Source organism: Pedobacter sp. (assembly GCF_965227205.1).
Taxonomy (GTDB): domain Bacteria; phylum Bacteroidota; class Bacteroidia; order Sphingobacteriales; family Sphingobacteriaceae; genus Pedobacter.
The window spans coordinates 4210024-4325366 of sequence record NZ_OZ245727.1 but is presented as its reverse complement, the minus strand read 5'-3'; the positions used below and the strand labels follow the sequence as shown (position 1 = coordinate 4325366).

General features: G+C 34.5%; 100 protein-coding genes, 1 tRNA gene and 1 pseudogene (2 of these 102 only partly in view). 24 read left to right on the top strand and 78 right to left on the bottom strand.

What is annotated here, in order from left to right; translation table 11 throughout:
• The 19 genes from ACO05K_RS18745 to ACO05K_RS18655 form a co-directional block, all read right to left on the bottom strand.
• On the bottom strand, window positions 1–1196 hold the start of the coding sequence (locus ACO05K_RS18745; protein WP_421945936.1) for an outer membrane beta-barrel protein. It extends 1624 nt beyond the left edge of the window; the window shows 1196 of its 2820 coding nt (coding positions 1–1196); the start codon lies at window positions 1194–1196; its stop codon lies beyond the left edge, outside the window.
• 246 nt (window positions 1197–1442) lie between these two features.
• Window positions 1443–1841, bottom strand: coding sequence for a VanZ family protein (locus ACO05K_RS18740; RefSeq protein ID WP_421945935.1), 399 nt, complete (start codon window positions 1839–1841; stop codon window positions 1443–1445).
• Between the two features lie 10 nt (window positions 1842–1851).
• Entirely contained in the window at window positions 1852–2232 is a 381-nt protein-coding gene (gcvH, locus tag ACO05K_RS18735; protein ID WP_421945934.1) for a glycine cleavage system protein GcvH, read from the bottom strand.
• 174 nt (window positions 2233–2406) lie between these two features.
• Window positions 2407–3033, bottom strand: coding sequence for a hypothetical protein (locus ACO05K_RS18730; protein ID WP_421945933.1), 627 nt, complete (start codon window positions 3031–3033; stop codon window positions 2407–2409).
• A 61-nt stretch (window positions 3034–3094) separates the two neighbouring features.
• Window positions 3095–10297, bottom strand: coding sequence for a cell surface protein SprA (sprA, locus tag ACO05K_RS18725; protein ID WP_421945932.1), 7203 nt, complete (start codon window positions 10295–10297; stop codon window positions 3095–3097).
• An 11-nt stretch (window positions 10298–10308) separates the two neighbouring features.
• Window positions 10309–10893 carry a Holliday junction branch migration protein RuvA gene (ruvA, locus tag ACO05K_RS18720; RefSeq protein WP_421945931.1) on the bottom strand — a complete coding sequence of 195 codons (585 nt, stop codon included), beginning with the start codon at window positions 10891–10893 and terminating at the stop codon, window positions 10309–10311.
• A gap of 62 nt (window positions 10894–10955) precedes the next feature.
• Entirely contained in the window at window positions 10956–13289 is a 2334-nt protein-coding gene (locus tag ACO05K_RS18715; protein WP_421945930.1) for an NADP-dependent malic enzyme, read from the bottom strand.
• Between the two features lie 275 nt (window positions 13290–13564).
• Window positions 13565–14968: a transglycosylase SLT domain-containing protein gene (locus ACO05K_RS18710; protein WP_421945929.1), complete on the bottom strand. Its 1404-nt coding sequence runs from the start codon at window positions 14966–14968 to the stop codon at window positions 13565–13567.
• 110 nt (window positions 14969–15078) lie between these two features.
• Complete coding sequence (gene gatA / locus ACO05K_RS18705) at window positions 15079–16497, bottom strand: Asp-tRNA(Asn)/Glu-tRNA(Gln) amidotransferase subunit GatA (RefSeq protein ID WP_421945928.1); 1419 nt, start codon at window positions 16495–16497, stop codon at window positions 15079–15081.
• A 15-nt stretch (window positions 16498–16512) separates the two neighbouring features.
• A complete protein-coding gene (locus ACO05K_RS18700; RefSeq protein ID WP_029287719.1) occupies window positions 16513–16713 on the bottom strand; it encodes a Sec-independent protein translocase subunit TatA/TatB in 201 nt (66 codons plus the stop codon).
• An 11-nt stretch (window positions 16714–16724) separates the two neighbouring features.
• Entirely contained in the window at window positions 16725–17093 is a 369-nt protein-coding gene (locus tag ACO05K_RS18695) for a Sec-independent protein translocase subunit TatA/TatB (RefSeq protein ID WP_421945927.1), read from the bottom strand.
• Between the two features lie 43 nt (window positions 17094–17136).
• A complete protein-coding gene (locus ACO05K_RS18690; RefSeq protein ID WP_421945926.1) occupies window positions 17137–18432 on the bottom strand; it encodes a murein hydrolase activator EnvC family protein in 1296 nt (431 codons plus the stop codon).
• Between the two features lie 174 nt (window positions 18433–18606).
• Complete coding sequence (locus ACO05K_RS18685) at window positions 18607–19398, bottom strand: DUF4292 domain-containing protein (RefSeq protein ID WP_421945925.1); 792 nt, start codon at window positions 19396–19398, stop codon at window positions 18607–18609.
• On the bottom strand, window positions 19376–21061 hold the full coding sequence (locus ACO05K_RS18680) for a tetratricopeptide repeat protein (protein ID WP_421945924.1): 1686 nt from the start codon (window positions 21059–21061) through the stop codon (window positions 19376–19378). The genes ACO05K_RS18685 and ACO05K_RS18680 overlap by 23 nt, the downstream gene beginning before the upstream one ends.
• 93 nt (window positions 21062–21154) lie before the next feature.
• Window positions 21155–22636 (bottom strand): lipopolysaccharide biosynthesis protein, encoded by a 1482-nt coding sequence (locus tag ACO05K_RS18675; protein WP_421945923.1) that lies wholly within the window; start codon window positions 22634–22636, stop codon window positions 21155–21157.
• Between the two features lie 50 nt (window positions 22637–22686).
• Window positions 22687–22962, bottom strand: a complete 276-nt coding sequence (locus tag ACO05K_RS18670; protein ID WP_421945922.1) for an acylphosphatase — start codon at window positions 22960–22962, stop codon at window positions 22687–22689.
• A 62-nt stretch (window positions 22963–23024) separates the two neighbouring features.
• On the bottom strand, window positions 23025–23981 hold the full coding sequence (locus tag ACO05K_RS18665) for an NAD(P)H-dependent flavin oxidoreductase (protein WP_421945921.1): 957 nt from the start codon (window positions 23979–23981) through the stop codon (window positions 23025–23027).
• A 6-nt stretch (window positions 23982–23987) separates the two neighbouring features.
• Window positions 23988–25145: an amidohydrolase family protein gene (locus ACO05K_RS18660; RefSeq protein ID WP_421945920.1), complete on the bottom strand. Its 1158-nt coding sequence runs from the start codon at window positions 25143–25145 to the stop codon at window positions 23988–23990.
• Between the two features lie 106 nt (window positions 25146–25251).
• A tRNA-Thr gene (locus ACO05K_RS18655) sits at window positions 25252–25324 on the bottom strand.
• 694 nt (window positions 25325–26018) lie between these two features.
• Here ACO05K_RS18655 and ACO05K_RS18650 point away from each other — a divergent pair.
• The 3 genes from ACO05K_RS18650 (at window position 26019) to ACO05K_RS18640 (ending at window position 28137) form a co-directional block, all read left to right on the top strand.
• A complete protein-coding gene (locus ACO05K_RS18650) occupies window positions 26019–26330 on the top strand; it encodes a hypothetical protein (protein ID WP_421945919.1) in 312 nt (103 codons plus the stop codon).
• A 95-nt stretch (window positions 26331–26425) separates the two neighbouring features.
• Window positions 26426–26737, top strand: a complete 312-nt coding sequence (locus tag ACO05K_RS18645) for a hypothetical protein (RefSeq protein ID WP_421945918.1) — start codon at window positions 26426–26428, stop codon at window positions 26735–26737.
• 68 nt (window positions 26738–26805) lie between these two features.
• On the top strand, window positions 26806–28137 hold the full coding sequence (locus ACO05K_RS18640) for a sigma-54-dependent transcriptional regulator (RefSeq protein WP_421945917.1): 1332 nt from the start codon (window positions 26806–26808) through the stop codon (window positions 28135–28137).
• A 9-nt stretch (window positions 28138–28146) separates the two neighbouring features.
• Here ACO05K_RS18640 and ACO05K_RS18635 read toward each other — a convergent pair whose 3' ends face one another.
• Window positions 28147–30621, bottom strand: a complete 2475-nt coding sequence (locus ACO05K_RS18635) for a hybrid sensor histidine kinase/response regulator (protein WP_421945916.1) — start codon at window positions 30619–30621, stop codon at window positions 28147–28149.
• A 126-nt stretch (window positions 30622–30747) separates the two neighbouring features.
• Between ACO05K_RS18635 and ACO05K_RS18630 the strand changes: the two genes are divergently transcribed.
• The 9 genes from ACO05K_RS18630 (at window position 30748) to ACO05K_RS18590 (ending at window position 37443) form a co-directional block, all read left to right on the top strand.
• The gene (locus ACO05K_RS18630) at window positions 30748–31437 is read left to right on the top strand and encodes a helix-turn-helix transcriptional regulator (protein WP_421945915.1); all 690 of its coding nucleotides are present in this window, start codon (window positions 30748–30750) and stop codon (window positions 31435–31437) included.
• Between the two features lie 343 nt (window positions 31438–31780).
• Window positions 31781–32344, top strand: coding sequence for a DinB family protein (locus ACO05K_RS18625; protein WP_421945914.1), 564 nt, complete (start codon window positions 31781–31783; stop codon window positions 32342–32344).
• Window positions 32345–32416: 72 nt separating this feature from the next.
• On the top strand, window positions 32417–33391 hold the full coding sequence (rluF, locus tag ACO05K_RS18620; RefSeq protein ID WP_421945913.1) for a 23S rRNA pseudouridine(2604) synthase RluF: 975 nt from the start codon (window positions 32417–32419) through the stop codon (window positions 33389–33391).
• Window positions 33392–33507: 116 nt separating this feature from the next.
• The gene (locus ACO05K_RS18615; RefSeq protein WP_421945912.1) at window positions 33508–33750 is read left to right on the top strand and encodes a DUF2683 family protein; all 243 of its coding nucleotides are present in this window, start codon (window positions 33508–33510) and stop codon (window positions 33748–33750) included.
• Window positions 33732–34013: a Txe/YoeB family addiction module toxin gene (locus tag ACO05K_RS18610; protein WP_421945911.1), complete on the top strand. Its 282-nt coding sequence runs from the start codon at window positions 33732–33734 to the stop codon at window positions 34011–34013. The genes ACO05K_RS18615 and ACO05K_RS18610 overlap by 19 nt, the downstream gene beginning before the upstream one ends.
• Before the next feature lies 1 nt (window position 34014).
• Entirely contained in the window at window positions 34015–35076 is a 1062-nt protein-coding gene (gene rlmN, locus ACO05K_RS18605; RefSeq protein WP_421945910.1) for a 23S rRNA (adenine(2503)-C(2))-methyltransferase RlmN, read from the top strand.
• Between the two features lie 257 nt (window positions 35077–35333).
• Window positions 35334–35636: a hypothetical protein gene (locus ACO05K_RS18600; RefSeq protein WP_421945909.1), complete on the top strand. Its 303-nt coding sequence runs from the start codon at window positions 35334–35336 to the stop codon at window positions 35634–35636.
• A 21-nt stretch (window positions 35637–35657) separates the two neighbouring features.
• The gene (locus ACO05K_RS18595) at window positions 35658–36053 is read left to right on the top strand and encodes a ComF family protein (protein ID WP_421945908.1); all 396 of its coding nucleotides are present in this window, start codon (window positions 35658–35660) and stop codon (window positions 36051–36053) included.
• A gap of 13 nt (window positions 36054–36066) precedes the next feature.
• Complete coding sequence (locus ACO05K_RS18590; RefSeq protein ID WP_421945907.1) at window positions 36067–37443, top strand: hypothetical protein; 1377 nt, start codon at window positions 36067–36069, stop codon at window positions 37441–37443.
• Between the two features lie 236 nt (window positions 37444–37679).
• Here the strand turns inward: ACO05K_RS18590 and glyA are convergent, their stop codons facing one another.
• Both glyA and ACO05K_RS18580 read right to left on the bottom strand, forming a co-directional pair.
• Window positions 37680–38951 carry a serine hydroxymethyltransferase gene (gene glyA / locus ACO05K_RS18585; protein WP_421945906.1) on the bottom strand — a complete coding sequence of 424 codons (1272 nt, stop codon included), beginning with the start codon at window positions 38949–38951 and terminating at the stop codon, window positions 37680–37682.
• Window positions 38952–39014: 63 nt separating this feature from the next.
• Window positions 39015–39758, bottom strand: a complete 744-nt coding sequence (locus ACO05K_RS18580) for a segregation and condensation protein A (protein WP_421946310.1) — start codon at window positions 39756–39758, stop codon at window positions 39015–39017.
• A 193-nt stretch (window positions 39759–39951) separates the two neighbouring features.
• On the opposite strand from ACO05K_RS18580, the gene dxs reads away from it, so the two are divergent.
• Window positions 39952–41880 (top strand): 1-deoxy-D-xylulose-5-phosphate synthase, encoded by a 1929-nt coding sequence (dxs, locus tag ACO05K_RS18575; RefSeq protein ID WP_421945905.1) that lies wholly within the window; start codon window positions 39952–39954, stop codon window positions 41878–41880.
• Window positions 41881–41963: 83 nt separating this feature from the next.
• On the opposite strand, the gene ACO05K_RS18570 is transcribed toward dxs, so the two are convergent.
• Window positions 41964–42188, bottom strand: coding sequence for a helix-turn-helix domain-containing protein (locus ACO05K_RS18570; protein WP_421945904.1), 225 nt, complete (start codon window positions 42186–42188; stop codon window positions 41964–41966).
• 324 nt (window positions 42189–42512) lie between these two features.
• On the opposite strand from ACO05K_RS18570, the gene ACO05K_RS18565 reads away from it, so the two are divergent.
• Entirely contained in the window at window positions 42513–43331 is an 819-nt protein-coding gene (locus ACO05K_RS18565; protein ID WP_421945903.1) for a hypothetical protein, read from the top strand.
• A gap of 1 nt (window position 43332) precedes the next feature.
• On the top strand, window positions 43333–44430 hold the full coding sequence (locus ACO05K_RS18560; protein WP_421945902.1) for a hypothetical protein: 1098 nt from the start codon (window positions 43333–43335) through the stop codon (window positions 44428–44430).
• A 362-nt stretch (window positions 44431–44792) separates the two neighbouring features.
• On the opposite strand, the gene ACO05K_RS18555 is transcribed toward ACO05K_RS18560, so the two are convergent.
• The 3 genes from ACO05K_RS18555 to ACO05K_RS18545 all read right to left on the bottom strand — a co-directional run bounded on the left by ACO05K_RS18555 (window position 44793) and on the right by ACO05K_RS18545 (window position 49017).
• Window positions 44793–46400, bottom strand: a complete 1608-nt coding sequence (locus ACO05K_RS18555; protein ID WP_421945901.1) for a gliding motility protein RemB — start codon at window positions 46398–46400, stop codon at window positions 44793–44795.
• A gap of 89 nt (window positions 46401–46489) precedes the next feature.
• Window positions 46490–47881, bottom strand: a complete 1392-nt coding sequence (locus ACO05K_RS18550) for an undecaprenyl-phosphate glucose phosphotransferase (protein ID WP_421945900.1) — start codon at window positions 47879–47881, stop codon at window positions 46490–46492.
• 188 nt (window positions 47882–48069) lie between these two features.
• Complete coding sequence (locus tag ACO05K_RS18545; protein ID WP_421945899.1) at window positions 48070–49017, bottom strand: class I SAM-dependent methyltransferase; 948 nt, start codon at window positions 49015–49017, stop codon at window positions 48070–48072.
• A 185-nt stretch (window positions 49018–49202) separates the two neighbouring features.
• Between ACO05K_RS18545 and ACO05K_RS18540 the strand changes: the two genes are divergently transcribed.
• The 9 genes from ACO05K_RS18540 (at window position 49203) to ACO05K_RS18500 (ending at window position 60876) form a co-directional block, all read left to right on the top strand.
• Window positions 49203–50471 (top strand): oligosaccharide flippase family protein, encoded by a 1269-nt coding sequence (locus ACO05K_RS18540; protein ID WP_421945898.1) that lies wholly within the window; start codon window positions 49203–49205, stop codon window positions 50469–50471.
• Entirely contained in the window at window positions 50456–51373 is a 918-nt protein-coding gene (locus ACO05K_RS18535; protein ID WP_421945897.1) for a glycosyltransferase family 2 protein, read from the top strand. The genes ACO05K_RS18540 and ACO05K_RS18535 overlap by 16 nt, the downstream gene beginning before the upstream one ends.
• A gap of 44 nt (window positions 51374–51417) precedes the next feature.
• Complete coding sequence (locus ACO05K_RS18530) at window positions 51418–52758, top strand: O-antigen ligase family protein (RefSeq protein WP_421945896.1); 1341 nt, start codon at window positions 51418–51420, stop codon at window positions 52756–52758.
• A 251-nt stretch (window positions 52759–53009) separates the two neighbouring features.
• Window positions 53010–54116, top strand: coding sequence for a DUF1972 domain-containing protein (locus ACO05K_RS18525; RefSeq protein WP_421945895.1), 1107 nt, complete (start codon window positions 53010–53012; stop codon window positions 54114–54116).
• The gene (locus ACO05K_RS18520; RefSeq protein WP_421945894.1) at window positions 54116–55246 is read left to right on the top strand and encodes a glycosyltransferase family 4 protein; all 1131 of its coding nucleotides are present in this window, start codon (window positions 54116–54118) and stop codon (window positions 55244–55246) included. The genes ACO05K_RS18525 and ACO05K_RS18520 overlap by 1 nt, the downstream gene beginning before the upstream one ends.
• A 4-nt stretch (window positions 55247–55250) precedes the next feature.
• Window positions 55251–56399 carry a glycosyltransferase family 4 protein gene (locus ACO05K_RS18515; protein WP_421945893.1) on the top strand — a complete coding sequence of 383 codons (1149 nt, stop codon included), beginning with the start codon at window positions 55251–55253 and terminating at the stop codon, window positions 56397–56399.
• Between the two features lie 229 nt (window positions 56400–56628).
• Window positions 56629–57309, top strand: coding sequence for a methyltransferase domain-containing protein (locus ACO05K_RS18510; RefSeq protein WP_421945892.1), 681 nt, complete (start codon window positions 56629–56631; stop codon window positions 57307–57309).
• A gap of 166 nt (window positions 57310–57475) precedes the next feature.
• Window positions 57476–59791, top strand: coding sequence for an SLBB domain-containing protein (locus ACO05K_RS18505; RefSeq protein WP_421945891.1), 2316 nt, complete (start codon window positions 57476–57478; stop codon window positions 59789–59791).
• Between the two features lie 2 nt (window positions 59792–59793).
• Entirely contained in the window at window positions 59794–60876 is a 1083-nt protein-coding gene (locus ACO05K_RS18500) for a hypothetical protein (RefSeq protein ID WP_421945890.1), read from the top strand.
• Between the two features lie 113 nt (window positions 60877–60989).
• On the opposite strand, the gene ACO05K_RS18495 is transcribed toward ACO05K_RS18500, so the two are convergent.
• From ACO05K_RS18495 to ACO05K_RS18240, 52 genes and pseudogenes are all read right to left on the bottom strand, one after another.
• A complete protein-coding gene (locus tag ACO05K_RS18495; protein WP_421945889.1) occupies window positions 60990–62693 on the bottom strand; it encodes a capsule assembly Wzi family protein in 1704 nt (567 codons plus the stop codon).
• Between the two features lie 11 nt (window positions 62694–62704).
• Window positions 62705–64393: a capsule assembly Wzi family protein gene (locus ACO05K_RS18490; protein ID WP_421945888.1), complete on the bottom strand. Its 1689-nt coding sequence runs from the start codon at window positions 64391–64393 to the stop codon at window positions 62705–62707.
• Entirely contained in the window at window positions 64390–65037 is a 648-nt protein-coding gene (locus ACO05K_RS18485; RefSeq protein ID WP_421945887.1) for a hypothetical protein, read from the bottom strand. The genes ACO05K_RS18490 and ACO05K_RS18485 overlap by 4 nt, the downstream gene beginning before the upstream one ends.
• Before the next feature lie 9 nt (window positions 65038–65046).
• Window positions 65047–66981: a polysaccharide biosynthesis protein gene (locus ACO05K_RS18480; protein WP_421945886.1), complete on the bottom strand. Its 1935-nt coding sequence runs from the start codon at window positions 66979–66981 to the stop codon at window positions 65047–65049.
• A gap of 648 nt (window positions 66982–67629) precedes the next feature.
• Window positions 67630–68592, bottom strand: a complete 963-nt coding sequence (locus ACO05K_RS18475) for an MraY family glycosyltransferase (protein ID WP_421945885.1) — start codon at window positions 68590–68592, stop codon at window positions 67630–67632.
• Between the two features lie 68 nt (window positions 68593–68660).
• Complete coding sequence (locus ACO05K_RS18470) at window positions 68661–69560, bottom strand: NAD-dependent epimerase/dehydratase family protein (RefSeq protein WP_421945884.1); 900 nt, start codon at window positions 69558–69560, stop codon at window positions 68661–68663.
• Complete coding sequence (locus ACO05K_RS18465) at window positions 69557–70810, bottom strand: glycosyltransferase family 4 protein (RefSeq protein ID WP_421945883.1); 1254 nt, start codon at window positions 70808–70810, stop codon at window positions 69557–69559. Before ACO05K_RS18465 ends, ACO05K_RS18470 begins: the two co-directional genes overlap by 4 nt.
• A 5-nt stretch (window positions 70811–70815) precedes the next feature.
• Window positions 70816–71958: a non-hydrolyzing UDP-N-acetylglucosamine 2-epimerase gene (gene wecB / locus ACO05K_RS18460; protein ID WP_421945882.1), complete on the bottom strand. Its 1143-nt coding sequence runs from the start codon at window positions 71956–71958 to the stop codon at window positions 70816–70818.
• Window positions 71959–71978: 20 nt separating this feature from the next.
• The gene (locus tag ACO05K_RS18455) at window positions 71979–73100 is read right to left on the bottom strand and encodes an NAD-dependent epimerase/dehydratase family protein (protein WP_421945881.1); all 1122 of its coding nucleotides are present in this window, start codon (window positions 73098–73100) and stop codon (window positions 71979–71981) included.
• Between the two features lie 11 nt (window positions 73101–73111).
• The gene (locus tag ACO05K_RS18450) at window positions 73112–73534 is read right to left on the bottom strand and encodes a WxcM-like domain-containing protein (RefSeq protein WP_421945880.1); all 423 of its coding nucleotides are present in this window, start codon (window positions 73532–73534) and stop codon (window positions 73112–73114) included.
• Window positions 73534–74571: a polysaccharide biosynthesis protein gene (locus ACO05K_RS18445; protein ID WP_421945879.1), complete on the bottom strand. Its 1038-nt coding sequence runs from the start codon at window positions 74569–74571 to the stop codon at window positions 73534–73536. Before ACO05K_RS18445 ends, ACO05K_RS18450 begins: the two co-directional genes overlap by 1 nt.
• 11 nt (window positions 74572–74582) lie before the next feature.
• A complete protein-coding gene (locus tag ACO05K_RS18440) occupies window positions 74583–75359 on the bottom strand; it encodes an AglZ/HisF2 family acetamidino modification protein (protein WP_421945878.1) in 777 nt (258 codons plus the stop codon).
• A gap of 3 nt (window positions 75360–75362) precedes the next feature.
• Complete coding sequence (gene hisH, locus ACO05K_RS18435; protein ID WP_421945877.1) at window positions 75363–75977, bottom strand: imidazole glycerol phosphate synthase subunit HisH; 615 nt, start codon at window positions 75975–75977, stop codon at window positions 75363–75365.
• Window positions 75974–77116: an N-acetyl sugar amidotransferase gene (locus ACO05K_RS18430; protein ID WP_421945876.1), complete on the bottom strand. Its 1143-nt coding sequence runs from the start codon at window positions 77114–77116 to the stop codon at window positions 75974–75976. Before ACO05K_RS18430 ends, hisH begins: the two co-directional genes overlap by 4 nt.
• 47 nt (window positions 77117–77163) lie before the next feature.
• Window positions 77164–77895 (bottom strand): glycosyltransferase, encoded by a 732-nt coding sequence (locus ACO05K_RS18425; protein WP_421945875.1) that lies wholly within the window; start codon window positions 77893–77895, stop codon window positions 77164–77166.
• A gap of 4 nt (window positions 77896–77899) precedes the next feature.
• Window positions 77900–78778, bottom strand: coding sequence for a rhamnosyltransferase (locus tag ACO05K_RS18420; protein WP_421945874.1), 879 nt, complete (start codon window positions 78776–78778; stop codon window positions 77900–77902).
• A gap of 3 nt (window positions 78779–78781) precedes the next feature.
• On the bottom strand, window positions 78782–79945 hold the full coding sequence (locus ACO05K_RS18415; RefSeq protein ID WP_421945873.1) for an O-antigen polymerase: 1164 nt from the start codon (window positions 79943–79945) through the stop codon (window positions 78782–78784).
• A 62-nt stretch (window positions 79946–80007) separates the two neighbouring features.
• The gene (locus ACO05K_RS18410) at window positions 80008–80988 is read right to left on the bottom strand and encodes a hypothetical protein (protein WP_421945872.1); all 981 of its coding nucleotides are present in this window, start codon (window positions 80986–80988) and stop codon (window positions 80008–80010) included.
• Window positions 80988–82127 (bottom strand): NAD-dependent epimerase/dehydratase family protein, encoded by a 1140-nt coding sequence (locus tag ACO05K_RS18405; protein WP_421945871.1) that lies wholly within the window; start codon window positions 82125–82127, stop codon window positions 80988–80990. Before ACO05K_RS18405 ends, ACO05K_RS18410 begins: the two co-directional genes overlap by 1 nt.
• A 6-nt stretch (window positions 82128–82133) precedes the next feature.
• Window positions 82134–82709, bottom strand: a complete 576-nt coding sequence (locus tag ACO05K_RS18400) for an acyltransferase (RefSeq protein WP_421945870.1) — start codon at window positions 82707–82709, stop codon at window positions 82134–82136.
• A gap of 25 nt (window positions 82710–82734) precedes the next feature.
• On the bottom strand, window positions 82735–84108 hold the full coding sequence (locus ACO05K_RS18395; RefSeq protein ID WP_421945869.1) for a hypothetical protein: 1374 nt from the start codon (window positions 84106–84108) through the stop codon (window positions 82735–82737).
• Between the two features lie 31 nt (window positions 84109–84139).
• Window positions 84140–85573 (bottom strand): lipopolysaccharide biosynthesis protein, encoded by a 1434-nt coding sequence (locus tag ACO05K_RS18390; RefSeq protein WP_421945868.1) that lies wholly within the window; start codon window positions 85571–85573, stop codon window positions 84140–84142.
• Window positions 85574–85594: 21 nt separating this feature from the next.
• On the bottom strand, window positions 85595–86551 hold the full coding sequence (locus ACO05K_RS18385; protein ID WP_421945867.1) for a TIGR00180 family glycosyltransferase: 957 nt from the start codon (window positions 86549–86551) through the stop codon (window positions 85595–85597).
• Between the two features lie 114 nt (window positions 86552–86665).
• Window positions 86666–87724 carry an acyltransferase family protein gene (locus ACO05K_RS18380; RefSeq protein ID WP_421945866.1) on the bottom strand — a complete coding sequence of 353 codons (1059 nt, stop codon included), beginning with the start codon at window positions 87722–87724 and terminating at the stop codon, window positions 86666–86668.
• A 16-nt stretch (window positions 87725–87740) separates the two neighbouring features.
• Entirely contained in the window at window positions 87741–89042 is a 1302-nt protein-coding gene (locus ACO05K_RS18375; RefSeq protein WP_421945865.1) for a protoporphyrinogen/coproporphyrinogen oxidase, read from the bottom strand.
• Window positions 89039–89566: a dTDP-4-dehydrorhamnose 3,5-epimerase family protein gene (locus ACO05K_RS18370; RefSeq protein ID WP_421945864.1), complete on the bottom strand. Its 528-nt coding sequence runs from the start codon at window positions 89564–89566 to the stop codon at window positions 89039–89041. The genes ACO05K_RS18375 and ACO05K_RS18370 overlap by 4 nt, the downstream gene beginning before the upstream one ends.
• Before the next feature lie 18 nt (window positions 89567–89584).
• Window positions 89585–90469: an NAD-dependent epimerase/dehydratase family protein gene (locus tag ACO05K_RS18365; protein ID WP_421945863.1), complete on the bottom strand. Its 885-nt coding sequence runs from the start codon at window positions 90467–90469 to the stop codon at window positions 89585–89587.
• A gap of 11 nt (window positions 90470–90480) precedes the next feature.
• Window positions 90481–91569 carry a CDP-glucose 4,6-dehydratase gene (rfbG, locus tag ACO05K_RS18360; RefSeq protein WP_421945862.1) on the bottom strand — a complete coding sequence of 363 codons (1089 nt, stop codon included), beginning with the start codon at window positions 91567–91569 and terminating at the stop codon, window positions 90481–90483.
• A complete protein-coding gene (gene rfbF / locus ACO05K_RS18355; RefSeq protein WP_421945861.1) occupies window positions 91563–92339 on the bottom strand; it encodes a glucose-1-phosphate cytidylyltransferase in 777 nt (258 codons plus the stop codon). The genes rfbG and rfbF overlap by 7 nt, the downstream gene beginning before the upstream one ends.
• 49 nt (window positions 92340–92388) lie before the next feature.
• Window positions 92389–93339, bottom strand: a complete 951-nt coding sequence (locus tag ACO05K_RS18350; RefSeq protein ID WP_421945860.1) for a Gfo/Idh/MocA family protein — start codon at window positions 93337–93339, stop codon at window positions 92389–92391.
• A 1-nt stretch (window position 93340) separates the two neighbouring features.
• Window positions 93341–94315 (bottom strand): Gfo/Idh/MocA family oxidoreductase, encoded by a 975-nt coding sequence (locus ACO05K_RS18345; protein WP_421945859.1) that lies wholly within the window; start codon window positions 94313–94315, stop codon window positions 93341–93343.
• A gap of 2 nt (window positions 94316–94317) precedes the next feature.
• Window positions 94318–95001: a cytidylyltransferase domain-containing protein gene (locus ACO05K_RS18340; RefSeq protein WP_421945858.1), complete on the bottom strand. Its 684-nt coding sequence runs from the start codon at window positions 94999–95001 to the stop codon at window positions 94318–94320.
• A gap of 1 nt (window position 95002) precedes the next feature.
• A complete protein-coding gene (locus ACO05K_RS18335) occupies window positions 95003–96049 on the bottom strand; it encodes a nucleotidyltransferase family protein (protein WP_421945857.1) in 1047 nt (348 codons plus the stop codon).
• Between the two features lie 9 nt (window positions 96050–96058).
• Window positions 96059–97186, bottom strand: coding sequence for a UDP-N-acetylglucosamine 2-epimerase (gene neuC, locus ACO05K_RS18330; protein WP_421945856.1), 1128 nt, complete (start codon window positions 97184–97186; stop codon window positions 96059–96061).
• Window positions 97187–97194: 8 nt separating this feature from the next.
• A complete protein-coding gene (gene neuB / locus ACO05K_RS18325) occupies window positions 97195–98214 on the bottom strand; it encodes an N-acetylneuraminate synthase (protein WP_421945855.1) in 1020 nt (339 codons plus the stop codon).
• Entirely contained in the window at window positions 98211–98531 is a 321-nt protein-coding gene (locus tag ACO05K_RS18320) for a hypothetical protein (RefSeq protein WP_421945854.1), read from the bottom strand. Before ACO05K_RS18320 ends, neuB begins: the two co-directional genes overlap by 4 nt.
• A complete protein-coding gene (locus tag ACO05K_RS18315) occupies window positions 98522–99466 on the bottom strand; it encodes an ATP-grasp domain-containing protein (RefSeq protein WP_421945853.1) in 945 nt (314 codons plus the stop codon). Before ACO05K_RS18315 ends, ACO05K_RS18320 begins: the two co-directional genes overlap by 10 nt.
• 73 nt (window positions 99467–99539) lie before the next feature.
• Window positions 99540–100685, bottom strand: coding sequence for a LegC family aminotransferase (locus ACO05K_RS18310; RefSeq protein ID WP_421945852.1), 1146 nt, complete (start codon window positions 100683–100685; stop codon window positions 99540–99542).
• Window positions 100686–100687: 2 nt separating this feature from the next.
• The gene (locus tag ACO05K_RS18305) at window positions 100688–101875 is read right to left on the bottom strand and encodes a UDP-N-acetylglucosamine 4,6-dehydratase (RefSeq protein ID WP_421945851.1); all 1188 of its coding nucleotides are present in this window, start codon (window positions 101873–101875) and stop codon (window positions 100688–100690) included.
• Between the two features lie 2 nt (window positions 101876–101877).
• On the bottom strand, window positions 101878–102987 hold the full coding sequence (locus ACO05K_RS18300; protein WP_421945850.1) for a lipopolysaccharide biosynthesis protein: 1110 nt from the start codon (window positions 102985–102987) through the stop codon (window positions 101878–101880).
• A 67-nt stretch (window positions 102988–103054) separates the two neighbouring features.
• Window positions 103055–105634: an SLBB domain-containing protein gene (locus ACO05K_RS18295; RefSeq protein ID WP_421945849.1), complete on the bottom strand. Its 2580-nt coding sequence runs from the start codon at window positions 105632–105634 to the stop codon at window positions 103055–103057.
• A gap of 35 nt (window positions 105635–105669) precedes the next feature.
• Window positions 105670–106806, bottom strand: a complete 1137-nt coding sequence (gmd, locus tag ACO05K_RS18290; protein WP_421945848.1) for a GDP-mannose 4,6-dehydratase — start codon at window positions 106804–106806, stop codon at window positions 105670–105672.
• A gap of 98 nt (window positions 106807–106904) precedes the next feature.
• Complete coding sequence (locus ACO05K_RS18285) at window positions 106905–108176, bottom strand: nucleotide sugar dehydrogenase (protein WP_421945847.1); 1272 nt, start codon at window positions 108174–108176, stop codon at window positions 106905–106907.
• An 87-nt stretch (window positions 108177–108263) separates the two neighbouring features.
• A pseudogene (locus ACO05K_RS18280) lies at window positions 108264–108902 on the bottom strand (DUF6266 family protein).
• A 228-nt stretch (window positions 108903–109130) separates the two neighbouring features.
• Window positions 109131–109991: a glucose-1-phosphate thymidylyltransferase RfbA gene (gene rfbA / locus ACO05K_RS18275; protein WP_421945846.1), complete on the bottom strand. Its 861-nt coding sequence runs from the start codon at window positions 109989–109991 to the stop codon at window positions 109131–109133.
• 114 nt (window positions 109992–110105) lie between these two features.
• Window positions 110106–110963, bottom strand: a complete 858-nt coding sequence (gene rfbD, locus ACO05K_RS18270; RefSeq protein ID WP_421945845.1) for a dTDP-4-dehydrorhamnose reductase — start codon at window positions 110961–110963, stop codon at window positions 110106–110108.
• A 1-nt stretch (window position 110964) separates the two neighbouring features.
• Window positions 110965–111507, bottom strand: coding sequence for a dTDP-4-dehydrorhamnose 3,5-epimerase (gene rfbC / locus ACO05K_RS18265; RefSeq protein WP_421945844.1), 543 nt, complete (start codon window positions 111505–111507; stop codon window positions 110965–110967).
• Entirely contained in the window at window positions 111507–112559 is a 1053-nt protein-coding gene (gene rfbB / locus ACO05K_RS18260; RefSeq protein ID WP_421945843.1) for a dTDP-glucose 4,6-dehydratase, read from the bottom strand. Before rfbB ends, rfbC begins: the two co-directional genes overlap by 1 nt.
• 278 nt (window positions 112560–112837) lie before the next feature.
• A complete protein-coding gene (locus ACO05K_RS18255; protein WP_421945842.1) occupies window positions 112838–113401 on the bottom strand; it encodes a DUF3109 family protein in 564 nt (187 codons plus the stop codon).
• Between the two features lie 2 nt (window positions 113402–113403).
• Complete coding sequence (locus ACO05K_RS18250) at window positions 113404–114174, bottom strand: DUF3108 domain-containing protein (protein WP_421945841.1); 771 nt, start codon at window positions 114172–114174, stop codon at window positions 113404–113406.
• A 147-nt stretch (window positions 114175–114321) separates the two neighbouring features.
• Window positions 114322–114837 carry a DUF2480 family protein gene (locus tag ACO05K_RS18245; RefSeq protein ID WP_421945840.1) on the bottom strand — a complete coding sequence of 172 codons (516 nt, stop codon included), beginning with the start codon at window positions 114835–114837 and terminating at the stop codon, window positions 114322–114324.
• Between the two features lie 65 nt (window positions 114838–114902).
• A protein-coding gene (locus ACO05K_RS18240; protein WP_421945839.1) for a SurA N-terminal domain-containing protein crosses the window boundary here: on the bottom strand, window positions 114903–115343 show its 3' end. Its footprint extends 1644 nt past the window's final position; only the last 441 of its 2085 coding nucleotides appear in the window; its start codon lies beyond the right edge, outside the window; the stop codon is at window positions 114903–114905.

Sequence of the window (115343 nt, the reverse complement as noted above, 5' to 3'; positions counted from 1 at the left end):
TGAATTTTGATACTTGTTGTAGAATCTAATTTTGTATCAATCATAAAATTAAATCTATGATTCGTTCTATCGCTGTTACTGTTTAAATAATTGTTTACGTTCTGCGAAGAATTACCCAATAAAGTCTGTGTATTACTTGTTTGCTCATTAAATACAGAAGATTTGTTGAAGAAATAACTACCCTGAATCTGAGTACCGTCTTTATAGGTATCGCCGAAGTTTAAACCAGCAGCATTTGTAGTAGTAATACCGCCACCACCTGACGAATTACCACCTCCGCCAAAATTAAAACCACGGCCACCACCGCCGCCGCCACCGAAACCATTTCCCTGACCGCCGCCGCCACCAAAGTTTTGTTTATTTACGTTGTTAAACTGCCCGATGAAACTGAACTGTTGGTCGTTATCGAATTTATTTACGTTTAAACTTGCATCATAACGGTCGTTAGTTCCATAACCCAAAGTGCTATTTCCAAAGTAACCTTTTTTCATTCCACTTTTGGTCGTAATGTTTAAGATTTTGCTTCTCGAACCATCATCAACACCTGTAAATTGTGCCTGCTCAGATAATTCGTCAATTACCTGGATTTTATCAACCATATCTGCCGGAAGATTTTTAGTAGCCAATAATGGGTCGCTACCGAAAAACTCTTTTCCATCTACCTTAACTCTAGTTACAGTTTCACCACCAGCTTTAATGCTACCGTCTTTTGCAACCTCAACACCCGGAAGTTTTTTCAAAACATCTTCTACCACAGCGTTTTCACGCACTTTGATAGATTTTGCATCGTATTCTAAAGTATCTTTCTTTACAACTACAGTTGGAACCTGAGCCGTAACGTTTACATCGTTAAGATTTAAACCATCATCATCCATTGCAATATCGCCAACATTTACTGCTGCTTTTGCTACAGTAATATTTTTATTAGTGGTTTTTAAACCTAAAAATGCGGCTATAACTCTATAATTACCTGCAGGTATGTTTTTAAAAGAGAAAGTACCATCAGGATTTGATTGACCAGAAGCTACTATAGACGAGTCTTTTAAACTTTTAACTGCAATAGTTGCATAGTCTACAGGTTTTTTATCTTTAGCATTGATAACCCTACCGTTAATCGCTCCGCCATTTTGCGCCTGAGCATAGTATCCACAAAAAACAAGAACAAGAAATATTGCTCTTCGAACGTAAATTTTCATCAAAATTTGAATATAATTAATACAAAACTATGCTATCAGACTAAGGGATTGCTGAAAGGTTTGTTAAGGTGTGTTAAAAACATGGTAACATTTTAAATACAGCAAAAAAAGCACATGCTAAATCGCGGTGTTAAATGTTATTTGTTTTGGGATGGATATGACTTGTAATACACTTTAGGGCAATTACAGTTCTTTTTAAAAATGCTGCAACCACTTAATGTAATTACTATAAATAAGCAGATTAAACTAATTGGTTTTTTCATTAAAATTTAATTTATGCAATAAAACATAACTAAACACAGCCATAAAACAGCCTAACATATCGCTTGTAAAATCCCACCATTCGGCAGAGCGATAAGTAAAAACTTTCCATTGCAATAACTCAATTCCGCCACCAATTATTGCATTAATCAGTATTATTTTAAAAATTGTTAAGGTTCTGAAACCAAAACTGTGTTGATAATTGATTTTTCCGTAAAACAACAGAACAGATAAAATGTAAAAGAAACCCAAGTGAGCCATTTTATCAAATCCTGTAAAGAAAAAACCAGCTCCTTCTTTCTCCGGAAGGTGGATATTACAAAGCACTAAAGTCACAACTGTCCATAAAATGGCCCATTTTTGTGTTTTTAGTGCTTTGAACAATGTTGTCGAATTAGGCGCCAACTAATGCTTGATAAGCTTCTGCTGTAAGTAAAGCGTCTACATCTGCAGCATTTGATAACGAAACTTTCACCATCCAGCCTTTACCGTATGGGTCAGAATTTACCAATTCAGGATTATCGTTTAATTCAGCGTTAACTTCTAAAACTGTACCTGCAATTGGCATAAATAAATCAGAAACGGTTTTAACAGCCTCAACAGTACCAAAAACTTCTTCAGCAGCTACTTCAGTACCAACACTATTGATATCAACATAAACGATATCACCTAGTTCACGCTGTGCAAAATCAGTAATACCGATATATGCTTCGTTTCCTTCTACTTTAACCCATTCGTGGTCTTTAGTATATTTTAATTCTGATGGAAAATTCATTTGTATAATTATTTGTTTATCAATAAGTTTTGTTAGTTACAGTAACAATCAAATCGATTTACTGGTATTTTATCACCCGCAGCGATTTGTTAGGCTCAAAAATACATATTAGTTTGATGAAAGCAATATTAGGAGGTAACATTAAAATGATATTGCCAATCTATTTGAGCAAGTTTATTCCTTAAATACATTATAAAACATACTTGTTAATTTAATTGCCGCTTGTCTTCCTTTCCTACCAGGACAGAACTTCTCGTAATCATGAAGCGCATAGAAGTTTAAGGGCTTAATCGAGGTTTTGGTTACTAACAAGATATAAATTCCACCTGCATCGTCAATTGTCATTACTCCTTTGCCCTTGACTAGTGGGCATCCCTCTCCGTCAATAGCATCATCATTGATTTTCCAAGGCCTAAGTTTTATGACTTGTTTCCATATTAGTCTAAGGGAATCTGGAGATTTATCAACAACTCTGAAAAATCTATTGATTGATACTGATTCCCTCCAAAATTCATTATAATGATTACCATAAATTGCCCTCGCCATTGCTTTAGGTAGAGTGCTATTTATTTTGAGAGTGTATTTTGGCTGCTTATAATCGTATATATTTATTGTATCGCCCTTCTTACTTAAGAACTGTATTTTTGGATCTCTAGACCAAACGCTGGGATACTGTAATATAATCGTAGTATCTGCTAACCTTTGCATTGTTTTTACAATCCCGCTATCTTCATTTTGAATTTGAGAGAATGCAGATGAGCTTAAACATGCAATTAAAATTATAAGTGGAAATTGTTTCATGCAATCAGGATGACGAAAGTATATTTATTCCACAATCAGTTCTCTACCTTTCAACAATAATTTAATTCAAAGTAAACCTCAAGCTAAAACCAAAATTACTAAACGATGTATTAAACGTTTGTGATGTGTAAGGTTTGGTGATGTTTGAATCGTAAAATAACCTGATGTTAAACTTTTGGTTTAACACATAATCAACACTTGGTCTTAACGTAATATTCTTTGCTCCTGAAGAAACTTCGGTTTGCGCTACTTCCTGGTTATTTCCATCAGCAACTGTTCTGTAAATAACTGTTTTATTATCTCTAATGGCAACATCAAGTTTGAAATCCATGTTGTTATCCATCTTCAAGCTTTTAAACCATCCAAAAGGAAAACGGAATTTATTGGTACGATAACCAAAGCCTACAACAACATTATTTTCTGAAAGTTGCGCCAACTGACTGTTAGATAAACTTAAACCCAATAAGCGAGAACGGTTTAATTCGATGTTGGCGGTTATGTTATTTTTTAAACGGGTATCAATTCCTATTAATGGCGAAAAGTATTCTGAAACCGTAACCTGGGCAAACTGAAATTGTGGCAAAAAGTTATTGTTTGCATCTCTGGTGCTAACAAAACCATTATTTTCTTGATAGCGAAGTAATGAATTGTAACCATTAATATTGTACGCAGAACGATAGCCATGTTTTAAATCAACAGATGAAAATCTATCTGCAATAAAAGGAATTTTTGTAAGTCCGTTGTAGGTTAAACTCCAGTTTGGAAGCGGAATTTTAGGGAAAGAACTCAATTTTGAATTACTTGCATCTTTACCAGAATAAGCGGCTAAGAATGCGGCAATAACAACATCCTGACTTTCCTTACCATAACCATCAGCATAACCATTTGTGCTGCCAACTGAGTTTGGATTTTGACCACCTAAACGTCTTGACATTACAATACGGTTTGAAATAAACCTGTTATATAATGTAGAAATTGTGCTAGCGTTATTCTCTTTGAAAGCTGTTCCTATCGCGATATAAGAAATGCTGTAGTCTCCAGTTGTAATTGCGCTTAAATTTTCGAATGAAGCTACACTTGCAACATACCTGAAATTAGTAGAAAAGTTTCTGGTTTGCGCCCGGTTCGCCCTCAACGTGATTCTTAAATCTTTAATTGGTTCAATTTGACTCGTTAACTGAAAATCTTCACGAAGTGTGTTTATATACTGCTGCGTTTGGAGCGTATCTGTTGTTAACCAACCGTTGTTCAGTGCCATATCTCTAATGTCTCGCTGACTTCCAAATACAAAACCTAAACCTGGTGCTCCGGTAACATTATCAATTCCCAAATATCTGGTTCTTGGTAAATAACCCGGTAAAAATGTACCTTTTGTTTGTACATAGTTTAGGTTAACATTTTTTATACTGGTTAAAAGGTTGATAAAAAATTTCTTTGCACCTGCGCCTTCTTCGCTATTATTCGCATTGCGGATAAAACCAAATTTACTGTAAAGGCCATTCAAATTAAATGTTGGATTGACCTGAATGTTTCTGCTATTTTGAACGGTATTTCCCAAATTAATATTCGGATCGTTCAAGGTTGCCAAAGGTTCGGTTTGCCAGTTAAAGTTTGTACCATATTTTGTTAATAAAGTTACCCAGTTTAAGCCAGGAATTTTGTTAATCGGCACAGCATAAGTTACATTTAGGTTGTGGTTATAATCTGTAGTTCTGCCCAAACGTTTTAAATTCTGCCAAACAGTATCACGCTTTAAACCTTCAATTCTGCCGTCAGGTTCATCAATTATCGAATAATTTGTTGCGTTAAAATCGAGTTGTAATGAACGGGTTAAATTCCAGGCAATTCCGTACAAACGGCTCATTCTAAAATTTTTATTGAAAGTTGTACCATATCCATTCTGTAGTAATGGAATGGTATTATTCGGGTCGTTATTTCTCAGTGTATTTTCTGAATATAACCTATCAACGTCTACACGGAAATTTATAGCACTTGGTAAAATACTAAAATTGAAATCTTTCAATATTGAAAGCATATTGGACTTTATAATTTTTTCGAAAGGCGCATAACTTTTAGATTCCTTTGAATAACTATACTGTAACGAACCTCTATAATTATTCTGAATACTGCTCTGATTTATAAAATCGCGATGATCATATTGTGTGTAGGCATAACTCGCAGAGAAATTTTCAATATCCCAAAGGCGAACTGGTTTTGTATTATTGGTTCGTTCTTTTCTAACATTTGTAAAATTTATACCTCGCCTAACGGTATAATCTTGAGAGAAATTTAATATCGAATCTTTTTGTTCTTTAGTGGCCTGATCTAATGCATTTTTCAGTTCAATATCTGGTGTTTTTGGATTAAACTGAGGCGTTGCAACCTGCTTAGAATAACTTACAAACATTGGTATTTTTACACCCGATTTTTGAGGTAAAAACTTGCCCAGTTCTACAGCAGAAGAAACATCAAGCAAAACATTATCTGCTCTGTTTCTTTCACTTACGCGAGAATCAATAGATCCAAAGCCAATTGTAGATTTACTTCCGGAAATATTTACATCTGCAAAATCAGCTAGTTTTAAGTTCAATCTGGCAGTTGCCGCCCAACCTCCACGCTCATCAAATTCGGTTAAGCGCAACTCATTAAACCAAACCAAAACACTTTTATCCAAACCATCATCACTTTCCGGATTGGCTAAATTTCTCAGTGGATTTTTAACGCCCAACATGTAAATTCTAACCTTACTCATATCCGGTTGTCCTTTTACAATAATTGTTCTCACACCATCAGAATAAGTGAAAGGTGTATTTATTGGCCAAGGCTGTCCGTTGGGTTGTTTTGCAACATTACGGGCAAGTTTAGCATTTTGGAACAAGGTTAAATCAATATCCATTCGGTTTGCTTCAGGCCAGATTGCATCCGGATCAGAAGTTCCAGGCATTGTAATTTTTAGCGGAATATTATATTCGTAGTAGTTATCCTGATTATCTGTTCCAATTCTTAAGAAAGCCGAAACATCACCATCGTTTAAAATCTGATTGTTTATCGCCTCTGCGTGAACAAACATTTCCAAACGTTTATACGAACGGAAATCGCTGTAAGCAGTTTTAAATGCAGCACGTCCATAACCATCTCTTAATGTTTTTACGGTAACCGCTAATGATTGCTCATTTAAACGTGTATCTCCACGGTAATTGCTATAATCTCTTTCGCGGATAATTCCTGGTGGAGTAACGTAAGGAATTGGTGTGCGTCTTCCGTTTTCTTCAATATTCACTGTAGCAACTTCTACGGTCGAGTTATCCGGAGTCAACAATGGTAAACTCGGATCAACAATTACTTGATCAGCACCATTCTTGGTATTAAACTCACGCCATTCCCCACGGATTAACTGCAATTTTGCAAAACGCATAATTGTAGTATCGGCGAAATTGGTCATAAACATTCTGAAGAAACGAATCGATTTAAAATCCTGAATGTTACCAACTTTTTGCTGATAATCTCCAATTGGAACACGAAACTGATACCAGGTTACTGACTGAGTATTTCCATTTGCCAATCTTACGGATGAGGTAACTTTATCAGTAATATAATTCTGACCAACAACTAAATCTGCCGGACGCATAGAAACTTTGTATTGAAAATACTCATCGCTCTGCGTCATATTATTATCGCGATTAATATCTTCACCATCTGGTAACGAAGTTGAAGCAGAATTTTCTAAGCCAAGCTCTGCTTGCGATTGTTGTGAGGTTTTAGAGTTTCCTTCTGGTCCGTTGTATTTTTCGTAGCGTTTTAAAATACCGGCATTAATTTGATCTAAAGCCGGGCCACGGAAGTATGCATAATCATCTGATGATGGATCGGCATCCATAATAGCCGCAGCAGCCGGACTTAATTGTGCTTTAATTGCTGCAAGGGCATTTGCAAACTGTGTTCTTTCATTCTGGTTCGATAATCCATCCAAACCCACATCTTGTGCCCTACGTGCATCGGGATCGTTATCAAAAGCTTGTATTACGGGTTGCAATCTTGGAACTCGACCCCAATTGGTTACATCATATTTTGTAGGATCATCATTTGCAGGCAAACCATTTTCTAATGATTTTCGCCCATCTTTCAATATATCTTCAGAAATATTACCAAGGTTGAAATAGACATCTCCGCCTGCTGTATTGCTCTTATTATAGATGAAAGGGTCTAATACCCAAAATTCAATAAAACCTACGTTTAGTGCTTCAAAATCGTTGGTTTCTATTCTACGTTGGAAACCGCCCCAATTATTTCGTGGATTTAATAATGCTCCATCTCTGTTAAATCCCGTAGTTCGGAAATTGTAAGGACCACGAACCGTTGGGTAGTAAGCAACATCTAAAGTGGTAATATTTAAAGCCTGTCCGGTTGCTGTTTGTTTAAAAGGAAAAACTTCTTGCTCTATAACTTCACGCACATAATGATTGGAAAGCTCATTTCGGTTATTACGAATATTAGCAGGCGTTGTAGATGCCGCAGCATTGTAAAAAGTTGGGTCGATGTTGTAAAATGCAACTCTTGCCCTGTTGTAACCATATTCTAGGTTATCAATTAATTGAGATTCAGGAAAAAGTTGCGGCGTACCAGAAAGCTGCCAGGAAATTGCACCTTTTAAATCAATGATAGATCTCGATGCTTCAAAATCATCAAGATAACTTACTCCATTTCTACTTCCGGCAAAGTTTAAAGCCCTCGGATGGCCAGGAATTAATTGAGCATACTCACCATAAAAAGTAACACTCGATGGCGCTTTGGTAGAAATTAATGGAATCTTATCTACAAGCTTGGTTAAAAATCTCGAAGGTGAACTATAATTAATATCTGCGCCCCAAATGGTATTTGAAATTGGTTCTTCGCCCAGATTAACCTTTTGTGTTAAAGGTTTTTCGGTAAGATTCATTATCGTACCGCCTAAATTCAGCTTGTTATTAACCTTATAATCTAACCTTGTACCAAATAAAGAACGTTGTTGTAAACCGAAAAGCTCATTGTTTTCTGTTGTAATTCTTATCGGCTGACCAGAAATTAAAAGTGCCTGATTGATAATACTTACCCGACCACCCTGATAATCGACTGTAAAATCAACACCTTCTACCAATGGCATTGTTCCGGCAAAAACCTTAACCGAACCTTCGGGAACATTTATCGCATTTAAACTAAATTCTGATGAAACATCAGATTGATAATGACCTTTTAGAACGTAACGATTTTTATCCTGAAATAACTGCTTAGCAATGATTTGCGTTGAATCATACAAAGCGGTGTAAGTATATTTATCAATTAGGGCTTGCTCTCCTGGTGCAAACTTAGCCGCTAAATCTTTTCCAAATGGCTCAATAACCGGAAAAATAATTCGCCCATTAGCAGGATCTATTGTGATGTAACCTGTATTGGTATTATTAAGCAAAGCTGATAATCCGGTTCCTGTTAAATTAGAACCAAAGGTTGAGCTATTATTTGCAGTGTAGGCATTTGTTGCCGAACCGAAAGCATTATTTGCAGGCACAAAATCGAAGACACCATCCGATTTTCGTTCATTCTGAGGATTTAACCTATCAAACTCTGTTAAATTGATCCATTGTTTATTAGCCGTATTTTGTCCTTCGGTCATTACCGGACTTTCAACACCACTCTGGTTATCAATCCTAAAAATATCTAACCTAAAATTCTGACTACTAATTTGATAACCACCAATAGAATAGATGTTTTTCATCATCAAATCCCAGGTTGGTAAGTTGATTTTAGTTGTTTCGTTCTTTAACAATTTGGCGTATAAAACCTTTGGATTTGTTCCATCAAAAGTAACATCGGTAGAAAATTCTCCCACCTGATATTCCACACCGTTATACGTATAGCGATAAGCAACTGCTAAAACTTCATCGCCATTTAAACCATTATTTAAGGAGATATAGCCAAGCTGAGGTTGAAAGGTAAACTCTCTGTCTGTTAGTTTCCTGGCGTAGATTAATTTTGCAAAGTTATCTGTACCTCCGTTAGCCTGAAAATAAGAAATTACGTCGTTTGAGTTTGTAAATCTAGCTCCAGCCGGAAGGTTTTGCAGCAAAGTATTTGATTGTTGTGTAAATCCGGTAGCTGTTGTTCCGGCAGGAAGTGCAGAACCTCCTCCAGTAATTTGTGCGGTGTTAAACGGAGCACTTTCCCCTAAGTCAATCAAACCCAAAACATCTCGCGAATCTGTTGTATTTCCGGCTTTATTGGTTATCCAAACCTCGATTTTTGTAATTTGTATTGGTGAGGTGATGATTGGAGCATTTGCTAAATTTTTATTGTAGGTATTTCTGAAATATTGAGAAAGGAAAAAGTGACGGTTGGCCTCATAATTATCTGCACCTACTCTAAAATCATTTGATTGCGCACCATTTGTAATTTTAATTTCTCTCGATTGAGATTTTTGCTGCGTGTAAACACTGGTAACATTTAATTTCCCAAACTGCAATTGCGTTTTTAAACCAAATAAAGCCTGTGTGCCAGAAATTAAACTGGTATTTAAAGGCAAGCTTACATTACCTGCTTCAATTTTTTTAATGATATCGTCTGGTCCGCCGGTGTAATCCAGTTTAATCTGATTTTCAAAATCAAACTGCGCCTCGGTGTTGTAATTACTCTTAATTTTTAATTTTGTTCCAATATTTCCAATCAGATCCATTTGAATTCTTTGATTGAAATCGAAATTGGTTTGAACCCTTTGTCGCTCATTAAACAAAGGATTTTCATTCCGATTTGTTCGTCCAAGAAAGGTAAGTTCTGCTTCGCCTCGGGGTTGAATATCGATAGTTGTACCACCAAATAATTTCTCGAATGCCTTGCTATTTACCTGTATTTGAGGAATAACGCCTGTATTTCTAAAATCACTCACCTCAGCATTAGAAATGCTTCTCCAGTTCCCTCGTTTAATTTCGCTATTTATCAATCGCTGATATTCATCGAGTGTTAAATATTGAGTGCTGGTTACGTATTTATCGCCAACTAAATCCTTTACAATGTACCGCTTGTTTTTAGCGTCAAACTCAACAACTCTTTTTAATCCATTTGGAAGTGGATAAAAAGGATTTGTACTAGGACTTAAGCCCAGTAATTGCTTTTCGCGAAGACTGAAATTATTTTTTAACAAGGCGGTATCCGCTTTGCCAGTAACAACTTGAGAAAAGCTGTTATTTACGGCAAATAGAAGTGGGATGAGAATTAATAGGGTAAATATTCTCTTCAAAGGCGGTTAGTCTATAAGTTCTTCAAGGCTTGTTTAATTAGCTGCTCTACCGAAAGCGTTCCTTCTGTTACTTTTAAAATCTGATCGATAGTTTTTTCGGCTGTTTGTTTGGCGAAACCGAGCATCACTAATGCTGATAACGCTTCATCTTTAACGGTATTGTGTTGAGGCATAGAAATTAATGAATCTACACCTTCCTTTTTTAATTTATCCTGCAACTCCAGAACAAGGCGTTGTGCAGTTTTGGCACCCAAACCTTTAATACGTTGAATTAAAGGGTAATCTGCATTAACAATTGCAGCCTGAATTTCTGTAGGCGTAATCGATGAAAGAATCATTCTCCCGGTATTCGGGCCAATGCCCGAAACAGAAATTAAATGCAAAAATAAACGGCGTTCGCCCTCATCAGCGAAGCCGTATAATGTGTGTCCATCTTCCTTAACATGCAGCCAGGTGTAAAGCTTACACCTTTCTGTAGCAGGAAGATTGCTGTATGTATTTAATGAGATATTAATATGAAAACCTATTCCTCCTGCTTCTATTACAACATAGGCAGGGTTTTTAAAGGTAAGTTTACCATCAATGTAGGCGTACATATTTGAGATTCCGGATTACAATTTTAGATTATTAATTTAAGCTTAATTACTGTTAAAAGCAATTAAGAAATTACTTTTTTTACTGCTGTTTTTGTAAAAAGACCTTTTCGCTTACCTATTCCCGCAGCTTCTTCTTTAGCTTGAGCATCAGCCACTGCAATGGTTACCATATTCACAATTTCTCGTACCGAACTACCAAGTTGTACAATATGAACAGGTTTGTTTAGGCCTAGTAAAATCGGACCAACGGCTTCTGCTCCACCAAGTTCTTGTAAGAGCTTATACGCAATATTACCTGCCTCAAGGTTAGGGAAAATTAGTGTATTTGCAGGTGCATCAGCCAATGTACTGAAAGGGAAATTATCCTTTAAAAGTTCGTTATTTATGGCAAAGTTTCCTTGCATTTCTCCATCAACAACTATTTCAGGATGGTCTTTATGCAATATGTTAACTGCTTTTCTTACTTTCTCTGGCGTTACACCATCGTTAGAACCAAAATTTGAGTAAGATAATAAGGCAACACGAGGTTTAATGTTAAACTGCTTAACAGATTTCTCTACAAGCAAAGTGATAGCAACAAGTTCCTCAGCTGTTGGGTCTACGTTTACAGTGGTATCTCCAAAAAACACAGGACCTTTTTTCGTCATCATCATGTACATACCTGCAACACGTTTTACAGATGGATCTACACCGATTACGTGAAGCGCAGGCTTAATCGTATCACCATAATTTTTGGTTAAACCAGAAATCATAGCATCGGCCTCACCAAACTCAACCATCGATGCACCGTAATAATTTCTATCTCTCAATAGTTTTGTAGCATCGCTTGCAGAAATCCCTTTACGTTGACGCTTTTTGTACAACGCATCAGCATATTGCTTGGTTTTAGCTGGGTTTTGCATCTGATCGATAATCTCAACACCATCTAATTCTAAGGCATGAGCATCTATAATACCTTGTATTTTTTCCCTGTTTCCTAATAAAATCGGAATTGCAATACCCTCATCTTTAACAATTTGAGCAGCCTTTAAAACTTTATAATTATCGGCCTCGGCAAAAACAACTCGTTTAGGATCTGATTTAGCTTTATTGGTGATGGCACGCATGATAACATCGTCCAAGCCTAAACGTTTTCTTAATTCTTCATGGTAAGCATCCCAATCGGTGATGTTTTTACGGGCTACGCCACTTTCTATTGCTGCTTTTGCTACAGCGATTGAAACTTCGGTAATTAACCTAAAATCTACTGGTTTTGGAATGATGTAATCTCTACCAAATTTAAGGTTACGAGCATTATATGCTAAATTAACCGCTTCTGGTACAGATTTTTTTGCAAGCTCAGCAATTGCCTTAACCGCAGCAATTTTCATTGCCTCGTTTATAGTTGTTGCACGAACATCTAAAGCGCCTCTAAAAATATAAGGGAAACCCAATACGTTATTAACCTGGTTAGGATAATCAGAACGACCAGTTGCCATAATGATATCTTTACGGGTTTTTACCGCAAGTTCATAGGCAATTTCGGGGTTTGGATTAGCCATTGCAAAAACAATCGGGTTTTTTGCCATACCAACCAACATTTCCGGTTGGATAACATTGCCTGCAGATAAACCGATGAAAACATCAGCACCTTTCATGGCATCGCCGATATTTTTAATGTCTTTGCGGGTAGTTGCGAAGCTCATTCGCATATCATCTAAATCGGTACGCTCGGTAGTAATTAAACCATTAATATCGAACATAACCAGATTTTCTGCTTTTACACCTAAAGACAGATACATTTTAGAGCATGAAACAGCTGCTGCACCAGCGCCGCTTACCACAACTTTAATTTTATCTATCTTTTTTTTCTGAATTTCAATTGCATTTAGCAATGCTGCACCAGAAATAATTGCTGTTCCGTGTTGGTCGTCATGCATTACAGGAATATTCATTTCCTCTTTTAAACGACGCTCAATTTCAAAACACTCAGGTGCTTTAATATCTTCGAGGTTTACACCTCCAAATGTTGGCTCTAAAGCTTTAACGATTTTTACAAAATCATCTACATTTTTGGTATCCAACTCTAAATCGAATACATCTATATCTGCAAAGATTTTAAATAACAAACCTTTACCTTCCATAACAGGTTTTCCTGCTTCCGGACCAATATCGCCCAAACCTAAAACGGCTGTACCATTACTAATTACAGCAACAAGATTTCCTTTTGCAGTATATTTATATACATCATCCGTGTTAGCGGCTATTTTTAAACAAGGCTCTGCAACACCTGGCGAATAAGCCAAAGTTAAATCGCGTTGCGAAGTTGTTGGTTTTGTAGGTACTACTTGTATTTTTCCTGGCCGCCCTTGCGAGTGGTAATCGAGCGCATCTTGCTTTCTATTGATATTACTCATTAAGTAACTTATTAGTGACGGCACAAAGGTACAATTCTTTTTATGAGGCTTAAAATAAAAAGGCTATTGAATAAAAAGAATGAGACTGTTGAATAGGTTAAAATCTACAGTTTAATTAAAGTATGTTGCAAAATTGCTGCTTCGGTCTTTCTTCGAGACTTGTTCGAAGCTTGTTCGAGAAAAGTACCATTTTCTCAAAGAAAGACCGAAGAAGGTTCGAACAAAAGCCTTGGAAAGTTATTTTTTCTTAAAAGCAAAAGAGATAAAATCCACTACTATCCTTTACTGATTTTCAGAACCATACCTGGTTGCAAACCTGCTTTGGCAAGCTGATTATCCTTGCGGATGCTTTGAACCGTAGCACCATTAAATTTTTCAGCAATCTCAGAAAGTGTATCTCCACGTTTAACAATATAAGTTAAGTAAGATGCCGGCGCTTTTAAGGCAACGGTTTTTTTAGCATAGATTTTAAGCTTTTGTCCAGGAACAATTGTTTTACTTTTTAAACCATTCCAAACCTTTAAATCCTGAACTTCTATACCATATTTATTGGCTACAGCAGTTAAATTCTGACCAGATATAACTTTATGATAAACAATAGCAGTTGATGTTGGAACAGTAACTTTCTTTTTTCGGAGTTCACGAACATCATCAGTACTTGCCTCAATAATTCGCATACTACCATCCGATTCATCATTATTAAGTACATCATAAAGGCCTGCCAAATCAGCACTCTTTAACTTTGGAAGAATTACACGTTTTGGTAAATCGGCTGTGCCGTTAACTATTTTTTTCTTGTACCAAGGATTTAGGGCAAATAATGCACTTTCATCCATATCTAAAACCTTTGCGATTGATTGTAAAGAAACAAAATGATTCACCTGCATCGTATCGGTTTTCAAAATCATATTGCTTGCCAACTCCGTAATTTGATGTTTACCAGAATAATTCATTACATAAACCGCAGCAATAAATGCCGGAACATAATTTCTCGTCTCCTTTGGTAAAAACTGACGTATCTCCCAAAAATCACGAGAACCTGCTTTGTCGATTGCCCGGTTAACATTCCCTTTTCCACAATTGTAAGCGGCAATAGCCAAAAGCCAATCGCCTAATTCTTCAAAGGCATCTCTAAAATAAGCTGCTGCTGCATAACTGGCTTGAATCGGATCTTTACGTTCATCAACATAATTATCCATTTTTAAACCATAAGCTTTACCAGTACCAAACATAAACTGCCAGATTCCGGTTGCACCAACTCTGGAAATGGCATGCGGATTCATTTGCGATTCAACAATTGTTAGGTATTTTACCTCCTGCGGGATATTATAATCTTTTAATGCCTTCTCAAAAATCGGGAAATAATAATCAGACAGTCCATGCATTTTGCCAAACATATCTTTACGTTTAACATAAATATCAATGTACTGCTGTACGTATTCGTTATGCGGAAGTGGAACTGTACGGGTTACAGAATCTAAACGAAGTTTATAAATATAATTCTGATTTAAAAGCAAAGGATTTTCTATCGCCAGCGGAACTGAAACCGTATCAGTATTGACGAAAACATTATTTTGCTTTTTATAAAGGCTGTCGGCTTTTAAAATTTGCTGTGCCGATGAAGTGGTAACAAATCCAATGAGAGCATAAATACAAGTAAAAAGTAATTTTTTAATCATGCGTTCTGGTTCAATATAAAACTAAATTGTTGCGCAATTAAGTGTGCTCAAAAACCATTAATAAAAAGATGCTGAACTGAATTCAGCATGACGATACGGAAAAATAATATCTATTTTAAAAATGCCTGAGAAAAAGCTAGTAAAGCTTCTTCTTCGAAATTCCTGGCTATAAACTGAATACTTAACGGTAAACCCTCATTATTATTGCCCAACGGCAAAGCGATAGCCGGATTACCACTCAACGAAGGTAAAACGGTAAAAATATCTGCCATATACATCACCAATGGATCTTGTAAATTATCGCCAATTTTAAATGGTGGCGTAGGTGCTACAGGAGATAAAATTAAATCATACTGTTGAAATAAATCATCAAGTTTTTCTCTGATTAATCTTCTTACCTGTTGTGCTTTCTGGTAATATGCATCGTAATAACCGGCACTTAAAACAAACGTTCCAAGTAAAATACGACGCTTAACTTCCTCACCAAATCCTTCAGAACGAGAAAACTTATATAAGTCAGTTAGTGATTTAGCTTCCTCATTGCGGTAGCCGTAATGTACGCCATCGTAACGCGAAAGATTGGAAGAAGCCTCTGCAGTTGTTAATATGTAATACGCCGGGACAAGATAATCAAGCAGATCAAAAGATACATATTCTACCTTATGCCCTTTTTGTTTTAAGTCTTCAATAGATTTTAATATTGAAGCCTTAATTTCAGGATCTAAAGCATCACTTTCTATCGTTTCTTTTAAAACGGCAATTTTTTGTTTTTTCTCGTTGATTAAAAGGCTTGAATAATCAGGAACTTCTAATGGAGAAACTGTGGAATCACTTTCATCAGCGCCTGCTAAAACCTGTAAAAGGATTGCGGCATCTTCTACTGATGAAGTTATTGGCCCAACCTGATCAAATGATGAAGCATAAGCGATTACACCATACCTTGAAATTCTGCCATAAGTTGGCTTTAAACCAATTTGTCCGCAAAAAGCGGCTGGTTGACGAACAGAACCACCTGTATCTGTCCCAAGTGCAGATAAACACATATCTGCCTGAACAGCTACTGCAGAACCGCCAGAAGAACCTCCAGGTACAAGTTCAGGATTTGCAGCATTTTTTACGGCTCCAAAATAGGAAGTTTCATTTGAACCGCCCATTGCAAATTCATCACAGTTTAAGCGACCAATAATTATCGCATCTTCTTGTAATAAACGTTGTACAACTGTAGAAGAATATGGAGAAACAAAGCCATCAAGCATTTTAGACGATGCCGTAACAACATGATCTTTATAGCAAATATTATCTTTTATACCGATAACCATGCCCGCAAGCTTACCTTGCGTACCTTCATCAATCTTTTGCTGTACTGCTTTCGCTTGTGCCTCTGCCGAATAAAAAAACACCTCATTAAATGCATTGAGGTGTTCGTTTGCTTTAATTTGCTTAAAATAATAAGCCAATAAATCGGGTAAAGTTAATTGCTTTTGCGAAATGAGCGTTTGTATCTCTTTAAGAGAGCTGTATTTCTTCAAAACTTAAAATTTGTGTTAAACGGTTTTGTCGCGGTTCGATGGATCAACTTGTTCTCCATCAACACCATCTTTACCATCTTTAAATTCTTTAACGCCTTTACCTAAGCCACGCATAAGTTCAGGAATTTTTTTACCACCAAATAATAAAAGTACCACTACCGCAATAATGATAATTTCTGGTGTGCCAAGCATTGCTGCTATTGTTGTATTTAACATAACTTTTTAGTTTAAACTTTTTGACTGTCTGTTACAATTTTTTCATCAATGGGAGTACTGCTAACAGAGGAATGATTGCTATCTGCACTTGCTTCAACTTTTTCATCAACAGAAGAATCATCAGTTGGGTGATGACGATGGCTGTGTGTATTTGTAGCATTTTGTTCTTCTTCTTTATCTAAATCCATTGCATTAATATTTCTATGGATTTCACGCTTTACGCCATCAGATGCATCTTTAAACTCTCTAATTCCTTTCCCTAAGCCTCTTGCTAATTCGGGTAATTTTTTACCTCCAAATAACAAAAGAACCACTACTAAAATGAGTACGATCTCAGATCCACCCATATTTAAAAACTCTAATAACGTGCCTTGATACATCACTAATCTATTTTATACAAATATAAACATTAATTGCCTATTGTTATTTACTAATCCAAGCTTCTGGATTTAAGTTGGTTTGCCCACGCATAATCTCAAAATGCAATTCTGCAACATCACCACTGTTTGCCAAAGTTCCGATTGCATCTCTGGTATCAACCTTATCGCCTTTTTTTACGCTTACTGTACGTAAGTTCTGATAAATAGTAAAGTAGTTACCATGTTTTATTACAACAACGTATTTACCATAAATTAAACTCACCAAAAATACTTCGCCATCAAATACAGCTCTTACAGCCGCACCCTCAGCTCCTGTTATGTTAACACCCTTATTATCCATACTAGCCTGGTCTACTTTATGTACTCCAAATCTTTCAGTAATGGTTCCTGAAACAGGATAAGGTAATCTTCCTCGGTTATTTTCAAAGCCTGCAGCCAATTTAGCAGAGCTTGCATCGTTTGTAAGTAATTCGTTGGTCGTTTTTTCTTTAACCGGAGCTACAGCAGCAGGAATTGGTTTGTTTTCAGCCTTTGCCTTCGCAATTGCTGCTGCTCTTGCAGCCGCTTCTTTTGCCGCAGCAACTCTTGCAGCTTCTGCTTCTTCACGCCTTCTTCGCTCAATCTCACGCTGAATAGCAGCGCTAATTGCTCGTTCTATCTGTGCTTGTTGTTTCTTACGAGTAACAATATCTTGCTTAAATTGGCGCTCTTGCTTGCTCAGTTGATTTAAAGCTGCCGATTGCTGGTTTTTATCTTTCCCTAAACGCTCACGCTCTCTTTCTTGCTCTTTTAAAAGCTCACTTTTTTCTCTTAAAGTCTTATCCAAAACCTTAATTTTTCCGTTTAATTCGGTTTGCGTATTTTCTATATAACCAGCTTGTTTTTTACGGTATTGACTAAATTGTTGCAAGTATTTAATTCGTTTGTAGGCCTGATTAAAATCTCTTGCAGCAAAAACGAACATCATTTTCTCGTAAGCATTTCTATTTCGTTGCGCAAAGCGAATCATCCCTGCATACTCTTTTTTTAGATCGCCAAGCTGACCTTGTAACGTATGTACGGTATTTGTATTCTGAGAGATTTGGTTATCGAGGTTTTTTATTTCCGAGTTGATGGTACCAATTTTATCCTGACGAAGCCTAATTTGAGCATTAATCGCATTGATTTGTTGCAACGTTAGTTTCTTGCCACTTGCAGCCTTATTTAGATTTTTTTGTAGCTGCTCAATTTCTCGCTGTATAGCTTCTTTTTTTCTCCTTAACTGGCTTTCAGTTTGTGCTGTAGCAGAAAGGGCAATAGTGCTTAAAAACAGGATGATTAGGAGTTTGTGTAGCTTCATTAAGCCAAAAGTATAAAAATTTTACAGTATAAAGTATTAAAATTAAGTTACAAAAGGGCATTATAGATTTCTTCTTCACAAAATCTTCATGCCCATAACGACATTACCAAACTGTAAAATTTTCAGAAGAAATTCAATCAATGGAAAAGATTTTCTCCTTTTAAACTAAAGAAATTATTTTACAATTGTATATCGCTTTGGTACTGTAAACGGAAAATCTACCGGAACATTGCCATCAATTTTTACATATTGTAAATCAATATTGATTTTCTTAGTTGCTGATAAGGTGTTGATTTTTAAACTACCAGGAAAAAGAGATTCATTAAACTTTTGATAATCAGAATAATTCACTTTAAGTGCTTGTCCGTTTTTAGAATCGTTAAGGTTAGTTTCTGCAACTTTAAAAAGTGTATTGAACAACAAACGATAATCTAAACTCTCTTTACTTCCAGATACAATCCAAGCATCACCTTCTTGCTTTAAAACAGATTTATCAGTAAGAAATTCGCCCATTGCATTCCCTGTTAATATGGCTTGCAACGTATTGAAATTAACTTGCTTATTGGTAAAGTTGTAAATGTAACTGAAAGGTTTTTTTAAATATTCGCTTTTAAATTTATTCTGAATTTTAATACTATCTGGTGTGATTAAAGCCCTTGCAACTTCTGCCATGCCGCCTAAAGCCGTAATACTCACCCAAATTACTTCTTTATCTTTCATCCTGAAATTCATAGTTACATCGTTAGCATCGCCTGCAATATCAAGCGAAGCTTTTGCCCTTAATGAAAGTGTATTAAACTTAAGCTGTTTGCTATTAAGCAAGGTTAAAGTCTCGGCTTTAGAATTATCAGTTTTAGGTGCTGTAGTAGTTGGCGGGGCAACAACAATTTCTTTTTTTGGTTTACACGCAGCAAAAATTGATAATGTTGAGAGGATTAGCAGACTATTTAAAATATTTCTTTTCATTGATTTTTTTTGTTAAAACTTCTGAGCCATTTCCAGCTTCTTTTGCCTTTTGCCATTGATTAACCGCAGCATCCTTTTCACCTTTCATAAAAAGAATATCTCCATAGCGCTCCAAGTAAACACCGTTTTTGTTAGTATTGTTTTGTAAAGCCTTTTCAATCCAGGTTTTGGCTAAATCGTACTTTTGTTGTTTAAACAAAATGTAAGCGTAAGTATCTGCTACCGATGGGGAATTGGGCATCGCATTAGCCGCAGTTTCGGCATATTTAGCAGCCTTTGCCAAATCATCATTTCTAAGTGCAAGATAATAGGCATAATTATTCATAATCAGATAATTATCCGGCTCAGTTGAAATCGCTTTCTCGAACGCAATTTTGGCTTGCGAAAAGTTATTCTGATTGATAAAAATATCGCCTTGTAGTGCATAAACCTGTGCTTGCAAACTCTTGTTATCTACATCGAGTTGAAGTGCATTTTTCAGGTTGCTTTGAGCAACATCGTATTTTCCGGTTTTATACAAAGCATAAGCCATGTAATAGTATAGGCTTGCCTGATTTGGATAAATGGTTAAGGCCTCATCGCCAAGTTTAACAGCATCCGAATAATGACCAAGCAAAGTTTGAATGTTAATTACCTGCTCCCAAACTGCGTAAACTTGCTCGTTTAGTTTTAATGCAGATTGATATTGAACCAATGCCTCTTTTAATTTGTTCTGCTGATACAGCACATCGCCATAAAACGCAAGTGATTTCGCATCGTTAGGATTCGCTTCTGCTAAGCTTTTACTTAATGCAGTAATGTTCTTTGCAACTACAGATTCTTCAATTTTTGGGAAAAGCGCAGCTAAAATTTTAACTTTTTCGTCAATTGGCATTTCTTCACTTTCAAAAGCCAGTTTTAACGAGGCAAAAGCCGCATCATCATTTTTTTGCTTGCGATAAATATCAGCCAAGCCAAGATTAACTTCAAAGTTTTTTGGTTCAAGTTGCTGTGCTTTTAGTAAAACTTTTAATGCTTCAGCATCATTATTTTTTTGAAGTAATAAACCTGCAGCGTATAAGTAATTTTTTACATCGGCCTGGTTGCCTTCTAATAATTTTATGATATCGCTTTCAGTTGCATTACCTCCATCAATCCTTCTTCTTGCATTTGTTAAATCTCTCGAAGCCCCGAATTTTGCCTCAATTTCATCGTAAGTTTTTTTGGCGGCACTGGCCTGATTTGATATTAATTGGGCATTCGCTTTATCAAAATAGTAAATATCGTTATCGGGTTCAAGCGTAATTAACTGGTTAAACACCGAAATGAGTTCGGCCATATTATTGGTTCTTTTATAAACCTCAGTTAATAATCGCAAATACCATTTATTCCCTGCATTTAACTCGATTGCTTTCTTAATATTTAATTCAGCTTCTGGTAATTTATTCTGGCGTAGGTTTAAACTTGCCAGCTCATAATAAGCCGCATGGTTCTTTGCATCAATTGCAACAACCTTATTAAATGTTGTTGATGCAACACTGAAATTTTCAGACATTTTTTCGCGTAGGCCAGCAAAGAAAAGCTGCTTTACCATATTGCTATCCTGATTTGTATTTACAGGAGGCATCTGGCTATAAGCTTTCAGACTAAATCCAATTAAAGCGAGAAAAATGTATTTTTTCATAATTTAATAGGCAAGTAGTAAAATTAATAAATTATTGCCATTGCACAATATTGAATGAATGGGTGATTGAATTAGTGATTTAATGATTAAGAACTATCGTTTTAAAAGCTTCATTAATTCATTTTTCTCAAAATAAGCTATGCCTGCAACAAAGGCAATTAACATCGCATTACCGATATAAATATTTCTGTTGAATACAAAAAACGAGGTAAAAACTATAATAGTTGAAATCACCAAGTAGATTAATATTTTCTTAAGGTTGTATGGAATAGGGTAATATTTCTGTCCGAGAATGTATGAAATGATAGTCATGGTTGCATAAGCTGCCATCGAAACCCACGCAGAACCCATGTAGCCAAATTTTGGAATCAAAATTATATTTAATACAATGGTAATTATTGCACCAACAACTGAAATGTATAATCCGAATCGGGTTTGATCTGAAAGACGATACCAAATAGACAAGTTCATGTATATCCCTAAAAAAACATAGCCTAAAAGCAAATAGGGTACAGCGGGTAATCCTACCCAGTACTCTTCCTTTCTAATAAAAAACTTAAGAAGTTCTATATTGGCAACTAAGGCTACAAACAATATTGCCAATGCAATAACAAAATATTGAAGAATTACGGAGTAGGTTTGTTTTGCGTTTTCATTTTTAGCATGACTGAAAAAAAATGGTTCTGCCCCTAAACGAAATGCAGTAATAAAAATACTTAAGAAAATTGCGATTTTGCAAACGGCTCCATAAATACCAACTTGGGCATTTGCAATGTCTGCAGGCAATAATTCTTTCAGTACAATTTTATCAAGATTCTCATTAACGATGAAAGACAAATTTGCGATGAGAATGGGCCAGCTATATGAAAACATATTCGAGAATAAAGCTTTATCAAATCTCAATTGCAATTTTAAAAATTCGGGTATTAAAGCAATAAACGTTACCAAACTTGCGATAAGATTAGCCACAAATACATAACCAATCCATTGATGGCGATACCACGAATCAAGCCATGAAGCTCCAATCCAATTGTTTTTTATAATAGCTGGTAAAACAAAAATGAAGATCAGATTAAATCCTACAAAACAGCCAATATTTAGGAATTTAACAGCACTATATTTCATTGGTCTACCATCAGCACGAAGTTTGGCAAACGGAATTACGCAAATCGCATCTATATACAAAATCCATAAAAACAGATTTACGTATTGTTTGTAATCAGGTATTTCAGAAACTTTAGTAGCAAGATAAGCGGCGATTGAGTTGGAAAAAACTAATCCTGTTACGAGAAAAAGGGTAGAAACAAAGGCAATACATAAAAATGAATTATTGTAAACCTGTTGTTTTTTATCTTCGAATTTATTCAAATACCTGAAATAAGTACTTTCCATACCGAAAGCCAAAACCGCATTTATTAGCGAGGCATTGGCGTACATATTAGTAAAAATACCATATACACCTGCGGGATAAACTCCTGTGTAAATCGGTGTTAGAATGAAATTGAACAATCTTGAGAATACAGTACTAATACCATAAACCATTGTTTGCCCAACAAATTTTTTATATACAGACAATTTGATTTCAGATTTTGGATTTACGATTTTAGATTACAATACAATGAAATCTATTTACTTCTTAAAACTTCAAAATTACGATAATCCTTCACTTCGCCTTCGCTTACAGAAACATTTTCAACTCTCGAACGATCGGGTCCTTCATGGCACCAGTTTACAAATTCTTCAAGAAAAATATCATTGGCTTCAGCTTCAATATAAACAGAGCCATCTTTTTCGTTTCTAACAAAACCATTAACCGACATTTGATTGGCAATAATTTTTGTTGTTTCACGAAAACCTACACCTTGAACTTTCCCGGTAATAATGATATTGAAATGCTTCATTGATATTTAATGTTGAATTTTTTAATGTTGCAAAGTTAACATTCCAAATGCTTATCAGATGCTTAGTGCTGCAATTCATCATGTAAATCCTTAATTCTCTCTAATCCTGAAAGGTATTCCGTCCAAATTTCTTTAAGAATCTGTTTTGCAGGTTTAATTTTATTCAGCATAGCTGATACTTGACCGATTTCGAGTTCACCATTTTCCATATCGCCTTCAAACATGCCGAGTTTGGCTCTTGCCCTGCCTAATAATTCCATTAATTCAGTTCTACCGGCACCTTCTGCTTCAGCCTGAGCAACAGCATCGGCAAATTCATTTTTTAACAACCTAACGGGAACTAATTTTTTCATTGCCAGTTTTGTATCGCCTTCTGCAGATGAAATAATCCTATCTTTAAATGACTGATGTGCCGATGATTCCGCAGCAACGGCAAAGGCAGAACCAATTTGAACAGCATCAGCACCGAGTGAGATTGCAGCCAACATAGATTTTCCACTTGCAATACCTCCCGCAGCAATTACCGGAATGTTTACAGCATCTTTAATCATAGGTATTAAACACATTGTTGTAGTTTCCTCCCGACCATTATGTCCACCCGCTTCAAAACCTTCTGCAACAATTGCATCAACTCCGGATTCCTGAGCTTTTAAAGCGAATTTAGTATTGGCAATTACATGCACAACTATAATACCATGCTGCTTTAAAATACTTGTCCACGTAGCGGGATTACCCGCTGAAGTAAAAACGATTTGTACTTGTTCTTCAATTACAACATCGATAATTTCCTGAATATTCGGGTACAGTAAAGGAATGTTAACACCGAAAGGTTTATCCGTTGCGATTTTACATTTCTGAATGTGTGCTCTTAATACCTCAGGATACATCGAACCTGCTCCAATAATTCCTAAACCACCAGCATTAGACACAGCAGAAGCTAATTTCCAGCCACTACACCAAACCATTCCGGCTTGTATTATTGGATATTTTATATTAAAAAGCTTGCAGATTAGATTCATAAATTCTTAAACAAGTTTAGTTACCTTATCACTTTCAATTTCGAAATTATTGGATAGTTGAATTAAATTCAAACCAGGTTTTTTACCAATTTCAATAGTTCCCAAATCTTTTTCTATGCCTAAAAAATCGGCACCGTTTATCGTCGCCCAACTTAAAAGTTTCTCGAAATTAATATTTTTTGCAGCTTGTAAGGTTTTCATCTCCGCTAAAATATTTAACTGATGATTACTTGCCAAACTATCTGTTCCGAATGTGATTTTCACCTTTTCGTTAACGAGTAAATCTACATCAGGTAATTTATCTTCTATATATAAGTTAGCATTCGGACAAAGACACCAATACAAATCTGGATTTGTCTTTTTTGCAAAATCAATATCTTCCTTATTTGAAACCGTATTATGAACAAGCAAAGTCTTTAGACTGTTAAGGTATGGCAAAAAGCTTTGTAAAGATGATTTCGCAGTTGGTTTAAAAAATTCGATATCCAATCCTAAAAAATCATATAAATCTAAAAAGCCGCCTTGTTTATTTTCAAAGAAAGCATTTTCATCATTAGTTTCCTGGTTATGGATACTGATAAAGCTATTCTCTTCTACCGCAGCATTTATTAATTTAAAAAGTCCTGTAGAAACAGAATATGGTGCATGCGGCACAATAGAAGCAGATAACGGCGAAAAACCATCCTTAATTTCTTTAGAATAATGCATAATTGCTTCTGCCCTGTCGGGATTAAAACCCATAGCTTCTACAAATGTATGGTAGTAAATCTCGCTCTTAAGCTTAATTTCTTTTGAGATAGTTTGATTGGAGATATCACCAACAGCAACAATACCATTATCGAACATTTGCTTATCGGAAATTTCCATAGCCGATTTAATTTGCTGTTCGTTGCTTTGCCTGCTTTTTATAACCTGTTTCACAAATTCGACTAAACCTGTTTTTTCTGGGATTTGCCCAAGCATGTGCGACAATTCCAAATGGCAATGTGTATTTATAAAGCCAGGAACGATTGCTCCTTTATATTTTTGAACGTTTAAGTCTTTCGATTCATTCTCTGTAAGAAGATTAACTACTTCACCATTTTCTTTGGTAACAACCACACCATTTTTTATCGGCGGAGCATTTACAGGAAATATCCAATCGGCAGAAAAATATTGTAACATAAAGCGAACTTACGATTTGTAATGTTGCAAAGAAGTAAAATGCTTTGTAAAACTTAGATTTTGATAAAAATCTGAAAATTGTTGGATGAACAATTGAGAAGAAAAGAGCCTCCTATCGGAATCGAACCAATGACCTACTGATTACAAGTCAGTTGCTCTACCAGCTGAGCTAAGGAGGCTTTTAATCGGGCTGCAAGTATAGAAAAAAATATTCTTTTGATAAAAAAATTTTGAAAATTTTATTTATACGGCTTTAACTATCCTTTAACAGTCATATATCAAAGAGGGATGAAAATGAAAAACTTGTCATCCTGAGCCTGTCGAAGGACAATTGTTCAATTTATCAATTCAAATAAGGTCTTCGACAGGCTCAGACTGACAACCGTTCTAATTTAGTAATGACAACGACGATCCTTTAATTAAAGATGAAGGGAAGCTGCTTTCTATTTCTTACACAAACAGAAGTTATCTAAACCCGATAGTAGTGGAAATACTTTTTGTTGCTGCAACTCTGAATAATCTGTCATGCTGAGGCACGAAGCATCTACAGCCGATGAAACAGATGCTTCGTGCCTCAGCATGACAGTGCCTGATAAAAAGATTGGAAAGAATAGCGGGCTGAAACCTAAATAGAACTACAGTTTTTGCTTTACAAAAACCCGGATTACACAGTTAAATATTTCAAATCGAAGTAAGCAGCCTCTAAAACTGCTGTTATTACCCCCAATGTGTGGAGAAACTCTACACATTCAAAAGTGACATTAAATTTTAAATCATTGAAAATCAACAGAATAATTAAGCGTACCAGCTTTGGCACCATTATGAAACATTAGCAAGTATTGTTACAAATATTAAATTTTAAAAAATCATACTATGAAAAAGTTCATTTTATCAGCAGCATTAGCTGTAGCAGGATTTACAGCAGTACAAGCAAGCGAAGTTAAAGATTTTACACCAACTGCAATTGTTGCAGCTCAAGATAGCACTACAAAAACTCCGGTTAAATTAGAAGAATTGCCAGAGCCAGTAACAACAGCATTAAAATCTGACGCTTACAAAGGCTGGACAGCTACTGAAGCTTGGGCAGTTAAAGAAGGTGCAAAAGAGTATTACCTAATCAATGTTAAAAAAGAAGCAGAAACTGGTTCGGTAAAAATTGATAAAGACGGTAAACCAGTACAATAGTCGAATCACACCCCAAATATAACACGCCTTTTTAGGCATAATTAACCATTAGTGTAGCCTTTTATTAGGCTACACAAAAATTAAAACATAATACCATGAAAAAGTTCATTTTATCAGCAGCATTAGCTGTAGCAGGATTTACAGCAGTACAAGCAAGTGAAGTTAAAGATTTCAAATCAACTGCAATTGTTGCAGTTCAAGATAGTACCACAAAAACTCCGGTTAAATTAGAAGAATTGCCAGAGCCAGTAACAACAGCATTAAAATCTGATGCGTACAAAGGTTGGACAGCTACTGAAGCTTGGTCTGTTAAAGAAGGTACAAAAGAATATTACCTAATCAATGTTAAAAAAGAAGCAGAAACTGGTTCGGTTAAAATTGATAAAGACGGTAAACCGGTTCAATAACCCCAAATATTACATCTATCTAGTACAAGAAAGGCCAGTTTTTAACTGGCTTTTCTTATTTTTGTTGTATGGCGAGAATTCTGATTTTAGAAGACGATACAACATTTGCTCAATTACTTGAAGGTTTTTTATCTAAAAACAAACATGAGGTAACACTCGTAACCCATGTAAAACAGTCTTTTAAACTTCTCGAAAATCAGGAATTCGATTTACTTCTTGTAGATTATCGCCTACCGGATGGAGTGGGCTTAGAGGTTTTAACTCATGCCCGTGGCCTAGGTCTTTTTACGCCGGTAATTATAATGACAAGTTTTAATGATGTTCGAACAGCTGTAAAATCTATGCAGATGGGTGCCTTCGATTACATTACAAAACCTGTTAATCCTGATGAGCTTTTAATGGTGATTAAAAATTCCCTCACTAAAAAAGACGAAAAAAGTACCAATCAAACCGTTACTGAAACAGATTTTATTAAAGGCAAGAGTGCAATTGCCGATAAATTATATGAGCACATCGCTTTGGTTGCCCCGACAGATATGTCGGTAATTATACAGGGTGAAAGTGGTACAGGAAAGGAATTTGCAGCCAGAACTTTACATCAGCAAAGTAAAAGGGCTGATAAACCTTTTGTTGCAATTGATTGTGGTGCATTATCAAAAGATTTGGCTGCAAGCGAATTATTCGGACACATAAAGGGTGCTTTTACAGGTGCTTTAAATGATAAAAAAGGTCAGTTTGAGGCCGCCGATAGTGGAACTTTATTTTTAGATGAAGTTGGCAATTTAAGTTACGAAGTTCAGATTAAACTGTTGCGGGCTTTACAAGAGAGGATTATTCAGCCATTGGGCAGTACAAAACAAATTCAGGTTGATGTGCGAATTATTACCGCAACAAATGATGATTTGGCAAGCAGTATGCAACAAGGCGAATTTAGGGAAGATTTGTATCACCGTTTAAACGAATTTAAAATTCAATTACCTCCGCTACGCGATAGAGGAAGCGATTTAGAGTTGTTTATAAATCATTTTATTCAGCTTTCAAACCGTGATTTAGACCGAAATGTGAAAGCCGTATCTGCTGATGCAAAAGCACTACTTTTAAACTACGATTGGCCAGGAAATTTACGTGAACTAAGTAATGTAATTAAAAGAATGGTTTTGTTAACGCAAGGCGATGTTGCCAAAATTGAAGCTTTACCAGATGAAATGATGATTTCTGTAAATCAACAAACAGCCGTTGGAAATTCATCAGATTTAAAGGCGGTGAATGAGCAAAACGAAAAAGCTTTGATTACTGAAACATTGATAAGAGTTAGGCACAACAAATCTAAAGCGGCAAAAATTTTAAATATTGATAGAAAAACGCTTTATGCCAAAATGGAGCGTTATGGCATTGAATAACATAAAACGTTAAACAGAAGCAGAATCCATTTCTTCGATAACGGCAATTAAGCCTTCTAACTTTTTCAGTTGGAGGTTAATTTCTTTTTTTCTTTTGTCATTTAAGCCATACTCAGCAATATCAATTTCTAATTCCCGAAAAGCTTCTGCTAAGGTTTTGGCACCCATTTGTGCGGTTCGCCCGGCGAGTCGGTGAACAATTAACCTACTTTTATCCTGATTATTCTCTTCCAGATATTTCAACAATTCTGCCGAATCATTAACGCAATCTAGCTTAAAGCGATTTAATATTTTTTCGAGCATTTGCTGATCGCCAAAAGTCATTTTTTCAATAGAAGAAAAATCAAATTCGGTTACTTCTCCTACTATTTCTGTTTTATCAAAAATGGATAATAAATCTACTGCCTGGAATGGTTTCATAATTAAACCATCAAAACCATCACTTAAAACCATTTCGCGTTCTTCGGGTAAAACTTGTGCTGTTATGGCATAAAACCGAACGTTTGCTGGTAATTTTTTCTTTAATAAATGACACAACTCAATACCAGTCATTTCCGGCATCCGCATATCTATTAAAACGTATTTTAAATCTGGTGCAACATCTTCTTTTAAAATATCCGTTACCTGGTTAAAGCTTTTGTGCGGGATATTATTTTTTCCGAAGATAAACCCACACAAATCAAGAATAAGCTTATCATCATCAATTATCCAAACCGTACCCGGATTTACAATTGCGTAATGCTCCAAATCCAACGCATCATTTACATGCTCCTCTGTATATTGATAAGTAAGGTAAATATTAAAGGTTGTACCTACAGATGGTTTGCTTTTAACGTGAATTCTTCCGCCTTGCGCTTCTATTAACGATTTTACAATTGGAAGTCCTAAACCTGTTCCGGTTTGATTGATTGCATACTTTTCTGGTGATTCAATCTGCTCAAACTCATTAAATATTTTGCTGATATCGCTTTCTTCAAAACCAATTCCAGTATCCCGAATAGTAAAGTGAAAGTGCAAATCATCTAACTGCCTTTTGCAGGAAACAGATAAATTTATCTCGCCTTTAAGTGTAAATTTAACGGCATTGCCAATCAGATTAAACAAAATCTGCTTTAATCTAAAAGCATCTCCCCTAACAAATTCTATATCGGCAATATCTAAACTGGCATTAAGTTTTAGTGATTTTTGCTCCGCCAAAGGACGCATAACAGAAATGACTTCATCTAAAATTTTTCGGATATCAAAAACCTGATTATTAAAACTAAATTCTCCGGAAATGATGCGGTTATAATCCAATACTTCGTTAACAATTTGCAGCAAATGAATAGAGGATTGGTAAATCGCATCAATATCTTTCTTTTTGGGATTTTCTTGCTGAGAAATTAATTCGGCATAACCCAAAATTGATTGAAGCGGGGTTCTGATTTCGTGGCTCATGTTAGAAAGAAAGCGCTGTTTTGCCTTTCCATGATATTCAGCTTCGTCTTTAGCCTGCTCCAATTCTTTTCTGTATCGATTACTTTTAGTGATATCTGTTAAAATAAAATAGAGCAGAATTACAGTTAGCAAAAAAAAGGCAATAATAATAACTGTAATTTGAGTGATACCATCATTAACTACTTGTTTTGCCTGTATGCCATTTAAATCTATTTGTGCAACTGCCTGACCTTCAACTTCTCTTAAAATTTGCAACATTTGAGCGGTAAGGGCATTACTTGCATTGGATAAGTCAGCTTCGCGTTTTAAAAATTTCTGACTTTTTTGACGTTGCTCCAGTTCGATGTTTTTCAACGAACCAGTCATGCTTTTCATGATGCTGTCTTCAGCTTTTGCATTTAACGTGTCTCGTTTAACTTTAAATTCTTCGTTAATAATCTTATAAACGTCTGCTTTCTTTTTACCGAAGAGTTTACTCAAAAACCCTCTTGATTTTTGCTCTTCTTCTGGTGCAACCGTTGTTGTAGAAGTTGTGGTTTCAGTGGTCAGAATTGCACTATCTGTTTGAACCGACCTTTTTACAACTAAGTCATTTAACTTTTGAACCTCTTCCGAAAAAGATTTTGTATTAACTAAGGTTTCCCTAACTTTTAGATAATCTACAAATTGTTTATCCCTATCAGACAATAGATTTTTTATCGATTTTATTCTCGCCAACTGAAGCGAATCTCCAAAGTATAAACCTTTCAAGGTATCAAGTGTTGCCCTTAATTTTCTAGATTCTCTTAAAAAACTGTAATTACCTTGCTTGTTAAAAGCTTCGTCACGCTGAAGTTGATCTAATCTGGCAATTTTATGAGAAAGGTCATTTACTAATCTTAGCCTGTCGTTAGGTGCAGAAATTTCTTCTACCGTACTTAACATACGCGTAAAGGCAAACTTGCTAATTCCCCAAGCTAAAAGCAGCGCAAAACAAGCAAATAAAAACCCAATAATTACTTTACTTTTTATTGCCCTTAAGAAACGTTTCTGAATAACGGCTGCCATTTAAGTTAGGTTGTATCTATTAGATTAAACGAATTTTTATCGAAATAGACATATATAGTGATGCTTAAACAAATAACATACCAAGCCGTTTTAAAAAAATTGATTAATTTTAGTTAATCAAACAAAATGAATCGCATAGACAGACTTTTCGGAATTTTAACTTTGCTTCAATCGAGAAAATATATTGCCGCAGAAAAAATCTCTGAACGATTTAATATCAGCGTAAGAACTGTTTATCGGGACATAAAAGCATTAATAGAGCAAGGCATTCCGGTTAGTTTTGAACAACACAAGGGTTATTTTTTGGTTCAAGGATATTTTTTGCCGCCTGTTTCTTTTAATACCGACGAAGCAAACGCATTATTATTGGTAGAAAGTTTGGTAAATGGATTTGCAGACAATTCCATCCGTTCTCATTATTCTACAGCATTAACAAAGGTTAAAGCGGTTTTAAAGAATAGTCAGAAGGAAAAACTGGAAACCATGAATCAGCATATAAAGCTTCAGATTCCGGAAAGGCTAACTTTTAATTTCGGTTATTTATCTACAATTCAAATTGCAATATCAGATAAACATATTATAGAAATAGACTACAAAAACGCTAAAGATGAACCAAGCAAACGCCTTGTTGAACCAATTGGATTAATTTTTTATGCTTTCAGCTGGCATTTAATTGCCTGGTGCCATTTACGGAATCAGTATCGTGATTTTAATTTAACCCGAATTATCTGCTTAAAAAACCTTGAAACACCTTTCACTAAAGAAATTCACATGCCCTTAAGTGATTATATGAGCATGTTGCCAGTTAATTTTTAACGTTACGAGCTTAGTCAGTTTGTATTTACATTTCGTAAAGCCTAAGTAGTGTTTCTCCGTTCTACTTTAAACCGGCCTAATAAATTTTTGGGGAAGTACAGTCAAAGCCTAACCAGTAACTTTAATACAAAAATTTTCAGCCGGCAATTTTGTTTCTTTTGTTGTCAAAAGAAAAAAGCCTGTCTGGCTAAGACAAATTAACATTTCTGCAAATCACCTAGAGTTTATTGCAATCCGCCTTTTTTAATTTTTAGTCTTTAAAAAAATCAATTTTATTTTTTCTACGCTGCCATAGGGTTGTCAGTCTCCCATCTTTTCTTTGTGTAAACAAATCTCAAACAGCATGAGTTTAGCCGACCTTTTATTACTCGAAATCAATACTAAAGAAAAATCAAAACAACAAAACATGGATATTATCAAAGCATTATTAAAAGAATTGGAAGCCGAATATAACACAACGAAAAAATTTATGGCAATTGTACCTGCTGATAAATTTGATTGGGCACCACACGAAAAAAGTATGAAAATGAAATCGCTTGCAAGTCACGTTGCTGAATTGCCAGAATGGATTTCTTTAGCACTTACAACAGATGAATTAGATTTTGCAACTGCGCCTTATGAACCAAAAAAAATTGAATCTTCTGATGATTTACTAAGACTTTTAGAGGATAGCTATAATAAAGGTAAAGGGGAATTGGAGCAAGCTAATGAAGAAAGTTTAAGTGAAAAATGGGTTCTACGTAATGGCGAACAAATTTTAGCTGATATGACACGATATGAAATGATACGCATTGCTTTTAGTCAAACTGCGCATCACAGAGCACAATTAGGTGTTTATTTCAGATTGTTAGACATTCCGGTTCCTGGAAGCTATGGACCAACTGCCGATGACCAATCTTTTAAATAAAATTTAACCACAGCATAGCTTTTGAAATTATGCTGTGGTTAATAACACAATTAATTTCCGTAAAATTGCAGCATGAAAAACACTTCTGCAACACGGTTAAATAAGTTTATAAGCGAAAGCGGGTTATGTTCTCGCAGAGAAGCAGATAGGTTTATTGAACGTGGAAATGTTTTCATCAATGGTAAAAGAGCCAAAGTTGGCGATCAGGTATTTGCAGGCGACAAGGTTATGGTTAACGGACATAACATCGAACCAAAAGAAGATAGTAATTTTGTGCTTTTGGCTTTTAATAAACCTGTAGGTATTACTAGTACAACAGAATCGAGTGTTAGAGATAACATTGTAGATTATGTTAATTACAGCGAGCGTATATTCCCAATCGGTCGGTTAGATAAAGATTCTTCTGGTTTAATTTTCTTAACCAACAATGGCGATATTGTAAACAAAATATTGAGGGCTGGAAATAACCATGAGAAAGAATATGTGGTTACCGTTAATAAGCCTATAACAGAAGATTTTGTTTTTGAAATGAGTAACGGCGTTCCTATTTTGGGCGTTAATACCAGAAAATGCAAGGTTAGGCAATTAACTACATTCTCATTTAACATCATACTTATTCAGGGTTTAAACAGGCAAATTCGTAGAATGTGCGAGCATTTTGGCTACGAAGTAACCAAGTTGGAACGTACCCGGATTATGAACATCAACTTGAAAGGCATCCCAACCGGAGAATTTAGAGAATTTACCGAAGCAGAAATGGAAACGATAATGAAGAGCGTTGAAAAATCTTCATCAGAAGCAAAGCCAAAATCTTCCTCAAAACCTAAAAAGCAAAACAACTCTTGGGAGGAAATTCCAGAACTTAAGCAAGAAAGAAATCCAAAGGTTTCTAAATCTGCTAAGCCTGCTCAAAAATCTGGAGGTAGAAATCAATCTGGGCATTCCTCAGCAAAATCAAGTCCTAAAAATAGTTCTACAAACAGAAATTCACGCCCGGCAAAAGGAAAACCTGCAAACAAATCAAACTCCAGACATAAGGGAAGATAAGCTAAGAAATTGTAAAATTCTGAATGTTAACGCTTTGCCAAGAGTTTTAATTTTTCGGCTTAGTTTGTTTTTGAGTATCTTTGCATTAATTCTTCGCCAGAATTAAAGAATGACTTATGGAAACATTAATTATGCACCCTGAAACTAAAGAGCAATTAGCTGCCTTAAAAGCAATAGCTAAAGCTTTGAAGGTTCCATTTCAAAAAACAGAAAACAGAGAATTAACTGAACGCGAAAAAACAATTAATCTCTATGGAGCTGAAATGGTTAATACTATTGAAAAAGCAGAAGAATCTATAAAAAAAGGCAATTATAAAACTTTAGACCCAACGAAATCGTTATGGGAGAATATTCAATAGTTTTAGAAAAAATAGCTGAAAAACAGATTAAACTTCATCTTAAATCAGGCGATAAAGCATCCATAAAAAGAATAAATCAAATTTTCGAAGAACTTAAATCCAATCCTTATTCTGGAATTGGAAGCCCGGAAGCTTTAAAATATGGTCTATCAAATTATTGGTCAAGAAAAATAAATCAAAAAGATAGATTAATATACAAAGTTGATGAAAGCATTGTTACCGTTTTCATAATAGCTGCAATGGGTCATTACGGCGATAAATAAAATGTTAGAAAAACCAGTGAAAAAACTCGATATCCGCTCATTAGATTTGCCGCAGTTGCAACAGCATTTAACGGCAATGCAACAACCTGCATTTAGGGCTAAGCAAATTTACCAGTGGTTGTGGGAGAAATCGGCAACAACATTTGAAGATATGAGTAATCTTTCTAAAGATTTACGCAAATCATTAGATGAAAATTTTGCCATTAATGCCGTTCAGGTTAACAATTCGCAGTTTAGTAACGATCATACCATAAAAAACACTTTCCGTTTAGCAGATGGAAACATTGTAGAAGGCGTTTTAATCCCACTCGAAGACCGGATGACAGCTTGCGTAAGTTCTCAGGTTGGCTGTAGTTTAACTTGTAAATTTTGCGCCACCGGTTATATGGATCGTAAACGCAACTTAAATGCCGATGAAATTTACGATCAGGTTGTTTTAATCGATAAGCAAGCGAAACAAAATTATAATAATCCACTTACCAATATCGTGTATATGGGCATGGGCGAGCCATTGCTTAACTATGCCAACGTACTAAAATCAATCGAACGCATTACCGCACCCGATGGTTTAAACATGAGTTATAAGCGCATTACCGTTTCAACTGCAGGTATCGCTAAAATGATTAAAAAACTTGGAGACGATGGCGCAAAGTTTAACCTTGCACTTTCGCTTCACGCTGCAAACGATAAAAAACGAAACGAGATAATGCCCATTAATGAAGCCAATTCATTAAAATCTTTATCCGAAGCCTTAAAATATTACTTCGCTAAAACCAAAAATCCGGTTACTTACGAGTACATCGTTTTTAACCATTTTAACGATGAAATTACTGATGCGATGGAACTTGCTAAATTCTGCAAACACATTCCTTGCAAGGTAAATCTTATTGAATATAACCCAATTTCGTTTGCTGATTTTACAAATGCCGATGGTGATAAAATCGATGCGTTTTCAAACTACCTGAAAAGCCAGGGCATTAACACCAATATTCGCCGCAGCCGCGGTAAAGATATCGACGCTGCTTGCGGACAATTAGCCGTTAAAGAAGAAGCCAAAGCTTAATTTTTTTTGAAAAGCAAAGGCAGTTCCAAAATTTGTGTTCTGCCCCGCTGTACATTATAGTCCCAATTTTTTCTGAGAAAAACCGGCAGCTGCCATTTCCATCGGGTTTAATTACCTCTGCAACTGCAACTATTTAAGGTTACAAAGCGCAAAACAAACCCTGAGTATTAAAATCTTAATAAGAAATACTATATTTAGTTAAGTGATTTTGGTATTCAAATACTAATCAAAACATTTTCGTAATAAGGTAAATCGATATGGAGGTAATTAAATCCAATAAATTTTGGCTGCAACAATGGAGTTCAGATTTAATTGGCTTGCTATTTCCTGACCTTTGCAATGCTTGTGGCATATCATTATTTCAAAACGAGCATTTAATCTGTACCAAATGCTTGTACGATTTGCCTTATACAGATTATCACATCCACCAGGAAAACAGAGTTGCCAAACAATTATGGGGCAGATTACCAATTACAGCAGCCATGGCTATGCTTTATTTTAGAAAGGGTGCAAAGATTCAAAACCTAATACACAATTTAAAATACAACAACAAAACCTAGGTTGGAGTTTTATTAGGCAAATTGCTTGGCGATAGGTTAAATGATAATTCCATTTATAAACAAGCCGATATACTGATTCCGGTTCCATTACACAAGAAAAAACTTAGAATAAGAGGATATAACCAAAGCTCATTTATTGCAGAAGGAATATCCGAAATAATGAATATCCCATTGGATGAAGAGATTTTAATCAGAAATACATCAACAGAAAGCCAAACCAAAAAAAATCGTTATAACCGATACGAGAACATGAAGGATGTTTTCGGCATTGCAAAGCCTGAGAAAATTAAGGGCAAACATATTTTATTAATTGATGATGTAGTAACCACAGGCGCAACACTCGAAGCCTGCGCAAATGTACTTTTAGAATGTGGCGCAGAAAAAGTGAGCATTGCCGCTTTAGCATTTGCAGAATAATTATATTTGAGTTATGCGTTTGCCCATATTATATAGTTTGATCTTTTCTATACTTATCTCTTCTTGCAGAAAAGATGAACACACTACAACTGACCTGAATGCAAAATTGACATTATCAAAAGACATTATTTTATTTGATACATTATTTACCACAGTTGGTTCAGTAACTAAAACCGTTAAAATAATTAACAAGAATAATGATGCAGTAAACATTTCAGAGCTTTTGCTTGCAGGGGGAAATTCATCTCCTTTTAGTATTAACATTAACGGACAAAATTCGAGTAGCAGCACTAACTTAAAACTCAACGGACAGGATTCTCTGAATATTTTTGTTAAAGTTTTTATTAATCCTAATGCTAAAAACACACCATTTTTAGTTCAAGATTCAATTATATTTCACTCAAATGGAAATCGGCAAAGCATTCAGCTTATGGCTTATGGGCAAAATGCAGTTTTTATAAATAATGGCGTAATCAATTCAAACATCACTTGGAATAATAACCTTCCATACATAATCAATGGTGCAGTTACAATTCTTAATAATGCAAAATTAGACATTGCTCCAGGCACCAGAATTTACTTTCATAAAGATGCCATTATGAATGTTGAAGGTAAATTAAGTGTTAATGGATCAGCCACAGAACCGGTTCAGTTTAGTAGCGACAGAACTGAAGATGTTTACGCAAACGAACCTGGTCAATGGAAAGGAATTTACCTCAAACGTTTTGGAACTGGAATAATCAATAATGCTATTATAAAAAATGCATCGGTAGGCATCTCATCCGATTCACTTTCCAGCACTACTGAACCTAAACTGATTCTTGCCAATAGTGTTATCAAGAACATGCAAGTTGCTGCATTTATTGGTTATCATACCGAGTTATTAGCTTTTAACAATTTAATGTACAATTGTGGTAACTATATAATTTATGGTATTGGTGGCGGCAATTATAATCTAAAACAAAATACAATTGCTGGTTTTAACCCAAGCTTTCCACGAAAAAATGCAGCCCTTACCTTTTCAGATTACATTTCATCTACATCCTACAACAAATTACAATTAAATCTAACCAACAACATTGTTTGGGGAAGTTTAACTAATGAATTAGATATTCAGAAAAAAACAAGCTTAGCGAACGAGCTTTTAATATTTAACAACCTAATTAAAACCACTAACACAACTTACAACTCAAATAACAACATAACAAATGTAGACCCGTTATTTACGTTAGCTTCAAAAGAAAACTTTGAATTATCTACTGGTAGCCCGGCTTTAGCAAAAGGAATTAGCCTTACATCAGACCAATATTACAATCTCTATTTAAGTAAAGATTTAAAAAACAATACCAGAACATTTCCTTCATCTTTAGGTTGTTTTGAAAAAAAATGATTTTTTTCAAATTTCACAAAACAAATTTAATTGCTCGACGTTTATATATTCGAGAGCGTTAATTTAGATGGTAAGGGTCGATATTTCTTTTAGAATATCGGCCCTTTACTTTTTGGGTAGGATTTTCAAGATTTGAGGATTTTCAAGATACATATTCAAAATATCTATATAACACAAAAAAGCGCTTTACAAATAAATGTAAAGCGCTTTTGTTTAAAACCTTAAGAGGTTTTGAATTATTTATAAAGCGGGAAAGCGCTTACCAATTTAATAACCTCAGCTTTAACTGCATTTAAATTAGCTTCATCTTCCGGGTTTGTTAAAACCTGATCGATTAAATCAACAATCTTTTCCATTTCTGCTTCTTTTAAACCACGGGTTGTAATAGCAGCAGTTCCAACACGAATTCCTGAAGTTACAAATGGAGATTTATCATCAAAAGGAACCATATTTTTGTTTACAGTAATTTCTGCCTTTTCTAAAGCATTCTCTGCCAATTTACCAGTAATGTTTTTGTTTCTTAAATCAATTAACATTAAATGGTTATCTGTACCGCCAGAAATAATTCCGTAACCTTTAGCAACAAATGCTTTAGCCATTGCCTGTGCATTTGCAGCAACTTGTTTAATATATGTACCATACTCATCACTTAAAGCTTCGCCAAAAGCAATTGCTTTTGCTGCAATAATATGTTCTAATGGTCCGCCTTGAGTTCCTGGGAAAACAGCCATATCAAGTAAATTACTCATCATACGGGTTTCACCTTTTGGAGTTTTTAATCCCCATGGGTTTTCAAAATCTTTACCCATCATAATCATACCACCACGAGGACCACGTAAGGTTTTGTGTGTAGTTGTGGTTACAATATGGCAATGTGGAAGTGGATTTGCCAATAAACCTTTAGCAATTAAACCTGCCGGATGAGAAATATCAGCTAAAACTAAAGCACCAATTTTATCGGCCACTGAACGAATAAAAGCATAATCCCACTCACGTGAATAAGCCGAAGCACCACAAATAATTAATTTAGGTTTTTCTGCTAATGCAACTTCTTCTAATTTTTTATAATCGATTAAACCAGTTTCTTTATCTACACCGTAGAAAAATGGCTGATACAATTTACCAGAGAAATTTACCGGAGAGCCGTGTGTTAAGTGACCACCATGAGAAAGGTCGAAACCTAAAATTTTATCGCCCGGCTGAATAACCGCAAGCATTACTGCTGCGTTTGCCTGTGCACCAGAGTGTGGCTGAACGTTAACCCATGCCGCACCAAATAATTCCTTAGCTCTATCAATAGCAATTTGCTCCACAACATCAACAACCTGACAGCCGCCATAATAGCGCTTACCCGGTAAGCCTTCAGCATATTTATTGGTTAATACCGAGCCTGCAGCTTCCATAACCTGCTTGCTTACAAAGTTTTCTGATGCAATAAGCTCTAAACCGTGCTCTTGGCGGTTTAATTCCTTATCAATAAGTTCAAAGATTTGGTTATCACGTTTCATCCGTAAAATAGGTTTGTTATTTTTTTGGCAAAAGTAAGAAATTACAAGGTAAATAAGGCTGATTTAAGCCAATGCTTTTACATTAAAGTTATTAAACCCGCTGCCAATGTTTATTTCAACGATTTGTTGTTGCAGCATTTCTAAAATTGCAAGAAAATTATATACGAAATGCACCTTATTCTCCGAGTTTTTGAGCACTAAAGCAAAATCTATCTGCTTATTGATATCTAATAAATTGGCAATAAAATGCTTTTGCTGTTCAATAGTATAAGGATATTGAACCACAGTATGCTTAACCTCCTGGCTACGCAATTCGTACTTCTGCATCGTCTTGTGGTAAACAATAAGAAGTTTATATAAATCTAACGATAAAAGTTCATCCTGATGAGTTGAAGATTCGGCTGCCTGAGTTAAATCATACTCAATGTTACCTCTTCGCTCCTGCTGCATCCTAAGTTCTTCAAAAACTTTCAATTCCTCAGAAACTGATTTGAATTGTTTATAAGCAATTAGTCGGGCTATTAAATCCTGCTCGGGATTAATTTCATTTCCAGCCTCATCAACCTCAATGCGTGGGAGCAACATTTTAGATTTAATGCGCATCAGCGTTGCGGCAACCAAAATAAATTCGCTTGCTAGCTCAACATTTAAAGCTAGTAACTGGTGTATGTATGCAAGAAAATCATTGGTAATTTTTGCGATTTCAACGTCTTGAATATTAAGTTCATCACGCTCAATAAAAAAAAGCAACAAATCGAAGGGACCTTCGAATACCGGAAGTTTAATTTCAAAATTTTCTGCCTGCATCTTCAAAACAAACATAATAAAATATAAAAACAGTATTTAGTTTTTGAATGTTAATTTATCAGAATCAAGAACTTAATTAACTTTTCGTGCCATTTTCATCATAATTTACAGTTGTAGATATTGAACTTTTTTTTCTAAAATATTAAAACAAAAATCCCTTTCTTTGTATCTTGTTTTGTATCCAAAATATTAAATGCAAGTAAAAGCTGGCCCCCTATTATCTAAAATTAACTATCCTGCAGATTTAAAGCAGTTTAGCGAAGCTGACTTAGAACAAATAAGCCAGGAATTACGTCAATACATTATTGATGTTGTGAGTGTGAATGGTGGCCATTTTGGCGCCAGCCTTGGTGTTGTTGAATTAACTGTAGCATTACACTATGCTTTAAATACACCTTATGATAAATTGGTTTGGGATGTTGGTCACCAGGCTTATGGACATAAAATCTTAACAGGAAGACGCGATTTGTTTCATACCAATCGTATTTATAAAGGCATTAGCGGTTTCCCGAAGATAAGTGAAAGCGAATATGACACCTTTGGCGTTGGTCACTCTTCTACTTCTATTTCGGCTGCCTTGGGTATGGCTGTAGCCTCTCAAATTAAAGGTGAAACAGATAGACAGCACGTAGCCGTAATTGGCGATGGTGCAATGACAGCAGGTCTTGCTTTTGAAGGCTTAAACCACGCAGGAATTGAGAATAGCAATGTTTTAGTTATCTTGAATGATAACTGCATGTCTATCGACCCGAACGTTGGAGCGCTAAAAGAATATTTAACGAATATAACCACTTCAAAATCTTATAATCGCTTTCGCGATGATATTTCTCATGTGCTAACAGGTTTGTCAAAACTTGGCCCTAACGCACATAAGTATGTTAAAAAGATTGAAAAAAGCATAAAAGGAACATTACTTAAACAAAGTAACCTGTTCGAAGCACTAAACTTTAGATATTTTGGTCCGGTTGACGGGCACGATGTAAAGCGTTTAGCTGCAATTATAAAAGATTTAAAAGCAATTCCTGGTCCGAAGTTGCTGCACTGCGTTACCGTAAAAGGTAAAGGTTTTGCTTTGGCAGAAAAAGACCAAACTAAATGGCACGCTCCAGGCCTTTTTGATAAAATTACCGGAGAGATAAAAAAGAGTGTTCCAGATAAACCCCAGCCACCAAAATACCAAGATGTTTTTGGGCATACAATGGTGGAGCTTGCTGAAGCAAATGACAAAATCGTTGGGATTACTCCGGCAATGCCTTCAGGTTCATCGTTAAATATTATGATGAAAGCGATGCCAACAAGGGCATTTGATGTTGGCATTGCAGAGCAACATGCTGTTACATTCTCGGCTGGTTTGGCCGCACAAGGACTTGTTCCTTTTTGCAACATCTATTCTAGTTTTATGCAACGAGCTTATGATCAGGTTATACACGATGTTGCCATTCAAAAGCTTAATGTTGTTTTTTGTTTAGATAGAGCTGGTTTAGCCGGAGCAGATGGTGCTACACACCATGGCGCATACGATATTTCATTTATGCGTTGCATCCCAAACCTCGTGATTTCATCACCAATGAATGAAGAAGAATTACGTAACTTGATGTTTACTGCACAACAAGATAACATTGGCCCGTTTGTAATTCGTTATCCTCGAGGCAACGGTGTTATGCCAGACTGGAAAAGACCATTTAAAGCTTTAGAAATTGGGAAAGGGAGAAAGATTTGTGATGGTGAAGATGTTGCCCTTTTAACAATCGGCCATGTAGGCAATTTCGCAGTTGAAGCTTGTACTGAATTAAATAGTGAAGGGCATTACCCTGCGCATTATGATTTAAGATTTGTTAAACCCTTAGATGAAGAAATACTTCATGAGGTTTTTGCGAAATATAAAAACGTAATTACTATCGAAGATGGTTCTTTGCAAGGTGGAGTAGGCTCTGCTGTTTTAGAATTTATGGCAGATAATAATTACAACGCAAATGTTATCCGCTTAGGCATTCCTGACGAATTTATTGAGCATGGTGAACAAGCAGAATTATGGGCAGAATGTGGTTATGATAAAGCATCGATACTTAATGCCGTAAGAAGTGTAAGTAAACAACGTACGACAAACAGCTTGGCAGGATAACAGTTAAAACTATCTCAAAATCCAAAGAAAATTCACCCTGCTATGACTTCAACAACTTTAGTAAATAATAGTTTGTTGGTTATTTATTCAGGGAAGAAGTCCCTCATTGAGCAGCCTAAAATTTCCGAAATCTTTTTCAAATGGTTTATATTATACTTATCATCAGTATTTGTGCGCTCAACGTTCCCAACAAATTTAGGGTTAAGTTCCATAGCTACAGATAAAACTGCTTGAGTTAATCCAGAGTGAATTCTCTTTTCTCTAACTCTATCAACAACATATTGTTCTATCTCTGTTAATTTCCGCATTTAGTTACTAAGTAAGGAAATAAAAAAAAATCTTTACCGCCCTATAGCATTGTAATTTATTTTTTTTAACTTTGTTTAATTAATAATAGTAAGTATTAGAGTCTTGCGGTTACAAATCTGAAGCCGTCAACGCAGGACAGCAGAAAAATACCATATCTATTGCTGGATGTACTATATTTGTATATCCGCATAGATGTGGGATCTGCTGTAAATCCATGTTGATGTAAGGCTTCAGAAACTTTTATGTAACCATGGTTGGCAGATCTCACATTTATGTTCTGTTGCCCCTAAGACTCATTTAACATTAACTAAATGAGTTCAAATATGGAGTTATCAAATTTGCCATTTAAGGCAATTCATTCTAAACATTTTGCTAGTTTCCAAAATAATGATGAAAAGGGATTAGAGTTTTTCTACAGACTTTATTATTACCCTTTATATTATTGCGGCCTTCGTTACATCAAGGATGACGTTAATGCACATTGTATTGTTAATGAGGCCTTCCTAAGGCTTTGGTTAAGCAGGAAAGCATTCAATCATGTTTCTGAAATCAAAAACTTCGTTGAGAAATTAAGCAGGCAGGGTTTTAAGGCTTATTTTAAAACTGCAAATAATAGATTCAACAGGAATATGCTCAGGCTAGATGAATTGGAAAATCATCAGGATTTCATGGTTGGTTATGAACAGTCGCTGGGTGAATACGATCCTGATATAATAGAGTCTATTGAACCAGATGAGCATACGACACAACAGTGGAAAGAACTCGAATCACTAATTCCCCACATAAGCTCAGAGCAGCGACTATTCATCAAATTATGCATCAAATATTCTTTTGATTATGGCCGCATTGCCTGGCACATTGGTGGCATTTCTGATTATGAGGTCGCAAACAAAGTTGAGGCATCAATTGAAAAGCTCCGGTCTATTATTAGTGGTACAAAAAAAATAAACGTGACCGCAAAGAAGCAAAAGTTCAGATTTGAAGGAAACTTAGACGAGGAGCAATTAGCTATTCTCTCAATGCGCTATGAGTTGCAATACAGTTTTGAAGAAATCGCTGGTGCGCTTAACCTCAAGCAAGGCTATATCCAAAAAGTTTTCGCCAGTACGCTGTCAAGGGTTAAAAAAACTAAAATCAGCTGATATGGAAAAGCATACAATGGTCATCACCCGAAAGATCCAGCTGCTTATCGATTCCGACGATAAAGAAGTTATCAGACATTCAAGGGAACAAATTTATAACTGGCAATGGATCTGTTTCCGTGCGGCGAATATGATTATGAGCCACCACTACATTCAAGAACAGATAAAAGACTTCTTTTACCTTACCGAAGAAATTAAGCTTAAGGTAGCGGATATAAAGAAAGATGAAAACGGAATGCTGAATTCATCAAGGCAGAATACGACCTATAAACTACTTTCCAATCATTTTAAAGGACAGATACCGACTAATATCTTAAGCAACCTCAACAATACCCTTATCACCAACTTCAACAATGAAAAGGATTGCTATTGGAAAGGAGAAAAATCGCTGAGGAATTATAAGCGCAACTTGCCCATGCCATTTGGCCCTGAAGTCATGTCGAAATTTACCCTCACTCCTGATAATAAAAATATTTGCTTTAAGCTTTTTCAGATCCCCTTCAGGACTTATCTCGGAAGGGATAAGTCAGATAAAAAGCTACTATTGCAAAAGATTATGTTTGGACAATTGAAACTTCGTACAAGTCAGCTACAGCTTGCAGAGGGGAAGGTGTTTCTACTAGCTGCAGTAGAAATTGAAAAAGAGCAGCATAACCTTGATATAAGTATTATTGCTGAAGCCTCACTCTCTATTGAGCACCCAGTGGTAATCAAAATTGGAAATCGGGAACAGACTATTGGCAGCAAGGAAGAATTTCTGCACCGTAGATTAGCAATACAGGCAGCAATTCACAGAATCAAAAAGGCAAGTAAGTTCAATCGTGGCGGTCACGGCAGGAAAAGAAAGATGAAGAGCCTGGATGATTACCAGCATATGGAAAAAAGATATGTTGACCAGAAGCTACATGTATATAGCAGGATGGTTATTGATTTTTGTGTGAAACATAAGGCAGCAACTTTGTTGCTGGTTAACCAGGAACATAAAGAAGAAATCGCAAGGGAGGATAGTTTTTTACTACAAAACTGGAGCTACTATAGTCTTAAAGACAAAATTAATTATAAGGCAGAGAAAGCTGGCATACAGGTTATAGAAGAATAGAAAAATTATTGAGGTCTTTTGCAAGGCCGTGGGGTGAGATAAGAAATATGCTCACAAGCCCTGAATTTGCTAGGGTTTTGCAATGGCGAATTTCATGTTAGATGACATTCCGGAGAAATATTAAAAAAATTAAATGGTTTGAGGCTGCTTGCACAGCCGTAGGGTGAGATAGTAAATATGCTCACTAATTAATTTAAGACAATGCAACGGCGGGCCTCATGTTAAACCTGGTTAGGAGGGTGTCGAAGAATGCTAAACGAGAAAGACAAAGCTTGATTTCTGAGTACTAAAGAAAATCAAGAGAAAACATTAAGCCTCGTAAGTTGATCGACTCAGCCAACGAGGCTTAAATAATGTAATTACTAAAAGTCTGTGTAAAGATTTCTGAATGAACTTCTTAGACCAATGGTTATCATGCCTGTATTATTAGAACCTAGATTATTACTTTCCTTTCTATAAATACCGCCTAATTCAAAACGTAAATTATATTTTGGATTGATGATATAGGCAGCTCTACCTTCAGCATAGTATAAATCCGTTCTTAAACCTTGTGTAGTAAAGTTACCCGTTTGTCTAATTGCATCAGAATAGGGAAGACGTAAATCTTTACCATAATCTTGGCCGTTTAATGATAAACCATATTTTGCATACATTAACTGACCAGTAAAGTCAAATCTTCTCCAAGAATAATTTGCTAAACCAATAACTTCTCTAAAGTTTGTACCTAAACGATGGGCTAATGGCTCAGAATATCCTGTATAAGCTACAATTGGTGTACGACCAGTGTAGGTGTATGGTTTTGAAGTGTTGTATTCTAGTAAATAATTTAAGTTTTCAACTTTGAATAGGTCGGCTCCTCTTATTCCTAATTGCCAAGAATATTTATTACGCGGACTTCCATTGCTCGAGAAAAAGTTTTTTGCTTCAAATTCATCTAAAGAGAACTGACCGTAAGCAACAATCTCTTTCGAGAACTTATATTTTCCAGTCAATCCAATCATTGAGTTATCAGGAGAGCCACTTGACGCTTCAACAGGACGTAAGAAAATTATCGGATTTGCATAACCCCAATCAAAACCTCTTTCATTTCCTAACTCATCTGTTTGCCCCCATATAATGGAATCAAAGAAACCAATAGATAATCTGTTGGTAACGTTCCAATCTAAATAGTGAAATACACCACCTTTTTTACGGTTACCCGCTTCATATGATAGTTTAGGGATATTTGGATCTTGCAAAGAAGCCCATAACGCTGTGTATTGAACATTACCAAGATTTCCCGTTAATTTTAAGAATGGGTATGGAGAGGAAACATCAGACAAAAGTAGTGAACGATATCCGTCACCAACAAAATTCTTATCGTAACCAGCCGTTACATTAATATATTTAGATGGAGTGTAAGAAATTAAGGCTGTAACATACGACCAATCTAAAGACATTTTTCCAGCATTCGAGCCATAATCTCTATTGTATGATTGTCCGGGCACAACATTAATACCCTTAGCATAATCTGTATAGTATTTTGCAAACCTGCCTTGATTTTCGAAACCGCTGGTGTAGAAAGAGAATTTCTTACCAATTGTACCACCAATTTGGTAGCCACGGGTATTTAACCAGGTGTTCTGCTTTCCAGAGAAATCCTTTCCAATTTGAAAATCAGGTAGGAAATCTGCATAAAATGTATATTCTTCCTTTTGAATATCGATAAGATGTTCGTTGAATAATTTTCTGGCAACCCAAGAATGTCGGTTAGAATCAACACCTAAACTTAAAAGTTGCTTACCATGTTCAACCAATAAACTATCATCAATAAAAAATGGTTTTAAACTACTGTGAAAGCGGGTTTCCGGATTGTAAACTTCGCGATTTAATTTCTGATAAAATTGATAGGAATATGGCTGATAGACGGATTGAGCATTTAATTTGCCAAACGCAAGGCATATTATTACGAATAGTATTAGTTTTTTCATCAACATTATTTTTAATAAAATTTACGCAAAGGACGTAAAATATTTTGTTTTTATGTTTTATTTATCCTTTTCTGATTATAAAAGGTATGCTAGTTTGCTTTTTTGTGCCCCAATAAAACCTGCCAGATGGTTAAAAAGGTGATTTTTAAATCAAGAAAAAGCGACCAGTTTTCCAAGTACCAGATATCAGCTTTCACCCGTTCTTCCATAGAACCATCTGCACGGGTTTCACCACGGAAACCATTTACCTGGGCCCAACCTGTAATTCCCGGTAACAGGAAATGACGAACCATAAACTGATCTATCATTTTTGAATACTCTGCTGTGTGTTGAAGCATATGCGGTCGTGGACCAACAACAGACATCTCACCCATAAGTACATTAAAAAACTGAGGCATTTCATCAATACTGTTTCTTCTCATGAAAGCTCCAATTCTTGTAACTCTTGAATCATTAGGAGTGGCTTGTTTTGTATCTGCTTCACCATTAACGTACATGCTCCTAAATTTCAGACAATAAAAGGATTCGTTATCTTTTCCAGACCTTAATTGTTTAAAAAAAATGGGCCCTTTCGATTCAAGCTTTATCAGTATCGCCATTAATGGCACTAACCAACTCATTACAAATACAACCACCAACAAAGAAAATATAACATCAAACAATCTTTTAATTACTTGATTACTTAAAATTTCTAAAGGCTCAGTACGAGGACTTAAAACCGGTAAATGGCCATAAAGCTGAACCATTACATTTTTCTTAAAATAGTCCTTAACATCAGGCACTAGCTTAAAACGAATCATGGCTTTATCAGCCTGTCTCATTAAAGTATCAATTTTTGATAATGCCCTATCTGGTAGTGCACAATATATTTCGTTTACATTGCTCTCTTTAACAAAGTTGATGCACTCATCTACCTTACCAATAATATGGCTTTGAGTTAATTTCGATGGGTCATCATCAAAAAAACCAACAACTTTATAGCCTAAATGGGTATTTTTTTCAAGGTGATTTTTCAAATCTAAGCCCAATGGACCCGCACCAACAATAACTACTTTTTTATAATTAATCAGCTTTGCCCTACTCGACCTTCTTAAAAGCAAGAAAACAATTTTTCCGGCTAAAAAAAGTGGTGTAAAAATAACTCCGGTATAGATTAATAGTTGATTTGAAACACTAAAATCTTTTAAAGAAACAACAAGGATAAAAATGATTGCAATAAAGAATAACAAACTCCACAGTGCTTGCTTTATAGTTGGAATGGCATCTTTAACGAACATTTCTTGGTAAAGACGAGTAATTTGAGTAACGTTAAACCAAACAAAGTTTATAAGAAGGATATGCAGAAAATTTATGCCTTTTCCATCAGAAATACCAAAAGTACCATAAGTAAGTACATATCCCAGATATCCTGAAAGGTTTACAAGAAGAAGATCTATTAGGATACTTATTGTCTTAAAATAAGTACTGTTACTTTCAATCATTTATTAGGTAAAATTCGCCAAATATAGCTAGCTTGTTTAGTAAACAGATTATTAGTTTGTATTAAAATTATCGATATTAATAACAATAATTCAACCGCCTTACCTCAAAAAACAAGCCAAGTATTCGGAATACCAACTTTATTTCAAACAAATATTAATTATAGTTGTATTCGAATATTTTATTGAGGTTAATTTTTAACCATATAGAAAGATCCAGGTTCTATGTTAGCGCCTATTCTAGGAAACTTATCTTCAAAAACTTTATTATGATTATGAAATAAATAGTTAACAGCCCCAACGATTTGCCAATCTTTGTTTAAGCTTAAAAAAGCTTCTAATAGATACTGTTCATTCCATAATCTGATTTCATCAACAACCCATTGGTGCAAATAATCTTTTGGAGAAAAAATATCGTGTATATGAACCACTACCCCAGGATTTATTATTGGAAGAATTTCCAGATATTCATATAAAACATCACCTTGTGGTCTGATAACGTGAGAAGAGTCTATAAACAAAATATCATTCTCAGTAAGTTGCTTAAAATAGGATGTTTCAATGTCTTCAACCCTTTTTCTTATAACCTCAACATCTAGTTTTTCAAGCCATGGCATCTCATAAGGCTCAATGCAAATATGCTTACAAGTATAATTAGCATTCTCAGCCTTATTTCGTTTGATTGCCAGTTGCGCCATTTTAGTAGAGTGACCTGAACCTACTTCTATGATGATTGCAGGCTTCTTATACCGAATCATGTTATATAAAAACTCGCCATCGCCATGCTCAAAAGCGCCATTCATAAAATTGTAAATAGTATCGCCAACGTATGTTTCACTTACTGAACTTAACTCCTCACTAAAATTCAATTGATTTAATAATTCCAATTGAGTTTCAACATTAAAATCAATCCCTGGTAAGTTTCTATCCTGAGATAATGGCTTTGTTAAATGTTTGTTATTAAAAAGAGGTTCGTAATAATGATCGGTGATTGGAAAAACACCAATCTTTAACAAAATAGATTTAGTGATTGGGAGGTATTGAATGCGAACTCTCTTAACGATTCTTAAAACTATTGCTGCAGAAAATACAAATGGAATTAGTAAGATATCAATAAGCCAGGCAACTTTCTTTAGCATTATAATTATAAGTTAAATATCTTTTAAAAAGATGATTAAATTTTTAAAGTCTGCAAATATATAAAGTTTTAAAGAACCAACAATTAGTGCTAAAAATTGATAACTATGTATAAACATGATCAAAATAGAATCATTTTTCCGAATGATGAATAATTGTTTCTATTTTTGCAACCTACACGTCTGTATTGAAAAGTATAATAAAGTCTTCATTAATTAAATTAAAAGGGCAAAAAGTAGTTGCAAACTTCCTAAACCTATCTATTATTCAGGTTTCGAATGTAGTACTGATGTCTGTTCTTTATCCAATAATTACATTAAAAATTGGTATAGAAGAATTTGGTATTTTTATTTTTGCAAATACATTTTCTAATCTTGCTGCAACACTTATTAATTACGGCACTAATCAATCTGGTATAAGAGATATTGCAGAAAACATTGATAATAAAACAAAGCAGAGTAATGTTTTTAATGAAATCATCTCTATCCGTTTTTTAATTTTTATTGCCTACATCATCTTTTTGGTAGGGCTTTCCTTTATTCAGATAAGGTATTTTAATTACATAATTTGGGCATTGCCATTGGTAATTGCTGAGGTTTTAAACCCATTATTCTTTTTTACCGGAATTGAAAAACTTAAAACCTACAACCTGGCAAACCTTATCTCAAAAGTTTTAAGTTTAATTCTAATTGTATTATTAATTCAGAGCAAACAGGATACAATTTTGGTTAACCTAATTCTGGGTTCATGCTCTTGCTTTGTTTTCGCCTATTTGTTGTTTACAATTTTGAAAGAAAAATATTTTTCATTCAAAATACCAGCCTTGATTGATATAAGAAAAATCGCCGTAGATAATTTCCACCTAACAATAAATAACGCTTCAGTACAATTACAGCAATCGATAATGATATTCGTTTTAGCGAAAATTCATGTCCCAATTATCCTTGGTGCATATTCCCTATGCGACAAGGTAATATGGTGTATCAGAATGCTAATCATTTCTATATCAATGGCAATATACCCTAAATCAGTGCAGATTTTTGCTGAAGGAAACGTAGCGTGGCAACAATACAAAAGTTTATTCAGAAAGCTGATAACGATTTCTTTCTTCTCACTCTCTGTCGGCATATTTATCTTTTCCGATTTGATTATTTTGATTTTGTCGGGTACTGCAAATGAAATTGCTTCGAACTTTTTGAAAATGATGGCTCTTGTGCCAACCATTGCAGCATTAAACTCATTAAATATTATAGAACTGTTAATCAAGAAAGAAAATACAACTTTATCAAAAACAGCCATCGTTTTAGCTGCATTTGCATTTTTAATTACATGGGTAATCACTAGTTTTCTGCCAACCAAATGGTTTGGAATTTATACTTTTACCATTGAGATTACTGCATTAATAATCTATGAGTATCTAATTAAAAAATCAGAAAAGAGATGGCGAAGTCAGTAGCACTGATATTATTGAATTGGAATACGCCAAAACACACTGAAAGGTGTGTTGCAACCATCATGCAGTATTGTAACTATACACTTTTTGATATTATTATTGCAGATAATGGTTCTACTGATAATTCTTTAAGCTACCTGAAAAAACGCTTTCCAAATCAACATATTTTCATTGATAATAAAGAGAATTTAGGGTTTGCAGAAGGCAATAATAGAGCGCTTGAATACAGCATTAATAATGGCTATACCTATTCTTTGCTACTGAATAATGATACTGAAGCTGATGAGGATTTTTTAACGCCACTTGTAAATCATCTAGATAAAAATGAAGATGTGGTAGCTGTACAGCCGGCGATATATTTTCTTCATAAAAAAGATAAATTATGGAATGGCGGATCTTTTTATAATACAATACTAGGCGACACCTATTTCAAGAATAGTAAGGGCAGGCAAGCCTTAAAAGCAGTTGAGGAAGTGGATTGGCTAACAGGCTGCTGCATGTTTATGCGGAATGATACTTTGAAAAAAACTGGTTTACTAAATAGTAAATTTTTCGTTTACTACGAAGATGTAGATTTATCATACCGGTTAAAAAAATTAGGGCTACTACATTATCTACCAACTTCAAAAATTTATCATGAAGCTGGAGCATCGGGACAACAAAAAAGAAATAGCGAGGGTACTCAAAGTCCGATAATACACTTCTACAATTGCAGAAATAAAATATGGTTTTTACGCCGATATGGAAATGCATTATTCCTTCCATTTATTTTCATAAATAATCTAATCTACTATTCTGCATTATTTTGCTATTTCATTCTTCGGAGAAGGAAAAAGAAAGCAGCTTATATTATTAAAGGTATAAGAGAGGGATTATTTACACCTTTAAATACCATTTGGTCATGATAATACTGTTTCCACTGGTATATCTGTGCGCTTTTACCCTGGCCATGTCTGAGATTATCAGAGGTAAAAAGGATGGCCTTATGCTTTTCCTGATCTTCGGCCTTTCAATATATACAACGGCATTATCTGTCACTTTCATGTTAGGCTTTAAAAGCCTGATTGTTTATTTCCAGGCATTCAAGGAGCTATCCATCTTTCTGATTTTGGGTTATAGCATCTGGAATCTAAAAACAAGAATAAGGCTGCATTATATAGATTACATGATCATTGCCTTTCTTGGGTACACAGTTATTTATGCACTATTACCTATAGGTGAGCAGGCATTTGTTAATAGGGTAATGGCTTTAAAAACCTTATCATTTTTTGCTGTTGTGTATTTCTGTGGAAGATTATTTAAGCCAAAAGAAATTTATTTAAGCAAATACTTCCATTACATACTTTTCCTTTCAATTGCAGCCGCCGTTGTATTGTTAAGTGAAATGATAACCAATCAGCATTTACAAACCCGAACTGGCTACGCTGACTATAACTTCTATCTATTTAATTTTGAGCCCAGTGGCAATTATGGTTTAACCTGGACTTTCGAATCGGAAGGCGGCTATAAGCGTTTTGCTAGTATTTTTGCTAATCCACTTGAATTTGGATCTGCTACAATTATTGCAATTTCTGTACTTGCTGCACTTTACACTACCGATGATTATAAAATAAAGCTCGACAATTTTGGGTACTTAGCATTAGGGGCAAGCTTATTTTCAATCGTATTCGCATTATCCAGATCAGCCTTTGTTAGCTACTTTATACTGGTTTACATTTATTCTTTGCTTACTAAGAGAAAGTATATCATTAATACCATTCATGTATGCAGCATATTAGTGGTTGTATATATTATTTACCTCTTTGCTAAAGAACAGGATCAGAATGATGGTTTGCAAATGGTTATCGTCGGCACTTTAAACTTCAGCAACCCATCAAGTGTAGGCCATGTTGTTGAATGGGTTGAAGGTGCTTTAGCTATCGCATCAAGCCCTTTAGGCTTAGGACTTGGTACTTCTGGGCGTATTGGAGGAACTTTAGGTGGAAACATTGGAGGAGAAAATCAATATATTATAATTGGCGTACAAGCAGGAATAATTGCATTATTACTATACCTTGCCGTTTATATTTGCTTAATTAAAGAAGGCATGAAATGGTTTTATAGGTTAGAAGGAAAAGAAAAGAAAATCTGCTTAGTAATCGTTCTTATTAGGATTGGCTTTATCATACCATCCTTAACCTCAGAGATTGAAACTTCCGCCTATACATCATATTTAATGTGGTTTTTATCTGGTTTATTTGTGAGCATGATTTCTACCAAAGTTGCGGTTAAAAAAACTACACAGAATTAGCTGTTGAAGAAAATCAGTCATAAAACATACTAATTTAACGTGCACACTGTAAATCCTTCCTAGGTAAAAGTATTTCTTGATAATATTTTTTTAGTTTTGCCATTTAAATCCAATTGAGGATTATGTTATTAATTTTATGATTTAATGTAGTTTTATGCCCTGCATAAACTGCATCGCAATAGATTTTTTATGTTATACTTAACAAAAACGCAAAAATCATCAATAAACTAAAAACCCTATAGAAAGATTAGATGAGAGTTGCAATTATAGGTTCGAGAGGCTACCCATATGTGTACGGTGGATTCGAAACTTTTGTTAAAGAACTAAGTGAGCGATTAATAGCTCATGATGTTGAAGTACATATCTATTGCCAAAAAAACTTATTTACCGAATTTCCAAAAGAAGTAAATGGTATAAAATTACATTACATCCCTACTTTACCTCAAAAATCATTAAATCAAATTATCCATTCTTTTCTGTCTATTGTGCATGCAACATTCAGCAAAGCTGATGTTTTACTGGTTGTAAATCTTGCTGCCGGACCTATGGGATGGATACCTAAAATTACCGGTAAAAAAACCATGATTAATGTCGACGGCCTTGAATGGTTAAGACCGAAATGGAAAGGACTAGGTGCAAAATACTTTTATTGGGCAGCTAAATTGGCGACTAAATTATACGATAAAATCATTACAGATGCAGAAGCCATGCGACAGGTTTATCTTGAAGAATTTAAGGCAGATTCTACAGTTATAGCTTATGGCGCACCCGCTTTTAAGCCAGCTTCAGAAATGGGATTGCAGCGATTAGGCTTAGAGAAAGAAAGCTACTACCTTATTGTTGGTCGTTTAATCCCTGATAATAACGCTGACCTAATAATTAAGGGTTTCTTAAAGTCGAAATCTAAAAAGAAATTAGTTGTAGTTGGCGATGTCCCGTATAGCGATAAATACGCATCTGATTTGAAATCGATGCAAAATGATAGACTTATTCTTACGGGGTACATAAAAGATCAGCAAGAATTAATGGCTATGTATCAACACGCTTACGCCTATATTCATGGTCATAAGTTTGGTGGTACAAACCCTGCTATGCTAAAAGCAATGGTTAATAATTGTGCTATTTTAGCCCTTAATACAGTTTTCAATCAAGAAATGCTAAGTGATGGTAAATTTGGAGTGTTATTTGATGAGAATGAAAATGCCGTTTCACTTGCTTTAGAAAATTTGGAAAACGTACCCGAAAAAGTTAAAGCCCTGAAAGGGATTGTGAGTACCGGTTTAACAGACAAATATAATTGGGATAAAATTACAACAGCCTATAAAGAAGAGATGTTTAAATTAGTAAATAATAAATAGTGAAGGGGAAAAATATTGTTGTAGGAATAGATATTCGCGATTTAAAAATTGCGAAAACCGGAACTAAAACTTATTTAGAAGAAATTTGCAGGGCTTTTCAAACAGATAGACCAGGATTTAAGTTCTACTTTTTCGATACAATATTTCCAATTTATAGTGGCAAAAACAAGTTACTTAAGTTAGTTGAACATTTGAGGTTTTCTATTTGGAAACAGATTATAATCCCTATTTTAGCACTTACACGAGGTTGTGATATTATTTTTTGTACAGATTTTTTCGTTCCCTATGTAAAACTCGGTTACGAAACTATTCCCGTCTTCCACGATGCTTTTTTTTGGGAATACCCCGAGCATTACCATAAACTTTGGCGTAAAATATTTCATACACTTGGCGTTAGTGCTGCCAAAAAATCAGCATATGTTATTGCACCTACCGAATATGCAAAGGAGCGAATTGCACATTATTCAGGTTTAGCAGAAAGCAAAATAATTGCCATTCCGGAAGCGCCAAAAACACTGATTTCTAATCATTCGCTGTCAACCGGAGTTTTAAATTTAAAAACCAAAAAATACTTTTTACACATTGGTACTTTCGAAAAAAGAAAAAACCTTTGTTACTTAGTTGAAGCTTTGCACCTGCTACGAGAACAGGGTTACAATGATTATTCATTGGTATTATGTGGGCAGATTAGCCCAAAAAACCCTACAAATGGCAGTCAAGAACTTTTTGAGGTTGTTAATAAATATAATTTACATGACTATGTAATTATGCCTGGTTATGTTAAGGATGATGATTTATCCTGGTATTATAGAAATGCTGAATTGTATCTCTTCCCTTCTGTAAACGAAGGTTTTGGATTACCGATATTAGAAGCCTTTCAAAATAACCTGCCAGTTTTGGTTGCAAATAACACCTGTTTACCAGAAGTTGGTGGTGATGCAGTTATTACCTTTGACCCTTACAATCCTGAAGATTTAGTTAAAAACATTGTTCATTTATTGGATAACCAAGAACTGCGGGCAAAATTTATTGAAAGTGGCAGAAATCGACTTGTTGATTTTTCTTGGGAGAAAACAGCAAACGAATTGTTAGAAGTGTTTAAAAAAGCGAAAACTACACCATCCGCATAAACAGATGAATATACTAATTTTAGGCACCTCGTCAGATCTTTATGGTGGAAGTAAAATATTATCAATTGTTGCTAAAATCTTAGCTGATAATAATCATAAGCCCATAGTCGTACTTTCCGAAACCGGCGAGCTTGTAGATGAGTTGAACAAACTTGGAGTAGAAGTTCGAATTATTCGTTTAGGCATCTTAAGAAGGAAATATTTTTCAATCCCTGGAATACTGAACCGGATAAACGTTACCGGCAAAGCCTGGAACGTGCTAAGTAAATTGATAGACGATGAAAAAATTGATATCCTTTACTCCAACACCACCGGCGTTTTAATTGGTGCATTTTTAGCCAAGAGGAAAAAAATTAAACACATCTGGCATATACACGAAATTATAGCCAAGCCAGAAATTTTCACCAGTGTTTTAAGTTTTTTGATAGAAAAATATAGTCATAATATCATTGTCGTTTCAAATGCAGTTAAACAGCACTGGGAAAAACACATCCGTAAGCAAGCCATAACCAGAATTTACAATGGCATCGACACAAGTATTTATGGCCAAAACGAAGGATTACTCAAGGAGGAATTAAACCTGAACAATAATGATTTCTTAATTGGAATGATTGGCAGAGTAAATCATTGGAAAGGACAAGACTATTTTATTGATATTGCAAAACTAATTTTAGAGCAACAACCAAACGTTAAATTTGTAATTGCAGGAGATGCCTACCCCGGAAATGAGCATTTAGTTGATAAATTGGTAAATCGGATAGAAAATGAAAATCTAAAAAAAGCAATACATTACATCGGTTACAGAACAGACATCCCAAATATTTTAAATTCTCTGGATGTTTTTGTTTTGCCATCAACATGTCCAGATCCATTCCCAACCGTTATTTTAGAGGCGATGGCAAGTTCCAAACCAGTAATTGCGACCAAGCATGGAGGCGCTTGTGAGATGATTGCTGATAACGAAACCGGAATCTTAATTCCTTACAACAATGCTCAACAATCAGCCGGAAAAATTTTAAAATTAATTACAAATGAAAAGCAATTATCTGAAATGGGTAAGCTTGCCAAGGTAAGGATAGAGACTTTGTTCTCGCTAAAAATGTTTACAAAATCTATTCTAAATATTATTAACCAAACTTATGATCTCAAATAATTAAATTTTCATACTGATTTAACATTGAATTACTAATAATGAAGTAATATATCTAAAAATTAGTCATTTGATTTTTTAACTTATATTTGCCCTTAAAAATACTTTATTTGTTTTAACATACAGTTGCGCATATTTTAAAAACAATAACACGCCGATTAAACAAATAATTTCAAGATTAGCCAGTTAACAACTAAGCTGTTCTGGTTATCTTAAAATAAAAAAAACTTTTATGAATTCTCTTAAAATTTTCTCTTCATCTACCGAAAAAGAATCGTTAGGACACAAATTTAGGCGCAAAAGATTCTCTTTCTTATTTGAAAATTTGGAGGCTTTATGTAAGGAGAAAGAAAAAAACAATACCCTTCCCGTTAAAATATTAGATGTTGGCGGCCTTCAATCTTATTGGGAAAATATGGGCATGGATAATAATCCGAATTTGGATATCACTCTGGTTAATTTGGCAGCCGAAGGAGCGAAATTTAAAAATATATCATCTATTGTTGGTGATGCTACAAATTTACAGAACATAAAAGATAACGAATATGATGTAGCTTTTTCAAATTCAGTTATCGAACATCTATACAGCTTTGAAAATCAGCGGAAGATGAGCGAGGAAGTAAAACGTGTTGGTCGCTATCATTTTATCCAGACTCCAAATAGGTTTTTCTTTCTAGAGCCCCATTATTTATTGCCATTTGTACAATTCCTACCAAAACAAACCCTATTTTCTCTATTAACAAAAACCAAAATAAGTAGAGGGCATAAATGGGATAAAGACTATGCAAAGCAGTACATAGATGAAATTCGGCTACTTACATTAAAAGAAATGAAAATACTATTTCCCGAGAGTAAAATTTATAAAGAGAAATTTTTAGGGATGCTGAAATCTTTTACTGCACACAATTTTTAACCTATTGCCAAACTATGGAGCGGATATTTATTGGCGAAAGCCCAAATAGGAATCAACATTAATAATACAACTCGTTTAATGCATAATGTTGAAGCAATTAATGCACCTCAGCATTTACTATTTTAACTTATATTTGCGATTAATAAAAATTAAAATTTTATAATACATGCGTTTTAAAAATATCTTTTGTGCCCTAATTCTAATTGCTTTACTACCATTAGCAAAATTATCCGCACAAACCATATCTACCGATAACCTAAGCAAGGTAAGGGTAGAACAGTTATCCGACGCACAAATATTAGAAATATCGAAAAGATTTGAAGCTTCGGGTATTAGTGAAGCCGAAGCCATAAAGATTTTAGTAGCTAAAGGCATGGACCCTGCCGAAGTTGATAAATATAAAGAGCGCTTAGCCGAAGTTCAATCCGGTGGAAAAACAGCTAAAAACACAACTCAACCAACAGTAGTAAAAGCACAAGATCCTAAAAATAGAGACACTACTCGCTCTAGCGAACCTAAGCCGGTTAAAAAAAGTAGCCCGATTTATGGTTACGAATTCTTTAATAATCCTAATCTTAAATTCGAACCAAATATTCGCATTGCGACACCTAAAAGCTATGTCTTAGGTCCTGATGATGAACTATCAATTTTATTAACAGGTTTAAATGAAAGCACTACAAACGCCAAGGTATCTCCAGAAGGAAATGTTAAAATTCCTTATGCAGGCTTAGTTTATGTTAATGGGTTGAGTATTGAGCAGGCAACATCGCAAATTCGCTCTAAAATGGTTAAAGCTTACCCGGCTTTGGCCTCTGGACAAACAAAATTAAATGTAAATTTAGGAACGGTAAGAAGTATCAGAGTAACCATTATTGGTGATGTCAATACACCTGGAACTTATACGGTTTCATCACTCTCTACATTATTTAATGCCTTATATCAAAGTGGTGGACCAACAAATCGCGGCTCACTTCGTAAAATTGAACTAATTAGAAATAATAGGGTTATTCAGGTTGTAGACTTATATAGTTTTCTTCAAAAAGGAATACAAACGGATAATGTAAGCTTACGCGATCAGGATGTGATTAGGATACCAGTATACACCACTCGTGTGGCAATTGATGGCTCAGTAAAAAGGCCAGGTGTTTACGAACTTAAAAATTCTGAAACCTTAAGTGATTTAATTACCTATGCTGGAGGTTTTAGCGATTTAGCATACAAAGGAATTGCTAAGGTTACTCAAGTTGGTGAAAAAGAGCGAAGTGTTAAAGACATTTCAGCAGATATGTTTGATCGCTATACTTTAAAAAATGCAGATTCTGTTTACTTCGGTGCTATTTTAGAAAGGTTTGCCAATAGAGTGGTAATTGATGGCGCAGTTTACAGACCGGGAACTTTTGAATTGAGCCAAGGCTTAAGTCTTAAAACTTTAATTGCTAAAGCTGATGGATTAAGAGAAGACGCGGCTCTAGGGAACGGATATATTAAACGTATAAAGCCAGATTTAGAAAAGGAAATGATATCCTTTAATCTTGGAAATGTAATGTCTGGAAAAGATAACGATATCGTTTTAATGAGAGAGGATTCTATATTTGTCACTTCAACGAAGAGTTTGCGAGATGAATCGTCTATCAGTATCGGTGGTCATGTAAAAGCACCCGGTTCATTTCAATACAGAAAAGGCATGAGCGTTGCAGATGTAGTGAACATGGCAAACGGTTTTACAAATGATGCAGCAAACCACAGAATTGAAATATCAAGATTGATTAAAGACACTTCCGATACTTTATCAAATCAACTGGTAAAAATCATTACACTAAGCTTAGATTCAGCTCTTTCTTCTCAAGATGGAAACTTTTTGTTAGAGCCTTTAGATTACATCTATGTACCTCGATTAGTTAATTACCGTTCTATTGGTAACGTTAAAATTCGTGGAGAAGTTTTATTCCCTGGAGATTACGCCCAACAAAGAAGAGACGAAACGGGAATCGAGTTTATAAAACGTGCTGGTGGTGTAACGCCACTTGGCTCTCTTGAAAATACACAGGTTTACCGTAACGGTGTAAGAGTAGATATGGACCTAACCGGAAAGCGTAAAAGACAATCTGCAGAAGCAACAATACTAATGCCTGGAGATAGCCTTTTTATACCTAAAAATGAACCTTTTGTTGAGGTTACAGGATCAGTTAACAATCCTCAGTTACTACGCTATGCCAATTCCAACTTTAAATATTATGTTGATGCAGCTGGCGGAATTACCGAAAATGCAAGATTAAAGGGTGCTTATATCAAATACCCTAACGGCATTAATGCACCTGTAAAGACATTCCTGTTCATCAAAAACTACCCTAAAGTAACCGCTGGTAGCCAAATAATTGTACCAGAAAAAACAGGTAAAAACAAATTAGGCTTTGCAGAGATTACCACAATTGCTTCAGCACTAACTGGAATTGTTAGTTTAATCGCCATATTATTTAAATAAGAATGCAAACCGAAGAAAATAAAACTAAATACACTAATGTGGAAGAGGAATTTTCTTTTGCAAGTATGATTAATGCCCGCAAAAAAGACCTTGCTTATTTATGGAAATTTAAACTCAGAATATTAATTATTGGATTAATTGGAGGAGGATTAGGTTTAATTATGGCATTATTTTGGCCGGTAAGCTACACCGCAAAGCTTACATTTGTTGTAGAAGAAGGTAAATCAAGCGGTGGCGGTATATTATCTTCTCTTGCCGGACAAATGGGTTTTGACATTGGTGGCTTAACTGGCGGAACAAGTGGCGTTTTAGCCGGAGACAATGTGCTACAATTATTAACCAGCCAGAAAATGGTTAAGCAAACCATTTTGACACCGCTAGACACAGCCAATAAAGATTATACAATCGCAGATAAATATGCTGATGCTTATAAGTTAAAGGAAGACTGGAAAGACCTTAAAGCAAACACAAAGAAGGAAAAAATCATGTTCCCTTCTGATACTAGAAAATACACCCGTTTACAGGATAGTTTACTTCAGGATATTATCAGAAGAGTTACGGAAAAGGAACTATCTGTGAGCAAACCTGACAAAAAACTTGGCTTTTTTGCTCTAACTACAACAATGAAAAACGAGCAGTTAGCAAGTTTAGTATCTACCCGCTTGATTGACGAGGCTACGCAGTTCTACATCGAAACTAAAACCAAAAGATTACGTATAAATGTAAATCGATTACAGCATAGGGCAGATAGTATTGGAAGATTGTTAAATCGTAAAACATACGCAGCAGCGGGCGCAAATGCTATCATGTTAGATGCTAATCCTGCCTTTGCTACTATTGGAGTTGGTGCAGAACTTCAAGAGCGTGATAAGAGAGTTTTACAAACTATTTACTCAGAAATCATCAAAAACTTAGAAGTAAGCCGATCTATGCTTATGCAGGAAACACCAACATTCCAAATTGTTGATGAACCTGAAATGCCATTGAAGAAAAACAAAATGAGTAAGGTTTTTGGTATCGCAGTGGGGGGGGTATTACTCGGAGCTTTTTATTGCTTGTTTCTTCTGATTAAAAGAAAGGATTAGATTAATTTTCTTTTAATATTATCATTCTGAGCGGAGTCAAAGAATCTATTAATTCGTATTCCCATAACTGGATGTCACTCTGAGTGTAGTTGAAGAGCAATGCGCTGCCAGCACTAAAACCTAAACGCCACCGCTAATTCCCCATGAAAATTAAACACAGTATTATGTGGAATATAATATTGCGTATCGGTAAAATCCTTTTGCCTCCACTGGTAATTCAAAGACTTAATCCCTTGAATTTTTGCATTAAACAAGAAATTTTTATAATCCCAATTACCTTCAGCTGCTAGAGCAAAATCCACCCAACTTCTGCTCCCCCCTTTTGCATTACCAAAACCAGCACTATCATAAAAATCACGGTTATGTTCTAACCTATCAAACGACAAGCCTAACTTTTTCAAACCCTTAACCCAGCTAATATCGAAAGATTGCAAATTACTTCCTGGACCCGAACCTGCGCCCAACACTTCTCCATTATGGGTATAACCTTGTCTTGCTTCAAAATGATAATAAAAACTTCCAGCATCTCTTAAAAGCAAGCCATCTATAGTCTGAGACATTTGGGTAATTTCAGCACCAAATTGTATAAACTCTTCGGTTTTATCTTTCAAAGGAATTAATTTTTTAAAGCCAAAAAGATAAGCTCGTGAATGATCTGGAGAACCAATAAAATCTCTGAAGTTGTATGAATTATCATTTAAACCATATTCAAAGTATACCTCTGCTTTTGCTTTAGTTAATACCCATCTGGCATAAAGTGATGTACGCTGATCCCTCGCTTGTCCATCATCTCCACCCCCGTTATCAATTCTATTTTTTCTGAAAGGAATGAAGAATGGAAGATAATCATCTAAACCTTCCAAATCTGGCCCATACGACATAAAGGTTCTCGTAAAACCAATAAATAAGCCAGGCAACCATTTAGGTTGATAGTTAACATTCAAGCCTGCTAAATATCTCCAATCATCCCTTGGTTTTTTATATATCAAAGTACCATTGCTAGTCTTAGTATTATCTAGTGGAGAAAATCCAGAAGACTCTAATCGGCCACCAAATACTTGTCCTTCAAAAGAACCTACTGGAGTTTTCACTGGGCGAACAGTGTTTAATGTAACATGCTTAAAACCCTGTGCATTATTACTCATCATTAAACTATTTTTTATCCCAGGCCCCCACCATAGATTTTCATTAGATAAGCCCAAAGATGCAGGCCCTAAAGTTAGGCGGATGCTACTCTGTCCCCAATTAAATTTACTGTATGGGGCATTTCCAAAACGCTCAGGTGCATCTATTGCATTATAATTTACATAGTAAGCACGCAACTCAGCATCCGAACGAAGATTTCCGTAGCTTGCAAAGGAAACATTTTGAGCATATACATACTCTGGTCTTAATTGTATACTTAAAGGCCCGAACTTAGCAAAAAAACCACCCGAAATTATTGTTTGATAGCCTTTAGCAAGAATCATTGCTCCGTCGTTCCAGCCATAAGGATGATGAGAATTAAACTGCTGTTGCCAACTAAATGGTAATATTTGAAACTTACCTCTGCCGTTTGCAAAAGAAATTGGTCCAGAGGATTTATAAAATCCATCAGCTAAATTATTAGTAGGATCAAAAATATCATTCAGCTTTAAAGCCTCATTTGATAAAGGTCGATTGCTAAAGGAAATCGTCGAATCTAATTTACCTTGTAATTGTAGCCTCCTGTAATACTCATCCAGCCCTTGTGTTCCTACAGGAATAGTTTGTCCAAACAAGTCTATTGAAGCCCCAATTAAAAGAAAGACAAATGTATAGTAGAAAATATTCTTCATTATTTATTGACTTAAAAACGATAAGTTACTCCTGCTTGCAGTTGTAAGTTAAAGACATCTTTACCCGGAGTCATGTAAGACTGACCTGGCTCATCTGGTAAATACCATTGATAGTTTAAGGACTGAATACCTTGAAGTTTACCGTTGAAAATAAAGTTTTTATAATTCCACTCACCGCTCGCCGCAAAACTTAAATCTGTCCAGTGCCTTCTAAAATCCTTTGAATCATTAAAAGCGTAATAGTAAAAATCATTATTGTGTACCAATCGTTCAATCTGGAAGCCTAATCTTTTCAAACCTTTTACCCAACTTAATTCTACAGATTGATGATTGGCACCTGGGCCAATGCCTGCCCCCAATACTTGTCCTCTATTGGTATAACCATGCCTGATATTCTTGCTCGTATACCAGCTATCAAGGTTCAATACTTTCGAGATATTAGTTTCTTGCATTTGTGTAACCTCCGCACTTAACATAAGGTTTTCTCCGTTACGCGAACCGAAGGGAAATAACTTTCTGATTCCGAAGATATATGCTCTCGATACATTGGGCTCCAAAGCCAAATCATTTATTCCCCCAGAATAGTTATTTCTGCCAAATTCAAAATAAACTTCAGCTTTTTCTTCTGTCCATAACCATCGTATGAAATATGAATTTCTTTGATCTCTTTTATTAATTGCCTCGGCCGCCGAAGATTGTTTTTTAGAAGAGAAGAAAGGTAAATAATCGCCAATTGAACCCAAAGCTGTACTATATTGTTGTGCACTTCGGGTTAAGCCTAAAAACAAACCTGGCACCCATTTTGGTTGCCACGTTAAAACTAATCCAGATAAATAACGCCAGTCATTAGGTTTGGCAACATACAGTGGTTGATAAAAATACTCTCGTTCCGGCTCAAGTACACCATACCCTGAATTCTCTAGCCGTCCAGCGATGATTTGCCCCTCAAATGAACCTACAGGGCTTTTGATAGGCCTTCTGGTATTCAATGTCAGGTGTTTAAAGCCAGGCGCAGTATTACTCATCAAGAGAGAATTCCGTACACCAGGACCCCACCATAAATTTTCGGTTGATAAGCCAAATGATAAAGCTTGATAGTTTAAACGAATGCTACTTTGCCCCCAATAAGCTTTAGTGAGGCCATCTCTACCAAATCTGGCAGGTAAATCTATGTTATTGTAGAAATCATAATATCTGGCCGTTACTACATCATAATGATTTTTATCAAAGGTTTCAAAACTAGTATTTGCAGCAAGCACAACCTCTGGCTTAAACTGTATGGTTAGAGGCCCGTATTCAGCATAAATCCCGGCAGTTAATAAAGTCTGAAGACCTTTTGTCGGAATCATAGCACCATCATTCCAACCGTATGGATGGTGAGAATTATTTTGTAACAAAACTCCCATAGGTAAAAGCTGCCACCTAAATTTTCCATCTTTCGAAATACCTGAGCGTTCGGCATCAAATAGATTATATCTCATCTCAGTAGAATCGGGATAATCCATATCTTTTATTCCAAAAGCCGTTTTAGGAATGATAGGCCTTACAGTAAAGGAAACTGTAGAATCTAACTTCCCGGAAAGCTGGGCTCTTCTGTAATAATCCTCTAAAGCAGCTGAACCAACTGACAACGACTGCCCATAACTATAAGTTATAGATGTTAATATAATTACAACAGTATAGTAAATTGACTTTCTCATAAATTAATGACCTTAACCCTGATATTATCGACCGACCAACTTTCATTACATTTAGGATCAGAAGTATTAGTCTGGGTAAGCTGATCTCTACATTGCATCAAAAGCGTCGATTTAGAATGTTCGATAATTTTCTTGATCTTATATAATGTGGTTCCGCCAATTTTACCGGATAAGCTACACACGCCTGGTAAATTTGGATTTGCTGCGCCAGTTTTAGGATTGTTGTATGCATTTGGGAAATCTGAAGGATAAGATTGCGGAGGGCAAAATCCCGAATTATTGCAATTCTCATTAGAGAATGTTGCATTAACGTATAAGAATCCATCTACCATAAATTTCCAGATGTCTGGACCATCGACTCCGCCACTAACCTTATTTCCCTCCCAGCTATCATGAATGTATAAATCAAAGGAAACTTCAACAAGTTTGTGATTAGGAAGATTTGAAAGATTTAAGTCAAATCCTGAAGCATTATAGCGACCCAAAACCATTGAACCATTATAGTTTTCTAAAATGGCATTGCCAATTCCTTCGATCTTATTGGTTTCAAAGTCATTAAAATAGACTTCCTCTTCATTTTTCACTTCCTTGGCACAAGAACCAATAAATAGCCAAAGAATTATAATTCCTGTTAATCTTTTCATATATCCTGACTAAGATAGTTGATCCAATTCTTCAAAAACTGAATTCTTACTCTTAAACTCAGGAACCAACTTTTTCATGTTGATTACAACCTGGCGGTCGTTATTGCTTTTAGCTGATTGTATAAGTGTTGTGATTTGATCAACAATATCATTAAATACGTATTCCCTCACTTTACCAATCATTATTTTTTGATGGTGTGTAGGCATGGTATTTTCATTATCATTTAATAATTCTTCGTAAAGTTTTTCTCCCGGCCTTAAGCCAGAGTATTCAATTTTAACATCAACATTTGGTTCCAAACCTGCTAAACGAATCATTTTTTTGGCTAATTCTACAATCTTAACAGATTTACCCATATCAAAAATAAAAATTTCACCACCTTTGCCCATACATCCAGCTTCCAAAACTAATCTGCAAGCCTCAGGAATTGTCATAAAATACCGAGTAATTTCCGGGTGAGTAACCGTGAGCGGACCTCCCTTTTCAATCTGCTGTTTAAATCGAGGAATTACGGAGCCATTTGAACCCAGTACGTTGCCAAATCGGGTAGTAATAAACTTAGTGATTGGTTTTACATCAAGTTCGTTAATATAGCTTAATCCATTACTAAATATAAAATCAGATTGGTTTAAGGAGTTGTTAAGCGATTGAACATAAATTTCAGCGATGCGTTTAGAGGCTCCCATCACATTCGTTGGATTCACGGCTTTGTCTGTAGAAATCATTACAAATTTCTGAACCCCATATTTAACCGACTTATCTGCAATTGTTTTAGTACCCAATACATTTGCTTTAATGGCCTCTGCCGGATTATCCTCCATTAGCGGAACATGTTTATAAGCCGCGGCATGGTATACATAATGCGGTTTGTAGGTATTAAACAGCACATCCATACGCTGTTCATCACGTACGTCTCCTATGAAAGCATGATAGTTTTTACTGCGGTTGTTTTCTTCTAGTTCAAGATATAACTCATGTAAAGCAGATTCAGCCTGATCACAGATGATGATTAAGCCCACATCAAATTTAGACAATTGACGTACGATCTCACTACCAATAGAACCTGCTGCCCCGGTAATTAAAATTCGCTTTTTATCCAGCATTTTCCCAATTCCATCAATATCAATATCAATAGATTTACGGTTTAATAAATCTTCAATATTAAGTTTTTGAATCTGAGCGGGCTGTAATTTTCCATTCGTCCACACATCAGGAGGAGGAATATTTAAAATTTTAATGTCATTTTCCAGGCACAAATCGATAATTTGATCTTTGCGCTCATCAGGTATAGTATATGAAGCAAAGATAATTTCATCCAATTCATGTTCTAAAATTAAACTTTCCAATCGTTTTGCATCTAAAATCCTTACCCCGTCAATAGTCTTACCGACTTTTCTGTCATCGTCATCCACAAAGGCAACAATATTCTTATTTACGCTACCATCGTGGTCAAATGTTCTTTTTGTAGCTAAGCCAGCCTCTCCAGCTCCGTAAATAATGACCTTTTTCTTATCAAGCTTAAGGTTTTTAATATATAGGAAAAAATATTTGATTAATATCCGATAAGTAATTAGTAAAAGAAAACTCGCCAGACCATTTGTTATCAAAACAGTATGCGAAATTAAAAGTTCTTGAAAAAATGTTATTGATATCAGGTTTAGGACAAAAAAGGTTCCATTACTGATAATAACAGAAAATAATATCCTGAACGAATCTTGTGCACTCGTATATCTAATAATACCGGCATAAGTCTTAATATTAAGAAAGACAGCAACATTAATTATTCCAAGAATCAATATACTTCTCGCAAGTTCTGAAATATTAACAGAAGTCAAGTCTAAATTATGCCTTAGCGCATGAGCAAAGACCATAGAGAATGTGCAGATAATAATATCTAAGAGAAAAATTATCCAGCGAGGAACAATATTAATTTGAGTAAACAAGATTCTATAGGCTTTATTTAACCGTAAAGATAAATATAATATTAATACGGTTAAATAATATATTTCCGATACATGTACCAATTAGCAATTAAAATGCCATAAAAAATAATAGCTTCCTAGAGCTAATACTTGTCATTATTAGCGTAGTCGAAGATTAACCATTATAGCCGTTATTGCGGGGTATTGCATTTCCCGATTCTTTGGGGAAGCATCCATAAACCAATTTATCTAATATAACAATTTTCACAGGTGCAAATCTTATCTTAAGCCTGTCTAATTCGTCGTCCTGAGCGGAGTCGAAGGCTAACCAATATTACCGTCATTGCGAGGTACGAAGCAATCTCTAAAACAGTTGGTTCAACTGCACGATACCAAGAAGTTCAAATTTCATTTTTTGCTTTCTAGTTTCATCACCCTAAGCGGAGTTGAAGGACATACCCTATTTACAAAGCGCAGAATGTCTGATTCTTCAGTAGAACAATCTCTAGGCCATATTACCACACTTCATTGTGGCATAAACATAATCGTAATCCTAAATGGATTCGAAGGACTAATCAACATAATCACCATTGCAAGGCACAGCACCTCCCAATTATTCGCGAAAGCGACCTATAAACTAATTTGTCAGATAGCACGATTTACACAGGACTACCCTAATAATTTGCGCTTCCCCTCAGTTAAAAACCTAATTATAAGAAAAGCCACAACTGAAACAAAAACAAAAAAGATTGCCATATAGAAAGAATCTTTCAATAAAAAAATAATTGCTGAATTAATGATAAGCTGAACAATAAAATACCCAACGGAAACCAGCAAATGAGACCATCCTCTTTCATTGGTTAAATACTGGTAAAAATGACTGCGGTGAGCTTCAAAGATGTTTTCCTTTTTCATCAAACGAAAGAAAATAGTAATTACAGCATCTAATCCGTAAACCAACAAGAACAATATATAATTAAAATTGCCCGTTTTTATAATTAATTGTCCTATCAAGTAAACAATAATAAAGGCAATACTAACGCTCCCAACATCTCCGGCGAAACATTTCGCTCTTTTCCTAAAGTTGAAGAAGTTAAAAACCAATAATGATAAACCAACTACTATCAGAAAATCTGACGATATAAATGTTACCACATAGTTATTAATGTAATATAAGGTAGCTATAGCCAATAGGCTGTAAGAACCGGTTATTCCATTAATGCCGTCCATAAAATTGTAGGCATTTATCGTTCCGATTACAAAAATTAAAGCTATAGGAATCCAGTACCAAGCAAGTTCAAAAAGATTCCATTGATAAAACATCAGTAATACAGCAATTAGATGAACGCTTAACCTAATTTTGTTGTTGAGTGTTAATATATCATCTATAAAACTAATTGTAGCAATTGCAATTAGGCCGATTATAAAATATTGAAACTGAAAGCCAGATAGAATGAAAAAAATTATTCCAGACAAACAAAATATTACACCGCCACCTCTTAATGTAATGCTGTTATGCGAGCTCCTGGCATTTGGTTTATCGATAATGTTGAAATGATCTGCAACTTTAAAATAAATTAACTCTATTGCAAAAAGACTAAACAAGATGGTAACTGCAGCTAAAAACGTCATTTTAGTTATTAATGGACAAAGATAATATTTACTTAATAAACAGCGGTAAGTTTCTTGTTAGTCGATAGTTATAAACCGAAGGATTTTGCGGTCAAGGTTAACCCATCCTGGCTTGTTACTGGAAATTCAGTATTTAAAGCTTTTTTAATTTTCTCATTACTTACAACATAGTTCTCCGTTAACTTATTCAACCTTTCCGTATTCAATGGAAGCTTAAATATATCGCCAAATTTAGCTGCACCCCGGATTAAATTACTAGGTATACCCCACAGTTTAGGCCTTTTACCCAAAGAACCTGCTAAAATTTCCACAACCTCATTCGTAGATAATGATTTATCATCTGCTATTTGATAAATACCAGAAAAAATGTCTTTTTGAAGCAATTCGTTAATAACAAAGCACAAATTTTCGATACTTAAAAAGGAACGTTTATTTTGGAATGAGGCTAATGGATAAGGTATATTCTTTTCAACAAATTTGTATAATAAATTAAGATTTCCTTTATTACCTGGGCCATGTATCATGCAGGGTCTTAAAATATAATAAGATTTTCCTTCTGGTAATTCTTGACTTTGAATGTAGTGTTCAGCCATTAACTTAGATTTTCCATAATCTGTTTTAGGATTTGGTAAAGCATCTTCTGTTAAAGTGCCATTAACTATATCTGCTACTGCTTTAACCGAACTGATGAATATGAACTTTTTGATATCTGATTTTAGAAAGACATCATATAATTTTTTAGTTAGTTCAAAATTAACCTGATAATATTCATCAGGATTAGATGTCTTTTTAAGGTCGTGCGCTTTGCCTGCCAAATGTACAATAGCATAGCTTCCATTTAAAGAAAATTCATTCTCCAATTCATTTCTATCCAATCTTCGGGTTAAATTATTTGCTTTTTGTAAATACGGAATTAGATTCATCCCAACAAAACCACTGGCACCAGTTATCACAATCTCCGGTTTCATATCAATGAACTAATTAAACTAACATATTGATTAGCAACAATCTCTTTACTATATAAAGTGTTAACAACTTGATATCCATTATTTCCCATTTTAATCAGTTCTGTCTTTGTAACACCTTTTAAATATTTAACGATCTTTTCTGTCTTGGCTAAATCCTCGTGATCAATAATCAATTTAGCGCATGAATGCTTACTAAGAAAGTTAATTATTGGAGTACCTAGCCCAGAACATACGATTAAAGGTTTTGCGCAAGCCATTATCGTGTAAACTTTGGAAGGAAACCCGTGGCCTTCCATTTCTTTCGACATAAATATAAACTGCAAATCAGCAAATGCTAACAGCTGCGCCATCAATTCTCTAGGCTGATAAGATAAGATATGTACATGATTTAAGTTGTAAATCCTAACTTGTTCTACTAAATGTTGCTTCATTACACCCTCGCCAATAATGTAGAAATCAATGTTGTCTTCCTTCAATAAAATTGCAGCAGAGATTAAAGGTTCCCAATCTTGAGCATGCCCTATATTACCGGCGTACATTAATTTTAGGTTATCATTCTGTCTAAAGTGGGTAGCATTTAATTGAACTTCTTCTTTGCGAAGGGGCTTATATAAATCAGTATCAACGAAATTCGGGATAATATGTAACTTATGTTTATCATCAAACCTATTTAAAATAGTATTGTAAAAAACTTCGTCTATTGTAGTTACCGCATCTGATTTATTATAAACAATTCGTTCGAGCCATTTTAAAAATCTAATAACAATTTTTGACTTTAATCCACCCTGTTCAATCAAAAAATCAGGATAAATCTCTTGAACATTATAAATTACTTTAGCGCCTTTTATTTTGCCAATAATCAAATTTATAAGGCCAATTGTAAGTGGTGGCGAAGGAGACAGAATTGCACCGACGTTTTTCTGCGCTAAGCCAAGGATGAGCGAAAGAATATGCCAATAAACAAAGCCAAATAAACGAAGAACTGTAGATTTAAATTTTTTTTGCGGAACGTGAAGCACCTTAATACCATTAAACACACTAATATAATACAACCCTAAAGCTTTTTTAGCTAAGGGTTGTTGACTAAGATTTTCTGGAACTACATTATAATGCGGAGTTGTTGTTAAAACTACAACTTCAAACCCCGAATCTTTGAAAGCTTTGGCAATGTCATTATATAAGTAAGCAGTTGATACACCATCAGGACTAAATGCTATACTGTGTATTAAAACTTTCTTTTTATTTGACATTTTTTTTAATTCTGTTCCGACCAAACCACTCGTTTAATATAATCTACATAACTGATAATAATTCTCACAACTTTCTCAGAAACATTTGGCATAGAATAATCAGCAACTTTCCTAAAGTTTCTGTCTACCCCACGTTTTTGATATTGTAATTGAACCAACGCTTGCATAATGCGTTCTTTGTTCATGCCAACCATCATTACAGATGTTTCCTCCATTGCTTCAGGTCTTTCATGTGCATCTCTTAAATTTAATGCAGGAAAATTTAGTGTGGAGGATTCTTCGGAGATAGTTCCACTATCTGACAAAACTGCGTATGAATGCATCTGTAATGCATTATAGTCGTTAAAGCCCATTGGTTTTAAGAATTGAACTTCAGGTTTCATCTCAACTTTTTTGGCATTTATCATATTTTGTGTACGTGGATGAGTACTTACAATAATAGGATAACCATATTTTTCAGCTATTAAATTTAAACTCTCCATTAAGCCGAGAAAATTCCTTTCGTTACTAATGTTCTCCTCACGATGTGAAGAAACCACGAAATATTTATGCTTTTCTAATGATAACTTTTCTAAAATATTAGAATTTTCAATAGATTCTGCATAATGAGTGAGTACTTCAAACATGGGCGAACCAGTTTTGATAATTCTATCTGCTGGTAAACCTTCTCTCAACAAATACTCTCTGGCAATATCGCTGTATGTAAGGTTGATATCAGATACATGATCTACAATCTTTCTGTTGGTCTCTTCTGGAACACGTTGGTCAAAACATCGGTTTCCGGCTTCCATATGAAAGATGGGAATATGTCTTTTCTTGGCGGGTATAGCACACAAGCAACTATTTGTATCACCTAATACTAAAAAAGCATCAGGTTTCTCACTTTCTAATAATGGGTCAATCTTAATTAAGATTTGACCTACGGTTTCGGTAGCTGTTTTACCAGCTGCATTTAAAAAGAAATCAGGTTTACGAATAGCCAAATCATCAAAAAATATTTGATTTAATTCATAATCATAATTCTGACCAGTATGTACAATGACATGCTCAATTGCATCAGAATTATCTAAGGCTGCCATTACTCTAGCCAACCGTATAATTTCTGGTCTGGTACCAACAACTGTCATTACTTTTAATCTCGCTTTCATCAATCGTATTCCTTTATAATTTAAACTTCTTCAAAATAGGTATCGGCATCTGCCGGATCATAAAATTCATTAATCCAAAAATTGGTGTAGAGTTCCTCTTCTCCTATATTTTTAATGTTATGTGTATACCAGATCGGCATATCTACATAAGATGGTTCATTTCCATCCAAATAAAAATCTAAAACCTCATTTGTGCCTATTCTTCTTAATTGGATTAATGCCTTCCCCTTTATTACAGCAAACCTTTCAATCTTTCTAGTATGGTAGTGATTACCTCTTGTTATCCCTGGAATGGTTGTAGAAAAAGAGACCTGACCACCAATGCTTAATCGAATAACTTCTACAAATGAACCTCTCGGGTCAGTATGTTGTACAAATTGAACCGGATTGTGATTCTTGATATCAATATAACATCTAAAAGTATTAAACAGATTTAATTCAAATTTAGAATTCAATTGAGGGATAATTCCACCTAAAAAATATTGTTGTTTGTAGCTTTCTAGCAGAGTCAATATTTCCGAAACTTTATTAACGGAAGTATGAGGTATTACGAAAAGTGGATTGCTTTTTTTGCTTCTTATCTCGTTCAAAATAACTTCTACTAATTCTCCAACATAAATTAATTTCACCTCTCCGTCAACCTCAATTTTTGGTTGTTCACTATGTGTAAGCTGGTGCGAGAAGGTAGCAATAAATGAGTTATAGTATGGATGACCAAATGGACCGAAAACATTAGGAATAACTAAACCTGTAAATACACCGCCCGCTTTCGAGGCCCAATTAACCAACAATTCACGTCCTTCCTTCTTGCTTCTCCCATAAAGATTATCTCTTTCTTCTTGTGATGATGAAGAAAACAAAACATGAGCTTTACTATTTGATTTTTCAAGTGCGGCAATTAATTGTTTTACCAGATTAATGTTTGTTGAATAGAGTACTTCAGCATCATTATGCCTATTCATTGCTGCCAGGTGAACAATTACATCACATTGACTAACAAATTCTTCTAATTTTTCTTGATCTTTGAAATAATCAATATGATACGGAATTCTTTCAAATTCTTCTGGAAATAAGCCAATTGTATTATACAAGTGCTGTCCTACAAACCCCTCCTGTCCGGTAATGCCTATTTTAACTTTCATTCTAACTTTATCTAATTGAAGTAATCCGATGGGAATAAATAATCATCGTTTTTAGCATGTTCGATTGGATAATCTGCAAAAACTATCATTTCGGAATTTTCTTCCATTGCTTGTAAACTACTTGCATAGCCAACTGGAATATGAAATACAGAAATATCAGTTGCCTTTAAAATGAATTTATGTTGATCAAGGTTTGAAGAGGGGTTTCCCCAGTTATCAATTTTAACAAGCTTAACCATAAAAGTGCCATTAAAAACATGAAACCATCTTTGTTCTATTTTATGAGCCCTCCAACCGCGAATTGTTTCAGTATCAAAATGTTTGATCCGATAAAATCGCTTAACCTGAGACATGTCAAATTCGTTTACAAATGTAACTTCACCCCGAGCATCAACATGATGTCCTCCTGATATGACTTTAACTTTCTGTAGCATTATCCAGCGTATTGGACAGCGGTTAAATCGCCAAAAACTTCTTTTTTTATTAGAGGCAATCCAGATAATAACTTCTTCATACCCTCAACGTTCTGCTGTTCTGTATTATGAGAATGGTAATCTTCAGCAGTCGCAATCTCCTCCTCTCCTTCAGAAAAATATTGAGCATAATTTAAATCCCGGTTATCGGCGGGAATGCGATAAAATTCACCCATATCCTCAGCTTTAGTCATTTCTTCACGGGTACAAAGGGTTTCGTAAAGTTTCTCTCCATGTCTTGTACCGATGATTTTAATCTCATTATCAGCCTTACACAATTCCTTTAATGCTTGAGCTAAATCACGAATGGTTCCAGCTGGTGCCTTATTTACAAAAAGATCGCCAGGGTTAGCATGTTCAAATGCAAACAACACCAAATCAACGGCATCTTCTAATGACATTAAAAAACGTGTCATGTTAGGATCTGTGATGGTTAATGGTTGGCCTGATTGAATTTGTTTTAAAAACAATGGTATTACCGATCCCCTTGACGCCATTACATTTCCATAGCGTGTTAAACATACAGTAGTTTCATTCGAATCTCTAGAAGCTGCAATAGCCACCTTTTCCATCAGAGCTTTAGAAATGCCCATTGCATTTATAGGATAAGCGGCTTTATCTGTACTTAAACAAATCACCTTTTTAACCTTATTGGCAATAGCTGCAGAAATCACATTCTGAGTACCGAATACATTTGTTTTGGTAGCTTCTATCGGAAAAAATTCGCACGAGGGTACTTGTTTTAATGCAGCAGCATGAAAAACATAGTCTACGCCGTGCATGGCTCTTTCCACGCTTTGCAAATCTCTTACATCACCTATATAGAATTTCAATTTATCATTTTTCAATGTATTTCGCATGTCATCTTGTTTTTTCTCATCACGAGAAAAAATACGAATTTCACTAAAATGATCTGTTTGTAAAAAGCGGTTTAGCACAGCGGAACCGAATGAGCCGGTACCACCTGTGATTAAAAGAGTTTTATTTTTGATTTGCATTATATATTTTTTTAACCTGTATGGTTTTTATGTATCAATTCGTCTTTCTCACTTCTTTTGGGATAATTTATGAGTACTGCTTTGTAAATTCCTTTAAATACAAAAAGACTTCCAGCAGCAACACCAATAACTCCATGTTTATTAATTACTTTACCAATGTCGTCCAAAGATCCCGCACCTCCTAAAACTGTCATTGGTAACGATATTTTCTCCCTAATTTTATCGATTAGGTTCATATCATACCCTTTCATTACCCCATCTTGATCAATAGAATTAATAATAATTTCGCCAGCCCCAAGCCTTTCTGCCTCTTCAACAAATTTAAACGGATTTATACCTGTGCTTTTCTTTCCGTTATGCGTATATACTTCATATCCTCCAAGCAACTTCTTTTTTACATCAAGCACAACTATAACACTTTGATTACCAACACGTGAAGCAATTTCAGCTATAAGTTCTGGTTTTTGAATGACAGCACTACTCAGTGCTATTTTCTCTATACCAAGTCCGAATATTCTTTGTGCTTGCTCTACTGTATTAACACCACCTCCATAACATAAAGGCATTCTACTTTGAGTAGCTAATTTCTCAATAAGTACATAATCGGGTTCTTTATTTAGTACTGTTGCATCTATATCGAAAACAGCTAATTCATCAACCTCTTTCTCGTTAAAAATCTTAACTGCATTAATCGGGTCACCAACATATTTTGCATTTTTAAAATTTACAGTTTTAACCAGCCCATTATCGTGAATTAGTAGGCTTGGTATAATTCTTGGTCTTAACATATACTAAATTTTCGCAAAATTGTGGAGCAAAGTTTCACCATAATGATGGCTTTTTTCCGGATGGAACTGTATTCCGTAAATATTATTATGGTTTACGGAACTGGTAAAATTAATACCATAATCAGATTTGGCAATGCTATCTGCTTCGTTATTACAATAAAAATAAAAGCTGTGAAGAAAATAAAAAAGGGCATCCTGCTCCAAGCCTCGAAATAAAGGATGACCTTCAATCGGACTAACATCATTCCAACCCATATGAGGTAGTTTTGTAATATATTTTATGGTGGATTCATCGAATTTCTTAACATGAGCATCTATCCACTTCAAACCCTCCAAATCGCCTTCATCGCTACCATTAGCCATCATTTGCATGCCCACGCAAATGCCTATTACAGGTTTTTTCTCTTCTAGCACGAGTACATCTAATCTTTCTCTCATACCAGAATTATTTAACTGTGTCATTGCGTAATCAAATGAGCCAACTCCAGGCAAAATTAATTTTTCTGCACCTTCCAAGTCTATTGCTGTTTTTGCAATCTTAGTTGGAATATTTAGTCTCTTATATACATTTTGAAAAGCATAAATATTACCTACACCGTAGTCGATTATAGTTATCATCTAAATAATCTTTTTTCCAAACCTATTTTCATCATCACCTTAGAACCGGCTTTGATGATATTCATTTTATTTTTATAATCTTTATACGTTTTGTTAGGTCCGTCAAATATACTTTGCAGTTCTGTCCTAGTCAAATCAAGCTTATCAGCAACATAATCAAACTCCTTCTGTAAAAATTCTTCAGATAATTCTGGTTTTGATATTCGCTCCAAAGCCTCATCTCTCGTCATTTGACCAGTTAAAATTAAGCTTGAGAAATGAGCTCTCCTTTTCTCAAAGCCGAATTTTCTTGGTAACCAGTAATCCTCATAAAATCGTGTAAATCTTGATTCATGGTGCTTGTGCTGAAAACTTTCCCAACCATACTTTTCAAACAGAAATTTCTCAACATCTGCTTTAATGTATGGTACTAAATTTAATGGTTTAAAAACTTTCATTCCAAGTACGTAGCGGTAATATATTTTATAACTTAAAATATCTACCAATGGGAATGTTTTTAAAGGTCTTTTACCAAATTTGGAATGAATATCTTTCACAAGTCTGGTATCAATGCCCGGGAAACCGCCCCATTCTTCTGGTTCACGACAGCATTCCGTAGAAAAATTACCACCAGTTAGCACATACTTTATTTTGTTTTTTTTTGCAAACTTATACAAGCCTGAAAAAAATGCGTAATCCTGAGGTAAATCCTGATCTGCAATTTGAGACTTAAGGAATGCTACTTGCAAATCTTTCATCTCCTGCCAGTTAATTACATCTGTGTATAAATCTAAATCTAATCCATTAACTAACTTTTCAATATTTCCAACCGCCCTGTCTGTATTCCATCCAGCATCAACATGAAAAATCAAAGGCCTTAAACCCATAATCTCCTTAGCAACATAAGCTGCATATGAACTGTCAAGTCCACCACTTAAACCAATAATACAATCAAAATCTCTCCCTTTACCATCTGCTTTAATTTTATCAGCCTCTTTCATCAGTTCAGCATGACCACGTTCATCAGTATGCCAATTAGGCAAAATTGTTTCTATATAATTGGTGTAATAGTCGCTTTCGCCCTTGTCATTAAAAATGATTGTAGGATCGGAAGTGTCCATTATAGTTTTGGTGCAAATTTGGTAGTTTCTCAAGCTCATATTTTATATTGCAATTGCGAAAAGCAATCTATTTAATTATTTAAAATCTATTTCTGTTTTTTTATCCTACTTGTAATTTCAAAATAGCTTCTTGCAAAAATTAATCTTGAATATAACTTTTCTTTTAATGTTCTACTTAAAACGCTAGCGTTATTACCATGAATTCGTCGAAATAATGTTTGCGTATCAATGTGAAGATTAGATTTTAAAAGATTTCCAGCCATGGCAATCCACAGATCATGAGACTCTACATAATCTGGTATAGGCAAGATAATTTGATTCAACTCCTTCCGATATGCCATCGCACAACCATAATAATTAGTTTTACCTGCAAAAATAGCCAAAATATTTTTATTAAATCGGCTCGAATCTTCAGACTTAACACCATCTAGATAAAAATCTTTGGGAGCACCTTTTTCATCAATGAATGCTGAATTTGAGCTAAGCATTAATTTACCAGATTCTAAAAGGGCTGTCTTCATTAAATCCAACCTTCCTTTTACCCACAAATCATCTTGGTCTGACATGAAAACCAATTCATTATTTGCTAATGAAATTGCTTTACCAAATGAATAAACATGGCTTCGATTGATTTTATTTTTAAAAATTTTAATACGAGAATCTTTGTAGCCTTCTAATATTTCAATAGAAGAATCACTTGAACAATCGTCAACAATTATCACTTCATCGTCTAGAGAAATTTGGGCTAGAATAGAGTCAATTTGCTCTTTTAGATATTTTTCTCCATTATAGGTTGCTATGCAAACACTTACTTTCAATATATTATAAATTAGCTTTTTTACCTTTTTTCCCTTTTAAACCATCCCTAATAGCAATAATGTAACTTCTGAAATATTCCAATTTGTTCGCGACATAGAACATAAACACAAATTGATGTACCATAGCTGCCAAAATTTCCTTTAGCGCCAAATTAGTAGGAACATGTGCCTTGCGCAAAAGTAAGAAAGGATTTCGTAGTTTATAATAACTTCTAAGAGAACTGTGAATAAAGCCACGGATAACCCCGAGATTTATTGACTTCTCTCCAATTGCATGTATCATTGTTGCTTGTGGGACAATATATATTGGAACATCATTCTTCTTGCATCTAATTGTCCATTCAATGTCAACAAAATCGATAAAGAAATCTTCGTCCATCAAACCTACTTTTAAAAAAACCGCTTTTGTGGCAGCTGAACCCGATGAAATAATAACATCAACTTCATAAGGTGCCAATCGATTTTCACTATAAACCTTATCTAATAAATTAAACCGGTTGAATTTAAATGATGGGTATTCAAAACCTTGTTGTTCATCGTAAAAAACTGGAGCTACAACCATTGGACTACCATCAACTATTGGAGATAAGAGATTTGAAATAAAGTCTTCTTTTATGGTAGAATCCTGATCAAAAAACACAATAATATCTGCTCCATTTGTTACCGCATAATTTATACCAATATTTTGAGCACGTGCTATTCCTTGGTTAGAATTGAGTTCGATAACAAAGGTATTCGTTAAAGTAATGGTTTCTTTTAATGAATTTTGCTCGGTATTTTCAACCAATACCACACTTAAACCGCTATTTTCTAATTGATTACATAAATTAATCAATTGATAAATTTTAGGATTGTAAGCTACAATTATGGCGAAAACTTTCATTGGTTAAATTATCTTTAATATAACTTGATTTTTCTGTTGTCTTAAAATTTTAGACCAGTACCACAAAACGACGATTAAACCATAGGAATTGAACATTGTCGGATTAGTAAAAGAATTTATGAGGTAAAGCACAAATACACATGTAAAACACTTATTTTCAGAAAAATATGATTTTAAATTTTTACTTGGAAATAAAATAGCGGTATATAATAGCATAGTAAAAATAAATCCAAAATATCTCAGCATATCAAATGGTGTTACTTCAGTTTCTGCTTTTATCCCATTCGCACCTTTTGTAAAATAGTATGCTCCCAATCCATCACCTAAAAAAAAATTTTGAAAATTTAGGTTATCAAAAAATGAGGTAATATGACCAATTTTGATACTATTTGATTCTTCATTAGAGCTGAAGGCATTTGTAGTCACTAGTAAATAACTAAAAACAGATACTACAAGTGGGATACTCACTGTAAGTAAAATCAGTTTTGAAGTTAATTTTAAGTTTAAAAAGTAAATTAAGAATATACCTAAAATACAGATTACCCATAATCCTCTTGAAGTACTTATAAAAGTCGCAGGTAGAATAAAAATCATTGCCAGTATATTAGATAGCTTCTTGGTTTTCAAGTAAGTATAGAAGAATAAGCAAAGTGGTAGATATAAAAAGGGAACTGTACCAAAATGAAAACTTAGCGTGGCTTCTTCAGTAAACCCTCGTAATCCACTGGACCCGCCGCCATAGTTTTTGAATATATCATAGGCAATCATAGAAATTGGATTACCTGCGAATGTTACAACAAGTAAAAAAAATAGCCCAGTAAACGCTACCAAGACAAGTCCAGATATTTTTACGATTCGATCCATATCTATATCATATTTACTTATAGGATAGATGAGAAATAGAACGGCAACAGAGAGCATCAACTGATTAGTTAATGGGCGGTATACATATCCAAAAAAAGAAAAAATAAAACCATATAGAAAAACTAAAAACACAACGAAAGGAGCAACAGTTAGCATCTTATTTGTGCCACTTAATTTATAAAACATTAGCCCAAAAATTACGAGAAAAAAAATTTTATTTAAAATAAATACTGGAAATATTAATGTTGATAAAAAGAACATTAATACCAGAAAAGAAAATATTTTTTTTAAACTCATTTCCATTAAAGAAGATTATTGGTTATATATGATTAGAGTGAAAATAAAGTTTAACTCTATTATAACATTTAGCTATTAACCATTCGTTCTAACCAATTTGTTATGTTATACCTTTCTTTTATTAAAGGTGGGACAGGCTCATAGGGAGTCGAAAAAAAAGATAATTCTAATTTCGGATTATTTCTATCTATTAACAATATATTTGAGGAATTATAAAAATCGTAATTAACAATATCAGCATTTGTGGTAATCATCTTCCTTCCCATCCCCAAAAGCTCAATTGACCTAATTGTCAAACCACTTTGTAAGTTGTGAGCAATATCTAAGGTAGCAATTGAATCAAGCACATTTTGACGGTTTTCCTTCGCAGAAATTGCCTTAAATATCAAAAATTTCTTATTGTTCTTTAATTCTCCGCCAAATATTTTATGCAACAAAAAGCTAAAATAACCTGTAAATAAAATTAGTTTATAACTAAGCTGATGTTCTTCACAAAAACTTTCGATGTTCATAATTAATTTTAAACGGTCTGAGTGATACCAGCCCAAATGATACAAGTCATTTATAGTATTTTTGCCATCTATACTCCCATGATACTCATCTCGATAAAACAATGGATTAAAATTTAATACATCATTTTTTAAACAATCAATTCTATCAAAAGAAAAAACCTTATCAAAATATTTAAACTTAGATTCAATATTAGAAATGCGTACAATAGAATCCCAAAGATACAAAATACTTTTAGCTGTTGGATTTTTTTCCTTTATGGCTCGAAGTGTCTTTTCAGAAAGATATTCCGATTTAATTACAAAAATAAGCGAATATTGTGTACCACTTTCTTTTACAATTCTATCATTAAAGCGTTTGATGATGCGTTCCAACTGATTTTGCATCTTAAATCTATTATAAAAGCGAAAAGCAAGGCTATCAGGAGGGACTTCACAAAAATAGTCAACATCAAAATTTAGTTTTTTAAACTCTTGAATAATTGACTCTTCATAATCGTAAAAACCAATCCCAATAAAAAGCACCTTTTTTGTAGCCATTACTTAAATAACCCCTTTTCTTTCATTTCTGCTATACTATCTTCATACTTGCTCTCGTTCACTTCCTGAGTAAGAACCCAGTCTGTAAAGTGCTTTAATCCTCTTTCGAAATTGTATTCAGGTACAAAACCCAAAAGTAAATTAATCTTGGTCATATCAGCGTAATTGTGCCTTATATCACCAAGTCGGTAATTTCCCGTCACAGCAATATTAACTGATCCACCATAATTATTGATAAGTTTACTCGCCACAGTTAATACATCAATTGGTTCTCCTGCACCAACATTGAATACTTGTCCATTTGCTTCTTCTTTTTCCAGTCCCAGAATAGTAGCGGCCACGACATCTTCAATAAATACAAAATCCCTGGTTTCTTTACCATCTTCAAAAATATTTATATCTTTTCCGTTTTTGATAAGAGTAGAAAAAATTGACAATATGCCTGTATATGGATTTGACAAAGATTGTCCTGGTCCATAAACATTCTGATATCTGAAAGCTACTGGTGCAATCCCAATGGTAGGGCAAACTGTCATAACCATCTGCTCCTGGTTTTGTTTTGTAATTCCATATACCGACGACGGGTGTATTTTAGAATCCTCATCGGTTGCAACTAATTTTAAGGGGGATGAAACACCCTTGAATTTAACTTCAAAATCGCCATTAGACATGTAGTCGTCTATCCTGTGTTCAGGATAGACATAAGTATTTAATTCGTCAGACCAATATCTACCCTCGCCATAAATAGACCTCGATGAAGCTATAACTACTTTTTTCACAGAATTAGGGTGGTTAGTTAGCAAGTCCAACATGAGCGCTGTACCGCCAATATTTACCGAGGTATACTTTTCAATTTCATACATAGATTGTCCTGTGCCCGTTTCAGCTGCATAGTGAACTATGGCATCCTGGTTTTCTATGGCCTTTATCCAGTCTTCAGTAGACGTTACAGTACCTTTTATAAATTTTACTTTACCTTTGATTTTTAAAAATAAAAAAGAATTATTTTCAGCATCTTCCCCATGAATCTGTGGTGATAAGGTATCTAGAACAGTTACGTTGTATCCTTTATCAATTAGTTTCAAAGCTAAATTAGAGCCTATAAAACCTGCTCCTCCAGTTATTAGTATATTTTTCATAATTTATTATAAAAATTTTCCCGTTTGGTCTGTTCTCTTCCATTGATTTGTTTCCAAGCAGTACCGTTTAATTATTTTTGCCGGCGCTCCTACAATCACTGCAAAATCAGAAAAATCGCCCGAAACAACACTATTCGCACCAATAACACAATGTTTCCCAATATAAGTTCCAGGTAGAATTACTACATTGTTGTAAATCTTACAGTCATCACCTATGTAAACAGGATTTGTAGTAAGAGGTTGTCTTTCTACAGGTAGGTCGATATTTTCATAAGGATGATTGATATCTGTAATAGTAACATTTGCCGCTATGGCCGTATTTTTTCCAATATAAATTTTGCGGCCACAAGTTAAGTGCAAATTCTGCTGAATTGTGCAACAATCATCTATACTTATCTCCGGTAAAAAAGAAACCCCCTCATAACTAAAAACACCTTCAATTCGTGAGTTTGGTTGAATATATACATTATTACCCACAGAAATACAAGACGGTGTTATGATTAAAGCTTTTTTCACGAAGGATTTTCTTCCCAAATGCTTAAACTTCCAAAAATTAAATAAATACCAGATTCTTAAATTCATCTTACTAAACCTATAACAAATTACTCTAATTAACAATTTTCTCTGATAAGAATCGCTTAAAGGCTGTTACGTCAAAATCTTTAAAAAAGAATTGCTCATTTACATTCTTCTCAACGAATGGTTGATTAATCGCATTAATAATTTCTTCTACCGTATCTACTAGATAGACATTAGGATTATGAAATAATGAGCGATGCCCTTCATAAGATTGCTTTTTGTATATGATTCCTTTTTTCCTTAAATGTAATGCTTCGTATATAGTCGTTGATTGAATAACTAAAATTGCCACCGATTCCAGTAACAATTGCTCCATATTCTTCTCCGAAGTGATAACTTGTATATTTTTGAAAGAAGATAGTTCTGCAATATAGTATTCCCTCTCAACAAACTGATTGGGGTGCAATTTAAAATAGATTGGTATTTTACTGTTTTTTTCTGCAAGTTCTGTAACAATTTTTTTTAAATTTTCGCCATAAATATTGGCACTAGCAACTACTAAACCATTCTTTTGTAGTACTTCATCGTTGATGATAACGTTAGTAGGATTATATAAATAGGAATTTCCAATGGTTATTATTCTTTTCACGGGATAATTTGCCTTATCATTCCAATAACTAGAATACGTAAAAAAATAGGTTGGCAAATATATTTGTCCAGTTTTATATTCGATATCTTTACTGTAATGATATGCAGGATTTCCTTCATCAATTACACAATGCTGAACTTCAACAACAGGAACTTTACATTTTTCTGCGGCAGAAAATAAGCCTTTTTGGATGCCATTTTGATTAACAAAACAAATTTTGGGCTTCTTAATTTTGAATATAAAATTATAAAACAATAAATCAGTTTTATAATTTACAACCATTTCATTGATTTTTTCATTGGTAAAATTACAGTGTTCAAACTCCTTATGGATAGAAATAAGTATTTGACTATAATCGTGACGTTTAACGAATTTTGATAGAAACGATTTAATATGTATGCTTGGGTCAAAAAGAGTATTTTTTCTGTAATGCCAAGTAGAGCTATTTATCTGGAATTTTTCAAATAAAATCGATTTTTCTTTGCAAATATTTAAAATGTCACCCAAATTTCTATCAAAAAAACCATCATCTCCAATTTTATTTCTCGATGATGTGAGGAATAGAAATTCGCATTTTGTAAATATCAAAAAATAAATGAACGATAAAATTTGTTTTAAAATTCGAGTTGCTCTTGTAAATTGTGATTCTTTTTTATTTGTTTTAATAATATCTGGTTTTATATTTCGTAATATATCAAGATATAGTTCATATCTGATAATATCCCAGAAGTGTACGCCCCCAATTTCCTTATCAAAACAATTATGACGTTTTTCGAAATCTAGAAAAATTTGAGGATTAAATTTGTTATTCACAATTAGTTATTTGTATGTTAAAATTATAAACTTAAGAACGTTTTAAGATTTTATTAGCGAATAACAATATCTCGTTTCTCTCGTCCCACAGAATTATTACAGTTAACATACAAAAACAAAGTCCTTTTATCAATATTGCTCCAAAAATAGATTCGATTCCCATGATAAGATATAATAGTATATAAAATGGTGCAGCAATGATCAGCGGAAATAGTAGTTTTCTTAGTGGAGTTGTATGAAGTTTTACAAAATAATTATTAAGAAACCAAGCTAGTACAACCATAATAATATAAGAAATTACAAATGAGATTGCAGCTCCAAGCTGTCCGAAAGATTTAACAAAAAAAACATTCAGTAGCACATTGCTTACACCACTTGTTAGAATTGTTAGAGTCATATATTGTGTTTTCCTTGTGTATCCAAAATTCCTGACGTAAGCAAAAGAAAGCTGAGAAAAAATATAACCTATTGTAAAGATAGGGATCAGGTATAAAGCTCCTGAGAATTCTTCTTTAGCAAGGAGCAGACCAAGTTCCTTACCAAATGAAGCTACTCCAAAAGCAACAAGAATAGTAATTTTAAAAATTTTAATAAAATCACTATCTAATTGCTTATAATTTTTGGAGTTCATATACTCAAAATAGTAAGGATTCCAAGCTTGATGAGTAACAATAACTACAATATTTACAATACTGCTCACTGAAAGAGCTAAATTATAAAACCCTGCTTCACTCATACCTTGAGAGCTCCCGATTGCAATTTTCCCAAATTGCTCTATGATAACACCACTTAGCGCATACGGAATTAGGGGCACCGAAAATGTAAATATGTATTTGATATAAGATTTATCAAACGATAAAACAAAATAAGGCTTAATCAATCTGATCCAAAAGAAAAGCATTATAAATCCGGTTGCTATCTGCCCCCAGATCTGTCCATAATACTTCTCTGTTTTCATGAAAAGAAGAAAGGTAACGGAGAGTGCAAAACCAAGAAATACATTTATTACAGAATACACTGCAATCTCTTTACTTTTCTTAAGTGGATTATAAATTTGCTCAAAAGTCAATCCTACAATGGAGATTAAGGAAAATGGAATAAATAGATATACAACATTTTTGTTAAGACCAACCAGATTGCCAAAATCCTCAGCAAAATAAATAAGTAGAATGGAATTAAATATAAAAAAGCCTAATGCTAATATAGATGAAGTTCCTACGAATCTTTTAAAATCCATTTCGCTTTTTTGATCAAAAAAATATCTGCTTACTGACCGGTCTGTACTGAAAGCAATTAGACTTACCAATAAGCCAGATACTCCCATAAATATACTTACAATGCCATAGTCTTGAGTTGATAATAACCGAGTATAAATTGGTATTGAAATAAAGGCTAAAGATCTAGTCGCTAAACTTGCAACAAGATAATTCCCTCCATGCTTTAAAAAGCCTGTAAAATTGGCCATATATTATTTTTTAAAACTATTTTACTTATTCACGTTATCTTTGTACAATAATAGTTTTATCGGATCAAGTAATCCATAATTTTGGTCATCCAAAATAAATTTATCTGCTGATGTCTTGAAACTTGTTCCTTTCCTAATCCATCTTTTAATAAATTTGGGAATCATTTTACTTATAGTATCTCTCAAAGAAACTACTTCTTTAACATGCCCACTTAAGTAACTTTGCATTACAATATCAGCATGACCTAAAAATGTTTGATCATCTATTGATTCTTTAAACTTTTGATAATCACCTTTAATTTCCGCAATTTCCATACTCAATATAGATGCATGTCGAGTTCCCCAGTGCTCCTTAGTACTTACCTCTCTAATTCCCCAAATTTCTTTTGGAAACTTTATGGCCCCCTCGTAACATGCACAAGCTCCAATCGTTAATTCTATATAATTATCATTATGGAATTTTGCTTGATTAATAATTCTGAATGCTTTTTCAAGAATTACTTTATCATACATCGCCCACAAAATCATATAATAATTTTCAAAAAAAACTTTTGCATTTTTTTCAGAACCTAAATCGATATCTTCTGGAAACTTTTGTCCATTAGGGAAAAAATTACCATCGAAATCTTCATTAAAGTAGACATATTTGCCAACAATTGTTTTGTAGGTTTTATTACTTTCAAGGAAATCAACACCGCGATATAACGAATTAATTAGTATAAAATCATCATCAGGACATAGCGCTACAAAATTAGTCTTTATTTGTGCTAACACAATTAAAAGTTTTTCTGCAAATTTTTGATTTGGTAAGTGTAGATATTTAATATTATGATACTTTTCGATTTCATGTTCATCAAATGCTTCAATACTAGAGTCACAGTAAATCACTTCTGCATCCAAATCTCTGAAATACATCATCGAACGCCTTAAATAATGATGTCTGTTGTGCGTTGGTATTATTAATGTGAAATTTTTCATTCCCTATTCTATTTATGACTCGATTCAATTTAAAAATATTTGACCCGCTATTAATAAAAATCTTCTCAAAGAATTTAGTTACCTTATCTAGTGACGAAATCAAGTATCGTAACTTTATTTAGTTTCGCTTTTTTTGAAAAGCGAATTAGTTAGGTTCTTACCCAATTTTATAAATCTTGTTTCAAAGAAGTTATATAAAAAAACTGCTAATGCAACTGTCAGGGTCGAAACAAGCACAAAATTCAAATACACATTAGTAAGTGATAATGAGCTAACACCAGTATACACTATTGGATGCAATAAGTAAACGCCATAGGTAGCAATTCCTAAGGTTTCCAAACTAATGCTTAACATCTTTGGTAATTTCATTTCCATTTTATAAAAACAAAGAACTACAACAAAAGATAGAATCACAAAAACTAATCTATTTACACCTACTATGACTTTAATTAAATCGTCCTTTATTGGAAGAAAAGCAAAGACAAGACAAGCGATTACTAATATGATGATATTGATTCCATTTTTAATTTTAAAATCTTTTAAGTTATAATACATTCCAATTCCCATAACGTAAAGGAATAGATTATTTAAAGGATTCACATAAATCCTCCATTGATCTGATAGCGTTGAGTTTGCATTTATAATATAAAAGGCAAAATACAGTCCGATTAATAAACTTATTAGGAAAATAAGGTTTCCGAGCCATTTTCTCAAATTGTAACAATAAATTAAAAATGGTGTTAATGCATAAAAAACCATTTCACTTCCAATTGACCAAGAACCCGAGGCAATACCTTGAGTTGGTACTAAGAAGCCAAATAAGGTTGTAAAATTTAAGAATAATAGTTTCCAACTAAAATAGATTCCATTGGTATATTGTTGTATTATAACAATTATAATAACAAGCCAAAGTAACGGCCATATCCTAAAAATTCTTCGAATAAAGAAATCGGCAGCTGTTTGGCTATTTTTTATAAACGAATTATAAACAATAGCCATACTTAATCCTGACAATATAAAAAATATGGAAACTCCATAAACGCCTATTCTTCCTAATGCAGTAGATGCATCCAAAGGTTCAAGAAACCACCGGTTCATATGATGAAACATAATAGATAAAGCCATTAATCCTCTTAGCCAATCTAATGGTTCAATCCTTTGTTGTACTTTCATTTTACTTTTACTTAACTTAAGATATGGGCTTCTTATTTATTTTTTCTAGTAATTTAATTGCTCCATTTTTGCCACTCAATAAGCTTTGGTCACTCCAAAAATATTCCCATTCGCCAAATCGTCCCACAGAAATTATATTGTTCTTTTCTAAAAAATCTAAAACTATTTTTCTGTTTTCGTAGATATGATGATCAAAGATAACATTTGCATATTTTTCACTTCTAATGTCTTTTACAACTAAATCTTCTTCATTAAACAAGCCTATTCCTATAAATTTATTAATAGTATGTTCTAATATTTCAGCATCGCTAAGATCAAGCTTTTGTCCCTTGTTAAAATAAATTTCTGCCTGAATCGAACTGCAGCCTTCTGGCACATTATCTGGCGATTTCATACTCGGAGAGTACACCCTTGCTGACAAAATATCTTTATCATAAATATAGAACCACAATTTATCAGCTAGATCTGGTTTATTAAAACCTAATGAAACTAAATAACCCGAAGTATAATTCAATTTTTCTGAAGCGGCTATAACATGACTTGGAACATCGTTGATCAGTTTACAAATTTCAGTCAAAGGCAAACTAGAAATTAAATTATCAAACTCATATGTGATATCGTCTGATAGTGTTATTGTTTTATTCGATAGATTTATTTTATTAACACCGGAATTAGTTCGTATATCAAGATTTTTAACCATCGGCATCATAAAGGATTTATACCCACCTTTCGTAGGGTAGCGCATTTCCTTAGCGTAGTAAGTATTTGGGGTTTCAGAACTTACTATGCCTTGTTCAACTTCTTCTAAAGTAGGCTTATACATCCTATTGCCTACCCATTTTGTTTCTAAATCTTTGGCCTCAACTGTCCAATATTTTTCGGTGTAAACCATGGGGAAATTTTCGGCAAAATAGTTGCCATACTGAACTCTCAGCCATTCTTCATAATTTGCAATTTCAGAAATATCTTTATCCTTACGACTTTTAAAATCAGCGAGTATCTTTTCTTTTTCCTCTTTTTCTAGTTGAAATAAGTTATTTTGAGCTGGGTGTTTTAACCAATGTCCTTTATAAAAATTTTGAGACACAGGGTCATGAGATATAAATTCTGTTTGATAAAAAATATCATTAACATATTTGTCGCTTGCAAACGAAAGGTGTACAAATTTATCAAATCTGAATCCTTCAATTTCGAAGTTGTCAAGTAATCCTCCCCAATCATTATTTTTTTCAAAAATAACCGATTTTATATCATTTCTATTCAATTCGTACGCTGCTGCAATTCCAGCAATGCCTGCTCCTAAAACTATATTTTTCATTGAAAATCTTTAAACTCAATCAAATTAAGGTCTTTATCTGAGAGAATTGGATTATCAATTTTCCAATCATATCCGAAACTATCCCATTTTATTCCTAAATCATACTCTGCCGAATGCACTTTAGTTGCACAATACATAGTTATTGTATTATCTTCCAAAACTTTATACCCATGCGCACAGCCCTTTGGTATATATAATGCTTTAGGGGTTTTATCATTTAATTCCATCTCGAAATACTGACCAAATGTTTCGGATTCGGGTCTAAGATCTAGAATTATATCCATAACAGAACCATTTATAACAGAAACTAGTTTTTCGCATGCCATTTCTTTAATCTGTAAATGCATTGCTCTAATTACATTTTTTTTTGATTTAGTAAACCATGTTTCTTTAAAATCAAGGTTAACATCTAATTCACTGTACTTATCAAAATTAAAAGGTTTTATCAATTCTCCTCTCAGATCTTCAAATCTAAGTGCGTCAATTACATAGAGACCTGCTATTTTAGTTCCTGTTATTTTCATGTTTTCTTTTCTATATTATTAGGAAATGTCTTTATACTCTGCAAATTTCAATTTAAGGCCTTCTAGCAAAGATATATTTGGTTTCCAGCCTAAAACATTTTGAATTTTCCCAATAGGGGCACAAGCATAAAAGGTGTCTCTTTCTCTTGGTGGATGCGCTCCCCAGTTGATATTCATTTTCTTATTAGTCAATTTTTCAATTAATGTCGAAACTTCTCGCAGTGTATAAGTTTTACCTGTTCCAAGATATAGAACATCATTATTCTTAACATCAGAAATTTTATCAACTAATCTCAAAAAGAATTCTACTACATCGTTGATATGAATAAAATCTAAGTTTTGTATCCCTTGAGAAGTATCTGTAGGTTTTTCAGCATCAAGTGATTCGAATAATATGTCCATTATTTTCTTCTGCCTGTCCACACCTCCATATATAGAGTAAGGCACAACATGAACATATTTAAATCCTTTTAATTCTGAATAATATTTTAAAACTGATTTAAATGCAGTTTTGGTAGCTGCATATAGATATGTTGGATTTAAATCTCCATCATTAAAATGATATTCGGCAAAGGTGCCAACATTAATGAAATGCTTAATTGACGTATTTTTTAATGCGTATAACAGTCTGTTGCCAAATATGATATTTGCATCTACTAATTTATCGAATTCTTCCAGTTCAGCTTTGGAAGTTACATATGATGCTAAATGAATAACTATATCTGGATTAGCGCTTATTAAATTAACTTCTAAGTCGGCGTCGTCATTTATGACCTCTACTTCCTTAGGAAGTTTTGCATTTCCCCTAACAATAGCAAATAATTTATGGTTTGTAGACTTTAAAAATAAAGAAATCAGATTTCTTCCTACATATCCGGTAGCTCCTGTAATTATTAAATTCATATAATCTTTATTTATGACAAAAAACTCTTCACCTGTTCGGTTGTGAAATCTAAAATCCCATCTCTATTATCATTAAACACTCTATACCAATCCATAGTCATACTTACTGCTAATTTAGCATTCATTTTAGGTTGCCATTTTAACTCATCTATGGCTTTACTAATATCTAATTTTAATAATCCAGCTTCATGAGGCTGTCCTTTTATTTCTTCAACAATGTACTTACCTTTCCCCCAACTTTCAATTGCCAATGCCAACATTTCTTCAACCGATAATGCGTCTGACAATTGTGGCCCAAAGTTATATGCCGAACTAAATTTTAGCGGATTTGAGTATAAATTTTCTCCCAATATTAAGTATCCAACAACTGGTTCTAAAACATGTTGCCAAGGCCTAACCGATCGAGGATTTCTAATTGTTACTGGACTTTCAACAGCAAATGCCTTCGCTATATCTGGGATAAGTCTATCTTTAGACCAGTCGCCACCACCAATAACATTTCCTGCTCTGCCTACCGCAATAGCTTTTTGATGTTGGTTATAAGTTTTTACGTTAAAAAATGAATTGCGGTAAGAATCGATTACCAATTCGGCACAAGCCTTACTTGCACTATAGGGATCGTAGCCTCCTAGTCTATCATTTTCTCTGTAAGGATAAATCCATTCGTTATTGTGATATACTTTATCAGTAGTAATTAAAATAACGCTACATGGTTTTTCAAGTAAATTAACTGCATCTAAAACGTTAGCGGTGCCAATTACATTCACCTCAAAAGTTTCTGCAGGGATTTGGTATGACAAACGCACCAATGGTTGAGCTGCCAAATGAAAAACAAAATCAGGCTGAAATAAACTGAGTTCTTTTTGTAATCGTTTTTTATCCCTTAAATCTGCAATAACAGAATTACAAATTTTTTCTCCGTCAATTAAATAAAATAAGTCATTCTTGGTTTGGGGAGCAAGTGCATAACCCTTTACTTCGGCACCCAAATAGGTCAAAACTTTTAACATCCAGGCACCTTTAAATCCTGTTTGCCCAGTTAAAAATACCTTTTTCCCTTGGTATATACTCTTTAGCCTATAATACAGAGAATCTACCATGTTTTCCATTTTGCATTATCAGAACTCCACATTTGTTCTAATTCGACTCTATCTCTCAAGGCATCCATGCATTTCCAAAAACCATTATGTCTATATGCGGCAAGCTGTTGATCTTTTGCAATCGCACCTAATGGCTCCTTTTCCCACTGAATATCTTCAACATCGCCCTCCAAATATTTAAAAATTCCTGGCTCTAAAACAAAAAAACCACCATTGATCCACATTCCATCACCAGCTGGTTTTTCTACAAAGCTTTCGACTTCGCCTTGTGGTTTTATTTCTAAGTTTCCAAATCGTCCAGGTACTTGTACACTTGTTAATGTTGCTAGCCTACCGTGTGTTTTATGAAAATCTAAAAGTGCGGTTATGTCTACATTAGAAACCCCATCACCATAAGTTAGCATAAAAGTTTCACCCTTTACATATTTTTCAATACGTTTTAATCTTCCTGCTGTATTGGTATAAAGGCCTGTATCAATTAATGTAACCTTAAATGATTCTGTTTCTGAGAAATGAACGTTGATATTATTATTTGCCAGCTCAATAGTTACATCAGAATTATGTAAATAATAATTGTAAAAATATTCCTTGATATAAGTTGCCTTATATCCTAAACAGATTACAAATTCATTGTGACCATGTTGTTCATACATTTTTAAAATGTGCCATAAAATAGGTTTCCCCCCTATTTCCACCATAGGTTTAGGTCTCGCTTCAGTTTCCTCCATCAATCGGGTTCCAAAGCCTCCCGCAAAAATTACTACCTTCATAATTTATATCTTAATCTTAATGATTTTAACTCATAGCCTTAACTTACTCCTAATCTAAAATTTTCGTGTAGATATTTTCAGCATTTATAATTTGTTCTGATAAATTACAAAGTTGAGTATCATTTTCATTAGAAAAAAAAGCTTTAACTTGATTAAATAAACCTGGCTTAAATTTTATATCAAGCTCATCATCAAATTTATGTTCTACTAAAGCAACACTACCCTTTTCTTGTATACTAATTCCCTCAATAGGTTTCAAGTAAACTCTTCTTTTCTCTGTATACAGCTCAATTGCCCATCTTCCTGCACTTTCCCAATTGGACAAATAACTAAATAGAACACCTTTTTCCGTAATTCCTGCACCAGTAAAATTAGTCTTGGCATGCCACCTTAAAGTTCCTCCTTTGGAATAAGTATTCCATTCTATTGGCTTTCCAGCTAGATAGAAGGCAAGATCTACAACATGAGTGGAATTGGCGAAAAACCAGTTTTCTTTTACGCCAGCAGCTTTTGTTAATGGTTCAATTTTATGCGCCCACTCGGTAAACTCGAAATGCATGGATTGCAAGCCTCCATCTTCCTCAATTATTTTTCTTGTCTCTACAACTGAGGCATAAAACCTTCTATTATAAGCTACAAAAACTTTATCTAGATAAGTTTTCAAAAAGGATTGGTTATCTAATAATTCTTTCACACTTAATGCGGCGGGCTTCTCGATTAATACTTTGCTTACTCCTGCCGCTAAAACAATCTTCAAAATATGCATCAGTGTTTCCGTACCAGTAGCGATAATTACACTGCAATCATTACCTATATCGTTATTTGCTAAATAAGTGTCAATACCACCAACAAAGGGTTTTACACCAAGTAATGCTTCAAATTTTTCTGATGAGGCAAGTCCTCTACCAATTACCTGATAAAATCTACCTTGTGCATCAAGAACTTTTGCGTAATCTTGAGCCATTGGCCCAGTACCAATTAAAAGTATATTTTCTTTCATTTTAAGTAATCGGACATGAATTTGTTTCAATTCCTGTAAGCTCTACATATTTTTTTAGTGAAGCTGTAATAAATGGGATGTGGGATGCACATGCTTCCTTATAACTAGGCAAAGCACAACTTCCTGTTTCAAAAATGGATTTGGCAAGTTTTGTAGTCAATGTACTTTGAAATTCATTTTCAAAAGTGCTAATCATTGGTTTAAACCCACTCTCTTTTGACATATGAATAATATTTTGAGCCGCACCTTCCTGCACAATCCAACGATTAGAATTTGTTGAAATATATAAACTAATGTCTCCGATTTGACCATCTAATGCACTTAAACTAAATATATTCTTGTTTTCAAAAATTCCATTAACGGTACCCGTGAATTCAATATTACCTGGCCTTTTACTTTCATGAATTACATCATCAATCCAATCAAAATTTAAGTTTTCAACAGTTGAATTAGATAGAAAAGCAAATAAATCAATAAAATGAAGTGCATTACAAGCAAGCCCCCAATTACTTCCTACAAGACTAAAAACTACTTTTTCATTTGTTTCAGAAATTATTTTCTTAATATTTTGATAATGTGGAAACATTCGCCTTGGATGATTAACCCAAGTTGGAGTTCCCTTCTCTAAAAGCAATGATCTAATTTCTTCATATGACACCAAGTCTTGAAATAAGACTTTCTCTAAAATTAGATTTTTGACATCATAATTATCCATTAGTTTCTTTACTATAAATGATCTGGCATTTGCACCCGTTGCAACAATTACCAAGTCAAATTCTACAGGCAATTCAGCCCAATCAGTAATAAAATGAGTGATGTGCTGATTAGGTATTTCCTGTGCACGGGTTTGTGCAACTTTTAAAGAATCTACTGATGAATCAAGTATATAAATTTCCTGATCCAATTCCAATCGCAACAATGCCTGTAAATGTCTACTTCCTAACTGGCCTGCTCCTATAATTAAGTTTACTTTCACTGCTAATTATATATTTTTTTTACTATTAATTCTGCTATTTCCCAATCAAAAACCGTATCAATATCATGTGATGAAAATTCATCCATTTCATATTTAACTATTTTTTTAAAATCAGCAATAGGTTCTTTTTTTAACGAAGCAATATTAATGATATATATAGCACCATTATATTCCCATACTTTGGGGCAATCCTGTCTTCTTGTAAAACTTGCTTCAGTTGACCTTTTTAAAAATCCATCCTCATTTTCTTCAAAAGTATGATAAAGATTTGATTTTGTTTCTTTTACAGACACAACCATATCAAGATGATTAGAATATAATTTTAAAGCCTCTTGGATATGTGTTCCTCTCCTAAATGGGGAAGTTGGCTGCAATAAAATCAAGGTATCTGGAGCATAGCCCTTGTTTTCATAAAATGACACTGCATGCAATAAAACTTCATAGCTTCCAGATGTATCTAGAGCTAAGAAAGATGGTCTTACAAAAGGCACTTTAATTCCTTTTTCTTCAGAAACTTTGATGATTTCTTCATCATCTGTTGAAACACAAATAATATCGTTATCAAATAATTCCTGTGCTACTTCAATTGTATAATGAATTAGAGGTTTATTAGATAGCAATTTGATATTTTTACGGGGAACTCCTTTTGAACCTCCCCGGGCAGGTATGACAACTAATGCTTTCATTTTAGAATTTAATATGTTTAATGTCCTCCTGTGCTTTAGCATAATCTTCATGTTTCCCAACATCAAGCCAATATCCTGAAAATGGAAACGATATTACCCTCAATTCATTTTTTATAAGTATTTCCATTAAATCTGTCGCATTAAAAAAGGCATTTCTAGGGATAAATTTCAACATTTCTTTTTTAACCAGATAAATCCCACCGTTAGAATAGTAGGTGTAGGTTGGCTTTTCTTTAAAACTTTTTACCTTTCCATCTGCCGTTTCCAATACGGCATAAGGGACATTAACCTGATAAGGAATAGTCAGCACTGCCAAATCAGCTTTTTGTTCTATAAATTCAAGAAAAAATTGCTCATAGTCTATATTTGTCAACAAATCAGAATTTGTTATCAAAACATAGTCATGGTCAAAATTTTGAATTTGAGATACAGCCCCTATTGTTCCTAATGGCTCATTTTCCCAAACGTACTGTATTTTAATGTTCTTTTCATTTCCGTATCCAAAATACTCTTCTATCTGTTCGCCAAGATATTTTACCGAAACCCAAAAGTCATCTATACCATATAAGGCTAAGCGATCTATATTATGTTCCATAATAGGTTTACTGCCTACCTTTAGAAGAGGCTTTGGCTTAGTATCTGTTAGAGGCTGTAATCTTTGGCCTCTCCCCCCTGCCATTATAACAGCATCTATTGGGAGGTAAGATTTTATTTTCCTGAAATTTATAATATTAACAACCTTAAGATTTTCATCAACTACCGGGACAATCCTGAAGTTGCCTTCACGGTATTCAATTATCTTATCTAAATTATTTTCCCCTTTAGTAATATATTTAGGATTAGACTGTATAATGTCATCAATATAATTATCTATTGTAAACCCTTTAATAAGTCCTCTTCTTATATCACCATCAGTAAGCGCACCAATTAGTTTCTCTTCCAAATCAACTACAAAAAGAATAGTATCCTGGTCTAATTCGTTCAACATCAGCAACGCCTCTTTAACCTTGCTTCCTGTGAGAATTATATGGTCTTTGTAAATTCTCATAAATCGTATTTAATTAATTATAAAAACACTAAGGTATTTTTTTAAGACCTCGACTATTTTATTCGAAGTATTTCCATCACCATAAATATTGCAATTACCTGGCAATGGGGCTGTTTCAATACTTTTTACAGCATTTAAAATATCTTTTTTAGTAACAGGGGTTGTATAAATATTAGGTGTTTCAATTCTTCCTTTTTGCCTGTCGCCTAAATTGATGACAAATTTTGGAAAGAACGCAGCTTCAACAAAACCACTTGATGTATTACCCAACATAAATTCGCAATGCTTCATGCAAGTTAGATATCCAATTGTACCAAAGGACTCGATACCTATCGCATTTGCATGTGAATTGATAAAATCTTTCAGCTTGATTCGAATCATATTCCCCATAGTATCAGCATTAGGCATGGTAATTATCAACTGATAGGAATCTAATTCTTCTAATGCTGCTATAAGTTCATCGGTAAATACTTCATTCTTTTCGTATGAAACAGTTTCAGGATGAAAAGTAATTAAGATACTCTTTCTAGTCAGATCAATATTGAATTTTTCTTTAAATTCTTCAATAGAAAGAAAATCAATATTCTTTAAGTTATCTACGCTTAATGCGCCAACATTAAATACATCATTTTTACGTTCCTCACCTATTATCTTAATAATTTCGTTTTTATATTGCTCTGTAGAAGCAAAATGTAATTTAGACATCAGTGTTAGACTGTTCCTAAAAATATTGTCGATAGCACCTAAAGTAATTTCCCCCCCCGATATGTGCGCCACAGGAATAGAGAATGGTACCGACGATGCCACCGCAGCAAACATTTCGAAACGATCTCCTAAACAAATGATCAGGTTATAATTCTCAGAACGCCAAACAGATGAAAATTTCATCATTGTTAAGCCCATAGAGTCAGAAATGGATTCCGGAGAATCACCGAGTACCAAAGCATCTATTTTGTATTTCACAGTAAATCCATCTTCTTCAATTTTACTTGAAGAAGCTCCATAAATCAATGAATTATGATTACCAAAAGCAATTATATCCAATAAAAAAAAACTGTCTTTTTTGAGTTCTGTAATTAAAGGATAATAAATACTGTAATCTGCCCTGGAACTTGTAAGTAATGCTATTTTAAGCATAGTTTGTTTTAAACTAAATCCACAAATAAAAGTTTATGATCTTTAGGTGCGTCCCTATTCAGTGCCCTATTTAGCACCTCTCCAATATCCATTGGTGAAATACCATCGCCCGGTCTCTTCATGATTAAATCTTTTTCACTGATAATATGGCCTTTTGGTAAATCATTTAAAATATGAATGCTTCTCCTTGCAATAGGAATATTTTTGCTTTCAGATTCTGTAGGTAATTTCTCATAACTCCCTAAAGCTTGCTCAATATTCCTTATGGAATTAACCATCTCCTTTAATTCATTTGGTTCAAGAGATGCCAAGTGATCTGGTCCGTCCATTGAACGATCGAGCGTAAAATGCTTTTCTATTATAGTAGCGCCTAGTGCCACTGCTGCTACTGGCACTTCTATACCAAGAGTATGATCAGAATAACCTATTTTCACTCCAAATTTTTCACCAATTGTAAGCATTGCCTTCAGGTTCACATCGGTCATTTTTGTTGGATAATCGGTATTACAATGTAAAACAGTAATATTGTCTTTTAACGTACCTTCATTTATCAGGGCATTTAAAGCAGCGCCTATCTCATCAATAGTAGACATGCCTGTAGAAAGTATTACATTTGTTCTCATCCTACCTATTATCTGAAGATATGGTAGATTAGTTATTTCACCAGAAGGTATTTTGAAAATATCCAACCCAAGATTATATAAATAATCAATCGAAACATGATCAAATGGTGTTGACAGAAACTTTATACCAACACTGTTAGAATAGTCAAGTAATTCTTTATAAGCCTCAAGCGGTAGATGGATTTTTTTTGCCATCTCCAATTGGCTCTCAGAAGCTACACCAGTATTATCAATCTGATATACTGCCTTTTCTGCTTGCTCTGTCATTACCAATTCGGGTACAGCTGTCTGAAATTTGACAATATCAGCACCTGCTTCTTTAGCAACATCAATCAATTTTTTTGCTATGTTGATATCTGCATTATGGTTAACTCCAGCTTCAGCAATAATTAAGACTTTACTCATTTTTTAGATTTTTTGTTTTCCAAAATTCTATTAACATTATCCCATCCATCAAAACCAATCGCCCGGTCATCAATCCAAACATCGCCGATAGGTTTTCCTAATATCAGCTGATGAAATTTAACATCGTTTTTTGTGAGCCAGTCTATAGTCATTTCATATTCCATCCAGGTCCTTGCCGAATAAATTATAATTGTATTGCCTTCCTCATACAACTTATTTATTGAATCGACTGCATTAGGTAAGGGCTTAGCCATGGCACGGCTATATGTTCTTTCTTCGGTACAAATTGTACCATCTAAATCTATTATTAATTGCATATTTTATAGTATTCTGAAAATCGGCGAACCATTAAAAAAGAATCGATCCAATCATCAGTGTAAGCGTTATCTATATCGAGAAAATCATTTAAAAGATATGCGGGAGAATTTGCACCTGCAAATATTGAATTTACAACAGCCCCACCAAATCGGGGATTTACTTCAATAAAAAACAATTCATCAGTTGAATCATCATGTATAAACTGAAGGGTAACTGGACCTATTAAATTAGATTTTAAAATTACATCTTTAGCAAATTCTATAAAGCGACAATTTTTTACAGTTACAGATTTAATGGATTCACCACCTTGAGTTTCTAATCTCTGCCTGGGCACTATCGAAATAATTTTTTTGCTTTTTGGCGAGACATAGGCGTCAACGCTATACTCTTTGCCAGAAATGAATTTTTGAATCAAATAATCATGTTTGTTTTTTATCTGATCTAATTCGACTTGTCCTTCTATAGTAAAGATTCCTTTTGAAGAAGAACCTGTAATTGGTTTTGCTATTAATGGGAATTCATTTAAATTAGATGGGACATTGATATTATTTTTCAAGCACCAGGTATTTGATAATGACTTGTTAAAAAACACTTTACAAGTATCTTCATCTGAAACTGGAATAAAAACACTTTTATTTTTTAGCAGCTTTGCTAATCTTGCAGATACTAAAGTTGCAAAATCCAAAAAAGGTATTACAATATCAATAGATCTTGATTGAATAACTTCTTCTAAATGGTCGTATAATTTTTCATCACCCCATTTTAAACCAAGGATAATAGTTCCCACAAATGATATTGGAACCTCATCATTCAATTCATAGGAAAATATAGATACATTTAATTTCCTTAATTTACCCTCTTCTATGAATTTTTCAGCAAGTGATACTCTTTTCGCTCCTCCTAAAAAAAGAATATTTATATTATTATTTTTCATTATTAATTTAATAAGAATCTATCTTTATCAATATCACGAAATTTTAACTTAAGTTAGAATTAATAATTACTTTTTATATCCTATAACCGCTAGGTATGTTAACCAATCTATCTGCAATCCAAATACTGTTCTCCAAGGAATCAGTTTGGCAATGCCTAAACATTGGTAATCGATTCATCAGCTCCCAAACCGGCCTTGTCATTACCCCACTATCATTGCAATAAGTTAGAAATTCATCCCGCTCAACCCGATCTTTTAACAAGATCGCATTAAGCCAGTAATTTGCCATAGCATTAATAGGTTCATTTATAAATAAAATAGACAACTCTCTAAATAACTCGCAATATTTGGCAGCTAACATTCTTTTATTTTCTATAAACATTGCCAATTGCTCTAGTTGAGCACAGGCTAATGCAGCATTCAAATTAGGCATACGATAGTTATAACCTATTTCATCATGAACAAATTCCCATTTATGTGGCACTTTAGCTTGAGTAGTTAAATGTTTAGCTCTTTTTGCAAGAGCTTCATCATCTGTAATTAATGCGCCACCACCTCCACAGGTAACTGTTTTATTTCCATTAAAACTAAATATGCCAACTTTTCCGAAAACACCTGTATGCTTACCTTTATAGTAGCTACCAAGAGACTCTGCAGCATCTTCAACTAAATTAATTTTCCATTGTTTACAAATTGTTGCTATTTCATCAATTTTACAAGGTAAACCAAAAGTATGCATGGGTACACAGGCAGCAATACGCTTACCTGTTGCTTTATTGTAGCTACCATCTATCCTTAGTTCAGCATTAGCTGATAAAAAGTTACTCAATGCTTCAGGCGACATGCCTAGACTTTCCTTATCTACATCGATAAAAACAGGAGTTGCTCCAATGTACGAAATAGCATTTGCTGTTGCTATAAACGTTAATGCTTGCGACAAAACTTCGTCATCCTTTTCCACATCGGCTAGCAATAAACCTAAATGCAGTGCATTAGTACCATTTACAATAGCAACGGCATATTTTGCACCAGTAATTTCACACATCATTTCTTCAAAGCGATTTACATAAGCGCCAACTGAGGAAACAAATGTAGAATCTATTGCATCTAAAACATATTTACGCTCATTCCCTATAAACACAGGCTCATGTAACGATACAAAGTCTTTATTAGGATATTGTTCTTTTACGAAATCAACAACTCTTTGAAATTTTTCCATTATTACATTTTTGCATCTAAATACTTGCCGGTTTCCTTATGCCCAAAGTCTGGAATCATTTGATGAAATAAATCAATGATTTGCTCTTTAGACCATTTTTTATCTGCTTTATACTGCGAAACTGTATTATCAAAATGATTTAGTTTATCATTTTCAAAATGAAGATCATTCTTAATGATTCCTAAATTCTCAAATTTCTCCATATCCAGAACCTCTTTTGAAGTAAAAAACTCTTCAAAATCCTTTTCACCAGTGGTATCACTTGTAGTAAATAAACAAGGCCATTTTTTCTCCTGAGGCAAAGTTTTAATTAATTCCCTTGCTTCGTCTTCTGTTTCACATAAGTATGGTTCATATCCCAATTCTTTTAGGTATTTCACAGCAATATCAGCGAAGGTTATTAAATGTAGATCTTCACTCAATTTCGGGAAAAATATATCTCTATTTTCTCCAAAAATGCAAGACATCAAACAGAGTTCACCTGATTCTTTTGGAATGACGAAATATCTTTTTATATCATTAGGGGCAACGATAGGTTGCATTTTTTGAATTCGTTGGTTAAAGCCATGCAATAAAGAGCCATCAGAAAAGGCTACATTAGCAAACCTTGCGGTTGAAATAGCAATATCTTTACTCCTTCTCATCAAAAACATTTCCATAATTCGCTTTGATGCACCCATCATATTTACGGGATTTGCAGCTTTATCTGTTGAAACACAAAAATACTTTTTTACACCTTTTGCTATGGATTGATTAATGGTCTTTTCAGTATTAAAAATATTCACATCAATCATTCTCATCAGGGTAAATGGATCTTTTTCACTACGCACATGCTTTAATGCAGATAAATTGAGAACATAATCATACTCACCATCTGCTTCAATAAATGCATCGTATTCAATTGAGCCAATATCCAAAGAAAAGGTTTGAAAGTCTCCATCTATATACCCAAAGGAACTCCGAATGTCTCTAACCAACTCCACCATGTTATTTTCACTAATATCTACAACGTGGAGTTTTAATGGTTTTCTTTTAAAAATTTCTTTAGTTACCGCTTGACCAATGGACCCTGCACCACCAATAACAAGAAACTTAGATTTACTAATAATTTCTCGAAGTTGATTATCATGCATTTGAACATCATGATGAAACAGCTCGCTATCTCGACCAATTAAATTTAATATTTTCATCACTATCGCAAAATATTTTTATAAAGCTTTCTAACAATCAAAAAGAAAACAGTTAAAAATCCAAATAAAAACCCTCCGGTATATAAACCTTTTAATTTTCCTAAGCCTTCTTTTGGCAAAGGATAGATTGGTTGATCAATTATCTGAATCAGAGGGGCTTCCTTTGCTAAAGACATTTTAGTTAGCTCCAAATTTTTAACCATTTCAGTATAGATCCCCTTATTGCTTTCAGCAGAAAATTGAGCTTTCTGTGAAGGTGCCGTTCTTTGCACCTGACGTGTAGGATTTAGGTTGGGTGTAGCATCCACTATAGCTGCTGAGGTATAGATTGCACCATTCATGACTGCTCTAACAGAGTCTGTTTTATGCTGTAAAATGTTTACATTTTTTAAAGTCTTCTTTGTTTTGGTATTGACATAAAATTCATTAACATTTTTAACCAAAGCATCATTAAAATTTTTAGAAAAAATTTCATCATTAGATTTTACATCTACTTTGATAGTGCTTAATTTTTTATCCGGTTTAGAGACAAATAAATAGTTTTTACTTAAATCATTCACGATTACGCCTAGTACACTGTCTCTTAAGCGGTTTGGTTCTAGCAGTATTGTTCCGTCTACTATATTACTATTTACGGTAAACTGAATTTTATTAAGATATGGCTTATCGACCCAGATTTTTTTTAAACCATTAATTTGAATATATCGATCCACTAATAACTCGCTCTTACCCTCCAATAATATAGGTGTTAATAATGTTCGCTCTAACATTGTTCTAGATGTATAAAAACCTAAAATGTTATCTCCTTGAAATATTCCTCCTCCAGAACCCCCAAGATCCACACCGGCTATAGATGCTAATCCTGATAAATTACCTCCTAATCCTCCGCCACCTTTTTCATCTTCTAAAACGAAAGTTGTAGTTGCAGTGTAAATTGGTTTTTTATTGGTTGAATACCAAAAACCCAAAGCACCTCCTATTAATCCGAAAAACAAAATAATTACCCACTTGGATAACAGATATCTCAACCATTCTTGGATCTTAAGAATAAAATCCTTGAGAGACATCTCGTCACTTACTATTTTGCTATTTTGCTGACTCTCTACTGTCATGTTTTATTTCCTTTGCTCGGTTCTAAATTTTTTACTCAATAAGTAACATTAACCATTTAGTTAATTTTTACCTGAGTAAACTCACGATTATTGCTCCAAGAGACGCCAACCCAGTTCCTATTCCAATCCAAGCCTGAGCAGAAATGCGCTCTCTTTCTGCCCTTTTAGGAACTAAGATTTCAGCTCCTGGTTTAATCTTAGGATAATTGTTGAAGAACAGAAAACTTCTAGCGCCTTCAACAGACCCATTTGCATATTTTACGTAAGCTCTTCCTTTTAAGGCATTAGCGGTAAAACCGCCGGCTCCATTAACATAGTTTTTGAAACTCTTGCCAGATTTATAGACAATATTATTAGGATTCAATACCTCACCACTTACACGTACTGTTTGCAATTGTTTAGGTACCTTAATAACATCTCCATCTTCTAACAATAAGTCATAGCGCTTACCTGGGCTTTCTAAAATTTTGGTTAAATCAATACCTACCATGTCGGATGCAATAATTTCAGCTTGATTGGTAATATCTACGCCTGATTGGGTTAGACGTTGTAGATTTTGTATTCTGGTGCTTTCTTCCTGTTTTTTTTCTAAGGATGCTTTATCATTTAATAAATCAGATTCTGAATAAGATGTTCCGAATTGAGATTTTTTCATCTGTAATTCCTTTTGCAAAGAATCTTTTTGGCTTTTAAATAATGTTGTATCCTTGCCCGGTCTTTTTAATGATGCACCATCTGAATAAGCCAACGCTGTTAAACCACCCGCCCTTTTAACTAAATCAGATATTCTCTCATCTTTACTTTTAATCGTATAGGTTCCTGGATATAAGACTTCTCCTTCTATTTTAACCTGTTTTTGAACCATGTAACCTTCTGCGCTTCTAACCGAAACAATATCAAAAGGCTGCAGCTTAAAAGTCGTATCTGAAATCAGTTTCAAATTTTTATCGATATTAATAGTGAAAACATCGGCAGTAGTTGCAGCAGTAGATTGAAGATCGCTATTGCGAACACGTCTTGAAATTTCGATACGGTTTGGTGAAGCACCTTCTTTAAAACCACCGGCCATTTGAATCGCATCCTCAATACTCATGTTTTCTGCGTAACGAAACTGATCCGGTTGCCTTACTTCACCTTGTACTATTACTTTATATTCATCTCTCAAATCAAAAATAGAAGAAATGGTAATTTTATCCTCTCTTTTCAATAGAATATCTCCCTGACTTCCGCTCATAATTGCTGCTACATCAAATGGCTCCAGAGCCATTGTGTTATCAGAATTTAACCTGTTGATGTAACCACGACTCATAAAAGCATCTTCTTTTAAACCATCAGCTTTTAATATTAATTGTTTTAAGGTCATGCCTTTTTCTAATTCGAAATACCCTGGTCTGAATACCGCACCACTAATCTCCACTCTGTTCTCAAATCTATCTAAAATAGGCTCCACAAAAAACTTATCTCCATTTTTAGGTATGTATTTGCCAAAATCGGCTGCAAAAATGTCGGTGATTTTTCGCTCTCTTGAGGTATTTTGAAAAACCTTAACTGCTGATTGGTAAGCTACATTTGAAAAGCCTCCGGCAAAATCTAACACATCCTGAAAGGTTTCCCTTTTTAAGGTCTCGAAAATTGCGGGATTTTTTACTTCCCCTACAAGTTCAACTCTATTCTCATAAACTGGAACATTAATCACATCCTGATCCTGCAAACGAATATTTCCGCGTTGCATACCATTGATAATTAAATCATAAAAATCTACTGTGGCAACAACTCTATTGCTTCTTACTACCTGAATTTTACGGTATGAACCATTTTGATTGGGTCCACCTGCTGCGTATAATGCATTAAAAACACTTGATAATGAGCTTAAGGTATAGGTACCGGGTTTAGTAACTTGACCATTTAAGACAACTTTAATACCACGGATGTTTCCTAGGTTTATGGCTAGTTTTGTTCTGCCTGAACGTAACGCCGGGTATGTTCCAGACATTAAGCTTCTGATTTTTGAACGGGCTTCTTCAATACTCAATCCGCCAACTTTAACCAAACCAACATATTCAATTCTAATCGAACCATCCGGACTAACTTTTAAGTCATAGTTAGCTTCGTTATCCCCGGTTACATCGATTAACAACTGATCATCAGGACCAATTACATATCCCGCTGGTGTAGCCATTCTTAAGTTTGGCTCAAAAGTGATATTGGAGTTTCTAAACAATTCAGAACCAAATATTTTGGGTTTCAAATCATCGAAAGCTTTATCAATTAATTCTTGTTTAGTAGGCTGAGTATTTGAGGTGCTATCAGCACCACCAACATACTGTCTATCTGTTCTACCAGATGATGAACCAGTACTATTAGAAGATTTAACAGGTGCAGCACTAGTACCGCCTTTTCTGATTTTCTCAACTCTTGCACGTAGCTTAGAAATTTCTTCCTGCTTCATGCCTTGGGCGGCAGCCATTTGCTCTAACTGAGCATCGTTGTAACCCAATGATTCCGCCCTTTGCATCAGTTGCTTAATCTGCGCATCTGATAATTCATCAACCTTTTGGTTGGAAAAATTACTTTGAGCCAGAACAATATTGCTGGTTAATAAAGTTAAAAATAGGAAGGATAGTAAAAGAACTATTTTTTGTTTCATAGATATATTATTGTGATGAGCTTATCGCCTCACGTTTATTCAAAATAATTTAAGGTTTGGAATCCACCTTGTTTTAAGTGTTCATCTTTTTTCATCAAATGAAGATCTGAAATCACCATATCCTTCACTAAAGCAGGTAAATCATATTTGGGCGTCCAGCCTAGTTTGGTTTTTGATTTGGTAGGATCTCCTAATAATAAATCCACCTCTGTTGGGCGGAAATATTTTGGATCGACTCTAACAATCGTCTGTCCAGGCTTCAAATTATCTAAATTTAAACCTAAAGCAAGTGCTTTCTCTTCTTCGACGTGTATAATCACGCCTTTTTCATTTTCATCTTTGCCCGAAAACTCAATTTCTATGCCAAGTTCGGCAAAAGACATTCTAACAAAATCACGAACCGTTGTGGTTACACCGGTAGCAATTACGAAATCTTCTGCTTTTTCTTGCTGTAAAATCAACCACATCGCTTCAATATAGTCTTTTGCATGGCCCCAATCTCTCTGCGCAGAAAGATTCCCTAAATACAGACAATTTTGAAGACCTAAAGCAATTTTTGTAGCCGCCCTGGTTATCTTACGGGTTACAAAAGTTTCTCCCCGCAAAGGACTTTCATGATTAAATAAAATACCGTTACAGGCAAACATTCCATAAGCTTCGCGATAGTTTACTGTTATCCAATAACCATAAATCTTCGCAACTGCATAAGGTGAACGTGGATAAAACGGAGTGGTTTCACTTTGAGGAACAGCCTGTACTAAACCGTACAGTTCGGAGGTAGAAGCTTGATATATTTTTGTTTTATTGGCTAGTCCTAGAATTCTTATGGCTTCCAAAAGTCGAAGGGTGCCTATACCATCAGCATTTGCAGTATACTCAGGCATTTCAAAACTCACCTGTACATGACTCATCGCAGCAAGATTATAAATCTCATCGGGTTGAGTTTCCTGAATGATTCGGATTAAATTAGTTGAATCTGTTAAATCGCCATAATGCAATTTAAAATTAACATCATTCTCGTGTTGGTCTTGATAAAGATGGTCGATTCTATCCGTATTAAAAAGAGAACTTCTTCGCTTAATCCCGTGAACAAAGTAACCCTTCTTCAACAAAAATTCGGCTAAATAAGCACCATCTTGTCCGGTAACACCGGTTATAAGAGCAACCTTCATATAATTAATTCATAGACTTTAAGCCTGCAAACATACATAATAATTTTTGCGTAAAGAAATACAGATCATACTGTAATATGAATTTATCAACAAGTTTTTTACAACCTTGAATCTACTAATTCACGGTTTATTAAAGCTTTGGTATCAAAAATTATACAACCATTCTCTTTCATTGCAGCATAATCTAACTCTAAAAACTGTTTATGAGCAACAGCCAATATTAATGCATCATAGGTATTCTCTGATATTTTGTCGAGTAGTTGAATATCATATTCTGCTGCTACAGTTTCCTTATCCGCCCAGGGATCATAAACATCAACTTCAACAGAAAACGACTTCAATTCTTTGTAAATATCTATGACGCGGGTATTCCTGATATCCGGGCAATTCTCTTTAAATGCAAAACCCAGAATCAGCACTCTGGCATTCTTAATCACCTTATCTCTGGTCACCATCATTTTTATTACTTTATTGGCCACAAACATGCCCATATTATCATTTACTCGTCTTCCGGATAGAATGACTTCGGGCTTGTAGCCAAGTGATTCGGATTTATGTGCCAGATAATATGGATCTACTCCAATACAATGACCACCAACTAAGCCGGGTTTGTAATTGAGAAAATTCCACTTTGTAGCTGCTGCTGCCAACACATCACTGGTGTCAATCTCCATACGGTCAAAAATTAAAGCCAATTCATTTACAAAAGAGATATTAACATCTCTTTGCGCATTTTCAATCGCTTTGGAAGCTTCTGCAACTTTAATACTGGGGGCAAGATGTGTTCCGGCAGTAATTATGCTTGCATACAAAGCATCGATTTCAACTGCAACCTCTGGAGTCGAGCCTGAGGTAACTTTCTTTATTTTGGTCAGGGTATTGACCTTATCTCCAGGATTAATTCTTTCAGGTGAATAACCGCAGAAAAAATCTACATTATAAGTTAAACCGGAGATTTTTTCCAGAACCGGAACACAATCTTCTTCAGTACATCCCGGGTAAACTGTAGATTCATAAATCACTACATCTCCTTTTTTCAAAACAATGCCCAACATTTTTGATGCGGAAAGCAAGGGTGTTAAATCGGGTTGCTTTAAATGATCAATTGGCGTTGGTACAGTAACTATATAAACATTACAATCACTGATATCAGGCAGTTGAGCAGTAAATTTAATACCGTATTCTGTTATTGCTTTTTTTAATTCAGATAAGTCTGCCTCTTTGGTATGGTCGTTCACACTCCCCAATTCTTTTATCCGGTTCTCATTGATGTCGAAACCAATAACTGAATATTGTTTAGCAAATTCAATCGCCAAAGGCAATCCAACATAACCTAATCCAATGATGGCAATCTTCTTCGTTTTATCCATTTAAATAATGTATTGCGGATAAAGGTAAAGAAAATCATCTGCTTAAACCGACATAACACTTGCCATTTTACCAGAGAAAATATAAAATCAGTATTCAATCTGGCCAACATAGGTGCTCATCGAAATGCTCATTCTGTCATCAGAAATAAAAGAAATCCAGGTATGAAAAATAGTTCCCTTATACTTTACAGGAATTTCAATTGTTTCTTTCCCATCCTTTCTTCTTGCTCCGCTGAACACAGGGAATGCACGTTCCTTTTCCTGACTGTAAGCCATAAGCATAACCTGGTCATATTTGCGCTCATAATTCCCTGTTTCGCCAATATCTCATGTAAAATGAATGCCTGCATCATCAGCAAAATGACTTGAAGACTGAGCTTCGGCCAGGTTCCCGTAAGTTAAAGTGATTTTAGAGAAATCGATTGTATTATCCTCGTTAAATGCCTGGAGCATATTCAATGATTTGGCCACATTGTGAGCAGTCATCATTCTTTTTTTGGCTTCCAGATTGAACCCAATTCTGATGTAACCAAGCACCTCCCGAAGGAATAGCTGCATAAGCGTAAACTTTCTACGGGAAAGGTTCTGCTTTTCAGTGCCTATTTTGTTTTTTCTACTTACCTTAGGTAATCCCTTTATTACCCATTTTCCATTTAGCTGGTAGCCAACTACGCTTCCAACCTTTCCGGTGAAACCACCGTTAATTCCGTCGTTTAATATAGCCATAATGTTTTTAAGATTATGGGATGATTATTACCAAGGTAATAAAAAGATAACTATTAAGGTAAATTTAATTTGGTAGGTAATTCGGAGTGGATTGTCACAAGTCCGAACAAACTCCGAATCAAGCCCATACCAAGTCCGTCATAAAAGATAATAAGTCTGCAAGTTTTCTACAAAAAAAGTCCTGCCAGCTTGAGCCAACAGGACTTTAAAAAACTTATTTTAGACCGCTTATTTAATTTGCTTTAGCAAATAACTTCCATATCCACTTTTTACTAATGGAGTAGCGATAGCCTTTAGCTGTTCACCTGTTATGAAACCCATACGGTAAGCAATTTCTTCAATACATCCGATTTTTAAACCCTGGCGTTCTTCAATAATCTGAACGAACTGACCGGCTTGCATTAAAGAAGTAAATGTACCGGTATCTAACCAGGCCGTTCCTCTTGATAAAACACCAACTTTTAAAGTACCTCTTTCAAGGTAGACTTTATTCACATCCGTAATTTCATATTCTCCTCTTGGAGAAGGCTTAATATTTTTAGCAATCTCTACTACATCATTATCATAGAAATACAGGCCTGGTACTGCATAATCCGATTTTGGATTTTCGGGTTTTTCTTCAATGGAAATTGCTTTCTTGTTCGCATCAAATTCAACTACGCCATAACGTTCCGGGTCGGAAACCTGATAAGCAAATACAACACCACCTTCAGGGTCAGAACTTGCCTGTAATAGTTTTGCCATTCCATCACCATGAAAAATATTATCGCCCAACACTAAGGCTACTTTATCCTTACCAATAAACTCTTCACCAATAACGAATGCCTGTGCTAAACCATTTGGCTCAGCCTGTACCGCATAACTGAACTTACAACCCAAAGAAGCGCCATCACCTAATAATTTCTCAAAATTAGGTAAATCGTGAGGTGTAGAAATAATTAAAATCTCCTTAATACCAGCCAACATTAAGGTTGATAGCGGATAATAAATCATCGGTTTATCATACACCGGCATCATTTGCTTACTGCAAGCAAGTGTTAATGGATGTAAACGCGTTCCGCTGCCACCAGCTAAGATTATACCTTTCATATTTTTTTGTTTAAATGGCTATCCGTAGAACTGGTTAAATGTTCACCAGCTCATATAAATTAACCCTCTACTATTTATATTTTATTCGATTAACCAATTTTAACGATTAACCATTTAACCTTTTATTTTAGAAATACATTCTACCAAACTATCTCTCCAATATGGAATCGAAATGTTAAATGTACTTTTAATTTTAGTTTTATCCATTACAGAAAAAGCTGGTCTTGTTGCTTTTGTAGGGTAAGCCGACCCAGGGATTGGATTAGTTTTAACCTGTGTTCCGCTGATATCAAATATCGCTTTAGCAAAATCAAACCATGAAGTTACCCCCTCATTGCTGTAGTGATAAGTGCCGTAGCTTTCAGTATTAGCATCAATAATATCAAATATTGTGTTGGCTAAGTCAATAGCGTATGTTGGCGTACCAACCTGATCAGCAATAATACCCAATTCATCTCTTTCGGCACCAAGCTTTAGCATGGTCTTTACAAAATTGTTTGCATACTCTGAGTATAACCAACTCGTACGAAGAATGAAATGCTTATCTAAAATCGATATTACAGCCTTTTCTCCATCAAGTTTGGTTAAACCATAAACATTAATAGGCTTAGCTTCATCCTCTTCTTTTAACAACTTCACTTCATTTCCTTCAAACACAAAATCTGTAGAAATATGAATTAGAGTAGAATTATTCGCTTTACAGGCACGAGCTAAATTAGCTGCTCCGGTTTCATTTACTGCTTTAGATAATTCCACTTCATCCTCAGCTTTATCTACAGCGGTATATGCTGCACAGTTGATTACAAATGAAGGTTTTTCTCTTTGCAATAATTCTATCAATAATGCTTCATTAAGGATATTTGCTTCCTGTTCTACAGGAAATATGATATCGGAAACAGCTCTACGTTCTGCAACCGTTTTAAGACATTGTCCTAATTGTCCACCTGCACCAATTACTAAGATTTTACCCATATTATTTTAAGGAAGAAAAAGCGTTCAATATTAAATCCTTTTCAGAAATAGAAGCTTCATTTTCAGGAATCATCCAATCAATACCTAAATCCTTATCATTATACATGATTCCAATTTCAGCAGATTTTTCATAGAAGTTATCGCATTTGTAAAAAAACTCAGCAGTTTCACTTAACACAGAAAAGCCATGCAAAAAGCCACGCGGCACATACAATTGTAATCTGTTTTCGGCACTTAACTTTACAGATATGTGTTTACCAAAAGTTGGTGAACCAGGACGAATATCAACGGCAACATCCAAAACTTCACCCTTTAAAACGCGAACTAATTTTGCCTGTGCAAATTCTCCTGCCTGAGCGTGTAACCCTCTGATAACACCATAGGTAGAAAAAGACTGGTTGTCTTGAACAAATGCTCCAGACATGCCTGTTTTTTCTTCAAACGTTTTTTTGTTAAAGCTTTCAAAAAAATAACCTCTTGAATCTTCAAAAACCCTTGGTTTAATAATAACGCAATCTCTTAAGCCTGTTTCCTGAATCTCCATTATTTATTGTTGTATTGTTGCTCGTAATATGATTGATAATTACCTGAAGTAACGTTGTTTAACCAGTCTTCATTTTGTAGATACCAATCGACCGTTTTCGCTAAACCTTCTTCAAATTGTAAACTTGGGACCCAATCCAATTGGTTTTGTAATTTAGATGAGTCTATAGCATATCTCAAGTCGTGACCAGCTCTATCGGTTACATAAGTAATCAATTTCGCAGATTCACCATTCTCACGACCTAATTTCTCATCCATGATGTTACACAGCAGGTTAATTAAATCGATATTTTTCCATTCATTATGACCGCCAATGTTATAAGTATCACCCGTTTTAGAATTATGGAAAATCACATCGATTGCACGAGCATGATCTTCTACCCATAACCAATCGCGAACATTTTCTCCTTTACCATAAACTGGTACAGGTTTATTATTCTTAATGTTATTTATGGCTAATGGGATTAATTTTTCCGGGAAATGGTGTGAGCCATAATTGTTAGAACAATTAGAAATCACACAATCCAAACCATAAGTATCATGATAGGCACGTACAAAATGATCTGAACTTGCTTTTGATGCAGAATAGGGGCTGTGCGGATCGTAAGCAGTTGTTTCTGTAAACATACCTTCTTCGCCTAAGGCACCATAAACCTCATCAGTACTTACATGATAAAAACGTTTTTTATCATAATCGCCTTTCCAATATTCGCGGGCAGCATTTAATAAATTTACGGTACCTATTACATTTGTAATAACAAAAGCGGTAGGATCTGCAATCGATCTATCCACATGACTTTCAGCAGCCAAATGAATTACAGCATCAAAATTTTCTGTTTTGAATAGTTCATTCATTGCAGATGCATCCGCAATATCTTCTTTAACAAATCTATAATTAGGTTTATTTTCAATATCAGTTAAATTAGCCAGGTTTCCTGCATAAGTTAACTTGTCTAAATTTACAATCTCATATTGAGGATAGTTATTTACAAAACGGCGCACGACATGAGAGCCGATAAATCCGGCACCACCGGTAATTAGAATTTTTTTCACGTTGTTATCAGAGATATATGAGTTTCAATCCGCTAAAATAAGATAGATATTACACATAAACAACTAATTATGCTTTTAGAAATGGTACATAAATCATATTTCTTGAACGAAATGTCTTATCAACTACATATTTTATTATACCTATATAATTGAGGGTCAAGAATTTTAAGCTCACCTCTATTTGTTAGTTGCTCATTAATAGATGAAGCATACCTTAAGTAGGGATCAAGTATGGATAAAGTACTGTAATAGTACTAAATAGGAATTTTGAGCTTGTTTTACATTGCAGCTACAGATTCCTCTAGTTCTTTATACCAACGTTCTCCATATTTACGGATTAGCGGTCCTTTTAAAAAGCTGTAAACAGGTACTTTTAACTCTCTACCAAATGTACAGGCATCATGGCAAATGTGCCATCTATCATAGTTAAGCACATCAAACTCTGGGTATTTTGTAATTCTGATAGGATACAAATGACAAGAGATGGGTTTTTGCCAGTCTACCAAACCTTGCTCATATGCTTTTTCTATAGCGCACTTGGTTATACCATTTTCGAAAAGAACATAAGCGCATTCCTTATTTTTATCTACACAAGGTGTGGTCAAGTCGCCGTCTTCATCAACCACGTACGCACCTTGTTCTTCGATCGCTTTAATGCCTTTTTCGTTTAACAAATGCTTTATCTTAGGATAAATCTCCTCCAAAATCGCTGTTTCATCATTATCCAATGGTGCACCTGAATCTCCCTCAACACAGCAAATTCCTTTGCACTTACTTAAATTGCAAACAAAGTTTTCCTTTAAAACATCTTCGTGCACCAGCACTTGTTCTACCTCTATCATTATTATTCTTTTGCTAAAGCATATTTTAAACCAGCAGCCGATTTCAGTTCCATTGTAACTGCGCCTACCAAAATTTCTACTTGTGCCTTTACCGGCACACGGTTTCCATCATCAGTAACCCAAAGATACAAACGGCTATCTTTTTTAAAAATACGCCCAGGTTTTATGGATGGGCTAAATTTTAAACAGCGAATACTTCCGAGTTTACTTTTAACCACTTCTTTTCCTATATACTCAACTTCCAAGGCAGAAATTTCATCACCTAGGAAATAGTTTAATTTAAACTTATCGCCAATTTTTATCTTAGAGATATCCAGACTTCTGGCAAAATAATAGGCAGAAACCAAATCAAAAGTCTGGGTGGTTGGTGTAGTAAAAGTACCCCTGTTCGAAACTACTTTTTTCCCATCCTGATTAAATCGTGCTTTATCTTGTCTGGTATAGCTTGCTTCTCTTATATTTTCCTGATAGAAGTAAGGCGTGAGTTCAGTTTTATCAATGTAAGAATCGTAGTGATCCCTGATTTTATAAAATACATCAAATGTTCCTGACGTTTGAGCATCTACGGTTAATTTATACGTTGGCTTATTATCAAACTTTAAATCAGAATTCTGAACTTTAATGGTTGCCTCTGCCGCCGTAATAAATCCATATCGAAGTTTGTAACTCAGCACTTCTCCTTCCTGAAAAACCGGCTCCTTTTTTAAGGGAAGTTCTTGCGCATTCGCATAGAATATCGAAAATGTAAATATTAAAATTAATAACCTATTCATTTGTTGTGTGTTTTGTTTGTGTTTTTACTGCATCATAACGTGTTATTTACAGCTATCTTACAAGATATGCAAAAAACAATCCAAAAATTTAATTTACAAGATTTAGCAACTAGTAAAGGTTATCACAATAAATGAAAAGAGCATAAATTAATCCTTACGCTTGTAAACCGGAACGGTGGAACAAGGCTCGCCAAACATAATGCTTTTAACCACCGGAGTAAGTAGATTGGTTATCTCCACGTATGCTGAAACAGGAATATCTATATCACCACAGCCCTTTACCACAACACGTTCGTTAGCAAAGTTTTCTGGATTAATTTTGGCAATGGCTTTTGAAAACAATATTGCGTCAAGTGTTTCTAAACTACCAAAAACTACTTCGTTTGCATACGGCTTTAACTTGTTAGCCAAAAGCATATATGCCCAGGTTGGAACAATAGCATCTGTAGAACAGATAACCGAGATGTTCTTATCCTGATATTGAGACCAATCATGCGTTTTGATAAACTCTCTGAAGTCTTTCTCTCTCAGCATCAACCCATGAAAAAGATTTTCTTTGATATCATATACAATTCTTTCTCCCGGATGATGATAATCTTCCAGGTTTAAAGTAATTAAACCGCTATTGGCAACCTTATTTATGATGTTCTCTTGAATTTCCATGGCTTACAAATAAAAAAACCGTTCTGACTCAACATCAGAACGGTTCAAATTTACGGAATTTCTTATTAATAGAATTTCACGCGATTGTCTTTTATCTTCGCATTATCTTGCAATGCCTGGAAAGCTGAACCTAAAGAACGCTGACCGATAGTCATTAACATACTTTCTTTTTGTTTGAACATATTTGCTATTGGAGCTGGATTTGTAAATCCATCAACAGTAAATACATAAACACCACGCTCACCTTTAACAGGAGCAGAAACTTTACCCGGTTGAGAACCGAATACCGAACCTACTAATTTATTCTCTTGAGATACACCAGGAATAATTGGGTTAGCGAAAACAATATTTTGAATTGGAAGCACTGTACGACCAACTTTTGATGCAATTTGCTCTAAGTTGCCTTTTCCTGCGCCTTCAAGTTTAGCCGCAAGTAATTTTCCTTTTGCAGCACTTAATACCATTGGCTGAATTTCTTTTTTAACTGCATCTAAAGATAAAACACC

Bases quoted from the DNA above. Each gene is read 5' to 3' on its own strand.
- gcvH (WP_421945934.1), bottom strand. From the start codon at position 2,232: ATGAATTTTCCATCAGAATTAAAATATACTAAAGACCACGAATGGGTT.
- ACO05K_RS18730 (WP_421945933.1), bottom strand. From the start codon at position 3,033: ATGAAACAATTTCCACTTATAATTTTAATTGCATGTTTAAGCTCATCT.
- ruvA (WP_421945931.1), bottom strand. From the start codon at position 10,893: ATGTACGCCTACATTGATGGTAAACTTACCTTTAAAAACCCTGCCTAT.
- ACO05K_RS18715 (WP_421945930.1), bottom strand. From the start codon at position 13,289: ATGAGTAATATCAATAGAAAGCAAGATGCGCTCGATTACCACTCGCAA.
- ACO05K_RS18710 (WP_421945929.1), bottom strand. From the start codon at position 14,968: ATGATTAAAAAATTACTTTTTACTTGTATTTATGCTCTCATTGGATTT.
- ACO05K_RS18700 (WP_029287719.1), bottom strand. From the start codon at position 16,713: ATGTTAAATACAACAATAGCAGCAATGCTTGGCACACCAGAAATTATC.
- ACO05K_RS18695 (WP_421945927.1), bottom strand. From the start codon at position 17,093: ATGTATCAAGGCACGTTATTAGAGTTTTTAAATATGGGTGGATCTGAG.
- ACO05K_RS18690 (WP_421945926.1), bottom strand. From the start codon at position 18,432: ATGAAGCTACACAAACTCCTAATCATCCTGTTTTTAAGCACTATTGCC.
- ACO05K_RS18685 (WP_421945925.1), bottom strand. From the start codon at position 19,398: ATGAAAAGAAATATTTTAAATAGTCTGCTAATCCTCTCAACATTATCA.
- ACO05K_RS18680 (WP_421945924.1), bottom strand. From the start codon at position 21,061: ATGAAAAAATACATTTTTCTCGCTTTAATTGGATTTAGTCTGAAAGCT.
- ACO05K_RS18670 (WP_421945922.1), bottom strand. From the start codon at position 22,962: ATGAAGCATTTCAATATCATTATTACCGGGAAAGTTCAAGGTGTAGGT.
- ACO05K_RS18665 (WP_421945921.1), bottom strand. From the start codon at position 23,981: ATGAATCTAATCTGCAAGCTTTTTAATATAAAATATCCAATAATACAA.
- ACO05K_RS18660 (WP_421945920.1), bottom strand. From the start codon at position 25,145: ATGTTACAATATTTTTCTGCCGATTGGATATTTCCTGTAAATGCTCCG.
- ACO05K_RS18650 (WP_421945919.1), top strand. From the start codon at position 26,019: ATGAAAAAGTTCATTTTATCAGCAGCATTAGCTGTAGCAGGATTTACA.
- ACO05K_RS18645 (WP_421945918.1), top strand. From the start codon at position 26,426: ATGAAAAAGTTCATTTTATCAGCAGCATTAGCTGTAGCAGGATTTACA.
- ACO05K_RS18640 (WP_421945917.1), top strand. From the start codon at position 26,806: ATGGCGAGAATTCTGATTTTAGAAGACGATACAACATTTGCTCAATTA.
- ACO05K_RS18635 (WP_421945916.1), bottom strand. From the start codon at position 30,621: ATGGCAGCCGTTATTCAGAAACGTTTCTTAAGGGCAATAAAAAGTAAA.
- ACO05K_RS18630 (WP_421945915.1), top strand. From the start codon at position 30,748: ATGAATCGCATAGACAGACTTTTCGGAATTTTAACTTTGCTTCAATCG.
- ACO05K_RS18625 (WP_421945914.1), top strand. From the start codon at position 31,781: ATGAGTTTAGCCGACCTTTTATTACTCGAAATCAATACTAAAGAAAAA.
- rluF (WP_421945913.1), top strand. From the start codon at position 32,417: ATGAAAAACACTTCTGCAACACGGTTAAATAAGTTTATAAGCGAAAGC.
- ACO05K_RS18615 (WP_421945912.1), top strand. From the start codon at position 33,508: ATGGAAACATTAATTATGCACCCTGAAACTAAAGAGCAATTAGCTGCC.
- ACO05K_RS18610 (WP_421945911.1), top strand. From the start codon at position 33,732: ATGGGAGAATATTCAATAGTTTTAGAAAAAATAGCTGAAAAACAGATT.
- rlmN (WP_421945910.1), top strand. From the start codon at position 34,015: ATGTTAGAAAAACCAGTGAAAAAACTCGATATCCGCTCATTAGATTTG.
- ACO05K_RS18600 (WP_421945909.1), top strand. From the start codon at position 35,334: ATGGAGGTAATTAAATCCAATAAATTTTGGCTGCAACAATGGAGTTCA.
- ACO05K_RS18590 (WP_421945907.1), top strand. From the start codon at position 36,067: ATGCGTTTGCCCATATTATATAGTTTGATCTTTTCTATACTTATCTCT.
- glyA (WP_421945906.1), bottom strand. From the start codon at position 38,951: ATGAAACGTGATAACCAAATCTTTGAACTTATTGATAAGGAATTAAAC.
- ACO05K_RS18580 (WP_421946310.1), bottom strand. From the start codon at position 39,758: ATGCAGGCAGAAAATTTTGAAATTAAACTTCCGGTATTCGAAGGTCCC.
- dxs (WP_421945905.1), top strand. From the start codon at position 39,952: ATGCAAGTAAAAGCTGGCCCCCTATTATCTAAAATTAACTATCCTGCA.
- ACO05K_RS18570 (WP_421945904.1), bottom strand. From the start codon at position 42,188: ATGCGGAAATTAACAGAGATAGAACAATATGTTGTTGATAGAGTTAGA.
- ACO05K_RS18565 (WP_421945903.1), top strand. From the start codon at position 42,513: ATGGAGTTATCAAATTTGCCATTTAAGGCAATTCATTCTAAACATTTT.
- ACO05K_RS18560 (WP_421945902.1), top strand. From the start codon at position 43,333: ATGGAAAAGCATACAATGGTCATCACCCGAAAGATCCAGCTGCTTATC.
- ACO05K_RS18555 (WP_421945901.1), bottom strand. From the start codon at position 46,400: ATGAAAAAACTAATACTATTCGTAATAATATGCCTTGCGTTTGGCAAA.
- ACO05K_RS18550 (WP_421945900.1), bottom strand. From the start codon at position 47,881: ATGATTGAAAGTAACAGTACTTATTTTAAGACAATAAGTATCCTAATA.
- ACO05K_RS18545 (WP_421945899.1), bottom strand. From the start codon at position 49,017: ATGCTAAAGAAAGTTGCCTGGCTTATTGATATCTTACTAATTCCATTT.
- ACO05K_RS18535 (WP_421945897.1), top strand. From the start codon at position 50,456: ATGGCGAAGTCAGTAGCACTGATATTATTGAATTGGAATACGCCAAAA.
- ACO05K_RS18530 (WP_421945896.1), top strand. From the start codon at position 51,418: ATGTCTGAGATTATCAGAGGTAAAAAGGATGGCCTTATGCTTTTCCTG.
- ACO05K_RS18525 (WP_421945895.1), top strand. From the start codon at position 53,010: ATGAGAGTTGCAATTATAGGTTCGAGAGGCTACCCATATGTGTACGGT.
- ACO05K_RS18515 (WP_421945893.1), top strand. From the start codon at position 55,251: ATGAATATACTAATTTTAGGCACCTCGTCAGATCTTTATGGTGGAAGT.
- ACO05K_RS18510 (WP_421945892.1), top strand. From the start codon at position 56,629: ATGAATTCTCTTAAAATTTTCTCTTCATCTACCGAAAAAGAATCGTTA.
- ACO05K_RS18505 (WP_421945891.1), top strand. From the start codon at position 57,476: ATGCGTTTTAAAAATATCTTTTGTGCCCTAATTCTAATTGCTTTACTA.
- ACO05K_RS18500 (WP_421945890.1), top strand. From the start codon at position 59,794: ATGCAAACCGAAGAAAATAAAACTAAATACACTAATGTGGAAGAGGAA.
- ACO05K_RS18495 (WP_421945889.1), bottom strand. From the start codon at position 62,693: ATGAAGAATATTTTCTACTATACATTTGTCTTTCTTTTAATTGGGGCT.
- ACO05K_RS18490 (WP_421945888.1), bottom strand. From the start codon at position 64,393: ATGAGAAAGTCAATTTACTATACTGTTGTAATTATATTAACATCTATA.
- ACO05K_RS18485 (WP_421945887.1), bottom strand. From the start codon at position 65,037: ATGAAAAGATTAACAGGAATTATAATTCTTTGGCTATTTATTGGTTCT.
- ACO05K_RS18475 (WP_421945885.1), bottom strand. From the start codon at position 68,592: ATGACGTTTTTAGCTGCAGTTACCATCTTGTTTAGTCTTTTTGCAATA.
- ACO05K_RS18470 (WP_421945884.1), bottom strand. From the start codon at position 69,560: ATGAAACCGGAGATTGTGATAACTGGTGCCAGTGGTTTTGTTGGGATG.
- ACO05K_RS18465 (WP_421945883.1), bottom strand. From the start codon at position 70,810: ATGTCAAATAAAAAGAAAGTTTTAATACACAGTATAGCATTTAGTCCT.
- wecB (WP_421945882.1), bottom strand. From the start codon at position 71,958: ATGAAAGCGAGATTAAAAGTAATGACAGTTGTTGGTACCAGACCAGAA.
- ACO05K_RS18455 (WP_421945881.1), bottom strand. From the start codon at position 73,100: ATGAAAGTTAAAATAGGCATTACCGGACAGGAGGGGTTTGTAGGACAG.
- ACO05K_RS18450 (WP_421945880.1), bottom strand. From the start codon at position 73,534: ATGCTACAGAAAGTTAAAGTCATATCAGGAGGACATCATGTTGATGCT.
- ACO05K_RS18445 (WP_421945879.1), bottom strand. From the start codon at position 74,571: ATGCAAATCAAAAATAAAACTCTTTTAATCACAGGTGGTACCGGCTCA.
- ACO05K_RS18440 (WP_421945878.1), bottom strand. From the start codon at position 75,359: ATGTTAAGACCAAGAATTATACCAAGCCTACTAATTCACGATAATGGG.
- hisH (WP_421945877.1), bottom strand. From the start codon at position 75,977: ATGATAACTATAATCGACTACGGTGTAGGTAATATTTATGCTTTTCAA.
- ACO05K_RS18430 (WP_421945876.1), bottom strand. From the start codon at position 77,116: ATGAGCTTGAGAAACTACCAAATTTGCACCAAAACTATAATGGACACT.
- ACO05K_RS18420 (WP_421945874.1), bottom strand. From the start codon at position 78,778: ATGAAAGTTTTCGCCATAATTGTAGCTTACAATCCTAAAATTTATCAA.
- ACO05K_RS18415 (WP_421945873.1), bottom strand. From the start codon at position 79,945: ATGGAAATGAGTTTAAAAAAAATATTTTCTTTTCTGGTATTAATGTTC.
- ACO05K_RS18410 (WP_421945872.1), bottom strand. From the start codon at position 80,988: ATGGCTACAAAAAAGGTGCTTTTTATTGGGATTGGTTTTTACGATTAT.
- ACO05K_RS18405 (WP_421945871.1), bottom strand. From the start codon at position 82,127: ATGAAAAATATACTAATAACTGGAGGAGCAGGTTTTATAGGCTCTAAT.
- ACO05K_RS18400 (WP_421945870.1), bottom strand. From the start codon at position 82,709: ATGAATTTAAGAATCTGGTATTTATTTAATTTTTGGAAGTTTAAGCAT.
- ACO05K_RS18390 (WP_421945868.1), bottom strand. From the start codon at position 85,573: ATGGCCAATTTTACAGGCTTTTTAAAGCATGGAGGGAATTATCTTGTT.
- ACO05K_RS18385 (WP_421945867.1), bottom strand. From the start codon at position 86,551: ATGAAAAATTTCACATTAATAATACCAACGCACAACAGACATCATTAT.
- ACO05K_RS18380 (WP_421945866.1), bottom strand. From the start codon at position 87,724: ATGAAAGTACAACAAAGGATTGAACCATTAGATTGGCTAAGAGGATTA.
- ACO05K_RS18375 (WP_421945865.1), bottom strand. From the start codon at position 89,042: ATGAAAAATATAGTTTTAGGAGCAGGCATTGCTGGAATTGCAGCAGCG.
- ACO05K_RS18370 (WP_421945864.1), bottom strand. From the start codon at position 89,566: ATGAAAATAACAGGAACTAAAATAGCAGGTCTCTATGTAATTGACGCA.
- ACO05K_RS18365 (WP_421945863.1), bottom strand. From the start codon at position 90,469: ATGAATTTAATAATTACAGGAGCTACCGGATATGTAGGAAGAAATCTG.
- rfbG (WP_421945862.1), bottom strand. From the start codon at position 91,569: ATGGTAGATTCTCTGTATTATAGGCTAAAGAGTATATACCAAGGGAAA.
- rfbF (WP_421945861.1), bottom strand. From the start codon at position 92,339: ATGAAGGTAGTAATTTTTGCGGGAGGCTTTGGAACCCGATTGATGGAG.
- ACO05K_RS18350 (WP_421945860.1), bottom strand. From the start codon at position 93,339: ATGAAAGAAAATATACTTTTAATTGGTACTGGGCCAATGGCTCAAGAT.
- ACO05K_RS18340 (WP_421945858.1), bottom strand. From the start codon at position 95,001: ATGAAAGCATTAGTTGTCATACCTGCCCGGGGAGGTTCAAAAGGAGTT.
- ACO05K_RS18335 (WP_421945857.1), bottom strand. From the start codon at position 96,049: ATGAGAATTTACAAAGACCATATAATTCTCACAGGAAGCAAGGTTAAA.
- neuC (WP_421945856.1), bottom strand. From the start codon at position 97,186: ATGCTTAAAATAGCATTACTTACAAGTTCCAGGGCAGATTACAGTATT.
- neuB (WP_421945855.1), bottom strand. From the start codon at position 98,214: ATGAGTAAAGTCTTAATTATTGCTGAAGCTGGAGTTAACCATAATGCA.
- ACO05K_RS18320 (WP_421945854.1), bottom strand. From the start codon at position 98,531: ATGCAATTAATAATAGATTTAGATGGTACAATTTGTACCGAAGAAAGA.
- ACO05K_RS18315 (WP_421945853.1), bottom strand. From the start codon at position 99,466: ATGAAAAATAATAATATAAATATTCTTTTTTTAGGAGGAGCGAAAAGA.
- ACO05K_RS18310 (WP_421945852.1), bottom strand. From the start codon at position 100,685: ATGGAAAAATTTCAAAGAGTTGTTGATTTCGTAAAAGAACAATATCCT.
- ACO05K_RS18305 (WP_421945851.1), bottom strand. From the start codon at position 101,875: ATGAAAATATTAAATTTAATTGGTCGAGATAGCGAGCTGTTTCATCAT.
- ACO05K_RS18300 (WP_421945850.1), bottom strand. From the start codon at position 102,987: ATGACAGTAGAGAGTCAGCAAAATAGCAAAATAGTAAGTGACGAGATG.
- ACO05K_RS18295 (WP_421945849.1), bottom strand. From the start codon at position 105,634: ATGAAACAAAAAATAGTTCTTTTACTATCCTTCCTATTTTTAACTTTA.
- gmd (WP_421945848.1), bottom strand. From the start codon at position 106,806: ATGAAGGTTGCTCTTATAACCGGTGTTACCGGACAAGATGGTGCTTAT.
- ACO05K_RS18285 (WP_421945847.1), bottom strand. From the start codon at position 108,176: ATGGATAAAACGAAGAAGATTGCCATCATTGGATTAGGTTATGTTGGA.
- rfbA (WP_421945846.1), bottom strand. From the start codon at position 109,991: ATGAAAGGTATAATCTTAGCTGGTGGCAGCGGAACGCGTTTACATCCA.
- rfbD (WP_421945845.1), bottom strand. From the start codon at position 110,963: ATGGGTAAAATCTTAGTAATTGGTGCAGGTGGACAATTAGGACAATGT.
- rfbC (WP_421945844.1), bottom strand. From the start codon at position 111,507: ATGGAGATTCAGGAAACAGGCTTAAGAGATTGCGTTATTATTAAACCA.
- ACO05K_RS18255 (WP_421945842.1), bottom strand. From the start codon at position 113,401: ATGATAGAGGTAGAACAAGTGCTGGTGCACGAAGATGTTTTAAAGGAA.
- ACO05K_RS18250 (WP_421945841.1), bottom strand. From the start codon at position 114,174: ATGAATAGGTTATTAATTTTAATATTTACATTTTCGATATTCTATGCG.
- ACO05K_RS18245 (WP_421945840.1), bottom strand. From the start codon at position 114,837: ATGGAAATTCAAGAGAACATCATAAATAAGGTTGCCAATAGCGGTTTA.